Origin of the sequence: Pseudomonas sp. IT-P4 (assembly GCF_949767755.1) — a bacterium.
In the GTDB taxonomy this organism is placed as follows: domain Bacteria; phylum Pseudomonadota; class Gammaproteobacteria; order Pseudomonadales; family Pseudomonadaceae; genus Aquipseudomonas; species Aquipseudomonas monachiensis.
This window is the reverse complement of record NZ_CATKPX010000020.1, coordinates 1-114934: the sequence shown is the minus strand read 5'-3', so window position 1 is coordinate 114934 and position 114934 is coordinate 1. Positions and strand designations below refer to the sequence as shown.

Sequence of the window (114934 nt, the reverse complement as noted above, 5' to 3'; positions counted from 1 at the left end):
GCCGGTGCAGCAAATCGTCACCAAGGAATCGGCAGGTGATCGGGCAATCCAGCGCGACCTGAGCCTGACCTGGGCCGCGGACCTGCCGACGGGCAACAAACTCACGGCCGGCAATTGGTGGAACGAACAGACGCCGGACGATGTTCCTGGCGTGTCGGTAGAGGGCAAGGTCGCCGAAAGCCTGAAGATCAAGCTCGGCGACCACCTGGTTTTCAGCGTTGGCGGGGTCAATCGCGAGGCGAAGGTCACCAGCCTGCGGGAGATCAACTGGGACAACTTCCAGCCTAATTTCTTCATGATCTTCCAGCCCGGCACCCTCAAGGATCTGCCAGCAACCTACCTGACCAGTTTCTATCTGGCATCGGGTCATGACCAACAGATTGTCGACCTGTCTCGCGCTTTCCCGGCGGTGACCATCCTGCAGGTAGAAGCCTTGCTGGAGCAACTGCGCAGCATCCTCGCCCAGGTGACCCTGGCGGTGGAGTACGTGTTGCTGTTCGTGTTGGCGGCGGGGATGGCGGTGCTGTTCTCCGGCCTGCAAGCGACGCTGGATGAACGCATTCGCCAAGGCGCGTTGCTGCGTGCGCTGGGGGCGGAGCGGCTACTGCTGGTCAAGGCTCGACGTATCGAGTTCGGCTTACTGGGCGCAGTCAGTGGCTTGCTGGCTGCGCTGGGTTCGGAAGTGGTGAGTTGGGTGCTCTACCGCTACGCCTTTGACCTGCCGTGGCATCCGCACCCGTGGCTGTTGGTGCTGCCACTGCTGGGCGCCGTGCTCATTGGTGGCGCCGGGGTGTTCGGCACCCGTCGGGCATTGAACACCAGCCCGCTGACAGTCCTGCGCGAGGGTTGATAGACTCCTGCCATTCTCACCACAAGAAGCTGTCATGAGCCGTTACCGCCCTCCCCGCACCGCTGGCACCGCGCTGATCACCCCCGAGGGAGAAGCGCGGATGCGCGCCGAGTTCCATGAGCTGTGGCATGTACGTCGGCCCCAGGTCACCCAGGCTGTCAGCGAAGCCGCGGCCCAGGGGGATCGCTCGGAGAACGCCGAATACACCTATGGCAAAAAGATGCTGCGAGAGATCGACAGCCGCGTGCGTTTTCTCACCAAACGCCTGGAAGCGCTCAAGGTTGTCAGCGAAAAACCCAGCGATCCGAACAAGGTCTATTTCGGCGCCTGGGTCACGATCGAAGACAAGGATGGCAAAGAGTCGCGCTACCGCATTGTCGGGCCCGATGAACTGGACCTCAAACAGGGCCTGATCAGCATCGACTCGCCCTTGGCTCGCGCCCTGATCGGCAAGGCACTGGACGCCGAAGTCCGGGTCCAGACACCGACCGGTGAACAGTGTGTGTATATTGTGGCGATCGACTACCCGTGAGTTTCAACGCCGGGTGATCAGCCCTTGCCGGGCAACGCGGGTCAGTTGCCGGATCACTTCAGGCGCATCTTCGAGGCTGGGGGACTGAATCACTGCCAGGTCGAAACTGTCGTCGGCAAAACGAGCGAGCGACTCACCGTCATCGACAAACTGGATCAGGAAGGCAGCGGGACCTCCGGTACGACGTGGCCAGCCATCGAGATAACGCAAGAGCGTCGGCTGATGTTTGCCGCCAAGCAGGATTTTTGGATTGCGCTGGGTCAGATGTGCCGTGATCGGCGCGGGACGTACAACGGCGTTTAGTGCATTCATTGGGTCGTGTCTCTGCCTCAAAAGTCTGCATGGCAGGTGAGAGGCAACACCGAACCAGCGCTTTAGCGGTATTTCGAAGCCTGTTCCGGCTTCTATCGGCAACTGGATGAGTCACCTGGCGCCCCGCAAGTAGCTGTTTAAATCGGCGCATGAGCAACATCCTAGAGAAGCTGACTGGACAGTGTCAAGAATGACGCTCAACAAAAAAGGCCCGCAATGCGGGCCTTTTTGTTGAGCCAGAGGGGTCAGCCGGCGATGGCACGGTCCGCCGAGAGTTTGCCCGCACCTTCGATCAATACCGCGATACTGCCACCGAGCAATGCCAGGGCGAATTCATAACCGTTGTTGGCCATGAACAGACCATTGCTGATGTGCACCGAGAAAATCGCCACCAGCGACAGGAAGATCAGGCCCAGTGCGGCCGGGCGAACCAGCAAGCCGATGATCAGGGCCAGGCCGGCGAAGAACTCGGTGCCACCCGCCAGTGCCGCCATCAGGTAACCCGGCGTCAGTCCGAGGCTTTCCATGTACTGCGCGGTTCCAGCCAGACCATAGCCACCGAATGCCCCGAAGAGTTTCTGCGAGCCGTGAGCGGCGAAAACAATGCCGACCACGATGCGCAGAACGGTCAGGCCGTAGCCGGCGCGGGTAGACATTACCTTATTGATCAGAGTGCTCATGCTGTTTCATTCCTTGTAAGTGTGTGTTGGTTGGCCGCTATATTAATCAGTAATTCACATGTTAAAAGCGCAAAAAACCCGTCATAACAATCAGATTAGTTGATCATTTGCGTGAGGCAACCTTTTGCCCCTGGGGCTCCAACGACTCCCGCTCCCGATCGAATGCCAAGTAATACTTGTTCACGCTATTAACATAGCTGACGGGGCCCATACCCACTTGCTCCATGGCAATGCGTTCAACCTGGAAGAACCACTGGTTGGGATTCAAGCCTCGCCGCCGGGCTTCTGCCCGCATGCCTTGCACTCGCTCCGGCCCGATGTTGTAGGCCGCCAGCACGAAGGCCATGCGTTCGCGCTCGTTGAGTTTGGGACTGGCAAAGAACTTGCGCCGGATCATCGCCAGGTACTTGGCCCCTGCCTGCACATTGCCATCAAGGTCCTGGATATTGTTGACACCCACCCGCTGCGCCGCAGATGGCGTGATCTGCATCAGACCGGTGGGGCCACCGCCACTGCGGGCGGCGGGTTGCAGGGCTGACTCCTTGAAGGCCAGCGCCGCCAGGTTCAGCCAGTCCATGCCCTGGGCATCGGCGTGCTTCTGCAGCACCGGGCGAAGCTTTTCCAGACGCTGCCGGTCCGCCTTGGCCAGTGGATAGTGCACTTGATAGAGACGACGATAGATCCGCAGGAACGCGGCGTCCTGATCCGATGGTTTTTTGTAGCCGGTGAGGAAGCGATCAATGCTGGCCCGCAACATCGAGGCATCACGGCGCACGAACCAGAATTCTTCTCCCGGCTCGCTGATGAGTACCTGCTTGTCGAAACGCAGCTTGGGCAGGATCTTGCCCCAGCGCTCGGCGATCGGCTGCTCGACGATGGTCAGGTGGAAGATCCCCCCCTGCACCATCTCCAGTACGTCCTCGACAGCAAGACTCGGATCGACCCATTCGATGATGACCGGAGGCAGTTTGTGCAGGGCGAGCTTTTGATTGATCTGGCTGACGGCATCCCCGGCGGCGCTGCCGGCAGGTAACGCCAGGGTCTTGCCGGAAAGCTGTTCAAGTTTGGTATAGCGGCGTTCGCCTTTGATGCCTACCAGGACCAACGGGATGTTGCTGGCAATCGGCTCACTGGTACTGACGGCGAAACCCGGTTGCAGATCGAGCAACTCGCCCGGTGCCACCAAATCGCCCTCTCCGCGCTGCAATGCGCCGAGCAGTTGATCCTTGGCCTTGGGAATGATCTTGAGGGTAATTTCCTGGCCGTCACGGGCATGGCCGTTGAGGTATTGCTCGAACGCTCTCAGACGATGGTATTCGACCCCGATCGCCTGCCCCTGGACTTCGCCGGAACTGTTGCGGCTCTGGTTGACCAACACCCGCAGCACACGACTGCTGCGAATTTGGGCAAGGTCGCGCACCTTGCTGGCCGGTACGGCTTGCAGCGGCCCGGGCAGACGCGCGACCGCCGTCATCGGCAGTAGCAGCGAACAACACAGCAGTAGCAAAACCGAGGGACGAATCATCCACTCTCCGGAAAGAATATGAGGCCCGCTTCAATGACGAAAACCATCAAGCGCGGCGACAAAAACAGAGCGCCCAAGGCGCTGGCAAAGTGCGAAAGACTGGCACAATGATGGCAAAACTACCAACCCAGCCTGGTCCGAGGCTCAAGAGACAGCGTTAACCCGTTGTAGTTCTTGGCTTTTCTTATAAATCCACGGCTCTGATATGCTTTCCGGCCTTTGGGCCGAGGTAGCACCATGCAACTCATCGATATCGGCGTCAACCTGACCAACGCCAGTTTTGCCGACAAACACCAGGCTGTACTCGACCGCGCCTATGCGGCCGGCGTGTGCCAACTGGTGCTGACCGGCACCAGCGTCGAGGGCAGTGAACAGGCCCTTGAGCTGTGCCAGCAACTGGACAAAAGCGCCCGGCGCCTGTTTGCCACCGCCGGTATCCACCCTCACTGCGCCAGCGACTGGAACGCCGACAGCGCCCGACGTTTGCGCAGCTTGCTCAACGAACCGAATGTGGTGGCCGTGGGTGAATGCGGGCTGGATTTCAACCGTGATTTCTCGCCGCGCCCGCAGCAGGAGAAGGTCCTGGAAGAACATCTGGCCATGGCCGTCGAATTGCAGCTGCCGGTTTTTCTGCACGAACGCGACGCCAGCCAGCGTTTGCTGGAAATCCTGCGCGACTTCCGCGACCGACTGCCGGCCGCTGTGGTGCACTGCTTCACGGGTGAACAGAAGGCGCTGTTCAGCTACCTCGACCTCGACCTGCACATCGGCATTACCGGCTGGATCTGCGACGAGCGCCGAGGCACGCATTTGCATCCGCTGGTCAAGGAAATCAAGCGCGGGCGCCTGATGCTCGAAAGCGACGCACCGTATCTGCTACCGCGCAGCCTGCGCCCCAAGCCGAAAAACGGGCGGAACGAGCCGGCGTACCTGACCGAAGTACTGCGCGAAGTGGCGCTGCATCGCGGGGAAAGCCAGGAAGATCTGGCGGCGCATACCACCGCGTGCGCACGGGCGTTCTACGGCTTGCCATCAATCCCCCAGTAACCACAAATCCCCTCCCACGCTGGAATGCTGAGGGGCCGTTGATCTGCATCAAGAATCAGCCACCTGAGTAGCGGCACAATGCTGGCACCTTGCCAAAACTGTTTCCGCTATCAGAGAAGACCTCCATGGGTGCCTGGCTTAGCAATATCTCGCTGAAATACAAATTCTGGGCGGTCAACGCCGTCGCTTTCGTCACCACCCTGTTGCTGGTGCTATACGCGGTGCAGCTCGAACAGCAGGCCCGCAGTGACGCCGCCCAGGCCTCGGCCCGGGCCCAGGCGCGATTGCTCGAAGCCTGGCCCGCCGGGCAAACGCTACCCCACGCTGACAACCTGCTGACGTTCAATCGCGGACAAGCGCCGTCGCTGAATGAACACCCCATTCCCGAACTCATCAATGCAAACGGCTGGGTCGAGATCAACCTGATGCCGCTGTTCGGTGACAATCCGTTGATGGGTGCCGAAGTGTTTACCCGTGCCGATGGCCAGCGGGTCGCCGTGATTGCCCACGGCCCAAGCTTGAGCCAGGTGTTCAGCGAGCGCTTCGCCAACTACGCGTTGGCCGTGTTCATCCTGATGTTGGCAATGCTCGGTGCCTCGCAGTTATTGATCCGTTTCCTGCTCAGCCAGCTCAACACCTTGAAAGACGTCATGCTGCACGTGGAGAAAACCGGCGACCTGTCGGCCCGCGTGCCATTGGCTTGCAGCGACGAAGTCGGGCAAATGGCCAACGCCTTCAACGCCATGCAGGCCGGTTATCAACGGGTGGTCAACACCGTCGCCAGCACCGCCCGGCAACTGGACGTCGGCGCCGCGCGGCTGGCGGCCAGCATGAATGAAGTGCGCCACGGCATGCTGGGCCAGCAAAGCGAAACCGATCAGGCCGCCACGGCGATCAATGAAATGACCGCCACGGTCTATCACATTGCCCAACACGCGGGCGCCACCCGTGACCTTTCACAATCGGCCAATACCCTGGCCGGCAGTGGGCAGGAGGTCGTGACACGGGTGCAACGGTCGATTGCCGGACTGTCCACCGGCGTCCAGCAGACCGCCGAGATGATTCAACGGCTGGCCGAGGACAGCCAGAAGATCAACGGCGTGGTCAACGTGATTCACAGCATCGCCGAGCAGACCAACCTGCTGGCGCTGAACGCCGCCATCGAAGCGGCCCGGGCCGGCGAGATGGGGCGCGGCTTCGCGGTGGTCGCCGATGAAGTACGCAACCTCGCCAAACGTGTACAGGCTTCCACGGATGAAATCACCCTCATGGTCTCGGCGTTGCAGGCTGGCACGCGGGACGCCGTGGATTTCATGCAAGAGAGTTCGTTCAAGGCCGACGACTGCGTACAACAGGCGCAAGAGGCCGGCGCGGCACTGGCCGAGATTACCGGCGCAGTGGCGCAAATGCGTGAAAGCAATACACAGATCGCGGTGGCGGCCGAGCAGCAAAGCCAGGTGGCGGAAGAGATGAACCGGGCGGTGGTGAGCATCCGTGACGTGACCGAGAACACGGTGCAACAGACAGTGACGTCGGCGACCACCAGCAATGAGCTGGCGGCGTTGGCCGGGGAACTGAGCAAGGCGATAGGTCAGTTGAAGCTTTGAGGGACTCTTCGCCAGCAAGCCCGCTCCCACAGTTGAAATGCATTCCCCTGTGGGAGAGGGCTTGCTCGCGAAGGCGTCAGTCGAGTCCACATCAAATTTGAACATGACGCCTATCAAACCAATAGCCAGCCTTGATTCGCCGCCAGCATAGACCGGGCCTATTCTTCCTACATGTGTTCAACATGGATCGAGGATCGGCATCATGGGTAAACGTCACCCCAACCTACCCGCCTGGCAATGGCGAGCGTACCCGAACAATCATCAGCACCCGACCAATCTGGTGCTGCATCTGATCGCGGTGCCGCTGTTCATCGTGGCATTTCTACTGATTGTGACCGGGGTGTTCAGCCTGAGCCTGGCAAATATCGCCATCGGCGTGATCGGTGTGATCGCGGCGATGGCCTTGCAACGCCACGGCCACAGCCTGGAGACCCAAGCCTCCGAACCCTTCAGCGATCGCAAGGATGCAGTATCACGCCTGTTGGTCGAGCAGTTCCTGACGTTTCCGCGGTTCTTCCTCAGCGGTGGCTGGTGGCGCGCCTGGCGTGAGCGCCACCGCCGTCACTGATCAGGCGAACACGGTCACCGTCTGCCGGCTCATGGCGATCAACCGGCCATCCGCGCTCCACATTTTTGCGGCCGCATGCCCGTAGCCGTCGGCGGCGTATTCGGTCTCGACGAGGTATTTACACCAGTCCAGGGTGTTCAGGTCCAGCAGCGGTTGCACGAACTCGATGGTCCAGGTCAGTGTGCTACCCATCGCCGGCTTCTTCAAAAATGGCATCAGGGCCGGCGGCCAGGCGTCCACCAGCGCCAGGATATGCGCCTCGCCGATGGCCTCTTCCTTTACGTCGCCGCGCAAGCGTACCCAGCCACCCATTTGCCGGGATGTGCTACCGCTGAACGGCAACCCGCCGACACTCCAGCGCATCGCCAGATGCCGCATGAACTCAGGGATGACGCCTTCGACGAAAGGCAACTCCTGGCATTCGTCCCAGTGCTTCATTTCAGGTGCCGGTTCAGCGGCCACCGCCACTTCCGAGGGCCGCGAGGCACCGAAGCTGCCCTGGATCAATGTCACCACCTGCCCCTTCTGCACTACCCGGCCCAGCACTTGGCTGACGGCCTTGCCTTCGCGCAGTACGTCGACCTCAAAACTGACCGGCACCTCGGGCTCAACCGGGCCGACGAAGGTGATTGCCAACGAACGCACCGGCCGATCCGCCGGAACCCGGGCGCGCATGGCTTCGTACTGCAAAGCGGCCACCAGGCCACCGAAACTGGCCCGCCCCTGAGCCCAGGAGGCCGGGATAGACAGCTCCAGCGGCTGGCCGCGGACAGCGTCGAGCAGTTCGGAAAAACGCATGAAAACCTCTGGGATCGGAAAAGATGAAGGGATCTTAACCATCTGGCGAAGTTGATACATCGCCTATTCCGGCCAAATTGACTGACAGATGAGCCCAACAAGGCTCGCTCCTACAATGGATCCGGGGAGGTCTCAGGATTTGAAACAGGCCTTGCCGAGTTTTTCCAGCACCCGATCCGCACGGCTTTCAGCCTCGGCCATGGTGGCTTCCCAGACAGCAACACAGGGTTGTAAATCCGCTTCCCGTTCAGCCATCGCCAGCCATTGCACGCAATCGTGCCAGTCACCTAGTGCGCCCTGGGCCGATTTCAACCGGGGCATGGCCGCTTTCGGCAAACGGTCCAGTTCGGGGTAGGCGTCGATGCCATAGCGCACGCGCTTGATCAACAAGCGCAGCCGATGACGGTCATGGGTCGGATCGTGCAGTGCCTCGTCGAGTTTTTTCCACTGCTTGCCCAGGCGTTTTTCGATGCGCTTGCGCAGCCCCTTGAGCAATCCCTGGCGCTGGGCAGCACGTAGAAAACGTGGAAACGCATCGAGGACGATCAGCATTTGCGCGAGCTCGGGACTGGCTGCCACGGCCGGATAGGCCTCGGCCATTTGCGCCATGCGCCACTGTGCGGCTTGGGGTTGATGGTGCTGGAGCAGGTACGCCGCCAACACTTCGCGATCGCGTAAAGGCGTGCTCAGTTCGCCCACCCGGGAGGCGGCCGCTTCCAGTTGTTCGACACCGGGCAGCCCGCGCAAGGGCCGCAACAGGCTGCGTAACCGCCGCATGGTTGTGCGCAGGTCGTGTAACGCTTCAGGGTCTGTACGCTCTTTCAAGCGGGCCTGACAGGCAAGCAGACGAACTTCCAGGCCCAGAACCTGAGCCACCAACCGATCGATCATGGGGGTTTACTCCGTAAACAGCGCCAGGTTGCAAGCTCCAGGCTGCAAACTCGAAAGATCTTGCAGCTTGCAGCTTAGAGCTTGTAACCGCTTTTCGCTTTTAACGCCCCGCGCGCGATTCACGAATATAGAAACGAGCCTTCTCGGCTTTCCTGGTGCAGCCTTCGAACCCCTCGAATTGCTGCTGGGTCTTGGCCGCGGTCAACAGCGACAGGGCCTTGGAGTAGCTGACAGTCCCGGCGAACCCTTCGGCCTTGGCCAGGTCCAGTTCATGCCATGCCGCATCCAGATTACTACCGCAGCTGTCGCGATAAGCGGTTTTGCCGGCACAACCGGCGAGCGCCAGGGCAATCAATGGCACGCAGATCCAGGCTTTCATCATTCACTCCTCAAGAATAGGTCAACAGTCATGCAGGTAAGACGTTGTGGCACCTGAAAAGTGCCGTTGGTCCGCTGTGCAAACTATAGCGCCGACGAGAATAACCATGTGCCGCCATGGAGTGTCGAAAATACGACGCTCTTGTCCCCTCGTACGACCATGGCGATTGAAGCATGGCCCTCGATGGGTGCATTGTTGAACCATTCAAACGAGGGCGATTCATGAAAAAGCGCGTCGCACTGGTATTGGGCTCGGGTGGAGCCCGGGGTTATGCACATATCGGGGTCATTGAAGAGATCGAACGGCGCGGGTATGACATTGCCTGTATCGCCGGATGCTCCATGGGCGCGGTGGTGGGCGGAATCTACGCCGCCGGCAAACTCAATGACTACCGCGACTGGATCGAGAGCCTGGACTATCTCGACGTGTTGCGCCTGGTGGACGTCAGTTTTCGCCTGGGGGCGATTCGTGGCGAGAAAGTCTTCGGGCAGATCCGCAAGATCGTCGGCGAGATCAACATCGAGGATTTGCGCATCCCCTACACCGCCGTTGCCGCCGACCTGACCAACCAGCAGGAAATCTGGTTCCAGGAAGGATGCCTGCATCAGGCCATGCGCGCCTCGGCGGCGATTCCCAGCCTGTTCACCCCGGTGATGCAGGGCAACCGCATGCTGGTCGATGGCGGCATTCTCAACCCGCTGCCGATCGTGCCGGTGGTGTCGAGCCATTGCGACTTGATCATCGCGGTCAACCTCAACTCCACCAATCAGCGCCACTATCAATTGCCGGTCATCCAGCGTCCCGCCGCCTTCAAGACCCGCTTCGACAGCCTGATCAATTCCCTTGGCTCGAAGCTGCCGTTCCGCCGCAAACAGGCCGAGCAATTGTTGATCCTCGAGCAGGAGGCCCTGAGGGCCGAAGGGGCGGACCTCAACCCGTGGATCGAATCCGCCGAACCCGAAGCGCAGCAACCGGCGGCGGCTCCGGAAGCCAGTGGCGCCCCCCGCTCCGCCACCGGTTCGTTCATCATCGACAACGTTGGGCCGGCGTCCTTGCTGGATTTGATCAACCAGAGTTTCGAGGTGATGCAGACGTCGCTGGCGCAGTACAAGATTGCCGGGTATCCGCCGGACATCCTGATCAACGTGCCCAAGCGCGTGTGCCGTTTTTTCGAGTTCTACAAGGCGCCGGAATTGATCGCGCTGGGACGGGAGATTGCGCGGGATACGCTGGACCGGTATGAGAATGAGCAGAACTGAACGCCTGAAGGTTCTCGGGTGACTATCAGGCAACGAAGATCTAAAGGCTACCCTCACCCAACAACCGATACCCCACCCCTGCCTCAGTGACGATGAACCTGGGCTGGGTCGGGTCATCCGCCAGTTTCTGGCGCAAGTGCCCGACCACGATGCGCAGGTAGTGAGTGTCTTCGGTGTGGGTCGGCCCCCAGATGTCCTTGAGCAATTGCTGCTGGGTGATCACCCGCCCTGGATGCCGCGCCAGTTGCGCCAGCACGGCGTATTCCTTGCGGGTCAGCGCGACTTCGACATCGTCGAGCAGCACCCGGCGATACGCCAGGTCGACCGTCAACGGACCGAAGTTCAGCGCCGCTGGTTGCGCCTCGCCTGCGGGCACCTGGCGCAATAACGCACGGATCCGCGCCAGGAATTCCTGAATGCCGAATGGCTTGGTCACATAGTCATTGGCGCCGCCATCCAGGGCCTCGACTTTCTGCCCTTCACTGGCGCGCACGGAGAGCACCAGCACCGGCACCGTCGACCACTCGCGAAAGTCACGCAATACCTGTTGGCCGTCCATGTCCGGCAAGCCGAGGTCGAGCACCAGCAAGTCCGGTTTGTTCAACGCAGCTTGCACCAATCCTTCGCTGCCGGTACCCGCCTCCAGCACTTTGTAGCCCTGGGAAACGAGGCTGATGCGCAGGAATTTGCGGATCTGCGGTTCGTCGTCAATGATCAGGATGGTCGGGGTCTGGCTCATGAATTCACATCAACACAAAGAAGTGGCAAGAGAGTAGCGCAAGCACGATCAGGCTTCACTGTCGTATCCCGGCTGAGCCTGCAGCGGCAGGTGCAACGTGATGCAGGTGCCGCGCCCCTCGATGCCGTCGGCGACACTGATGCGACCGCCATGGGCACCGACCATGCCCTGACAAATCGCCAGCCCCAGCCCGGTACCCTGCCCGCCGCGATCACCCCGCGCCGCGGTGTAGAACATGTCGAAAATTTTCGCCCGTTCCTCTTCCGGAATCCCCGGCCCCTCATCGCTGACCGAGAAAAACAGCTCGCTGTCATCGGCCCCGGCGCGCAGTTGCAAGCGCCCGTGGGGTGGCGAAAACCGCGCGGCGTTTTCCATCACGTTGATCAGTGCCTGTTCGATCAGCGCGGCATGCACATACAGCAACGGTAACTCGGCCGGTACGTCGGTGCTGACCTGCAACGGCGCAAGGACTGCCCGCAGGCGATTGCGCGCACTGCCGACGATGTCTGCCGGCGACACCCAGTCCCGTGCCAGCTTCAAGGCACCGTGGCCGAGGCGGGTCATGTCGAGCAGGTTTTGAATGTAGCGGTCCAGGCGCTCGGCTTCATCGCGGGTGCCTTCGAGCAACTCACGTCTGTCCTCCAGCGGGATCGCTTCCCCCAGGGCCAGCAGGCTGTCGATACTGCCGCGCATGGACGTCAGCGGTGTACGCAGGTCATGGGACACCGACGCCAGCAAGGCGCTGCGCAGTTGCTCGGTTTCGCCGTGCAGCCGCGCCGCTTCCAGATCGTCGGCCAGTTGCGCCCGGGCCAGCGCCTGGGCCAGCGGCTGGCTCAGTGCGGTCAACAAGCGTCGGCGCTGGCCGCTCAGAGTCTGGCCTTCCCTGGCGCACACGCCAAGCAACGCCAGCGGTCCGTCCTCCACCGACAATGGCCACCACCACCAGCGGCCGAACGGCAAGGTGCCGGTGCCCGCACCCGCGGGTTGATCGTGCTGCCAGGCCCAATCGGCGGCGCCGCGCTCGGCTTCGCTGAACTCCAGGGGGCCACCGGTTTCGACTTGCCAGCCGTTTTGCCCGTCGCGATTGAGCAGGCACAGTTGCACATCACTCCAACCATTGAGGTGCTGGGCAGCCGCGCTGACCACGGCCTGGCGGTCGGTGGCGGCGGTGAGTTTGCGGGACAGGTCGAGCAGTTCAGTGGTCTCTTCCTGGGTATCGCGCAATGCCTGCAATTGCCGGCGCTGGCGCGCCGCGAGGTTGCCAGTGAGGGCCGCCATCAGCAGGAAGAACAGCAAGGTCAGCACGTCTTCCTCGCGCTGGATGCTGAAAGAGAAATTCGGTGGAATGAACAGGAAGTCGTAGGTCAGGAACGACAGCGCCGCACAAGCCAGCGCCGGCCCGAGGCTGCTGCGCACCGCCACCAGCAATACCGCTGCAAGGAACACCAGGGAAATGTTCGGCAGTGGCAAAACACTCGCCACCGCCCAGGCCAGGGCGCTGGCCAGAACCGTCGCGACCACGACCAATGCATAGTCGAACCAGACCAGTGAATGCATCGACCGCTGATGGGGTTGAAGCTGTTGGTGATCGCTGTCGAGAACGTTGATCTCCAGCCCACGTGCATTACGCAGCAGTCGCGCCGCCAGCCCGCCACCGAACAGACGTCGACGCAGTCTCGGACGGGACTGGCCGACCAGCACCAGGCTGGCGCGGCGTTCGGCGGCATGCTGGATCAGGGTTTTCGCCACTTCACCGGCGCGCAGCAGCACCACTTCGCCGCCCAGGCGCTCGGCCAGTTGCTGGGCGCTCTGCAGACGCAGGCGGGACTGCTCGTCACGCACGCTGCCGTTGTCCACGTGCACCAGGCTCCAGGGCAGGTGCCGCCGCTGGGCCACGCGACTGGCATGGCGTACCAGACGCTCGGCCTGGGCATCGCCGTCGACCCCCACCAGCAATCGCCCGCGCACGGCCGGCGCCGCTTGCCCCAACTGACGATACCCCTGGGCCAGATCGTTATCGACCTGAGCCGCCGCGGCTTGCATCGCCAGTTCGCGCAGAGCCGTGAGGTTGGTCTGGGAAAAGAACGCGTCGATGGCCGCCCGCGCCTGCTCCGGCACATAGACCTTGCCGTCGCGCAGGCGCTCCAGCAGCTCCCGTGGCGGCAAGTCGATCAGCAGCAGTTCGTAGGCTTCCTGCAACACCCAATCAGGCAGGGTCTCGCGGACCTGCACGCCAGTGATGCCGCGCACCTGGTCGTTGAGGCTTTCCAGATGCTGGACGTTGACCGTGGTGTACACGTCGATGCCGGCGGCGAGCAGTTCCTGAATGTCCTGCCAGCGCTTTTCGTGGCGGCTGCCCGGAGCGTTGGTGTGCGCCAGTTCGTCGACCAGCACCAGCTTCGGTTTGGCGAGGAGCAGACCGTCGAGGTCCATTTCTTCGAGCAACACGCCACGGTACTCGGAACGTACCAACGGCTGTTGCGACAAGCCGCCGAGCAGTGCTTCGGTTTCGGCCCGGCCGTGGGTTTCGACGACGCCGGCGATGACCTTCACCCCTTGACGCAACTGGGTGTGGGCCGCTTGCAGCATGGCGTAGGTCTTGCCGACACCCGGTGCGGCACCGAGAAATACCTTGAGCCGGCCACGGCCATCGCGGGGCAGGTCTGCTAACAGCGCGTCGGCGCGGCCGGAGTTGCTCATTTTCATTGCCTTGTTTGACTTGATAGTTGGGTGTGGCATTAAAAGATCGCAGCCTGCGGCAGCTCCTACGCCAGATGGCGTACATCCTGTAGGAGCTGGCGAAGCCTGCGATCTTTTGATCTACAGTTTTTCCAGCGCCCGATTCAACTCAAGCACATTCACCACCGGCGGGCCTATCAGTGGTTGCTCGACGTGGGCATCCAGCAGTTGTTGCAGCGTTGCGACCGGCAGGTTGCGCGCCGTCGCGACACGCGCCAGTTGATAGGCAATCGCCGCCGGTGGCAAGTGCGGATCCAGACCGCTGCCGGATGTAGTGAGCAACGCCAATGGCACCGGCCCCTGGCCTGGCACCAACAGTTTGCTGGCATCGTCGATCACCCGCGTCGCCAGCGCCGGGTTGCTCGGCGACAGGTTGCTGGCACTGCTCGACACGGTGGCAAAGGCACCGGCCGAAGGACGCGGGTGAAACCAGGCGTCGCCGACGAAATCCTGGGCGATCAGCGAGGAACCGCGGACCTTGCCTTCGGCATCCCGCACCAGGCTGCCGTTGGCCTGATCCGGGAACGCGACCTGGGCCACGCCGGTGACCACCAGTGGATAAGCGACGCCGGTGATCAGCGTCATCAGGACCAGCAGGCTCAGGGCCGGGCGTATCAATGTGGACATTTCAAAATCCTCTAATTCACAAGTCAGGTACACCGTGGCGCATCCATCGCGAGCAAGCTCGCTCCCACAGGGTATGAGGTGCTTTTGTGGGAGCGAGCTTGCTCCGGGCGGCGTTCCGACGATGGCGGCTTATCTGGCACACCACGCAGTCAAACCAGATGCAACGCCGTCAACAGCATGTCGATCGCCTTGATGCCCACGAACGGCACCAGGATCCCGCCCAGGCCGTAGATCAGCAGGTTGCGCCGCAGCAACGCCGCCGCACTCGCCGCATGAACCCGCACACCGCGCAGCGCCAGCGGAATCAGCACCACGATGATCAGGGCGTTGAACACGATCGCCGAGAGAATCGCGCTCTGCGGGCTGCTCAGGTGCATCACGTTGAGCACGCCCAGTTGCGGGTAGATCGCGGCGAACAGCGCCGGCAGGATCGCGAAGTACTTGGCCACGTCGTTGGCGATGGAAAAGGTCGTCAGCGCACCGCGGGTGACCAGCAATTCCTTGCCGATCTGCACCACGTCCAGCAGCTTGGTCGGGTCGCTGTCGAGGTCGACCATGTTGGCCGCTTCACGGGCCGCTTGAGTACCGTCGTTCATCGCCATGCCAACATCCGCCTGGGCCAGGGCCGGGGCATCATTGGCGCCGTCGCCGCACATGGCGACCAGACGACCGTCGTTTTGCTCGTGACGAATGCGCGCCAGTTTTTTCTCCGGCGTGGCTTCGGCCAGCACATCGTCCACACCCGCTTCAGCGGCGATGGCAGCGGCGGTCAACGGATTGTCGCCGGTGACCATGACGGTGCGGATCCCCAGCTTGCGCAACTCGGCGAAACGTTCGCGGATACCGGGCTTGACCACGTCCTTGAGGTGGATCGCACCCAGCAACTTGCCGTCGGCACACACCAGCAACGGGGTGCCGCCGCTTTGGGCGATCTTGTCGATCTCACGGGACAACGATGCAGCCAGATCAGCGCGCTTGAGGTCCACGAACGCCAACAACGAATCCACCGCGCCCTTGCGGTACACGCGCCCCTGATAGTCGACACCGGACAAGCGGGTTTCAGCACTGAACGGCACAGCGGTCAACAGCTCGGCGGATGGCTCCGGCTGAGGGTGAAGGCCACGCAAGTACTCAACGATGGACTTGCCTTCAGCCGTGTCATCGGCCAGCGAGGCAAACAACGCGCCTTCAGCCAGTTCCCTGGCAGTGACGCCAGGCGCGGCATACACCGCCGAGCAACGACGGTTACCAAAGGTGATGGTGCCGGTCTTGTCCAGCAGCAGGACGTGCACGTCCCCCGCCGCTTCCACCGCACGACCGGACTTGGCGATCACGTTCAGGCGCACCAGGCGATCCATCCCGGCGATACCGATGGCCGACAGCAAACCGCCGATGGTGGTCGGAATCAACGTGACCAACAGCGCCACCAGGAACACCAGTGGCAGGCTGCCATTGGCGAAGTGGGCGAACGGTTGCAGGGTGACGACCACCAGCAGGAAGATCAGGGTCAGGCCGATCAGCAGGATGTCTAGCGCCACTTCGTTCGGGGTTTTCTGGCGTTTGGCGCCTTCGACCAGGGCGATCATGCGGTCCAGGGTCGACTCGCCGGGGTTGGCGGTGATCTTCACCAGCAGCCAGTCGGACACCAGCCGTGTGTTGCCGGTAACGGCCGAGCGGTCACCACCGGACTCGCGAATTACGGGGGCCGATTCACCGGTAATCGCTGCTTCGTTGACCGCCGCGATACCTTCGATCACTTCGCCGTCACCGGGAATCATCTCTCCCGCCTCGACGCGCACCACATCGCCTTTGCGCAGGTTGGCGGCGGGCACCACCTGAAAGCTGCCGTTGCCGGTCCTGCGCCGGGCGCTGAGGCCTTCGCTGCCGGCCTTGAGGCTGTCGGCGCGGGCCTTGCCGCGACCTTCGGCCAGGGCTTCGGCGAAGTTGGCGAACAGCACGGTGAACCACAGCCATACAGCGATTTGTGCGGCGACGAAGGTCGGCACTGCCGTGTCGGGAATGAAGCACAGCACGGTGGTCAGGATCGCCGTCAGTTCGACCACCAGCATCACCGGCGCACGCTGCAATTGCCTTGGGTCGAGCTTGACGAAGGCTTGCACCAGCGCCGGACGCCACAGGGCCGAGAAAGCGGTTTTTGGCGCTTCGACCGACTTGGTCGGTGACGCAGATTTTGAAGCTGGAACGTGCATATTCATGATGGATTCCTTAGCTCCTTATTTCAGAAGAGCAGCCATACTCAAATGTTCAGCGATAGGACCCAGCGCCAATGTAGGCAGGAAGGTCAAACCGCCCACCAGCAAAATGGTCACGGTCAGCAGGGTCACGAACAGCGGGCCGTGGGTCGGGAAGCTGTTCTGCCCGATCGGTGCGGTTTTCTTCATCGCCAGGCTGCCGGCCAGGGCCAGGACCGGGAGGATGTAGCCGAAGCGACCGATCAACATGCCCAAGCCCAGCATCAGGTTGTGGAAGGGGGTGTTGGCACCGAAGCCGGCAAAGGCGGAACCGTTGTTGGCGCTGGCCGAGGTGTAGGCGTAGAGCAACTGACTGAATCCGTGAGGCCCAGGGTTGCTCACCGCGGCCACAGGACCAGGCAGGCTGGCGGCAATCGCGCCGAGCACCAACACGCCAATCGGCATGACCATCAACGTCACCACCAGCAACTGCACTTCCCTGGCCTGCAGTTTCTTGCCGAGGTATTCCGGAGTACGGCCGATCATCAGGCCAGCGAGGAACACCGCGATCAGCACGTTGAGCAACATGCCGTAGAGCCCTGCGCCGACGCCGCCGAAGATCACTTCGCCCACCATCATGTTGACCAGCGCCATCATGCCGCTCAGCGGGCTGAGGCTGTCGTGCATGCCGTTCACCGAACCGTTGGACGCGGCCGTGGTGGTCACCGACCACAACACCGTGGCAGTGGTGCCCAGGCGAGCTTCCTTGCCTTCGAGCGGCGCGGTCTGTTCGACGGCGACATTGTTCAGGGCCGGATTCGGCTGGTATTCAGCCCACAGCGAGGTTGCGCCGCCGATCAGGAACAGCGCCAGCATGCAGGCGATGATCGCGCGGCTCTGGCGCAGGTCCTTCACGTAATGGCCGAAGGTGAACACCAGCGCGACGGGGATCAGAATGATCGAGGCCATTTCGAACAGATTGCTCCACGCTGTCGGGTTCTCGAACGGATGCGCCGAGTTCACGCCGAAGAAACCGCCACCGTTGGTGCCCAATTGCTTGATCGCAATCTGACTGGCAGCCGGCCCCAGCGGGATCACCTGGTCAACACCCTGCATCGTCACCGCATTCACGTACTGCGCGAAGGTTTGCGGCACGCCCTGCCAGACCAGATACAGCGCCAGCAGCAGGCACAGCGGCAACAGGCCGTAGAGGGTGGCACGGGTCATATCGACCCAGAAGTTGCCCAGGGTCCGGGTAGATTTGCGGCCGATGCCGCGACACAGCGCGACCAGTACCGCCAGGCCAGTGGCGGCGCTGACGAAGTTCTGCACGGTGAGGCCTGCCATCTGGCTCAAGTAGCTCAGGGAGGCTTCGCCGCTGTAGCCCTGCCAGTTAGTGTTGGTCATGAAGCTGACGGCGGTGTTGAACGCCAGCGTCCACTCCTGTCCCGGCAGGCTCTGCGGGTTCAGTGGCAGGTGGTCCTGGAACAACAGGATCGCGAACAGCAGCAGGAAACCCGCAAAGTTGAAGGCGAGCAAGGCCAGCGCGTACTTCTGCCAGCTCTGTTCGGCCTGCGGATCGACGCCGGCCAGACGATAACAACCGCGCTCGACAGGACCGAGAATCGGCGTCAGCCACGTGCGCTGCCCTTCCATCACCTTGTAGTAGAAGCGCCCGAGAAACGGCGCCGGGACTAATACCAGGGCAAAAAACCCGAGGATCAGCCAATAGTCATAATTGTGCATGGCCACTCCTAGTTCCGGTCCGCGCGCAGCAGCGCAACCAACAGATAAATGAACAGCCCCACTGCCAGCAGCAGCGACACCCCATCCAGAACGCTCATGGAAGTTCTCCGTGTTACGGCGTATTGCCGCGTGTGGAGTCATTGTCGGAAAGGAGGCTGTAAAGGAACGAGACCGAGGGTGCCTGCGGGGCATAAAGAACGCGTAAAGAGTGGGTTTACGCCGGGGTTACAGGGTGCGGAGCGAACTCCAGTGCGGAAAACACCGGAAGTGCCGTACCTGGAGTTCTAATTTGTGTGCGAGAGTAGTGAGAGAAAGCGGCAAGTCGTGGATAATCCGGCCCGATGGGCGCGACGTAACCCAATGGGGTCAAGAATTCTTGCACCTACCCGCTCGTGCCTGCAAGCTACCGCTATTCGCATTACTGAAAAAGGCTGGCCCAACATGCGTATCCTTATTACCGGCGGAGCCGGTTTCATAGGCTCGGCCCTAGTTCGCGAGCTGATTCAACACACCGGGCATGAAGTGCTCAACCTGGACAAACTGACGTATGCTGGCAACCTCGAATCGCTGACCAGCATTGCCAACGACACTCGCTACGAGTTCGTTCAGGCCGATATTGTCGATCAGGCGACCGTCAGTGCGGTGCTCGCGCGTTTCCGCCCTCACGCGATCATGCACCTGGCAGCGGAGTCCCACGTCGATCGTTCCATCGACGGGCCATCGGAATTCATCCAGACCAACATTGTCGGCACCTACAGCCTGCTCGAAGCCGCCCGCGCCTATTGGCAAGCCCTCCCGGAGCCTGAGAAAAGCGCCTTCCGCTTTCATCACATTTCCACTGACGAGGTTTACGGCGACCTGCACGGTGTCGATGATCTGTTCACGGAAACGACGCCCTACGCGCCGAGCTCGCCCTACTCCGCCAGCAAAGCAGCGTCCGACCACCTGGTCCGCGCCTGGCAGCGAACCTATGGCTTGCCGGTGCTGCTGACCAATTGCTCGAACAATTACGGGCCGTTCCACTTCCCCGAGAAACTGATTCCGCTGGTCATCCTCAATGCTCTGGCCGGCAAGCCGCTGCCGGTGTATGGCAATGGCCTGCAAGTGCGCGACTGGCTGTTCGTCGAGGATCACGCCCGGGCACTGCTCAAAGTGGTGACAACCGGTGCCGTTGGCGAGACCTACAACATCGGCGGGCACAACGAACAAAAGAACATCGACGTGGTGCGTGGCATCTGCGCCCTGCTCGAAGAATTGGCACCGCTCAAGCCTGAGGGCGTTGCGCATTACGCCGACCTGATCACGTTCGTCCAGGATCGCCCTGGGCATGACCTGCGCTACGCCATCGACGCCAGCAAGATTGAACGCGAACTGGGCTGGGTGCCCGAAGAGACCTTCGAAACCGGCCTGCGCAAAACCGTTCAATGGTACCTGGACAATATACAATGGTGCCGCCGCGTTCAAGACGGCAGCTATCAGGGCGAACGCCTCGGCGCCATCAATCCCAAGGAGTTGCTCGCATGATGAAAGGTATCGTTTTGGCGGGTGGCTCGGGCACGCGCCTGCACCCGATTACGCTTGGAGTGTCGAAACAGTTGTTGCCGGTCTACGACAAGCCAATGATCTACTATCCGATCTCGGTGCTAATGCTGGCCGGCATCAAGGATATCCTGCTGATCTCCACCCCGCAGGATCTGCCCCAGTATCGCAATCTGCTGGGTGACGGCAGCCAGTTCGGGGTGAATTTCAGCTTTGCCGAGCAACCCTCGCCGGACGGTCTGGCCCAGGCGTTTCTGATTGGCGAAGAGTTCATTGGCGATGACCCTGTGTGCCTGATCCTGGGCGATAACATCTTCCATGGTCAGCACTTTGGCGAACAATTGCAGAGCGCGGCAAAACGCACCCGCGGCGCCACCGTGTTCGGCTACTGGGTCAAGGACCCCGAGCGCTTCGGCGTGATTGATTTCGACAGCGATGGCCGTGCCCTTTCGATCGAAGAAAAACCGAAAGCGCCGAAATCCAGCTATGCCGTTACCGGCCTGTATTTCTACGACAACGATGTGATCGAGATCGCCAAGGCGGTGAAACCTTCGCCTCGTGGCGAGCTGGAAATCACCGACGTCAACAATGCCTATCTGCAACGTGGCGATCTGCAGGTCGAGCGTTTTGGTCGAGGTTTCGCCTGGCTCGACACCGGCACCCACGATAGCTTGCTCGAAGCCTCCCAATACGTGCAAACCATCGAACACCGCCAAGGCCTGAAAGTGGCGTGCCTGGAAGAAATAGCCTATGAAAAGGGCTGGATCGACCGCGAGCAACTACTGGAACGTGCCCAATATTTCGGCAAGACGGGTTATGGCCAGTACCTGGCCAAGTTGGCAGGAGAAGAGTAATGAGTCTGTGTGAGTCCGATTTGCCCTGTGACGAGACTAGGCTGCTCCCATGAAAGTACTCATCACTGGTCGGCATGGTCAGATTTCACACGAGCTGCAACGGCGGCTGGGGGGGGGCGCTGAACTGATCGTATTGGGACGCGATCAGCTCGATTTCGCGCAACCCGATCAGATTCGCCATCAGGTGAAAAACGTGCAGCCCGACCTGATCATCAACGCGGCGGCCCATACAGCGGTTGACCTGGCAGAAAGCGAGCCACAAGCAGCCTTTGCCATCAACGCGATCGCTCCCGGCATCCTCGCCGAAGAGGCGCTGGCTCTCGACATCCCATTGATACATTACTCCACGGACTATGTTTTCGACGGGAGCAAAGCCGGTCCTTATAACGAGGACGACACGCCCCATCCGCTCGGGGTGTACGGCAAGAGCAAGCTGGCTGGTGAACAGGCCATCAGGGACGTGCAAGGCAGACACCTGATACTGCGTACCAGTTGGGTCTATTCAACGCATGGCCATAACTTTCTGCTGACGATGCAACGTTTGCTGCAGGAAAAACCGGAGCTACATGTAGTCGCCGATCAAATCGGAGCACCCACATGGGCTGGTACAGTCGCCAATAGCACACTTGCCCTGATTGAACGCTGGCAGGCGAACGACGTTACCAACTGGGGTACTTATCACCTGACCGCTCAAGGTGAGACCTCCTGGTTCGGCTTCGCCCAGGCGATCGGTGAAGCGCTGCGAAAACAGGGCAAGCCCTGCGCCGACCTGTTACCGATCCCGTCCAGCGACTACCCGACACCCGCAGCCCGACCGCTCAACTCGCGCCTGGATTGCAGTCGCTTGCAGCGCGATTGGGGTGTCAGTCAACCAGACTGGCAAACGGCGTTGCGCGAGTGCCTCACTCAGCAAGCCTGAGCATCAAGCGCTGCCCGTACCTGCATTGAAATACCCAACCTGCGCGTTGCAGCGGTGTTGGGGAGCGGGTATGCGGGCTTGCTCGCGAAAGCCGCATTTACAACAAACGCGCCCCTGACTGACGCACAATATTCGCGCATCCAGTGGCGAACATCCCCGATACGACAGCTTTCAGCCCATTACGACGCGTAATCGTGAAATGGCACGCCCACTGCACTGACCTCCCCTGAGCGTTCCAAACCACTCAGGGAGCAAACCCATGAACACACAACTCAAACCCACGCTGGGCACCTTGCACCTGTGGGGCATTGCGGTCGGGCTGGTGATTTCCGGTGAGTATTTCGGCTGGAGCTATGGCTGGGGCGTAGCCGGGACCCTGGGCTTTCTGGTGACCTCATTCATGGTCGCCACCATGTACACCTGCTTCATCTTCAGTTTCACCGAACTGACCACCGCCATTCCCCACGCCGGAGGTCCCTTTGCCTACAGCCGTCGTGCCTTTGGCGAGAAAGGCGGGTTGATCGCCGGACTGGCGACACTGATCGAATTCGTCTTCGCCCCGCCGGCGATCGCCTTGGCCATCGGCGCCTACCTCAATGTCCAGTTTCCAGCCCTGGCCCCGAAACACGCGGCAGTCGGTGCCTACATCGTATTCATGGGTCTCAACATCCTCGGCGTGAAACTGGCAGCAACCTTCGAACTGGTGGTCTGCGTGCTGGCGGTCGCCGAGTTGCTGGTGTTCATGGGCGTGGTCGCCCCGGCATTCAGTTTCAGCAACTTCGCCCTCAATGGCTGGGCCGGTTCCGATGTATTCGGTGCTCCGGCGATTGCCGGGATGTTCGCGGCGATCCCCTTCGCCATCTGGTTCTTCCTCGCCATCGAAGGCGCAGCCATGGCCGCCGAAGAAGCCAAGGACCCGAAACGCACGATTCCCAAGGCTTACATCAGCGGTATCCTGACCCTGGTGCTGCTGGCGATGGGCGTGATGTTCTTCGCCGGTGGCGTCGGCGACTGGCGCACCCTGTCGAACATCAATGACCCGCTGCCCCAGGCGATGAAAACCGTGGTCGGCGAAAGCTCGGGCTGGTTGCACATGCTGGTGTGGATCGGCCTGTTTGGGCTGGTGGCGAGTTTCCACGGGATCATTCTTGGCTACTCGCGGCAGTTCTTCGCCCTCGCCCGGGCCGGTTACCTGCCGTCCTCCCTGGCCAGATTGTCACGCTTTCAAACCCCGCACCGGGCGATCATCGCCGGCGGCGTGATCGGCATTGCTGCCATCTACAGCGACGGCTTGATCAACCTCGGCGGCATGACGCTGACCGCCGCGATGATCACCATGGCCGTGTTTGGCGCCATCGTGATGTACATCATGAGCATGCTCAGCCTGTTCAAGCTGCGCAAAACCGAGCCGAACCTGGAACGCACCTTCCGCGCCCCCTGCTACCCGCTGGTGCCGTTCATTGCACTGATGCTGGCGGTGGTATGCCTGGTGGCGATGGCCTGGTTCAACACGTTGATCGGCCTGATCTTCCTGGGTTTCATGGCGGCAGGTTTCGTGTACTTCATGCTCACCGCACAACTGCGCGCAGACGCCCCGGCGGATGCGATGCTGACCGGACTGTGAAAGCGTTCGAGTGAACCTTGGACAACAGGCATAGAATGGGGTGATAGCGATGGAACTGCGATGAAACCCCATCACTCAAAACGGTATGCACGATCGGTTGGCGAACCCTCGCCGACCGCCTGCTTTTCAAGGAGAGTCCTATGCCCTGGTATGCCTGGTTGATTCTGGTCGTTGCCATCGGCTCGATCGTTGGTGGCCTGATGCTGCTGCGCGACACCGCCAACAAGGTCGAACTGACCGAAGAGCAACGCAAGCGCGTCGCCGAACGCAATGCGGAAATGGACGCCAAGGAAGCGCAGGACCGCTGACTGAAAACCCCGCCTTGGAAAGCGGGGTTTGTTTTTGCGTGGAAACGCCCGAAATCACGCCGCTTTGCACCCATATCGAAGCATCTGCATGTTTATTAGAAGTAGAAGTACAGTCACCATGCAATTTTCATTGGTTAATATGGCGCATTGATGCGGAGATATCAGATGCGTTACTCGCAGGACCATAAAGCCCAGACCCACCAACGCATTATCAAGGAAGCTTCAGCGCGATTCCGACGCGACGGTATCGGCGCGACCGGGCTGCAACCCCTGATGAAAGCACTGGGCCTGACTCACGGTGGCTTTTACTCGCACTTCAAGTCCAAAGACGAACTGGTAGAGAAAGCCTTGCAGGAGGCCGGTGCACAAGTCGACGAGCTGTGTGCGCAAATCTTCGCCGAGGAACAGCCACTCAAAGCCTTCATCGACGCTTACCTGTCCGAATGGCATCAAACCTCTCCCCACGAAGGCTGCCCACTGCTGACCATTTCTTCGGAACTGGGGCTGCGTGGTCAACCGAGTCCGACCAGCGACGTCGTGCTCCAGGCGCGACTCGATCAGATCCAGCATACCCTTGAGGGTGAGCGCACCGCCGAGCGCAGCATCGTCATCATGTCTACGCTGGTCGGCGCCTTGCTGTTATCGCGCAGCGTGGCCGACGTCGGGTTTGCCCAACGGATTCTCGACATCGCACGCGAACACCTCAAGCACTCGCAGGATTAACCCTGCCAACGCTTGAACAGTACACTGGCATTGACCCCACCAAATCCGAAGCCGTTGGACAACGCATACTCGATGGCCATTGGCCGCGCTTTGCCATGAACGATATCCACTCCTTCAGTGGCAGGGTCCGGGTTCTCGAAATTGAGTGTCGCTGGTGCAACCTGGTCACGGATCGCCAGCAGCGTGAAGATCGCCTCGATTCCCCCTGCTGCACCGAGCAAATGCCCGGTCGCCGACTTGGTCGATGTCACGGCAATACCATTTTGCGCACCGAACAACGCCTTGATCGCCGCCAGTTCACCCAGATCCCCCACCGGAGTCGAGGTTGCATGAGCATTCAGATGCTGAACCTGAGCCGGAGAAACACCAGCCTGAGCCAATGCCAACGACATCGCCCGCCGCGCACCGTTGCCGTCCTCGGGACCGGCGGTCAGGTGATAGGCATCGGCGCTGGTGCCGTAGCCGACGAGCTCCGCCAAGGGCTGGGCGCCCCGGGCCAGCGCATGGTCCAGAGACTCGATGACCAGCAGCCCGGCCCCTTCTCCCATGACAAAACCATCGCGACCACTGTCGAAAGGTCGCGAAGCGCGTTCAGGCGTGTCGTTGTAAGCGCTGGACAAGGCGCGAGCAGCCGCAAACCCGGCCAGGCTGACCCGATCGATCGCTGCCTCTGCACCGCCGCACACCGCGATGTCCGCCTCACCCGTACGAATCAGCCGCGCTGCGTCGCCAATCGCCTGAACGCCGGCAGCGCATGCCGTGACCGGTGCACCCAATGGCCCCTTGAAGCCATGCTGGATCGACACATGACCTGCCGCGAGGTTGACCAGGAATGAAGGGATGGTGAATGGAGACAAACGTCTCGGCCCACGACTATCGGTGGTGCGCACCGCGTCGGCGATCGCGCCGAAACCACCCACACCTGAACCGATGATGGTGGCCGTGCGCTCCTGGGCATTGGCATCCAGCGCTTGCCAGCCGGCTTGCTCCAGTGCCTGACGCGCCGCTTCCATGGCGAACAAAATGAAGCGGTCCATCTTCTTCTGTTCCTTGGGCGGGGTTGCCCGGTCCGGATCGAACCCCGCCTCCGGATCATCCGCCAGCGCGGGCACTGCACCGCCGACCTTGGCCGGCAGATCGGCAACCACCTCTTGCGGTAAATTGCGCAGTCCGGAACGACCGGCCAACAGCCGCGCCCAGACAGCTTCGACACCGCTTCCCAGCGGCGACACCAGGCCCATGCCAGTTACAACCACTCGACGATCACTCATACCAGACACACCTCAAGCCGATTGATGACGCTTACCGATAACGGGCAGCGGCCTTGCTTTTGGAAAGATTGGGCGCCATCACATGACGCGCCGCCACGAACGCATCCCAATCCGCCGCATCGGGCAACGAAGGAATAGTGATCAACTCACCCTGATCCAGACCCGACAACGCAGCATCGACCATCTCTCCTGCTTCCATCACCATTTCCGCGGGAATTTGCGAAGCATCGATACCGGAGCGCTCCCAGATCTCGGTTCGTGTCACACCGGGCAGCACCGCCTGGATCTTCACGCCGGTACCATTCAGCTCGGCGTTCAATGATTGAGTCAAGCTCAATACATAGGCCTTGCTGGCGCTGTAAGTCGCATTGAAACGCTCGGGAAACAATGCCACTACCGATGCGATATTGATGATCATGCCGCGCCCGGCCTTGGCAAAGCTGGCCGCTGCCGCCGAGGCTAACCGCGTAACCGCCGTGATGTTGAGTTGAATCAAGCGCTCGAGTTGGTCCATATCGGCATTGGCCAACAAACCATCCGCCGCCACACCTGCGTTATTGAGTAGCAGGCTGATGCTCGAATCACTACGCAGACGCTGCTCGAGCTTGAGTATGTCCTCCTTTTGAGTCAGGTCCGCTTTAAGCACCTCTACCCGAACACCATGCTCGGCGCGCAGTGTGCTGGCTGCGGACTCCAATCGATCCTGATCGCGGGCAACCAGCAACAGATCAAAACCGCGTGCCGCCAAACGTTCGGCGTAAACCGCCCCGATACCGGACGAAGCACCGGTGATGAGGGCCATACCTGGGGACTGAACAGAATTCATGGCAGTGCTCCTGAGAAACGCAAAGAAAAAACCAGCGCCTGTGTTTCAGGACGCGGTGTCGAAAGGCCAGTTTATTATAGGCATAATCCAACAAATACATGATAGTCGTAATTTTTTACTGCTGACAAAGGGTCAGTCTCATTGATCGGGGTTAGGAACAGTGAAGGCCCGCAGTGCTCCCATTGCCAGAATGCAAAAAGGCCGGTCAATGACCGGCCCCTTGGCGTTGATTTATAAGCTTAGTTCACCTCAAGCTTCTCGCGGTTTCTATCGAGAATGGCTTTGCCGATACCCTTGACCTCAAGCAGTTCGTCAATTGAAGCAAATGGCCCATTAACCTCACGATACGCAACAATCGCTTTCGCCTTGGCCTCGCCCACACCGGACAGTTCGCGGTGCAATGTCGCTGCATCCGCCGCATTGAGGTTGATTTTGCCGGACTGCTCTTTCTCTGAAGCTTCCATCACCACAGGAGGGTTTCCGGCTTCCTGTTTAACTGCAGGTGCAGCTACGACGGCAATTGAAGTGCTGGTCAGCAGGGCAAAAACGAGAGAGTAGAAATAGCCAGTACGCATAAATGACGCTCCATGACATCGATTGAGAAAGCAGCTTTTCCGAAGCTGCCCTCAAAACTTAGGTGATGTCTGGAGCGTGTCAAAAATGTGTCCGTTACAGCATGTGAAACAATCAGGGCTCGAGGCGACGCTGCTGATAGATCCAGTCGACAATCTCGCCGTCGGGGGTATAGCCGCTGACGGTTTCGCGCAGGAGCTGGCGGACGCAGGAGTAGTCATCCTGCTCAACTGCGGCCAGCAATTCCGCCAGCTTGACTTTGAGAACCTCCCAGGAAAGGTAGTCCTCAGTAGCGGTCATGATCATTGGATGAGGAGTTGCTGCTACGTTGTCGCCGATCAACAGCTCTTCATACAGCTTTTCACCAGGGCGAAGTCCTGTGAACTCAATAGAGATATCTCCATGCGGATTTCTCTCCGAGCGCACACTGAGACCGGACAGGTGGATCATTTTTTCCGCCAACTCGACAATCTTTACCGGCTCGCCCATGTCCAGAACGAAAACGTCCCCGCCTTGCCCCATTGAGCCTGCTTGAATCACAAGCTGGGCCGCCTCGGGGATCGTCATGAAATAGCGAGTGATCTTCGGATGCGTAACCGTCAGTGGGCCACCGAGTTGAATCTGCTTGTGAAATAGCGGGATGACTGACCCCGAAGAGCCCAGGACGTTGCCGAATCGAACCATCGTAAATCGGGTTTTATTGACCCGCGAAACATTCGAAGCGTCCCCAAACAAAACAGGTGCCAACTCCTGGCTCAATGCCTGGAGCGTCATCTCAGCCAAACGCTTGGTGCTACCCATGACGTTGGTTGGCCGTACTGCCTTGTCCGTTGAGATGAGTACAAAATTGGCAACATTGGACTGCAACGCAGCCTGCGCAGTATTCAGCGTACCAATGACGTTGTTGAGTACCCCTTCGGCGATGTTGTGCTCAACCATCGGGACATGCTTGTAAGCTGCAGCGTGGTAAACCGTATCGACACGCCACGTCTTCATCACGTCCAGCAGCTTTTCCTGATTACGGACAGACCCTAGGATCGGCAGCAACTTTACAGGTAAAGACTCGCGTGCAACCCGCTGCTCCAATTCGGACATAATGCTGTAAAGATTGAACTCACTATGCTCAAACAACAAAAGCGTAGTGGGTCGCAGTACCAGTATCTGGCGGCAAAGCTCAGAACCGATCGACCCACCTGCCCCCGTCACCAGCACGACCTGGCCCCTGATGCAGTGCTCGAGCAAATCGCCTTGCGCAGGCACGGCATCGCGCCCGAGCAGGTCAGCAATATCCACTTCCTGGATGTCGTCTACTTTTACACGCCCACTCGCCAGATCCATAAAGCCGGGAACGCTTCGGACATGCAGCGGAAAGCCCTCCAGGTAGGCCAATATTTCACGACGACGCCCGCGATTCGCGGACGGGATGGCCAAAAGGATTTCCTGAGCCCCGGTAACATCGATCATCTTCTCGATATGCTTGGGTTCGTAAACATGCAATCCCGAAATGACCCGGTCAGAAATACTGGTGTCATCATCGATAAACGCGACAGGTCGCATCAATCGTCCCATGCGAAGCGCCGCTACCAGCTGATTTCCAGCGGCTCCTGCCCCGTAGATCGCGACCCTCGGCAACCCTTTGTCTCTATTCGTAAACGGGACATGCTGGGCAGCCGTAAACCAATCGCCAAGAAAATACTGGCGCATTGCTAGTCGCAACCCGCCAATCATCAATAAGCTGAGCCACCAATAGTTAAAAATGATCGAGCGGGGAATCACAACCTGATGATTGCTATACCAATAAACCACGAGCCCGAGAATCAGCGACGAGAGACTAACCGCCTTCACGATTTCAATCAGTGCGTCGTTTCCGAAGTAGCGTAAAACCGCACGATACAATCCGAAGCGAATGAACAGCGGAATCGCGACAATCGGTGCACACAGGAACAACCAGGTGTGCGCCTGTAGCGGATTTACGATCTCGTCAATACCCAAGCGAACGACGAATGCCAACCAAAGCGCAGCCCAGACCAGAAAAATATCGGTCGCAACTTGCATCAGCCTTTTTTGCCGCCGCGGAAGTTGCAGTAGCCATTGGCGAAGCATCTCAATATCCTTTTCAAATAAAGCAAACGACAAGCTTAAAGCTCAAGCGTGTTTATCTCAAACAACTTCAAGCGACACATCACACTTCGCGCTGACCAGCTTTGAATCGCAATGCCAGCACAAGCAAGGGTGCATAAGCTACCAACAATCCAACGACACCATCCAGCAGGCCTATCGCCACCAGTATGGCAATTGGCAACAGCCAAACAACATTTATGCCGGTTACCGAAAGCGTTACAGGTAAATGGCTGCCGTATTGTCGCGACGCGTACTGATAAGAGTGACTGCGATGCGCCTCGTAGACCTTGTCGCCTCTAATCAGTCGAACGAAAAGCGTGCATGTCGCGTCGACAATGAATGCTCCCAGGAGAATCAGCCATCCCCAGAACAAGGCTGGGTTTACCCACGCTGCTTGCAATGACAGAAAACCCAGCGTTATGCCCAGGAATCCGCTGCCGGCATCGCCCATGAAAATTCGAGCTGGAGGGAAATTCCAATACAAGAAACCGGCAACAGCCAGCGCGAGCGCCACCGGCCCCCACACAGAACCGGGATTTCCTGAAACGACGTACAGCAGAGCTCCACCCAGGCAAACAAAAATGGCTTCCATACTCGCCAACCCATCGATCCCGTCCATAAAGTTGTACAGGTTCAACAACCAGACCAGATAAAAGCTTCCAAACAAATACGCCGCCCACCCTAGATCAATGGCCATGCCGAACAGGTGTAACGCCGGCATTCCATTGAAAATCACCATCCCGATGATTGCCGAGGAAAAATGACCGAGTAGTCTCCAACGTGCCGGGATGTGACCATGATCGTCGAGAAAACCAATGATCGCGACAAGCCCCCCGGGCACCAGGACAGCCAAGGCAACGGACCATTGAATCAGTTCAGTCACAGCAAGAAAAATTGCACTCAAAAGGAAGGAAACCACGATCGCGACCCCTCCTCCCCTGGGAGTGGGTAACACGTGGGAGCTCCGCGCGTTTGGGACATCAATAAGGCTATTGGACAATGCATATCGACGTAGAACAGCAGTGCCTACCAGAGCGCCAAAAAACGCCAAAGGTAAAATCCAATATAAACTCGTCATCAGTGATGTTCCAAAAATTCTTTGGCTGTTTTGTCAAGAGCGTCTTCGACTGATACTGCTGGGTACCATCCAAGAAGATGCCGGGTCTTTTGTATGTCTACTTGTAGTGATCCACACAAGCGCTGGGAAAGTGATCGACGTCCCAAGGCAACAGCACAAAATGCCAACATCTTTGCAGGAACCGGAACCAGCCGACTCTTGACCCCTAACGCCTTGGCAGTACGTTGTAATAATTCAGTTGTAGACAAATCTATGCCATCACTGACCAAAAATGTTTGTCCAGCGGCATTGGGGTGCTCAATGCAAACCATAATCAAACTGACGAGATTGTCGAGTGAAACCAGACTTCGTTTGTTATGAATAGAACCAAATGGCAGCGGAATACCCTTTTTGAGCCAAGTCATCATATTTCTAAAATTAGCTTTTACACCTGGGCCATAAACCAGGGTAGGCCGAATGATGACAACCTCCATACCAGTTTCTTTCGAAATAACACGCAACGCGTCTTCGGCTTCTTTTTTGGAAACACCATAGGCATCGGATGGGGCAGGCTTATCGTCAGCGGTAAACGGCTTATCGAAATCTGTCTGCTCCCCATTTACCTTTATGGAACTGATGAAAATAAAACGCTTAACTCCCGCTGCGGCAGCCTGCCGAGCAAGATTGACTGTGCCTTCAACATTAACTTTCCTGAACTCGGCTAACGCATCCTGTTCGACTTCCTTCATCACGTGAACCCGCGCGGCAGCATGAACAACCACTGCGGTGTCCATTACTCCAGCACTCCAATCAGTTGCAGAGGATATATCCGAAACCGAGAACACTGACGAAGAAAGTTTTTGGCCATCTTTTTTTGAACGTACGACAGCCACTGGAGAATATCGCCCAACTTTATCCAGTGCGCTCACCACCGCGGATCCGACAAAGCCACTTGCCCCGGTAACTACGATACGCAGGGGAACCTGAACTGAATCAATAGTCAATTAAAAAACCTCTTATATTCGTTAATCAACAGTTCAGAGCAGGTATTCGCACTGAATTCGGTAATGGCCCGCACTCTCGCAGCCTCCCCCATCGCCTCCAACAATCGAGCATCACTCAATATCGAAACAATGGCTTGCTTGAGTGAAGCAGGATCCCTGACAGGAACCAAAATTCCTGTCTCACCATTTACTATCGCGTCAGACAAACCGTAAATATCAGTACCTACCGTTGGGGTTCCCATGGCCGCAGCCTCAATGACAACAGTACCGAAGCCTTCGCGATAACTGGGTAGACATAGCAAGTCCGCCAGAGCCATATACTTTTCAGGCTCATTTGAATAACCGACAACTTTGAGGTTACGACTCAATTCATCCGTAGAGGCGTTAGCGAAAATATTTTCGGCATCGGCTTCAAATGGCCCTACCAGAATGAGAAACACACTTTTATCGGCACGTACAATTTCACCAAATGCTGACAAAAGTTCTCTGACCCCTTTGTCTGGCGTTATTCTCCCGACAAACAAAAGTATTTTACTATCCTCTGGAATGCCAAGCCCACTCCGCAAATCGGTCAACTCATCCACGCTATAACGAGAAGAATCAAACCGTTCAAGATTTATGCCTGCCAACGATCCACTTCCAAGAACGGAAATTTTTTCAGCTTTTATTACACCGCTGGAAACAAGAAAATTCTTTTGACTTATACTATCGGCATAACAATGTGTATTCAGCAAACCTATAATCTTGTCGCAAAATTTCAGTATTAACTTTTTGGCTCCACCCATCGTTACCCAAGGCTGCCCGGTAAATGTATGCAAACGAACTTCAGTCCCCGAAAGAAAACCTGCAATTGCACAAAGCAATCCAGCCTTCGGCGTTGTAGAATGAACCACATTGAATTTTTTGTTTCTGAAAACCTTAACCAGTGATATCAAACTCAAAAAGTCCTTTACGGGATTTATCTTACGCTCAATATTGACTGGTATATAATTCGTACTTTCCGCAAGCTGACTACTCATTTCATCATAACTAGCAATAACAGTAACCGCTGCACCAGAAGCAGCCAACGCATCAATCTGCGCTTTCAATTGAGTTAGAACAAAAAAAGGAACTGTTGAAACTCGAGCAATTTTTAAACTTTTATCCTGCACTATAACCCCCCCCCCTTAACACCTTGGCTACGTCCATCACCCCGCGTCGAAACAATCAAACCGATAGCTGCACCCATAGGCTGCAAAAAAATACGAACGATATTCTGGAGTACTTGGTCGCGAAACATAAAGCTTACTCCATTTATCAGACTATCGGCCGCTTTGTAAAAAGTTCACTGATTGCCTCTGGCACATTTTTTTCCGGAACAAAACCGAGGGTGTCACGAATCTTGGTGGTTGGATAAGTTGTTTTAGACACTAGTGCGTCAATACGTGCCGGAGTGACGGGTAGACGCAAAAAACGATTGGCTACGGTAACCATCACGCGTAGCAGAGTTTCAGAAACGCTCCATTTCGGACGGGATACATATTGTGCATCAGCCATTCCGTTTATCAGATCAGACAATGGACAGTCATTAGAAAGATTAAAAACCTCGCCTCTAGCCAAGGGCTGAAATCCACAAAGCATCAGGGCAGAGGCAACATCCTCAACGTGGATGTATGTAGCGACGGCATCGCTCTTGGCAGTTCCGATGTAAACAAACAAGCCCCTCTGTACAATTTTCCCAAGCTGACGAAGCGAATTGTTCGTCATGTCTGCACCAAATACGTTAGACGGCCTCAATATAGAGTAACTAAAGAACTCACTACTTCCACTTTTCATTACCAGCGAGTCGGCTATCGTCTTGGTTTCTTCGTAGGTTCCTTGAGGGTTTTCCTTTGTTGTTTCACTTACAATGCGGAGCGCGCCCTGGGCAGGGCCGTATGCTCCGACACTACTTAACTGAACAAAGTGGATGGGGTGTTCAGGAGATGCCTGACGATTAACAGCTGCAAGCAAACGATCGGTGGCGTCGACATGAAGTGATCGCATTGCCTTTTCATCGCGGATTTCACCCGCGCAATTGAAAACGACCTGACAACCGGATACCAAAGAGTCGTAATTCGTTTCCGGGCTCGTCAAATCAGCCAGCACAACTTCCACGCCGCTAAAACTGGTTTCAAAGGAGGTACGAGTAACAATCCTGACTTTATGGCCAGATGCACACAGGCGCGCGAGCAATTGGCTTCCAATAAAACCCTTGGCACCTGTCAGTAATACGAACATCTCACCTCCCCCTCTTATAAAAATACATTTTCGTTTCCAGTTTCTTTTGATCGTTTTCCGGTCGCTGAACTGGCACATGCGAGGCGAATGACGTACCCGATCTCCAAGGGGTAAAAAATCCAGGCATAAATGCCAAATCTATCATTATAAGCCACATCAAACATCGCGATATGCAAACAAGAAAGAAACGCACAGATATAGAATATATACGTTTCATTTTTACGGCCTCCCTCTAGTAGTTTAAGCGCTATCAACAACACTATGGAAAATGACGAAAACGCCCAAAAATCCCATCTGAACCCTGTTATATAGTCAATATTATCGACATCAGTATAGTTTATTGACAAACCGTAACCCGATAACAACTCGAACAGCATGGACGCCAATAAGGAAAAAACCTTAAAGTAGGATGCCATAGACACCAGCACCCAAAAACCCACCACACCAACAACACCAATACCTATAATTTGCTTTCGAAAAAGCACAAAAGGAAAGTAAACCAATGAAGACTTATGAAACAGTGTTGCCAACAATGAAAACACTACACCTCGACGCCAATACTCCTTGACACAACAAACCAAGGAAAAATTCACAAAACAAAGAGCAAAACCTTGACGAATAATGTTTGCTGTCAATGAAAAAAAGAACGGATAAAACAACAAAACCGCAAAAACAGGGAGCGCCCAACTAGAGCCTCTGCCAAATACAACTTTCAGCAAAAAGTAATAGGACCATAAAAACACAAACGCAACAAAGAAGAAAAAACACTGATAGCTCAAACCAAGGAAACCAAAAAAATTGACCACCCCAATAAAGCCAGGTTCAAAAGTTTGAAATGGATTCTCGAGACCAGAATTAACATCGTTATAAAAATTTATGTAGACCTCGGTATCACCTTCCATATCAAATGGTCGATTAGATATATAATAGGACGCCGCAACAATCGCAAAAAAAACGACAAAAAACTCTATCGTGCGAAACAGATTGTCCGCCCTATTATCAGGCACCAACGTTTTCACTGCAGTCAATAAAAGCAGAAAAACACTTATCACATACAGTGGTGTGCCATACAACTCTAAACCTGCCATTCTCTCGCCTCAATCAGTTTCACATTGCACTGCTCTCTAGTCAACGAACCTTGCTCTCAGGGCCTACATGTTTTCTAACACTTACCGTATCCATAAATTTGCGTAGCCGGAAGTAGTAAAAATTACGCAATAGAAACATCAACCCCTTGAATGTGCACTTGCGAGTAGATTTTGCCATCGCCAGGAACGTGACAACAAAATTAGAATATAGATCTTTTCTCAGTTCTGGTAACTGATAAAAATATCGATACAAATCATCAAAATAAATCGTATACGACTTTATTTTTCCTTTTGTCGTCGACAAATAAGAACCTGCAGATGGATTGCACCGATATTTTACTAGCGGAGAATTTATGTAAGCCGCCTTGCCGCTAGGAAGTAAGGAATCGATAACGAAAAACCACTCCATAAATTCTCGAGTAATGACTGCCTTCCTGGAAGCTCGACGATAGGCGTAGGAACTGTGAACCGCGACCGCTCCCCAGCGAGCCATTTCCTGAAGCGAGATAAAAGAAACCAGGCTTGCTTCAGGACTTGGGTACTGGGTTTCGGAAGAGTAAGACCCGTCATCAGAAAAATAAATAGCCTTGTGGAATACGACATTTACATCTGTGTTATCTTTAAAAATATTATACTGCTGCTGAAGTTTCCCCGGCAGCATGACATCATCACCATCAAAATGGTAAATAACATCTCCTGACGCCATCTTGTGGACACCATGGTAATTTAAAGCGGCGCCAACATTTTTCTCTCTCAACAGCAGTTTTATTCTACCTTCGTGCTTGCTGGAGTACTCACGAAGTATTTCTTGTGTTCGATCGGTTGAACAATCATCCGAGATAATAATTTCACAATCAAAATCTATATCCTGAGAAAGGATACTATCCAGACATTCCTCTATGTAATCTTGCTGATTATAACAAGATACGACCACACTCCCGGATAACATCAGGCATTTCTCCTTTTATAAATTACAAAGCCGAAAATCGAAACTATGAAATAAATTACATTCATTATTAAGTTAGCGATAAATGCGCCTTCGACACCCTGCCCACTATTCAAAAAAAACAGACTCAGGCTGCAAAACACCACGCCTTGGGTCAGCTCACTTATCAAATATATTTTGAGTGCCGCCCGGGCCACGACGACGAAGCTTATCACATACGTAATAACACGAAAAAAATCCGCTAGCAGTTGATACTTAATAAGACCTTCAAGCTCGGAAAACTCGGATGAAAGCAGTAATGGAATTACGTATTGACGAAGAGCGAAAAACACCGTTCCGCCCAGTACGAAAATCACCATAACGAGTTTCATAAATCGAAGAACCAGAGGTGTAATCTCCGACACCTTAGTCTTTTCAGAAATCATTGGCATAAAATAAACAGCGAGAAAAATCGTAAAAAAACCCATGTATGCACTGGATATTTTTATCGATGCCTGCCAAATACCTGCGGCTACAAATCCAACATGCTCAATAATTTGTTCACGAATAATGATTTCGACCAATGGAACGCTGATTGCTCCAACTGTCGCCATCAATGTAAAGGACAACAATCGCTTAAAACCTTGCGTCTCAAATTTAAAACCGATGGGCAATTTCAAGAAAATAGATTTACAGTAAAAATACAATGCTGGTATCGAATAAAACGAGAAAAAAAGCACCATCGATATCGCCGCACCGACAAAATCAAACCTTTGAATCAAGATCCAGCTTACCGGGAGAACCAGTATATTTCCGACTATTTGAATGACCGCAAAAGTCTTGGTATCACGAAGACCATTTGCGACTCCCGTCACTAGATTGGTAAAAGCAAACCCAAACTGACAAACAGAAAGAAACACTACAATCCAATAATAATCAGGCGTCTTAAAGATATAGCTGGAGATAATCCTGGAAAAAGAACACCCCAACAAACACACACCAACACAAAACGTTAAAGAGTACGCTTTGGAAACTGCAATCGTCTTCAGCAGTTCCTTAGGTTGTTTTTTGTACTGTGCGACGTATTTAATAAGGCCGTTTACAATCCCTCCCCCTGCAAGTAGAGAAAGCATGGTGACAGCACTCATAAAATGCCCTAACTGCCCCATGCCCTCTGCACCGAGGTATACAGCAACAAGCTTAATGAAGGCGAAACCAACCCCGATTTTCGAAATTTGGGAGAGAGTAGTCAAAGCGGCGCTGATTAGCGCACGCTTACTATCAGAGAGATTTTTTGCAACTTTACTGGTTGGATGCATGAACCGCACCGATGACAACAGAAGCTACTCGATCTATGTCCTTCTTTTGCATTCCGTACCAAATTGGCAGACGAATCAGGCGCTCACTCTCAACAGTGGTGCAGACATCCTTGCCATGAAAACGACCAAGCCGTAATCCCGCAGGCGCTGAGTGGAGTGGAATGTAATGGAAAACTGCACCGATCTCTTGATCCTTGAGCAAGCCTAGTACTTTTGTTCGAACGTCGATATCCCGGACTTTTATATAAAACATATGGGCGTTGCCGACACATCCATCAGGTGTCGTCGGAAGTTCGATATGGCCAGCGTCGGAGAGTTCTTTTAATGCCAGATAATAACTTTCCCAGATATGACGTCTTGCACTATTTATCTCGTCCACCTTTTCAAGTTGACCGAATAGATAAGCAGCTTGCAGTTCTCCCGGAAGATAACTACTACCAACATCGACCCAGGTATATTTATCAATCATGCCACGGAAAAACAGACTGCGATTAGTTCCTTTTTCTCGAATGATCTCCGCTCGCACTATAAATTGTTCATCATTTATGAGCAGCAGCCCTCCCTCACCACCACTTGTATAGTTCTTTGTTTCATGAAAACTATAGGCTGCCATGTGGCCAATGGTACCTAACGCCTTGCCTTTATAGGTCGACATCATACCTTGAGCGGCATCTTCGATGACAAACAGGTTATGCTGCTTTGCGATGGACATAATTGTGTCCATTTCGCATGCAATCCCTGCGTAATGGACGGGCACAATAGCTTTTGTTTTGTCGGTAATTGCGGCCTCGATAAGCGATTCATCAATATTCATAGTATCAGGGCGAATATCGACAAACACGATTTTTGCACCGCGCAATACAAAAGCATTAGCTGTACTAACAAACGTATAACTAGGCATGATCACTTCATCGCCCGGTTGAATATCAACCAGCAGAGCAGCCATTTCAAGCGCCTGAGTACACGAAGGTGTTAACAATGCTTTTTTGCAGTGTAGTTTTTCTTCAAACCAACGCTGACAACGAAGGGTGAATTCCCCGTCACCAGACATCTTTCCGCTGCGCATTGCGGAAATGACGTATTGGTCTTCATTTCCGGTATAGGGTGGTTTATTAAATGGAATAGTCATTTTTGTTCATCCAGAAATATTTGTTCGAGTGCCAGGAGGTCTCGCTTCCGCTCCTTCACTCGCTCAGCAGGAACACCAACGTAAATCCCCCATGGATCAGTGCTTTTCGTAACCAATGCCATAGCACCTATGGAGCAGCCCTCTTTAATAGTGACTCCAGGCATCACTATTGCCCCTGCTCCAACTATTACATGACGCTCCAGCTTAACCTTCTCGAATATTTCTTTTTTATACTTCTTTGGAACCAACGAGTTGGCAAGTGTGGCACCACTGTAATCATCTGATTGCGAAAATATTTTCACACCATAAGCCAGCGTACAGAAGTCGGAAAACTCGATACCTGGCTCTCCACCAGCAACGAGGCACATTGGTGTAATATGATTGTAGTTACCAAACACCACGCGCCCCGACACCACGCAAAAATCATCTATACGCGTGTAATCCCCAAGGTCAATCAGCTCTGGATTATAGATAGCAGCCTTATCACTTATTTTTACTTCTTTCCCGAGGGTTCTGAAACCTAGTTCACTCAACTGTATTGCGCTCAAGTACGCCATAGGCCACCCATATAGGACTTAACTCAAACTCTAAACGAATTACTTCTCATCAATCTCGTCAACCAGACTCAACAGGTACTGTCCATAACTGTTTTTCTTCAGTTCATTCCCTGTCCTTTTGAGCTCTGCAACGGTCAACCATCCATTATTAAAGGCAATTTCCTCTAAACAAGCGACCTTGTAACCTTGGCGCTTTTCTATTGTTTCAACAAAATGCGAAGCCTCGAGCAAGCTTTCGTGGGTACCGGTATCCAGCCACGCAAATCCTCGGCCCAGAAGTTCGACATGCAAACTTCCTCGCTCCAGATATGCCTGGTTTATACAGGTAATTTCCAGCTCGCCGCGCGAAGAAGGCTTGACTTGTTTTGCAATTTCAATCACGTCATTGTCGTAGAAATACAATCCGGTTACTGCAAAATTCGACTTTGGCTTGAGTGGCTTTTCTTCAATAGAGATCGCTTTACGACTGTCATCAAACTGAACAACACCAAATCGCTCTGGATCCTTCACTTGATAACCGAAAACTGTGGCGCCGCCTTTACGCTTCGTCGCCTGTTGGAGCATGGGCGTAAATCCCTGGCCATAAAAAATATTATCGCCAAGCACCAAACATACCGAATCCTTACCAATAAATTTCTCACCGATAAGAAATGCTTGTGCAAGTCCATCGGGACTTGCTTGAATTGCATATGTGAGGTTGACACCGAACTGACTGCCATCAGCAAGCAAACGTTGAAATCCAGCTTGATCTTCAGGCGTCGTGATAATCAGGATATCACGTATCCCGGCGAGCATGAGCACAGAAAGCGGATAAAAAATCATCGGCTTGTCGTAAATCGGAAGCAGCTGCTTGGATACCCCTTTCGTCAGTGGGTACAAACGAGTTCCCGAACCGCCTGCCAGAATGATGCCTTTCATACTCTTCCCTCGTGCCTGACCCTAGGCTTCTCACCAACATTGATACAAACAATCTACCGGCTAAACATAATCCTACACCTGTTTAGTGCTATTTTTCCGATAGACGAACATAAAGCCGTCCCACAAGACAACCAACGCCGTTCAATAGACCTGGCAAATCAAACAACCGTCACGATAAATAGAATCTATCAAAGTGGGCGAGATCGCTGCGTGTCATAGGCTCTTTTGTACAGCCACTTTATTGGTCATAAAAAAGTCACGAACAACTGCAACAACCACCCCAAAAACAAGACCTAAAAACATACCAGCCAAAATTACAAACAAGAATTTTGGCTTGACTGGTGAGCCCGATTTCTCTACGAGTCCATCCATCCTGAAAGCTTTGGCTTCTCGATAGCTTTTTGAAAGTTGATTATAAAAATTGTACTTCGTTTCTATCTCTCGCAACCGGCTGATAAATGGATCGTCAGACTTCCTTGTTTTCAAATTTTCTATTTCAGCCGTCAGTGCTTTCGTACCGCGCATGTAGGTAAGATCACCGTCCATGTTACCTACAATACCAAGCGAGGCTTTCGAGTCGCCGCCAACGGCTGGTGGCTTTTCAAGACCAATAGCCTGGGCAACCACTAGGGCCTCACGAAGTTTAATTAAGCTATCTTCTCTTGTCTTGTCTCCAACTTCTCGCAACGAGACTATTTCCTGATGAAGATTTTGAGACTCAATATCATACTCACTGGAGATATTTTTGTTGATCTCTTGCATAGCCAATTGCTGTGCACGCGCCAACAGTTGCTCAATCCACTTGCCCCCCATTTCCGGATCATTATGCAGCATAACAACGGAGTATCGATCCAACGCTTCTTTACCAACTATGGAAATAACGAGATTCTTCGAAAGCTTCTCATATAGCTGCCTTGTAGGATCCTCACTCTTCCCTTGCGCAGCTAAATATGTATTTTTGAAAAACTCACGACGAAGTGACTCACTTTGCAAATTTTTCAAAAAAACCGAATAAACTTCTTTTTCCGTAAACTGAGGTAACTTTGACTGATCGATGCGACCGTAGTTTAAGTTCTCAATGTCATTTTGGGTAGGCGGGATCACAAAAGCCTTCGCTTCGTACAAAGGCTCTGCGAGGAATGCATAGGTAGCGGCTACGAATGTTCCCAGCAGCGCAGCGCACAAAATCACAATTTTTTGTCGCCAAAGTGTATAGGCAAGCGCGTGCAAATCGAGACCATCATTGACTACTGAATTACTTGAACCAACCTGCATATCCTAAAACCCTTGAAATAAAAAAACTATAGCTCCAACCATGTAAAACACTTCCAGTTCCTCTCTGCACACGCCCCACTTACTCAAATCAGTGCCCTTCAATGAGTTTAGTCATACATTGAGGTGAAAATATTTTATTTAAGCATGGCAAAAATTTGTAAAATCATGATAGCTAGAGTAAAAAATGCTACTCATTGAAAACTACAGTCCTGTTTTTGTATTTATCAGTCGCTTATGAGTTTCCTGAGCATTGCGGCCTTTGCCCGTTTGCCAGCCTGGTAAGTACAGTGAGGAGTTTTCACGGAGTTTTTGTCTATTCAAACGCGAGTTTAGCTGTCGTCGCGCTGGAGTCGGACAAGCGCTTGTTTCATCCGCGATCAGATCCTCACCTGTCGGAACCCCTATCTGATCAGCAATGACGCTTAAAGTTTCAGGCTCTTTGGGAAGACGTAGCAGATCAGACAAGTCTGCGCAGAGACCATCAACCTTCTGACGATCCAGCACGACCAACTCGCCCAGTGGCGCGACTGATTGCTGTAGCTCCCGGCCAACCTGGCCGTTTTTCCCGAGCAGGAGGATTTTCATACCGTACTCGAACGACCCGCATAATTCTGGTCGATCCACTGCTGGTAGCTTCCGCTCTTCACATGCTCCACCCATTCAGTGTTGTTCAGATACCACTCAACCGTCTTGCGAATACCCGTTTCGAATGTCTCTTCCGGCACCCACCCAAGCTCGCGCTGAATTTTACTGGCATCAATTGCATAACGCTGGTCATGACCTAGTCGGTCCTGAACATAAGTGATCAGGCTAGCGTGGGGACGGTGAGCAGAGTTTGGACGCAGTTCATCGAGCAACGCGCACAGTGTATGGACGACTTCGATATTCTGCTTTTCGTTATGACCACCAATGTTGTAAGTCTCACCGATGGCGCCTTCGGTCACAACTTTGTAGAGTGCACGGGCGTGATCTTCGACATAGAGCCAGTCACGAACCTGATTGCCTTTGCCATAGACAGGCAGGGGCTTGCCTTCCAGAGCATTGAGAATGATCAGCGGGATCAGTTTTTCAGGAAAATGGCACGGGCCGTAATTGTTCGAGCAGTTGGTGATCAGGGTTGGCAGACCGTAAGTGCGACTCCAGGCGCTGACCAGGTGATCGGAACTGGCCTTGCTGGCCGAGTAAGGCGAGCTTGGCTGATAGGGTGTAGTTTCAGTGAACAAGTCTTCCGGACCTTCCAGGTCGCCGTAAACTTCATCAGTCGAGATATGGTGAAACCGGAAACCGGCCTTGCGTGTATCGTCCAGTGCCATCCAATATTGACGCGCAGCCTCCAGCAAGGTGTAGGTGCCGATAATATTGGTCTGAATGAAATCAGAGGGCGCCGAGATCGAGCGGTCAACGTGCGACTCTGCGGCCAAATGCATGATCGCGTCGGGTTGAGACTCAAGCAGTACACGATCGATCTGGTCACGGTCGCAGATATCAACGTGCTCGAATACATAACGCGAGCTCTGACTGGCCTCCGCTAAAGACTCGAGATTACCGGCATAGGTAAGTTTATCGACGTTAACAACAGAATCTGCGGTATTCGCAATTATATGACGAATGACTGCCGAGCCAATAAATCCGGCTCCGCCGGTTACGAGAATTTTCACGCGAAACCATACCCTTGAGTTGCTGACGGGGCTGCACATCAGCGCTGCCACATCCATGAATACAAAGCCATCAAAAAAAGCGGCGTCTGTCAGAGCCAGTCTGAGTCGATGTGGAGATGGACCGCTCTCGAACAAGCGCAACATTCTACAGCCTAATGACCGATTTGCTAAAGGATGTAGACAAGCTGTGGCGCAAGCTCTCTAAGCACCCGTACTGGATGTTACTAGACAAGCCGCTTGCGTAAAATCCTGGACGATCGCCCTAGAATCCAACCGAGTAGCGGCCCGACGACCATCCCCGCCAGCAGAGCCAGTACTATCACCAAAGAGACTGGCAGTTGTGGGCCAGCCCAACCGAGAAAAAACAAGGTAACCGATTGCTGATTCTCCAGCACGAACGCCAGGATCATCAGCACCAGAAAAAGAATCAACACACCAAGCAGCACTCGCATAAGATTACGCATGAAGGGCTCCTTGATTGGCGGCGACTGTCAAAGCCCTTCCTCCTCATCCTCATTCACCCGATCCCTCAACTCTTTCCCGGGCTTGAAATGCGGAACGAACTTGCCGTCGAGACTTACAGACTGGCCGGTTTTCGGATTGCGCCCTACCCGCGGCGCACGGTAGTGCAGAGAAAAGCTGCCAAACCCCCGGATCTCGATCCGATCCCCGGTAGCCAGACATTGGGACATTTGCTCAAGCATGGTCTTGATGGCCAACTCCACATCCTTGGATGAGAGCAGCCCTTGATGGGTGACAATTCGTTCGATCAACTCCGACTTCGTCATATTTTTCCCTTCTTTTTCAAGCAGCTAGATCAGCGCTTCAAAGGTTTTAGCACGCCTGCGCGATTTTGAACAGCCTGAGTTTTGCCATCCATCCCAGCCCCCTGAAATGCTTGATTCCTGGATCAGGAAGACCCTGGGCGATCACCCTCTCACCGGCAAATCACCAACAGGGTGCGCGTCAGGAAACCTGCCGGGTTGAACCCAAAAAGCCCTCCCTCCTCCTCCCCTTCCTTGAGATCATCAGACCTTGCTACCACTTGGTAGCCCACCCCCTTGCATTCCTTGGCTGCACGCGTGTAACACTTCTCCCACTTCGAACCTAGCCCCGAACAATCGACCTCAATACCGCTAACCCCACGCACTACGTGAGTTTTGGCGTTGGTGGTACAACCCGCCAATGCCAGCACTGCTACTGCGACAATGAGCTTGTTCATTCACGTCCTTTTGCCAGAAAGCCTATCGGGCGATCATCAACCTCAGGCTAAAGCCTAGCTGCAAATAAGCGTTTGATCCGACTAAACATTCAGACCTTCTCTCGATATTTTTGGTTCACACCCCAAGCAACTACATCCGCAGGTAATCCACCAAACGCCAGGCACAAAAAAGGGCGACCGAAGTCGCCCTTTTTTACAGAAAGTCAGAACTTAGTTCTGCTTTTCCATTTGTGCACGCAGCAGGTCACCCAGAGTGGTGGCCACAGGAGCATCAGTAGCTACTGGCTTGTCGCGCAGGCTCTGGATTGCTTCTTTCTCGTCTTCAACGTCTTTCGACTTGATCGAGAGCTGAATTACACGGCTCTTGCGGTCAACGCTGATGATCTTGGCTTCTACTTCTTCGCCTTCTTTCAGAACGTTGCGCGCGTCTTCAACGCGGTCACGGCTGATTTCGGAGGCTTTCAGAGTCGCTTCGATATCGTCGGCCAGAGTGATGATGGCGCCTTTAGCGTCAACTTCCTTCACGATGCCTTTAACGATGGCGCCTTTGTCGTTCTCTTGAACGTACTCGGAGAACGGATCGCTTTCCAGTTGCTTGATACCCAGGGAGATGCGCTCGCGCTCTGGGTCAACCGACAGGATAACGGTGTCCAGCTCGTCGCCCTTCTTGAAGCGGCGAACGGCTTCTTCGCCCACTTCGTTCCAGGAGATGTCGGACAGGTGAACCAGGCCGTCGATGCCGCCGTCCAGACCAATGAAGATACCGAAATCGGTGATCGACTTGATGGTGCCGGAGATTTTATCGCCCTTGTTGAACTGGCCAGAGAAATCTTCCCATGGGTTAGATTTGCACTGCTTGATGCCCAGGGAGATACGACGACGCTCTTCGTCGATGTCCAGAACCATAACTTCCACTTCGTCGCCGACTTGTACGACTTTCGAAGGGTGGATGTTCTTGTTGGTCCAGTCCATTTCAGAAACGTGTACCAGACCTTCAACGCCTTCTTCCAGCTCAGCGAAGCAGCCGTAGTCGGTCAGGTTGGTTACACGCGCGGTAACGCGAGTGCTTTCTGGGTAACGGGCTTTGATAGCAACCCATGGATCTTCGCCCAGCTGCTTCAGGCCCAGGGAAACACGATTGCGCTCGCGATCGTACTTCAGAACCTTGACATCGATCTCGTCGCCAACGTTGACGATTTCGGAAGGATGCTTGATACGCTTCCAAGCCATGTCGGTAATGTGCAGCAGGCCATCGACGCCACCCAGATCGACGAATGCGCCGTAATCGGTGAGGTTCTTGACGATACCTTTGACTTGTTGGCCTTCCTGCAGGGATTCCAGCAGAGCTTCGCGCTCGGCGGAGTTCTCGGCTTCCAGGACGCTACGACGGGAAACGACAACGTTGTTGCGCTTCTGGTCCAGCTTGATGACCTTGAATTCCAGCTCTTTGCCTTCCAGGTGCGTGGTGTCGCGCACTGGACGGACGTCAACCAGAGAACCTGGCAGGAACGCACGGATGCCGTTAACGTCGACAGTGAAGCCGCCTTTAACCTTACCGTTGATAACGCCCTTGACCACTTCTTCGGCTGCGAAGGCTGCTTCCAGAACAATCCAGCATTCAGCGCGCTTGGCTTTTTCACGGGACAGCTTGGTTTCGCCAAAGCCGTCTTCAACCGAGTCCAGAGCAACGTGAACTTCGTCACCGACGTTGATGTTCAGTTCGCCAGCGTCGTTGTAGAACTGCTCAAGCGGGATGAGTGCTTCAGACTTCAGGCCAGCGTGAACGGTTACCCAGCGAGCCTGGTAATCGATATCAACGATAACACCGGTGATGATGGAGCCTGCCTGAAGGTTCAGGGTTTTTAGGCTTTCTTCAAAGAGTTCCGCAAAGCTTTCGCTCATTTTAATTCCTGTTGATGAGGGCGAAGAATACGCCCATCTCCACACCCCAGACGGTGTGGGTTAGTTTCATTTAAAAGAAGCCACCGCAGGACTATGACTGGTCCCCTGCGACCTTCTTGGTCACCCGGCGATATCGCGAATGGCGATCTCGCTCATGATGCGTTCCAGCACCTGGTCGATGGATAATTCCGTGGAATCCAGCTGTATGGCGTCAGCCGCCGGTTTGAGCGGGGCTACCGCTCGCTGGGTGTCACGCTCATCGCGCGCACGTATCTCATCTAGCAGACTCGACAGACTAACACCCTCGACTTTGCCCTTCAACTGCAAATATCGGCGGCGTGCCCGCTCCTCGGCGCTGGCCGTCAGAAAAATCTTCAGCGGCGCGTCGGGAAATACCACTGTGCCCATGTCGCGACCGTCCGCCACAAGGCCCGGCGCTTCCTGAAAAGCCCGCTGGCGTTGCAGCAGCGCCTCGCGTACAGCCGGCAGCGCAGCCACCTGGGAAGCGCCGGAACCGACGCTTTCGGTGCGAATGACATCGCTGACTTCATCACCTTCCAGAATGATGCGTTGCAACTGACCGTCCGTCGCGGCGATGAACTGCACATCCAGATGAGCGGCGAGTTTCTTCAGCAGCTCTTCATTGGTCAGGTCGACACCGTGGTTATGCGCGGCGAAGGCCAGCAATCGGTACAACGCACCGGAGTCCAGCAGGTTCCAGCCCAGGCGCTTGGCCAGAATCCCGGCTACCGTGCCCTTGCCCGAACCGCTTGGTCCATCGATGGTGATGACCGGTGCAATGTTGTTCACGACTGTGCCTCTTGTGCCACGCGAATACCGACCTGTGCGCACAGCGCCAGGAAGTTCGGGAACGACGTCGCGACGTTGGCGCAATCATGAATACGGATCGGCGCACTGGCGCGCAGCGAAGCAACGCTGAACGCCATGGCGATACGGTGATCACCATGACCGTGCACTTCACCGCCGCCGATCTGGCCGCCGTCGATGATGATGCCATCCGGGGTTGGCTCGCACTTGACGCCCAATGCCAGCAAGCCATCAGCCATGACCTGGATACGATCCGATTCCTTGACCCGCAACTCTTCGGCGCCACGTAACACGGTGCGCCCTTCGGCACAGGCGGCGGCGACGAACAGCACCGGGAACTCGTCGATCGCCAGCGGAACCAGCGCCTCGGGAATCTCGATACCCTTGAGTTTAGCTGCACGTACGCGCAAGTCAGCCACGGGCTCGCCACCCACTTCACGCTGGTTTTCCAGGGTGATGTCGGCGCCCATCAGGCGCAGGATGTCGATCACACCGGTACGGGTCGGGTTAATGCCGACGTGTTCCAGTACCAACTCCGAACCTTCGGCGATCGATGCCGCCACCAGGAAGAACGCCGAGGACGAAATATCACCCGGGACTTCAATGTGGGTCGCTGTCAGCTTGTTGCCAGACTCGACCGATGCGGTTGCGCCATTGACCGTTACCGGGTAGCCGAAGCCGCGCAGCATGCGCTCGGTATGGTCGCGGGTCGGAGCAGGCTCGGTGACCGTGGTCTTGCCTTCGGCATACAGACCGGCCAACAGCAGGCAGGACTTAACCTGGGCACTGGCCATCGGCATGGTGTAGGTCAGGCCCTTGAGTTTATGGCCACCACGAATGGTCATCGGTGGACGACCTTCGGCGGCGGTTTCGATCACTGCGCCCATTTCACGCAGCGGATTGGCCACGCGATTCATCGGGCGCTTGGACAGCGAAGCGTCGCCGGTCAGGGTGCTGTCGAAGTTCTGCGCAGCCAGCAGGCCGGACAGCAGACGCATCGAAGTACCGGAGTTGCCCAGGTAGATCGGGCCCGGTGCCGGCTTCAGGCCATGCAGGCCAACGCCGTGAATGGTCACGCGACCGTGGTGTGGACCTTCGATGACCACGCCCATGTCACGGAACGCCTGCAAGGTCGCCAGGGCATCTTCGCCCTCCAGGAAACCTTCGACTTCGGTGACGCCTTCGGCCAGGGAGCCAAGCATGATCGAACGGTGGGAAATCGATTTGTCGCCTGGTACGCGAATCCGACCGGAAAGGCGGCCACCAGGTTGAGCCAGGAAAATCAGATCGTTGGAATTCATAGCGTCCACATAGGCCCTGCGGGCCAGGATTTTACTGAAATGCTCGCGGGCAACCCGGGCGCGAGTGAAAACGCCCAACAATTGGTGCCCATCCCCTGCATCGACCGCGTCGCGCAAGGCGTCGAGATCGCTGCGAAATGTATCGAGTGTGCGCAGGACAGCTTCACGGTTGGCGAGGAAGATGTCGTGCCACATGACCGGGTCGCTTCCGGCGATTCTTGTGAAATCACGGAAACCGCCCGCAGCGTAACGGAAGATCTCAAGATTTTCATTGCGCTTGGCCAACGAGTCGACCAGGCCGAACGCCAGCAAGTGCGGCAGATGGCTGGTCGCGGCCAGCACTTCGTCGTGACGTTCGACCTGCATGTGCTCGACATCGGCACCCAACTCGCGCCACAAACGGTCGACCAGCGCCAGGGCTGCGGGATCGGTCTGATCCAGCGGCGTCAGGATCACTTTATGGCGACGGAACAGTTCGGCATTGGAGGCTTCCACCCCGCTCTGCTCGGAACCGGCAATCGGGTGCCCCGGCACGAAACATGACGGCATCTTGCCAAATGCTTCGGTGGCCGCACGCACCACATTGCCCTTGGCACTGCCGACATCGGTCAGGATCGCCTGCCCCAGATCCATGCCCGCCAGACGCACGAGCAATTTTTCCATGGCCAGGATCGGCACCGCCAGCTGGATGACGTCGGCACCCTGACAAGCAACGCCCAGGTCCTCCTCGCAGCGATCCACCACACCCAACTCGACCGCGAGCTTGCGCGATTGCGGATCGAGATCGACCCCGACCACTTCGCGGCACAGACCGCTTTCACGCAAACCCTTGGCAAACGAACCGCCGATCAATCCAAGGCCGACCACCACCAGGCGACCGATCATAGGTCCGGCAGATTGCAGCGCAGTGACATCAACCACGAGCCAGAACCTTGGTCAGCGCTTCAAGGAAGCGGCTGTTCTCTGCCGGCAGGCCAATGGTGATGCGCAGGTGGTTCGGCATGCCGTAGTTGGCCACCGGACGCACGATCACGCCTTCACGAAGCAAGCCCTGGAACACCGGGGCCGCGACCTGACCGAGATCGACGCAGATGAAATTGCCCCTGGACGGGATCCAGCTCAGCCCCAGCTCACGGAAACCGGCTTCCAGCTGCCGCATGCCGGACTCGTTCAACTGACGGCTTTGCGCCAGATACTCTTCGTCCTTCAACGCCGCACAGGCCGCGGCCAGGGCCAGGCTGTTGACGTTGAACGGCTGGCGCACACGGTTCAGCACGTCTGCAACCACCGCCGTGGACAAGCCATAACCCACGCGCAGCGCAGCCAGGCCATAGGCCTTGGAGAAGGTACGGGAAACCAGCAGGTTCGGATAAGCCGCCAGGAAGTCCAGGCCATCCGGCAGATCGCTGCCTTCGGCGTATTCGATGTAAGCCTCGTCCAGCACGACCAGCACATGCTCCGGCACATCCTGCAGGAATTCGTCCAGCGCCTCGGCGTCGAACCAGGTCCCGGTCGGGTTGTTCGGGTTGGCGATGAACACCACGCGGGTGTTGGCATCGATCGCCGCCAGCATGGCAGGCAGGTCATGCCCCCAATCCTTGGCTGGAACCACCTTGGCCTGGGCGCCGACCGCCTGAGTGGCAATCGGGTAGACCGCGAACGCATGCTCGCTGAACACGGCGTTCAGGCCCGGCGCCAGATAGGCACGCGCGACCAGCTCCAGGATGTCGTTGGAACCGTTGCCCAGCGTGACTTGGTCGAGTTCGACGCGGCACTGCTCGGCCAGCAGGCTCTTGAGGGCAAAACCGTTGCCGTCCGGATAACGGGTCAGCTCGGCCAACGCATCGCGGATCGCCGCCAGCGCCTTGGGGCCGGCACCCAGCGGGTTTTCGTTGCTCGCCAGTTTGACGATGCTGGCTGGATCGAGGTCCAGCTCACGCGCCAGTTCGTCCACGGGTTTGCCCGGAACATAAGGCGAAAGTTGTTGCACGCCCGGCTGTGCCAGAGCGAGGAAATTGCCACTCATTTGCTACCGCCCCTTAAAGAACTGCTTTCGGGTAGGAACCCAGCACCTTGAGTGCCACTGCTTCCTGACTGATCTTTTCCAGCACACCCTTGACCAGCGGGTCGCGGTGGTGGCCGACGAAGTCGATGAAGAACACGTAGGTCCATTTACCGCTGCGCGATGGACGAGTCTCGATTCGCGTCAGGTCGATGCCATTGTCGTGGAACGGCACCAGCAACTCGTGAAGCGCACCCGGCTTGTTGCTCATTGAAACGATGATCGAGGTCTTGTCGTCGCCGGTCGGCGGCACTTCCTGGTTGCCGATCATGAGGAAGCGCGTGGAGTTATCCGGACGGTCCTCGATTTTTTCAGCCAGACGGGTCAAGCCATACAGGCCGGCCGCCATGTCGCCGGCGATCGCCGCCGAGTTCCACTCACCCTTGACCCGCTTGGCCGCTTCGGCGTTGCTGGACACCGCCACGCGCTCGACATTCGGGTAATGGGCGTCCAGCCACTTGCGGCACTGGGCCAGGGACTGGGCGTGGGAGTAGATGCGGCTGATGCTGTCGGTCTTGGTGTTTTCACCGACCAACAGGTGATGGTGAATACGCAGCTCGACTTCGCCGCAGATCACCATGTCGTGTTCAAGGAAGCTGTCGAGGGTGTGGTTGACCGCGCCTTCGGTGGAGTTCTCCACCGGCACCACGCCAAAATTCACCGCCCCCGCCGCCACTTCACGGAACACTTCGTCGATCGCCGCCATCGGCTTGCTGATCACCGCGTGGCCGAAGTGCTTCATGGCCGCCGCCTGGGTGAACGTACCTTCAGGGCCGAGGTAGGCCACTTTCAGCGGCTGCTCGAGCGCCAGGCACGAAGACATGATTTCGCGGAACAACCGCGCCATCTCTTCATTGCCCAGCGGCCCCTGGTTGCGCTCCATGACTCGCTTGAGCACCTGAGCTTCACGCTCAGGACGATAGAACACCGGCACTTCGCCTTCGGCCAGCGAGGCCATCTTTACCCGCGCGACTTCCTGGGCGCAGCGCGCACGCTCACTGATCAGCTCCAGGACCTTTTCGTCCAGGGCATCAATGCGCAGGCGCAGTGCCTTGAGTTCTTGCTCAGACATTAGCCGTGTTCCTTCTCGAACTCTGCCATGTACGAAATCAACGCGTTGACGGCGTTGATGTCGACGGCGTTATAGATGGAGGCGCGCATGCCGCCCACGGAACGGTGCCCCTTGAGGTTCAACAGGCCACGCTCGTCGGCACCGGCCAGGAATGGCTTGTCCAGGCGATCATCAGCCAGGCGGAACGGTACGTTCATCCACGAGCGGTCCGACTTGTTGATCGGGTTGCTGTACAGGCCGCTGGCATCAATGAAGCCGTACAGCGTGCGCTGCTTGACTTCATTGAGCTTGCCGATGGCCTCGACGCCGCCCTGCTCCTTGAGCCACTCGAACACCAGGCCGGACAGGTACCAGGCCAGGGTAGGCGGAGTGTTGTACATCGAGCCGTTATCGGCCGCGACCTTGTAATTGAGCATGGTCGGGCACAGGGAACGGGCCTTGCCCAACAGGTCTTCGCGAACGATGTTGACGACAATGCCACTCGGGCCGATGTTTTTCTGGGCGCCGGCGTAGATCATGCCGAAGCGCGACACATCCACCGGGCGCGACAGGATGTCCGAGGACATGTCGGCGACCAGCGGAACATCGCCTGTTTCCGGGATCCACTGGAACTCCAGACCGCCGATGGTTTCGTTCGGCGCGTAGTGAACGTAGGCCGCGTCTTTCGACAGCGTCCATTCGTTCTGGCCCGGAATGGCGAAATAGTCGTAAGGCTTGGCGGTGCCGGCAACATTGACATTGCCGTAGCGCGACGCTTCTTCGATGGCTTTCTGCGACCAGATACCGGTGTCGATATAGTCGGCCGAGCCGTTTTCCGGCAACAGGTTCAGAGGAATCTGAGCGAATTGCTGGCTCGCGCCACCTTGCAGAAACAGCACTTTATAGTTCGAGGGGATATTCAGCAGATCACGCAGATCCTGCTCGGCCTTGGTGGCAATGGACACGAACTCATCGCTGCGATGGCTCATTTCCATGACCGACAGACCCTTGCCGTGCCAGTCGAGGAGTTCACCCTGGGCGCGCTGCAGGACAGCTTCGGGAAGCGCCGCAGGACCGGCACAGAAGTTATAGGCTCTCTTGCTCACATCCAATCTCGCTCTGATTTGGTGGTATCACGCAGTAAATCTGTAGGAGCTGTCGAGCAGAGCGAGGCTGCGATCTTTTAATGCCAAGTGATAGCAAGAGCCAGATCAAGAGATCGCAGCCTCGCTTCGCTCGACAGCTCCTACATTAAAATCAATTCCACAGTTCCTTGAGGACAAACAACAAGGGGGCGAATTTTCATCCGCCCCCTGCTTACCCGCTTATTCCTGTGGTTCTTCGTCAGCGGCAGCGTCGAGTTGCTGGTCTTCGGCAACGTCGTCGATCACGACTTCACCGACAAACCCTTCACCCTCTTCGCCTTCGAGTTCTTCACCCTCGACTTCCGACGGCTCCTGAACCCGCTCCAGCCCGACCAGTGTTTCGTCGTTGGCCAGTTTGATCAGGGTCACGCCCTGGGTGTTACGACCCAGGCTGGACACTTCGTCGACACGGGTGCGCACCAGGGTGCCCTGGTCGGAAATCAGCATGATTTCCTCGCCGTCGAGCACCTGGACCGCACCGACCAGACGGCCGTTACGTTCGTTGCTGACCATGGCGATAACGCCCTGACCGCCACGCTTGTACTCAGGGAACTCGGTGATCGCCGTGCGCTTGCCATAGCCACGCGCCGAAGCGGTGAGGATCTGGCTGCCTTCTTCCGGGATCAGCATGGAAATCAGCTTCTGGCCTTCCGGCAGACGCATGCCGCGCACACCGCGGGCGGTACGGCCCATGGCGCGAACGTCGGATTCCTTGAAGCGGGTGACCTTGCCGCCGTCGGAGAACAGCATCACTTCACGCTCGCCATCGGTGATGGCCGCGGAAATCAGCACGTCGCCTTCGTCCAGCTCCAGTGCGATCAGGCCGACACTGCGTTGACGACTGAAGGATTCCAGCGGGGTCTTCTTCACGGTGCCGTTGGCGGTAGCCATGAAGATGTAGTGACCTTCGGTGTATTCCTCGACCGGCAGCATGGTGGTGATGTACTCACCGTCATCCAGCGGCAACAGGTTGACCAGCGGACGACCACGGGCAGCGCGGGACGCTTCAGGGATTTCGTAGGTTTTCAGCCAGTACACCTTGCCCTTGCTGGAGAACAGCAGCAACGTGGTGTGGCTGTTGGCAACCAGCAGGTGAGCGATGTAGTCCTCATCCTTGACGCCGGTCGCCGACTTGCCTTTACCGCCACGACGCTGGGCCTGGTACGCAGCCAGCGGCTGGGTCTTGGCGTAGCCACCGTGGGAAATGGTCACGACGCGCTCTTCTTCCGGGATCATGTCACCCAGGGTCAGGTCGAGACGGGCATCGAGGATTTCGGTACGACGCACGTCGCCGTATTCGGCGCGAATCACTTCCAGCTCTTCGCGGATCACTTCCATCAGGCGCGTGGCGCTGTTGAGGATGCGGATCAGCTCGCCGATCTGGTTGAGGATCTCTTGATACTCGGCCAGCAGCTTTTCGTGCTCCAGACCGGTCAGGCGGTGCAGACGCAGTTCCAGAATGGCTTGCGCCTGCTCTGGCGACAGGAAGTACTTGCCATCGCGCAGGCCGTATTGCGGATCGAGGTTTTCCGGACGGCACGAATCGGCGCCGGCACGCTCAACCATTGCCACCACGGCCGAGGACTCCCAGGGGGTGCTGATCAGCGCTTCCTTGGCTTCCGACGGGGTTGGCGAGGCCTTGATCAGGGCGATGACCGGGTCGATGTTCGACAGGGCAACCGCTTGACCTTCAAGGATGTGACCACGTTCGCGTGCTTTACGTAGTTCGAACACGGTACGACGGGTTACCACTTCGCGACGGTGACGGACGAAGGCTTCCAGCAGGTCCTTGAGGTTCAGGATCCGCGGACGGCCGTCGATCAGCGCAACGATGTTGATACCGAACACCGCTTGCAGCTGGGTCTGGGCGTAGAGGTTGTTGAGGATGACCTCAGGCACTTCGCCGCGACGCAACTCGATCACGACGCGCATACCATCCTTGTCGGACTCGTCGCGCAGTTCGGTGATGCCCTCAAGCTTCTTCTCTTTTACCAGCTCGGCGATCTTCTCGATCAGACGCGCCTTGTTCAGCTGGTAAGGGAGTTCGGTGATGACGATTTGCTGGCGGCCACCGACCTTGTCGATATCTTCGATCATCGAGCGGGCGCGCATGTAAATGCGACCGCGACCGGTGCGATAGGCTTCAATGATGCCGGCGCGACCGTTGATGATCGCGGCGGTCGGGAAGTCCGGACCGGGGATATATTGCATCAGCTCGTCGACAGTCAGTTCCGGGTTGTCGATGAGCGCCAGGCAACCGTCGATGACTTCACCGAGGTTGTGCGGCGGAATGTTGGTCGCCATGCCCACGGCGATACCGCTGGAGCCGTTGACCAGCAGGTTGGGAATACGGGTCGGCATGACCGCCGGGATCATTTCGGTGCCGTCGTAGTTCGGCACCCAGTCCACGGTTTCTTTATGCAAGTCAGCCAGCAGCTCGTGCGCCAGCTTGGTCATGCGCACTTCGGTGTATCGCATGGCCGCGGCGTTGTCGCCGTCCACCGAACCGAAGTTGCCCTGGCCGTCTACCAGCAGGTAGCGCAGGGAGAATGGCTGCGCCATCCGAACGATGGTGTCGTACACCGCGGTATCACCGTGCGGGTGATACTTACCGATCACGTCACCGACAACACGGGCAGATTTCTTGTACGGCTTGTTGAAGTCGTTGCCCAGCTCGCTCATCGCGAACAGCACGCGCCGGTGCACGGGCTTCAAGCCATCGCGCGCATCCGGCAGTGCCCGCCCGACAATTACGCTCATCGCGTAGTCGAGGTAGGACTGCTTCAGCTCGTCTTCGATATTGACCGGGAGGATTTCTTTGGCCAGTTCGCCCATGAGAAGCCTGATTCCTTTTTCTGGTGAAACTTCGTCAGGACCAACGAAGCTCGCCGCTGCAGGCTCAGTGCCATGCATTGGCTTACAACAAATCAACGAGTTATGCCATGGATCTGCGCAGTACGGGTCGCCACTTCGGGCAACCCTGGAAACCGCCGGATGTTATCACAAGAGCCGCCACGCACCTATCCCCCAGACGCGCATGGAGAGTAGTTAGTTGACCGGTGACAGGCTTGAGGGGGACGAGAGAGGCTTAGAGCTGCGATCAACCGGCATTCAACCGTATTTTTCACTTGTAAACACCGACCTGTAGGAGCCGCCGAAGGCTGCGATCTTTTCAGGACCGCTACCGACTTATGCCGGGAAGATCAAAAGATCGCAACCTTCGGCAGCTCCTACAGGGATTTCGTGCAACCTTAATGATTTAATGCAGACGCTTACGGCACATCAATTGCGCCATTTTCGCCGTATCCGGGCGTTCGACGATGCCTTTTTCGGTGACGATCGCATCAATCAGGTCCGCCGGCGTCACGTCGAACACCGGGTTAAAGGCATGGACATCAGCGCCGACGCGCTTGCCACCGACCTCCAGCAACTCGCGACCATCACGCTCCTCAATCGGAATGTCATCGCCACTGGCCAGGTTCATGTCGATGGTCGAACTCGGCGCCACCACCATGAAGCGAACGCCGTGGTGCATGGCGTTGACCGCCAGCTGATAGGTGCCAATCTTGTTGGCCACGTCGCCATTGGCGGTGATCCGGTCAGCGCCGACGATGACCCAGGTAGGGCCTTTGGTCTTCATGATATGCGCCGCGGCGGAATCGACATTGAGGGTCACGGGAATGCCTTCATTGGCCAGTTCCCACGCGGTCAGCCGCGAGCCTTGCAGCCATGGGCGGGTTTCGTCGACATAGACCTGCTCGACCATGCCCTCGATGAAAGCGCCACGAATCACCCCCAGCGCCGTGCCAAAGCCGCCCGTGGCCAGCGCGCCGGTGTTGCAATGGGTCAGGATCGCCTGGGCGTTGCCTTGATGCTTGCGGATCAGGTCGACACCCAGTTGCGCCATGGTCAGGTTGGCTTCGCGATCACTTTCATGAATGGCGATAGCCTCGGCCTCCAGCACCGCCAGCGGATCGGCATTGTCCTTCAGGCGATCAAGCCGGTCGTGCATGCGGCCCAGCGCCCAGAACAGGTTGACGGCTGTAGGACGGGAATCGGCCAACAGCATGAAATCCTCTTCCAGCGCCGCGTACCAGTCGCCACCTTCGGCAATCCGGGCCCGGGCCGCGAGCACGATGCCATAAGCGGCGCTAATGCCGATGGCCGGCGCGCCACGCACCACCATCGAGCGGATTGCCTCGGCCACACCCGCTGCACTGGTGTAGGCAATCCAGGTTTCCTCGAACGGCAAAATACGCTGATCCAGCAGATGAAGAGCGCCATCACGCCAATCGATGGCCTTTACCTTTTCCGCAGCCAACAGTCGATCGCGCATCCCTCACCCCGCACTCATGAACAAAAGCCGCCGATTATAGCGATCCCCCCGCGAAGACGCTCGGGTATACTTCGCCATCCTATACAAAAGCACTGGAACCGACCCTCGATGCCGAACACTGCCGCTGCGCTCGACCTGTTATTGCTGCCGACCTGGCTGGTACCCGTCGAACCCGCTGGTGTTGTCCTCAAGGAACATGGCGTGGGCATCCGTGATGGACGCATCGTGTTTATCGGCCCACGTTCCGCTGCGCTGAAGCTTAACGCAATCGAAACCCGCGAATTGCCCGACATGCTCCTCAGCCCCGGCCTGATCAACGCTCACGGGCATGCAGCGATGACGCTGTTCCGTGGCCTGGCCGATGACCTGCCATTGATGACCTGGCTTGAAAACCACATCTGGCCCGCCGAAGCCAAGTGGGTCGACGAGGACTTCGTGCGCGACGGCACCGATCTGGCCATCGCCGAGCAAATCAAAGGTGGCATCACCTGTTTCTCTGACATGTACTTCTTCCCGAAGGTTGCCAGCGAGCGCGTGCACAACAGCGGCATTCGCGCGCAGATCGCGATTCCGATCCTCGACTTCCCCATTCCGGGCGCCGCTACGGCGGACGAAGCCATTCGTCAGGGCGTTGAACTGTTTGGCGACCTCAAGCACCACGAGCGCATCAAAGTCACCTTCGGCCCCCATGCACCCTACACCGTGGGCGACGAAAACCTGGAAAAAATCCGGGTGATCGCCGAAGAACTGGACGCCTCGATTCACATGCACGTACATGAAACAGCATTCGAAGTGCAGCAATCGGTCGAGCAGCGCGGTGAACGACCACTCGCCCGACTGGCGCGCCTGGGCTTGCTGGGGCCGCGCTTCCAGGCGGTTCACATGACCCAGATCAGCGAAGAAGACCTGGCGCTGCTGGTAGAAAGCAACAGCAATGTGATTCATTGCCCGGAATCGAACCTGAAGCTGGCCAGCGGGTTCTGCCCGGTCGAGCGTCTGTGGCAGGCCGGGGTCAATGTCGCGGTCGGCACCGATGGCGCGGCCAGCAACAACGACCTGGACCTGCTCGGCGAAACCCGCACCGCGGCCTTGCTGGCCAAGGCTGTCGCCGGCTCGGCCACCGCGCTGGATGCCCATCGTGCCTTGCGCATGGCCACCCTCAACGGGGCCCGGGCACTGGGTATCGAGGCCGAAACCGGCTCGCTGGAAATCGGCAAGGCGGCGGACATGGTGGCATTCGATCTCTCGGGCCTGGCCCAGCAGCCAGTCTACGACCCGGTTTCGCAACTTATATACGCCACCGGCCGGGACTGCGTGAAACACCTTTGGGTTGCCGGCAAACAGTTGCTCGACGACCGTCGCCTGACACGCCTGGATGAACAACAGCTAAGCACGATCGCGAAGGCCTGGGGCCAGCGCATCAGCGGCAGCACCGAATCGTAAGCACCCTGGAGCACAACCCGGGGCAACAGGATTTTTCAAGATTTAGAGGACTAGACCATGAGCAACGTCGACTACGCCGAAATCGCCAAATTCGAAGCCCTGGCCCATCGCTGGTGGGACCGCGAAAGCGAATTCAAACCGCTGCACGACATCAACCCGCTGCGGGTCAACTGGATTGACGAGCGGGTCAACCTGGCCGGCAAGAAGGTCCTCGACGTCGGTTGCGGCGGCGGCATCCTCAGCGAAGCCATGGCTCAGCGCGGCGCGACCGTGATGGGCATCGACATGGGCGAAGCGCCGCTGGCGGTTGCCCAACTGCATCAGCTGGAGTCGGGCGTGAGCGTCGAATACCGGCAGATCACCGCCGAAGCCCTGGCCGAGGAAATGCCCGAGCAGTTCGACGTGGTCACCTGTCTGGAAATGCTTGAGCACGTACCAGACCCATCGTCGGTCATCCGTGCCTGCTTCCGCATGGTCAAGCCCGGCGGCCAGGTGTTCTTCTCGACCATCAACCGCAACCCGAAGGCGTACCTGTTCGCCATCGTCGGCGCTGAATACATCATGAAGCTGCTGCCGCGCGGCACCCACGACTTCAAGAAATTCATCCGTCCTTCCGAACTTGGCGCCTGGAGCCGCATGGCCGGCCTGACCGTCAAGGACATCATCGGCCTGACCTACAACCCGCTGACCAAGCACTACAAACTGGCCTCCGACGTGGACGTCAACTACATGATCCAGACCCTGCGCGAGGAATAAGCCGATGCCAATCAGAGCAGTTCTTTTCGACATGGACGGCACCCTGCTCGACACCGCGCCAGACTTCATTGCGATCTGCCAGGCGATGCGTGCCGACCGTGGCTTGCCACCGATGAACGACAAGCACATTCGCGACGAGATTTCCGGCGGAGCCAAGGCGATGGTCGCGGTGACCTTCGCCATGGACCCGGAATCGCCGGGGTTCGAGGAACTGCGCCTGGAGTTCCTGGAGCGCTACCTCGTCGGTTGTGCCGTCCACAGCAAGCTGTTCGACGGCATGGGCGAGCTGCTGGCGGACATCGAGAAGGCCAACCTGATCTGGGGCGTGGTCACCAACAAGCCGCTGCGCTTCGCCGAGCCGATCATGCAACAGCTGGGGCTGGCTGAACGCTCGGCGCTGCTGATCTGCCCGGATCATGTGAAGAACAGCAAACCGGACCCGGAACCGCTGATCCTGGCCTGCAAGATGCTCGACCTGGACCCGGCCAGCGTGCTGTTCGTCGGCGATGACCTGCGCGACATCGAGTCGGGCCGTGATGCTGGCACCAAGACTGCGGCCGTGACCTTCGGCTATATCCACCCGGATGATAATCCGCGGCATTGGGGTGCTGACGTGGTGGTCGATCATCCACTGGAGTTGCGCAAGGTGCTTGATAGCGCGCTTTGCAGCTGCTGATTAAAGTCAAGAGATCGCAGCCTGCGGCAGCTCCTACAGGGGACCGCGATCGACGTAGGAGCTGCCGCAGGCTGCGATCTTTTCCAGCTTTGTAATGGATTGAGGTTTTTTTATGTTTGATTATTCCGCCCGCCCCGAACTGCTCAAGGATCGGGTCATTCTGGTCACCGGCGCAGGGCGCGGCATCGGCGCAGCAGCGGCAAAAACCTATGCGGCCCACGGCGCAACCGTGCTGCTGCTGGGCAAGACCGAAGCCAACCTGACCCAGGTCTACGACGAAATCGAAGCCGCCGGCCATCCACAACCGGCGGTGATCCCGTTCAACCTCGAAACCGCCCTGCCCCATCAATACGATGAGCTGGCAGCGATGATCGAAAGCGAATTCGGGCATCTCGACGGCCTGCTGCACAATGCTTCGATCATCGGCCCGCGCACGCCGATCGAGCAGCTTTCCGGCGAAAACTTCATGCGGGTCATGCAAGTCAACGTCAATGCCATGTTCATGCTCACCAGCACACTGCTGCCGCTGCTCAAGCTGTCGCAGGATGCCTCGGTGGTGTTCACCTCCAGCAGCGTCGGCCGCAAAGGACGTGCGTACTGGGGCGCTTACGGTGTCTCCAAGTTCGCCACTGAAGGCCTGATGCAAACACTGGCTGACGAAGTCGATACCGTGGCCCCTGTACGTTCCAACAGCATCAACCCGGGCGCCACCCGCACCAGCATGCGCGCCCAGGCCTACCCGGGTGAAAACCCACTGAACAACCCGACGCCGGAGGAGATCATGCCGGTCTACCTCTACCTGATGGGCCCGGACAGCACCGGCATCAATGGCCAGGCGTTCAACGCCCAGTAACGACCGTACGTCGCTTTCTGGTGCCGCGCCAGCTTCCTGTCGCGGCACTCGAAGGCTCTCGGATTAGAGCCAGGCACCTGTCAAACAAACGTCACACGCTGTGCCGTACAGGTAGAAGACGAACAACAACCGATTGATTCACAACAGATTTTATTCGGATGAACCGAATGGCACGACTTTCGCTCTAAGTTTGCTCAGACACGTAACGTGAAAGCAAACGGGGGTGAAGCTTGAGCGCAGAGATTACTCATCTTCTACAAAGCGGATTAAACTTGTACGAAATGTCCTACGGGACTGACGGACCAGTACGACGCGCAGCCCTAAGCCGCTCTCACCCTGCTTGTAAGACAGCCTTACTGCTTAGGGGCGCACGCCTTATGAAACCACCTTCCCAGACCAACGCAATTGACTTCGATAGCGCCAAATTGCAACGCCTGGGCTTTGGTCAGCAGCCGCCCCTTCTGGAAAGACCTGTCAGTCTTGCGCAATTGCGCCAGCAGTTGAGCCTGCAGTTGCAAACCAGTCTGGAGCCGCAACGCATTCTTGGGACTTTCTATCGCGAGATTCAGCGATTGGTACCGTTGGACGCCTTGTGCTACCTGCACAAGAGCAGTGACCTGCGCCTGGAGTTCGGCCAGCGCGGCCACCACTCCATCAGCTACAGCCTCAGCCACAAAGGCGAACACCTGGGTGAGCTGATCTTTCGTCGCAATCAGCGTTTCAGCGAACTGGAACAGGGCCATCTCGAATCACTGCTGGCCGCGCTGCTTTTCCCGATGCGCAACGCGCTGCTGTACCGCACCGCCACCCAAAGTGCACTGCGCGACCCACTGACGGGCGCCGGTAACCGCATCGCCATGGACCAGACGCTGCAAAGGGAAATCGAACTGTCCCGGCGCCATCTGCAACCATTGTCGGTGCTGATGCTGGACATTGATCATTTCAAGCTGGTCAATGACACCCACGGCCACAGCACTGGCGATGACGTGCTCAAGGCGGTCGCTGCCTCGATCAAAAACCAGCTGCGCAACGTGGACATGGTGTTCCGCTATGGCGGCGAGGAATTCCTGATCCTGCTGTCGAATACCTGTCGCGAGGCCGCGGCCATGGTCGGTGAGCGGCTGCGGTTTGCAGTGCAGTCTGAAGAGTACCTGGCCAATGGTCACAGGATCCTGCTGACGGTCAGCCTCGGCTGTTCGACCCTGTTGCCCGGCGAGTCTGCCGAAAGCCTGTTGCGACGGGCAGACAGCGCGTTGTATGTGGCCAAGCGCGAAGGTCGTAACCGGCTGGAGATGGCGGGCTGATTGTTCAGCCACGACACAAACCAATGTGGGAGCGGCGGTCGCACCGCCGCTCCCACAGTTTTATTGCGTAATAGCTGGATCAGCTTTCGGCCAGCGCCATCCGCTCACGCACGACCGGTGCCCGCTCTGCATGTTCGATTTGCATGCAACGTTCGAGGAACAGGTACATATAGTCGTAGCTCTTGCAAACAGCCTGGCGTAACTCCACTTGCAGGGATTTGCTCGGGTTGCTGCCCGCCAATGTGCAGATGATCTCCAGGGCTTCCCATGGATGGGCATCGTCGTACTGGGCATGCATCTTCAGCCACTTCATCGCCCGCTTGCGATCTTCCTCGGGGAACGAGGCGGCGTAGATACCGTTGGAACACACGACCGCCGACCATTCCCCGGTCGCCCCTTCGATGGCGTAGTTGGTGGCGGCAATCGCGACGATCAGCGAGTCGGCGGAACTGGTGTGCCAGCACCAATGGCTAAGGGCGTGAAGCTCGGGGGGAACCTGCTGGGCCTGCAACTCTTCCAGGCTGACACCGTGCGCGCGACTCCAGTGCACCCAGTAATCGGCGTGGTTCAGTTCGACGCGGATGTTGCGCATCAGCCAGCGACGGGCCATGTCTTCGCCGGGATGACGGGCAAAGCGGGTCTTGGTCAGGTTTTGTGCCATATACAACGCGAACTGTTCGACCACCGGCCAGCCTCCGATCAGGTACTGGCGCATGGTCTTCGCACTGAGTTTGTTGTCTCGCATGCGTTGGTACAGTTCGTGTTCGACAACCCGGCGCTTGCTCTCGCTGCAATCCTGGATCAGGCGCTGGGCCCAGGCAGGGTAACTTGCAGCTTCCATGAGCGGTCCGGTTCGGTTGAATGTATCGATCACTGTCGAGCTCCTTTTGATTGTGATTGTAAGACCGGCAGGAGTTTCAACGGAACGTGCCTGGCGCCTTGAACAGCAGCGGCTGAGGCCTGGCAGGGCGACTCAACAAGCTGTCGCAGGTAAACAACTGCGGGCGTTCAATCACATACCCTTGAGCGTAATCTACCCCGATCTCCAGCAATGCCTGCTCGATCTGGGGCGTTTCGACAAACTCGGCAATCGTACGCTTACCCATCACATGGCCAATGTGATTGATCACTTCGACCATGGCGCGGTTAATCGGGTCGTCCAGCATATCCTTTACGAAACTCCCGTCGATCTTCAGGAAGTCTACAGGCAAATGTTTCAGGTACGCGAACGAGGACATTCCGGCACAAAAATCGTCCAGGGAAAAATGGCAGCCTAAGCCTTTGAGTTCATTAATGAATCGAATGGCGCTGCCAAGATTTGAAATAGCACTGGTTTCAGTAATTTCAAAACAAATCATTTCAGGCGGAATCGAATACGTCACAAACTGTTCGCGCAAGAAGTCCAGGAAGGCCTCATCCCCGATCGTCGTGCCTGACAGATTTATCGCACACATGGCCAGCGGCCCGGGGCCTTGCTCGGCCCGGCATTGGGCAATGATCTTGAACACGTTCTGCACCACCCAACGATCCAGCGAGCTCATCAGGCCATAACGCTCGGCAGCCGGAATGAAGCTGTCAGGCAAGATCATCCGCCCGGCTTCATCATGCAATCGCAGTAGAATTTCAATGTGCCCGCTACCCTGCTCGACATGGCCCAAGGGGGCAATTTCCTGGGCGTACAGACAGAAGCGGTCTTCCTCCAGCGCCATGTGCAAACGCTGCACCCAGGCCATTTCACCGAAGCGCAGGGACAACTCCGAGTCATCCGGATGATAGACCTGGACCCGGTTGCGCCCCTTTTCCTTGGCCATGTAGCACGCCATATCGGCAGCACGCAGCGAGGCTTCGAGCGTCGTCGGATTCTGCGCGACATGGACCAGCCCGATACTGACCGTGGTCACGAAAGGCCGGCCCTTCCAGACAAAATGCAGGTTCTGCACAGTCTGGCGCAGGCTTTCGGCAATTTTCTCCGCCGCTTCCGGTGCGCAGTTTTCCAGCAGGATGCCAAACTCGTCGCCGCCAAGGCGCGCCAGGGTATCGCCTTCGCGCAGCCCGGATTGCAACAGCGCGCAGATGTGCCGCAACAGTTCGTCGCCCGCCGCGTGGCCGCAGGTATCGTTGACCAGCTTGAACTGGTCCAGATCGAGGAACATCAGGGCATGGCGACCCGCGTATCGGGTCAGGTTGTGCAGCGCCTGCTCCAGGCGATATTCGAACTCCCGACGGTTGGCAAGACCGGTCAAGGCATCATGGGTCGCCTGCCACGACAGATTGGCGATGTATTGCCGCTCCTGGGTCATATCATGCAGCACCAGCACCGTCCCGCTGACTTTGCCGGCATTGCGGATCGGCGCGCCCACCAGCGTGACGGACACCGTGCTGCCGTCCAGGCGTTGAATCAGTTTGGAGTGTTCACTGCCACCACTGAGTTGGCCGCTCAGAATATGCTCGATCAGGGTAAAGCCATCGGTCTGGGCATTTTCGTCCAACAGGTTGAACAGCGCCGCCAGAGGCAACCCCGTCGCCTGCTCGGCCTTCCAGTGGGTCAACGCCTCGGCCGCCGGGTTCATGTAGGCGATCGCACCGGAAACATCCGTGGTGATCACTCCGTCGCCTATCGATTGCAAGGTGATCTGCGCCCGTTCTTTCTCCACCTGCAGCGCATCGGCAAAGGCATGGCGCTGCTTGAGCAGCTTATGGGTGCGCATCAAGGCCAATGCAATCAAGCCCAGGGCTGTGGCGAGGTTGGTCACCAGCAACAGTCGCAGGATCATCCGCGAGCCTTCGCCCAAGGCATCGCTGAAGGCCTTCGCCGCCGGTGTCACACTTTCATTGATGACGAATATCTGATCCTTCCAGCGCTTGATATCGGCATCGGTGGCCTGCCTGGTGGTGATGCGCTGATGCATCTCCCGCGCAATGGCATCGAGCTGCACCAGATACCCGTCGCCCACCCTCCAAAGGTCGATGGCTTTCTCGTGGTAACTGAAGTGCCGGAAATTCAGGTACAGCCAGATCACACTGGAGATGTCATCCGGATGGTTGCCGCCCTTGAGGATCGCCACACGTGCCGCCTCGATGTTCGGCGGCCGATGATCGAGCGCCACGCGTAATTCATGCCCGCCCTGAGGCACGGAAATGGCGTTCTGGTATTTATGAAAAATCGCTTCGTCGCCGCTGTCGGCATAGAGGTTGAGATAATAAATGGCGTCTTTCTGGCCTTTGGACCAGAGGCTTTCGCCGGCAACATAGCCGCGGACCGCCGACAGCACATAAAGGCTAACGCCGCCCAGCAAGGCTTGAAACACCACAACGGCGATAAATGGCCAGACGATGCCCAACAACCGTGGCGTTCCGAGAGTCCGCGTTTGATTCATGAGGTCCCTTGCATTAGCACTGCTTGTTCGTCTTCCGGACGAAATCGCCTTAGCTAGACTAGGTTGCGATTCCGATCCCGGCAAGCGACAAGCTTTGCCCGGAGGGCGTATCGCGGCCACTGAATCCGCTCGCGATGATGTTTTTTTATAGTATTGAATTAGCGCCCTGCAACTTTGATGCCATCTCCTACAACCGCTGCAAATGCCCATACAGCTTGGCGTACAGCCCACCCTCGGCGATCAGTTGCTGGTGGTCGCCGTCTTCGGCAACTTGCCCGCCGTCGAACACCAGCACACGGTCAGCCTGTTTTACCGCCGAAAGACGATGGGCGATGATCAACGTGGTGCGGTTGCTCAGGAAACGCGCCAGTGCCTGGTGCAGATTGTATTCGGTGGCGGCGTCCAGCGCGGAGGTGGCTTCGTCGAGGATCACCACCTTGGGTTCGGCCAGTACCATCCGGGCGATGGCCAGGCGTTGACGTTGCCCGCCGGACAACCGCACCCCGGAACGCCCGACGATACTGTCCAGGCCATTGGGCAAATCCCGGACGGTGCCGTGCAATTGGGCGATTTCCAGTGCCTGCCAGCAGGCCTCGTCACTGCGTTCGCGGCCCATGGTCAGGTTGGCCCGGATGGTGTCGTTGAACAGCGCTGGATGTTGCAGGACCACGGCAACATTTTCCCGCACCGTTTCCAGGCCGATCTCCTGCTGGGTCGAACCGCCGAAGCGAATGGTTCCGGCCAACGGCGTGTACAAGCCCAGCAGCTGCTGCACCAGCGTGCTCTTGCCACCGCCACTGGCGCCGACGATCGCGACCTTTTCGCCGGGGGCGATAGACAGGTTCATCTGGTTCAGGACCAGTTCATCACCGTAACCGAAGCTCAACCCTTGTACTTCAAGCCCGACCGTCTCGCGACCGGCGAAAGGGTCGACGCCGCCCGGGTATTCGGGCTCATCGGCCCGGGACAGCAGTTCGTTGATCCGCGACAGCGCACCGCCGGCAGCGTAGTAGGCATATTGCAGGTTCAGCAGTTGCTCAACCGGACCGATCATGAACCACAGGTAGCTGAACACCGCGAGCATCTGGCCGATTGAAAGGTCGGAAAACAGCACGGTGAGCATCGCCGCAGCCCGGAAAATATCGATGCCGAACTGGAACAGCAAACCGCTGGCACGGTTCGACGCATCGGTTTTCCATTGCGAATTCACCGCATAGTCACGCACGTCCCGGGCGCGTTGCCCCAGGCGACCGAGGAAAAACCCCTGGCGGTTGCCGGCGCGAACTTCCTGGATGGCATCCAGCGTTTCGGTCAGTGCCTGGGTAAAGCGCGAAGTGCTGTCGTTCTCGAGTTTCTTCAGGTGCTTGACCCGCTTGCCCAACTGCACCGTGGCGTAGATCACCAGCGGGTTGAACAGCAGAATCAGCAATGCCAGTTTCCAGTGCATCCACATCAGAATGCCCGCCGTGCCGACCAGGGTCAGCATGGCCACGAGGAAACGGCTGAGGGTTTCGCCGACGAATTTGTCCAGCGTATCCAGGTCGGTGACCAGATGCGTGGTCACCGTGCCGCTGCCCAGGCTTTCGTACTCGCCCAGGGAGATACGCTTGAGACGCTCGATCAGGCGTATGCGAATGCGATAGACGATGTCCTTGGCCAGCCCGGCGAATAATTTCGCCTGCACCACGTTGAACAGCAACGCCGAGCAACGCAGGGTCAAAGTCACCACCAGCATCAGCCCGATGTAACCCGCGGCCTTCTGCCAGCCTTCGGGCAGCACATGGTTCATGATCTTCAGCGCGGCATCACCATGCCCCAGCAACACCTCGTCCACCAGCAACGGCAGGAGCAAGGGGATCGGCACGCTGCACAAGGTCGCCAGCACGGCCACGCCGTTGGCGATCCACAGGGATTTCTTGTGATGCAGGGCCAGGCGGCGGATTTCCGCCCAGCTCAGACGGTCGACACGTTTAGCGGGTGCGACATCATCAGGCAGGTCATGCACAGGCAGCACGCTCCAGCCAGCGGCCGAGCAGCGCGGACAACTCGCTCAACGGCTGATAGCCATTGGTCAATAACGCCAGTTGGCCGTTACGCTCGGCCAACAGAGTGGGGAAACCGGCAATGCCCAGGTCCTGGACCCAGGTGAAATCGGCTTCAGTCGCCGTGTGCATGTCGGCACGGTCGAAAGCGGCGGCGAACTCGATACGCGGCACGCCGGCCTGCTCGGCCAGTTCCACCAGCACGCTGGCGCGGGTGACGTCCCGGCCTTCGACATAAAACGCATGCTGGATCAGCCCGAGCAGCTTCCAGGCGCAATCCGGCGCCAGTGCGCGCGCCGTCACCAGTGCCCGGCAGGCAGGCTCGGTGTCGTAGACAAAGCCATCGGGTAACGCGCCCTCGAACTTGAAGGGCTGGCCGGTGGCCTCGGTGACCGCCTGCCAGTGTTCCAGGATGTAGCGGCGGGTGGTCGGCTCCAGCGCCGCACCGCTACCGGTGCGCAAACCACCCACGATCAGATGCACATCCACACCCGCGGCTTGCGCCTGCTCGACCAGTGCGTTGGCCACCGGGGCAAACCCCCAGCACCAGGAACACATCGGGTCCATCACATAGAGCAGGCGCGCAGACATGGTTCAGGCCTCGGAGGATGCTTGCTTGTAGTTGAAGCCGATCGGGTGAGGCTGGTTACGAGCCTTGGCCAGTTCGATCTGCTTCTGCCGGTCGATCGCGCTGCGACGGGTCTTCTCACTCAGCTTATCCCAGCAATGCGGGCAACTGATGCCGGCCACGTAATGCTCGGACGCGCGGTCTTCCACGCTCACCGGCGTGCGGCAGGCATGACATTGATCGTAGTCGCCTTCGCTCAGGTCGTGACGAACGGTCACGCGGTTGTCGAACACGAAGCAGTCGCCCTGCCACTTGGTTTCTTCCTGCGGCACCTCTTCGAGGTACTTCAGGATGCCACCCTTGAGGTGAAAAACCTCACCGTAGCCCTCGCTGAGCATGTAGCTCGACGCCTTCTCGCAGCGGATGCCTCCGGTACAGAACATTGCGACCTTCTTGTGTACGGCCGGGTCGAAGTTAGCTTTGATGTAGTCGGGAAATTCGCGAAAACTGGTGGTTTTCGGGTCAATGGCGCCTTCGAAGGTACCGATCGAGACTTCGTAATCGTTTCGGGTGTCGATCAACAACACTTCCGGGTCGCTGATCAGGGCGTTCCAGTCCCGCGGATCGACGTAGGTGCCGACCTTTTTGTTCGGGTCCACGCCTTCCACGCCGAGGGTGACGATTTCTTTCTTGAGTTTGACTTTGGTGCGGTAGAACGGCTGCTCATCGCAGTACGACTCTTTATGGTCGATGTCGTCCATGCGCGGGTCGTTCTTGAGCCAGGCCATCAGCCCGTCAATGCCTTCGCGGCTGCCGGACACGGTGCCGTTGATGCCTTCTTCGGCAATCAGCAGGGTGCCTTTGATGCCATTGTCGACCATCGCTTGCAGCAGGGGCTCGCGCAAGGCGACGTAATCTTCCAGGGTGACGAACTTATACAGTGCCGCCACGACAATCTGTTGTGTCATGGGTAAATCTCCAGGTGGCTACCCTCGTAAGGGGTGAACCGGATGCGAAAAAAAACGCGCCGGGTTAGCGGCGCGTTGGGCATTCTAACAAAAAAGATCGCAGCCTGCGGCAGCTCCTACATGGGAATGCGTATTCCTGTAGGAGCTGCCGCAGGCTGCGATCTTTTGAGCTTAATGCTTGCTGCCACCGGCACAGGTCGGCGAGGCCGGAGCCGCGTCGATCCGGGCCCATTCCTCTGGCGTGTAGGTATGCAGCGCCAACGCATGGAACTCTCCCATCAGCTCGCCGAGCGTGCCGTAGACCTTCTGGTGACGCTTGACCCGGTTCAGGCCTTCGAACTGCGTACTGACCACCACGGCCTTGAAATGGGTTTGCAGCCCACGGCTGTGCATGTGGCTTTCATCCAGCACTTGCAGATGCTCGGGCTGAAGCAGGCCCAGCGTCGATTCGATGCGTTGTTGCATGGTCATACCGGACTCCGCTTAAGGCTTTTTCTTGGCTGGCGCGGCTGCGTCTTTCGGCGTCAGCTCGGCGGTCATGTCAGCCAGCAGCTTGTTGACCACCGGCACCGCGCTTTCCAGCTTGGCCTGGGTCATCTGGGCCGATTGCTGGGTCAGCTGAGGCATTTTTTCCAGGACTTTCTTGCCCAGTGGCGACTGGTAGAACGCAACCAGGTCCTTGAGCTCGGATTCGGTGAAGTTGGTGGTGTAGAGCTTGACCATGTCCGGCTTCAGCTTGTTCCAGCCAATGGCCTGGTCCAGAGCGGCGTTGGCCTTGGCCTGGTAGGTTTCCAGCACGGCCTTTTTCGACTCAGGGGCTTTGGTCTGTTCGAAACGCTGGGCAAACATCTGCTGTACTTGCATGTACACCGGGGTGCCCAGTTTGTCAGCGTGCGCCATGGTCAGGAAAGCCTCGGCACTGGCGTTATGGCTGGCGGTGTCGGCAAAAACCTGGCCGCTGGCGCAGACCAAAGCAACGGCGGTACAGATGGCACGAAGACGAGTCATCGAGTTTCCTTTTCTAGCTGGCGAGGTAAGACCCCAAGGGCGTCCATTCTGCGCCTAAAAAAGTGTGTCGCTCAACCCCAAGCCTTGTCGCACCTGATTTAGAGGGGTTCAATGGTCAAATTCAGACTGATGGAACCACGGCCGTCGATCACGGCCTAAACTGCGCAATCGGACCTACAGGAGTGAGCAAGATGAGCCGTATCGAAACCGACAGCCTCGGCCAGGTTGAAGTCCCGGATGAAGCCTATTGGGGCGCTCAGACACAACGCTCGCTGATCAACTTCGCCATCGGCAACGAACGCATGCCGCTGGCCGTGTTGCATGCCTTGGCGCTGATCAAGAAAGCCGCGGCACGGGTCAATGATCGCAACGGCGACGTGCCCGCCGATATTGCCCGCCTGATCGAGCAGGCGGCCGACGAAGTGCTCGCCGGCGAACACGACGACCAGTTTCCGCTGGTGGTCTGGCAAACAGGCAGCGGTACCCAGAGCAACATGAACGTCAACGAAGTGATCGCCGGTCGCGCCAACGAGCTGGCCGGCAACCCCCGTGGCGGCAAGTCCCCGGTGCACCCCAACGATCACGTCAATCGCTCCCAGAGCTCCAACGACTGCTTCCCCACCGCCATGCACATCGCCGCCGTCCAGGCGGTGCAACAGCACTTGCTGCCGGCGATCAGCGAACTGTCCGGCGGGCTGGCCGAGCTGGCCGCCCGCCACATGAAACTGGTCAAGACCGGCCGTACGCACATGATGGATGCGACACCGATCAGCTTCGGACAGGAAATATCGGCCTTCATTGCCCAACTCCATTACGCCGAGCGGGCGATCCGCAGCGCACTGCCCGCGGTCTGCGAGCTGGCCCAGGGCGGAACGGCCGTCGGCACCGGGCTCAATTCACCCCACGGCTTCGGTGAGGCCATCGCCGCGGAATTGGCCGCCCTCTCCGGATTGCCGTTCATCACGGCACCGAACAAGTTTGCCGCGCTGGCCGGCCATGAGCCGCTGACCACGCTGTCCGGCGCGCTGAAAACCCTCGCCGTGACGCTGATGAAAATCGCCAACGATTTGCGCCTTCTGGGTTCCGGCCCGCGCGCCGGCTTCGCCGAAGTCAGGCTGCCGGCCAATGAACCGGGTAGTTCGATCATGCCGGGCAAGGTCAACCCGACCCAGTGTGAAGCGCTGTCGATGTTGGCCTGCCAGGTGTTGGGCAACGACGTCGCCATCGGCTTTGCCGCCAGTCAGGGCCACTTGCAGCTCAACGTGTTCAAACCGGTGATCATCCATAACCTGCTGCAATCGATCCGTTTGCTGGCTGATGGCTGCAGCAACTTCCAGCAGCACTGCGTGGCCGGTCTGGAGCCGGATGCGGAAAAAATGGCTGAACACCTGGAGCGTGGCCTGATGCTGGTGACGGCGCTCAACCCGCACATTGGCTATGACAAATCAGCGGAGATCGCCAAGAAGGCCTACAGCGAAGGCCTGACCTTGCGCGAGGCGGCGCTGCAGCTCGGGTATCTGACTGACGAAGAGTTCGATGCGTGGGTGAGGCCGGAGAACATGCTGGAGGCTGGGGCCAAGGGCTGAGATTTGCAGTGAAGCGAAAAGATCGCAGCCTGCGGCAGCTCCTACATGTAAATGCCTATCCCTGTAGGAGCTGCCGCAGGCTGCGATCTTTTGATCTTCAGGCCATCCGCACCTTCCGCGCCTTCAGCCCGGCAATCAACGAAGGCCCCAACGCCACCAGCGCCGACCCCAGCACCACCAGCACCGCACCGCCATATCCCAGGCCATTGATGGTCTCGGCATGCACATAGTCGGGCCACAGCCACGCCGCCATGGCAACCGCGGCAAAGGTCACCAACGGCGTTATGGCCAACGTCGCGCTGACCCGAGAGGCTTCCCAATGGGCCAGGGCCTCGGCAAACGCGCCATAGGCAATCAGGGTATTGAGACAGCAGGCCAGCAGCAACCAACCCTGCAAGGGGTTCAATTGCAACGCTTCGAGCGGATGCACCCATGGCGTCAACAGCGCCGCGCAGAACAGGTAGATCACCATCATCACCTGCAGCGAATTCCACACCGTCAGCAATTGCTTCTGCCCCAGGGCATAGAAGGTCCAGACCGTGGACGCCAGCAGCACCAGCAGCACGCCGGCGGTGTAGTCGGTCAGCGACGTGAGCAACTCACTCAAGCGCTGGTTGAAAAACAGCGCAAAGCCGATCAGCAGCACCAGCAAGCCAATCCCCTGCCCCAGGCTGAAACGCTCCTTGAACACAAACAGACTGGCGATCAGCAGCATGATCGGGCCCATCTGCACCACCAGTTGCGCCGTGCCGGGGCTGAGCAGGTTCAGGCCCATCAGATACAGCACATAGTTACCGACCAGGCCGAGCACCGCCATCAGCACCAGCCAGCCACCACGAGGACCGAGCACTTTGCGAGAGGGAAGGCGCCTGGTGGCCGCCAGGTAAATGAACAGGCAGCCGCCGGACACCAGCAGGCGAAACCAGGTCACCGTCACCGGGTCCATCACCAGCAAGACTTGCTTGAGCTTGATCGGCAGGATTCCCCACAACAACGCGGTCAACAAGGCCAGGAACAGACCGTAACCCCAGCGACCCGATGAAATGTGCATGTGAACCCCAACGCCAACTGACAAGAGTCGTCATTCTAGGCTCGCAGCGGTGGCGTACACAGGGACAGTTTCAGTCTGGCCGCGAATGAAACTGTGCGGGTCGTAATCTTTGAGGGGGCTATGGATGAGCCGGTAAACCGCGTCGTCTGCATTCGCGAGCAAGTCGAATCGTCGCACCGCCGCTCCCACATTTGACCGAGTACTCAAGGTATATACGGTTGAATGTGGGAGCGGGCTTGCTCCGGGCGGCGTTCCGACGAATGCGATCTGAGAAGTCACACAAAACAATGAAAATTAACGCACTGCTTCAAACAGCCCGGTCGCCCCCATCCCGCCACCCACGCACATGGTGACGATGCCATACCGCAAATTGCGTCGCTGCAATTCACGAACCAGATGCCCGACCTGACGCGAACCGGTCATGCCGAACGGGTGACCGATGGAAATCGAACCGCCGTTGACGTTGTACCGGGCGTTGTCGATTTCCAGGCGGTTGCGGCTGTACAGGCATTGCGAGGCGAACGCTTCGTTGAGTTCCCACAGGTCGATGTCGTCAATCCGCAAGCCTTTGGCCTTGAGCAGTTTCGGTACCGAGAACACCGGGCCGATGCCCATTTCGTCCGGCGCGCAACCGGCGACGGTAAAACCACGGAAGAACGCTTTCGGCTTGAGCCCCAGTTCCAGCGCTTTCTCCAGGCTCATCACCAGGGTCATGGACGCGCCGTCAGACAACTGCGAAGAGTTGCCCGCCGTGACCGAGCCATCTTCGGCGAACACCGGTTTCAATCCGGCCAGGCTTTCCAGGGTGGTGTCCGGGCGGTTGCAGTCATCGCGGTCGACGATGCCGTCGAGGATCTGTGCCTGACCGGTGGCCTTGTCTTCGACGCGATACTTCACCGCCATCGGCACGATTTCATCAGTGAACAGCCCGGCGGCCTGAGCCTCTGCGGTGCGCTGCTGGCTTTGCAGCGCGTATAGGTCCTGCTCTTGACGGCTGACGTTGTACCGACGCGCGACGATTTCAGCAGTCTGGCCCATCGGGAAGTAGATGCCCGGCACCTGTTCCTTGAGCAGCGGGTTGATCAGGTTGTCGGTGTTGACGCTTTTCATGGTCAGGCTGATGGACTCGACGCCACCGGCGACGATGATGTCGCTGCACCCCGAAGCGATCTGGTTGGCGGCAATGGCGATCGCCTGCAAGCCCGAGGAACAGAACCGGTTGAGGGTCATGCCGGCCGTGCCGATGCCCAGGCGCGAGAGCACCGCGACGTTGCGACCGATATTGAAACCCTGGGCGCCTTCGTTGGAGCCGGCGCCGACGATGCAGTCCTCGACGCTCGCCGGATCGATTCCGGTGCGCGCCAACAGCGCATCGACACAGTGTGCCGCCATGTCGTCCGGGCGGGTCATGTTGAATTTACCGCGAAAGGATTTGGCCAGGCCGGTCCGCACGCTGTCGACGATCACCACTTCACGCATGGCATACCTCATTGTTGTTATCGGTTTGGAGTGGATCGAGCATAAGTCCAGCCCTTCACCGACCGCGACGATCATTCACCTCGCGTATGCGTAACCATGGCCTCAATCCTTGTCCTTGCGCTTGCGTTCATGCCGGTCGGTTTTTTCGAAAGCCTGCTCCAGCGCCCGGTTGATGGTGCGCAGCACCTTGACCCGTGCCCAGCGCTTGTCGTTGGCTTCCACCAGGGTCCATGGCGCAATCTCGGTGCTGGTACGGTCGACCATGTCGCCGACCGCCCCGCGATAATCGTCCCACTTTTCACGGTTGCGCCAGTCATCTTCAGTGATCTTGAAGCGCTTGAAGGGAATCTTTTCGCGCGCCTCGAAGCGCTCCAGTTGCGTCAGTTTGTCGATGGACAGCCAGAACTTGACCACGATCACACCGGCGTCGGTGAGCTGCTCTTCGAAATCGTTGATTTCACCGTAGGCACGCAGCCAGTCCGCCGGGCTGCAAAAACCTTCGATGCGCTCCACCAACACCCGGCCATACCATGAGCGGTCGAACACGGTGAACTTGCCCCGGGCCGGCAGGTGCCGCCAGAAACGCCACAGATACGGTTGCGCCCGTTCTTCCTCGGTGGGCGCGGCAATCGGCACGATGCTGTACTGGCGCGGATCAAGCGCTGCCGCTACCCGGCGGATCGCCCCGCCCTTGCCGGCCGCGTCATTGCCCTCGAACACTGCCACCAACGCGTGGCGACGCATGCGTTTGTCACGCATCAACCCGGAAAACCGCGCCTGCTCGGTGATCAGCTGTTCTTCATAATCTTCTTTGTCCAACTGCAGGGTCAGATCCAGGCTGTCGATCAGGTTCACTTGATCGACACTGGGGAACACTGGCGCGGCGCTGACCTTTTCCGGATGGATCTTCGGTCGCTTCAATGCGCCTTGCAGGCCCGCCAGCAGAATCCGTCCCACGGCCAGGCTGCGATAGTGGGCATCCGCTCCGGCGATCACATGCCAGGGTGCATAGTCACGGCTGGTGCGGCGCAGCGCCCGTTCACCATACTTCACGAACCTGTCGTACGTTTGCGACTGCTGCCAATCCAGCGGGCTGATGCGCCAGCTGTGCAGCGGATCGTCGGCCAGCGCCTTGAGGCGTGCCTTCATTTGCTTCTTGGAGAGGTGAAACCAGAACTTGAAGATCAGCGCACCTTCGTCGCAAAGCATCTTTTCCAGGCGCTCGGCGCCGTTGATCGCCTGGTCCAGGCGCGGATCCTTGAACTCGCCATGGACCCGCCCCTGCAGCATCTGGCTGTACCAGTTGCCGAAGAAAATCCCCATGCGCCCCTTGGCCGGGAGCATCCGCCAGTACCGCCAGGCCGGGGGCCGCGCCAGTTCTTCGTCGGTTTGCTGATCGAAGGTGCGGACCTCGATCAGGCGCGGGTCCATCCACTCGTTGAGCACCTTGATCGTCTCACCCTTGCCGGCACCTTCGATGCCATTGATCAAAATGATCACCGGAAAGCGGCGTTGCTGCTGCAATTCGAATTGCGCTTCGAGCAACGCTTCGCGCAGGGCCGGGATTTCGGCGTCGTAGGTTTCTTTGTCGATGGCGTGATCGATTTCGGCGGATTCAAACATGAGCGGCTCCCTTCCAGATGTGAGCAAGACTAGCGGATTGAACTGAAGGCCAGCAGGGATTTTCCCGTCCTCGGCCAATGCATGTCTTGCCACGGATCAAGCACCACGCCTGCGATCGGCTAGAATGGCGGCCTTGCCGTTGCCGAGCCAGCCATGAAACCTGTATTGCCCCACGCCCAACTCGACTGGGACGACCAAGGTCGCCCGTATTCGCGAGTGTTCGACGATGTGTATTTCTCCGACCAGTCGGGGCTGGACGAAACCCGCTACGTCTTTATCGAACAGAACCGTTTGGCGGAGCGCTTTGCGGCCTTGCCCGAAGGCGGGCGGCTGGTCATCGGGGAAACGGGGTTCGGCACCGGGCTGAATTTCCTGTGCGCCTGGCAGGTGTTCGAGCAACACGCCGCGGCCGGTGCGCGGTTGCATTTTGTCAGCGTCGAGAAGTACCCGCTGAGCCCGGCCGACTTGCAGCGGGCCCTGGCGCTGTGGCCGGAACTCAAGGTGTTTGCCGATCAACTGCTGGAGCAATACGTGGCCATCCATCAGGGCTTTCAGCGCCTGACGCTGGACCACGGCCGCGTGACCCTGACGCTGCTGATCGGCGATGCACTGGAGCAACTGCCGCAACTCGATGCCCGAATCGACGCCTGGTTCCTCGACGGTTTCGCCCCGGCGAAAAACCCCGACATGTGGACCGCCGAACTGTTTGCCGAACTGGCTCGCCTGGCCGCTCCCGGTGCATCCATCAGCACTTTCACCAGCACCGGCTGGGTGCGGCGCCTGCTCAACGCCGCCGGCTTCAAGATGAAACGCACCCCTGGCATCGGCCACAAATGGGAGATCCTGCGCGGCGAGTTCCTCGGCTGGCCCCAGGAAACGCCGGCTCCGGCCCTGGATAAACCCTGGTTCGCCCGCCCAACTCCGCTGACCGGCGAGCGCCAGGCACTGGTGATCGGTGCCGGCCTGGCCGGTTGTGCCAGCGCCGCCAGCCTCGCCGCGCGGGGCTGGCAAGTGACAGTGCTGGAGCGCCACGACGACATCGCCCGGGAAGCCTCGGGTAACCCGCAGGGCGTGCTCTACCTGAAGTTATCCGCCCACGGCACGGCGCTGTCGCAAATGATCGTCAGCGGATTCGGCTACACCCGACGCCTGCTCGAACACTTGCAACGGGGCCGCGACTGGGACGATTGCGGCGTGTTGCAACTGGCCTTCAATGCCAAGGAGGCCGAGCGTCAGGCGCAGTTGGCCGCGGCGTTTGCGGCGGACTTGTTGCACCTGCTGGATCAAACCGAGGCACAGGCCGTGGCCGGTATCGGGCTGGCACAGGGAGGCCTGTTCTATCCCGAAGGCGGCTGGGTCCACCCACCGGCGCTGTGCCAGTGGCAGGCTGCGCATCCACAGATTCAACTGCTCACCCATCACGATGCGCTGGAACTGCGCAAGGTTGAAGGCCGTTGGCAAGCCTGGGACGGCGATCGATTGCTTGCCGACGCCCCCGTGGTGGTACTCGCCGGCGCGGCTGAAATCCAGCGTTTCCCCGAAAGCGCCGAGTTGCCGCTCAAACGCATTCGCGGGCAAATCACCCGCCTGGCGCAAACCCCGCAAAGCCAGGCACTGAGCACCGTGGTATGTGCCGAAGGCTATGTCGCCCCTGCCCGCTTGGGCGAACATACCCTGGGAGCCAGTTTCGATTTCAAGAGCGATGACCTGACGCCGACCACGGCAGAACACCTGGGCAACCTGGCCATGCTCGAAGAGATTTCCCACGACCTGGTCGAGCGTCTACAGGCCGATAAACTTGCGCCTGAAAGTCTCCAGGGTCGCGCTGCCTTTCGCTGCACCAGCCCCGACTACTTGCCAATCGTCGGCCCGCTGGCCGATACCCAGGTGTTCACTCAGGTGTATGCAGCACTAAGCAAGGACGCCCGGCAGGTACCGGACGTCGAATGCCCATGGCTTGACGGTTTGTACATCAACAGCGGTCACGGCTCGCGCGGCCTGATCACCGCGCCGCTGTCCGCAGAACTGCTGGCAGCCTGGCTGGACAACGAACCCCTGCCGTTGCCCAGAAGTGTGGCTGAAGCCTGTCACCCCAACCGGTTTGCCCTGCGGCGCCTGATCCGGGGCAAGTAGTCGATACAGCAGCCGAAGTCGCCCTCACCGGGCGATTCGGCCGTGGCCAGTCGCGCATATAACTCATCGATCTAAAACTCCCCTTACCGATGAGGGTCACTTTCTGAGCACCCGCTGTTTCGGTGCGGTATCGATCGACCCTCCCCAACGGAAAAACCGGTAAGGAATTTATGTGCGGATTAGCTGGCGAGTTACGTTTTGATCACCAACCTGCAGACCTTGCAGCCATTGAACGAATCACCCACCACCTGGCCCCTCGCGGCCCCGACGCCTGGGGATTTCATAGCCAGGGACCGGTTGCCCTGGGCCATCGGCGCCTGAAAATCATGGACCTGTCGGACGGCTCGGCGCAGCCGATGATCGACCCGCAACTGGGCTTGTCCCTGGCCTTCAACGGGGCGATCTACAACTTTCCGGAACTGCGCGCGGAACTGGAAAACCTGGGTTACGCCTTCTATTCCGGTGGCGACACCGAAGTCTTGCTCAAGGGCTATCACGCCTGGGGCGAAGCCTTGCTGCCAAAACTCAACGGCATGTTTGCCTTTGCCATCTGGGAGCGCGATGCCCAACGCCTGTTCATCGCCCGCGACCGTCTCGGCGTGAAACCGCTGTACCTGTCGCGCACCGGCCAGCGCCTGCGCTTCGCCTCGGCATTGCCGGCATTGCTCAAGGGCGGCGACATCAGCCCGATCCTCGATCCCGTGGCGCTCAATCACTACCTGAATTTCCACGCCGTGGTCCCGGCACCGCGCACCTTGCTGGCGGGCATCGAAAAACTGCCGCCGGCCACCTGGATGCGCATCGAAGCCGATGGCCGCACCGAGCAGAAAACCTGGTGGACCCTGCCCTATGGCCCTCACGCCGATGAGATGGATCTGACCCTCGAAGACTGGCGCGACCGTGTGCTCGACAGCACCCGCGAAGCGGTCGCCATCCGCCAACGCGCGGCAGTGGATGTCGGCGTGCTGTTGTCCGGCGGCGTCGACTCAAGTCTGCTGGTGGGCCTGTTGCGGGAAGTCGGCGTGGACAATCTGTCGACCTTCTCCATCGGTTTCCAGGATGCCGGTGGCGAGCGCGGGGACGAGTTCCAGTATTCGGACCTGATCGCCCGACACTACGGCACGCAACATCACCAACTGCGCATCGACGAAAAGGAAATCATCGAACAACTGCCCGCCGCGTTCCGTGCCATGAGCGAACCGATGGTCAGCCACGACTGCATCGCCTTCTACCTGTTGTCCCGGGAAGTGGCCAAACATTGCAAGGTGGTCCAGAGCGGCCAGGGCGCCGATGAACTGTTCGCCGGTTACCACTGGTATCCGCAAGTGGACGGCGCGAGCGATCCATATGCCGCGTACCGCGAAGCATTTTTCGACCGCAGTTACGACGACTACGCCGCCACCGTGCAACCGAAATGGCTGACCGCGAATGACGCCGCCGGTGACTTCGTCAAAGCCCATTTCGCCCAGCCCGGTGCCGATACGGCGGTGGACAAGGCCTTGCGTCTGGACAGTACGGTGATGCTGGTGGACGACCCGGTCAAACGGGTCGACAACATGACCATGGCCTGGGGCCTGGAAGCGCGCACGCCGTTTCTCGACTACCGCCTGGTGGAGCTCTCGGCACGGATTCCGGGGCGTTTCAAACTGCCGGACGGCGGCAAGCAAGTCTTGAAAGAAGCCGCGCGACAAGTGATTCCCAGTGAAGTGATCGACCGCAAGAAAGGTTACTTCCCGGTGCCGGGCCTCAAGCATTTGCAGGGCGATACGCTGGAATGGGTGCGCGAACTGCTGCTTGATCCCAGCCAGGATCGCGGCCTGTTCAACCCCGCGATGCTCGACCGTCTACTGACTGATCCACAGGGGCAATTGACACCGTTACGCGGCTCGAAGCTGTGGCAACTGGCGGCCCTCAACCTGTGGCTCAGCGAACAAGGAATCTGACCGATGAAACCTCACGCCACGGCTATCAGCCAACGCCTGTTGCGCGGCCAGTCACCCTCCTATGAACGCTTGCAGGCACGCCTGGCCGAGGATCGCTGTGAACTCGGCGGTGCGCCGATTGCCGTGCATTGCGGCTGGGGGCGCTTGCTGATCGGACACACCTTTGCCGATGCCGCGAGCCTGGCCGGAGAGTTGCTCAACGAGCAACCCGGCGAGCGGGACATTGCCCTGTACGTCGCCGCGCCCCAGCAAGTACTGGGACTGGAGCCGACGCAGCTGTTCCTCGACCCGTCCGATACCTTGCGCCTGTGGTTCAGCGACTACCGGCAGGCAACCCGGGTGTTTCGCGGTTTCCGCATTCGACGCGCGCAAAGCGATGCCGACTGGCAGGCCATCAACCAGCTGTATCAGGCCCGCGGCATGTTGCCCATCGATGCCACCCTGCTGACGCCGCGTCATCTGGGCGGCCCGGTGTACTGGCTGGCCGAAGACGAAGACAGCGGCGCAGTCATCGGCAGCGTCATGGGCCTCAACCACCACAAGGCCTTCAATGATCCGGAGAACGGCAGCAGCCTGTGGTGCCTGGCGGTCGACCCGCATTGTGCGCGGCCGGGTGTCGGTGAAGTGCTTGTGCGGCATTTGATCGAACACTTCATGAGTCGCGGGCTCGCCTGCCTCGACCTGTCGGTGCTGCACGACAACCGCCAGGCGAAAAGCCTTTACGCCAAGCTCGGCTTTCGCAACCTGACGACCTTCGCCATCAAGCGCAAGAACGGCATCAATCAGCCGCTGTTTCTCGGGCCCGGCCCGGAAGCCGCGTTCAACCCCTACGCGCGGATCATTGTCGAGGAAGCACACCGTCGTGGCATCGATGTGCACGTCGATGACGCCGATGCCGGGATGTTCACCCTCAGCCATGGCGGGCGCCGGGTACGCTGCCGCGAATCCCTGAGCGACCTGACCAGCGCCGTCAGCATGACCCTGTGCCAGGACAAAAGCCTGACCCACAAAGTGCTCAAGGCTGCCGGCTTGAACCTGCCGGCGCAGCAACTGGCGGGTAACGCCGATGACAACCTGGCCTTCCTCGATGAACACCAGCGCGTGGTGGTCAAGCCGCTGGATGGTGAACAGGGCCAAGGGGTGGCGGTGGATTTGCGCACCATCGAGGAAGTGCAGCAAGCCATAGAAGCCGCTCGCCACTTCGACAGCCGCGTGCTGCTGGAAAGTTTCCACGAAGGCCTGGACCTGCGCATTGTGGTGATCGGTTTTGAAATGGTCGCTGCCGCCATTCGCCGGCCAGCCGAAGTGGTGGGCGACGGCCAGCACTCCATCGGTGCATTGATCGAAGCCCAGAGCCGGCGGCGACAGGCGGCCACGGGCGGCGAAAGCAAGATCCCGCAGGACCAGGAAACCCAGCGCACCTTGCGTGCAGCCGGATACGACTACAGCAGCATTCTGCAGGCCGGTGAGCACCTGTTCGTGCGACGCACGGCGAACCTTCATACCGGCGGCGTGCTTGAAGACGTCACGGCGATCCTGCACCCGACGCTGGTGGATGCGGCGGTACGGGCCGCGCGGGCACTGGACATTCCCATGGTTGGCCTCGACCTGATGGTGACGGCCGCTGACCAGCCGGACTATGTGTTTATCGAAGCCAACGAACGAGCCGGGCTGGCCAACCATGAACCGCAGCCGACAGCGGAGCGGTTTGTGGATCTGTTGTTTCCGTACAGTCAGCCGGTGGTCTCTTAGTGATGCGTTGCCTGGGCTGGCCCCTTCGCGAGCAAGCCCGCTCCCACATGTGATCGCATTCCCCTGTGGGAGCGGGCTTGCTCGCGAAGGCGGCCGAACAGGCGATAACCAATCAGGAGTTTCCATGACCAGCAAAATCCCCGAGCCGGACCTCGGTTACCTGCAAAAAGTGCTGCTGGAAATGCTCGCCATTCCCAGCCCCACCGGGTTCACCGACACCATCGTGCGCTACGTCGCCGAACGCCTTGAAGAACTGGGCATTCCCTTCGAGCTGACCCGTCGCGGCACCATCCGCGCCACGCTCAAGGGCAAGAAAAACAGCCCCGACCGCGCCGTTTCCGCCCACCTGGACACCATCGGCGCGGCGGTACGTGCAGTGAAAGACAACGGCCGCCTGACCCTCGCGCCCGTCGGCTGCTGGTCCAGCCGTTTTGCCGAGGGCAGCCGGGTCAGCCTGTTTACCGACAGTGGTGTGATCCGTGGCAGCGTCTTGCCGCTGATGGCTTCCGGGCACGCATTCAATACCGCCGTGGATGAGATGCCAATCAGTTGGGATCACATCGAGTTGCGCCTGGACGCCTACTGCGCCACCCGTGCCGACTGCGAGTCGCTGGGCATCAGCGTCGGCGATTTCGTCGCCTTCGACCCGCTGCCGGAGTTCACCGAAAGCGGCCACATCAGTGCCCGTCACCTCGACGACAAGGCCGGGGTGGCCGCACTGCTGGCGGCGCTCAAGGCCATCGTCGACAGTGGCGAAGAACTGATGATCGACTGCCATCCGCTGTTCACCATCACCGAAGAAACCGGCAGCGGCGCGGCGGCGGCACTGCCCTGGGATGTCAGTGAGTTCGTCGGCATCGACATCGCACCGGTCGCGCCAGGTCAACACTCCAGCGAGCACGCGGTGAGCATCGCGATGCAGGATTCCGGCGGGCCCTATGACTATCACCTGTCGCGCCACCTCTTGCGCCTGGCCAGCGACAACGAGTTGCCGGCACGCCGGGACCTGTTCCGCTACTACTTCAGCGACGCACACTCTGCGGTCACCGCCGGCCACGATATTCGCACCGCCCTGCTCGCCTTCGGCTGCGATGCCACCCACGGTTACGAGCGCACTCACATCGACAGCCTCGCCGCCCTGAGCCGCCTGCTTGGTGCGTACATCCTCAGCCCGCCCGTGTTTGCCAGCGATGCACAACCGGCCAAGGGCTCACTGGATCGCTTCAGCCATCAGCTCGAACATGACACTCAGATGGAAAGCGACACGCGGGTACCGTCGGTGGACAGCCTGGTGGGGCAGCGTTCGGAGAGCTGATCCGGTTTTTTTGTTGCTGGAGAGATCGCCATCGCGAGCAAGCTCGCTCCCACAGTTGATCGGTGGTGAACACAATTACCCGGTTCGCCACTGAACCCTGTGGGAGCGAGCTTGCTCGCGATGGCGTCAGAGCAGACGACATCAAATCCCAGGCTAGCCGATACCGGCCATTCGCCGTAGCATCGCGCCATTGATCCAACCGAGGTGCCTATGCTGATCCCCCACGACCAACTCCAAGTCGACACCCTCACCCGCCTGATCGAGGATTTCGTGACCCGCGACGGCACGGACAATGGTGACGACACGCCCCTGGAAACCCGTGTACTGCGCGTGCGCCAGGCGCTGACCAAGGGCCAGGCACTGATTGTCTTCGACCCGGAAAGCGAGCAATGCCAACTGATGCTCAAGCACGACGTGCCCAAACACCTGTTTGACTGAAGTCTTCAGCGTCCCTTGGTTTTCGCCAGTTTTTTCTGGATGCGTTCGTAGATTTCGCAGCGGTGCACATTGACGTCCCGGGGCGCTTCGACGCCAAAGCGAATGTTGTTTCCATTGATCGCGAGAACGCGCACGGTAATGTTGTCACCGATGGAAATGGTTTCGCCCACAACACGAGTGAGTACGAGCATGAGGAGTGTCCTTCAGGGGTTTCTGGCCCTTGAAGATGCCCGGCCCGACGTACACCCACAATGCTCCGACAGCAAACCAGACCGGACTGACAGCCCTTGACGTACGGCACTTACGGAAAGGTCTGACAGGCCGATTGAATGTAGGGGCTGGTCTGTCAGGACACGGAGAATCGAGGCCCGAACAGAATGATGCTCGCGCCGATCACACACAGCGCCACGCCGAGCCAGTCCGAACCCAGGGGGCGAATCCGCTCGACCACGGCCAACCAGCCGATCGAGGCAATGATGTAGATGCCTCCGTAAGCGGCATAGGCGCGGCCGGCGTAGGTGGCTTCGATCCGGGTCAGCAGCAGGGCAAACAGGGTCAGGCTCAGGAGCGCCGGCACCACCCACCACATGCTTTTACCCTGGCGCAACCACATCCAGAAGGCAAAACAACCGGCAATTTCGAACAGCGCGGCGAGGAAAAACCACAGGTAATTGAGCATGCAAGCGTCTCGCGAGGATGGCCGATGGCGGCCACCCTAACCACAGCATTGCCTGCGGGCAAGATCAGCTTGCCGATTGCCTGGCCTTGGCGCGCATTTTGTCGGCCATGGCGGTCATTTCGTTGTAGAGCAATTGCGGGTTCTTCTGCTTGATCGCCCAGGCCATGCGTCCCTGCTCGTGGGGCAGGATCATGAACTCGCCGGCGGCGACCTGCCGATAGATGTAGTCGGCGATGTCGGCGGCGCTGATCGGCGAGCTTTCCAGCAACTTGCCGACCTGGGCTTTCATGGCCGGAGTCGGGCCGCGGAAGGAGTCCAGCAGGTTGGTCTGGAAGAACGACGGACACACCACATGCACGCCGACTTCCTGATGCGCCAGCTCGATCAGCAGGCTTTCGGACAACGCCACCACGCCCGCCTTGGCCACGTTGTAGTTGCTCATCGCCGGGCCTTGCATCAGCGCCGCCATGGACGCGATGTTGATGATTTTACCTTTGCTTTTTTCCAGCAGTGGCAGGAAAGCCTTACAGCCCTTGACCACGCCCATCAGGTTGATCGCGATCTGCCAGTCCCAGTCCTCCAGGGACAACTCACTGAAAAACCCTCCAGACGCTACACCCGCGTTATTGACGATGACATCGATGCCGCCGAGCTTGACCTCGCAGGCCTGGGCGAACGCAGTCAACTGGCTGTAATCGCGTACGTCGCAACGCTGGATAAAACCGTCGCCGCCCGCTTCGCGGACCAGCTTGAGGGTTTCCTGCAAGCCGGGCTCGCTAACGTCCGACAAGGCCAGTTGCCAGCCTTCACGCGCCCAGCGCAGCGCGATTTCGCGACCCAGGCCAGAGCCTGCACCAGTGATCATCATGCGATTTTGCATAGCAAACAGCCTTGTTGTTCTCGGAAGATGCACCGAGTGTAGCGAAGGAAATTGCCCGACCCACGCTCCATCAGATTGCTGAATGGCCCGAGCAAACTGCGGGAGCGCCAGACGCAACCAAGGCAACTACAAAAGAAATAAGAACCCGTCCGAAATACTTCAAAAAAACTTGGAATTTTCCTGCAACCGCAAGAGTCGGAATTTTTAAGCAGCTCGAATCTACTTCATTCCAGCTGACCTTGATTGGCATGGTCAATCCACTGCATTTTCGACAAGGAAATAGACATGGGCACAATACTGATCATCATTCTGATCCTGTTACTGATCGGTGGTTTACCGGTCTTCCCGCACTCCAGAAGTTGGGGTTACGGCCCGTCCGGAATCATCGGCGTCGTATTGGTGGTGCTGTTGATCCTGCTCTTGCTTGGCCGAATATAAATATCCGCCAGGCAAAAAAAAGAGGCCCTTGAAGGGCCTCTTTTCTATTGCGTCACAACTTAGTCCGGCTTGCCATCAACAACACCGGCGGTGTTGTCCAGCAGGCTCTTGGTCGCTGTTTGCAGGAACGCTTCGAGCTTGAGTTTCAACTCGGCGGTACGCGGCGCATCGGCAATGACTTCGGCGCGAGGCTTGTCCCCCAATTCATACTGATACAACTTCGGCGCCATGTCCTTGTCCTTCGGCAGGACAAGAATCTGGTCTGCGGTAAGGATGGCCGTGGTCTGCTCGCTGCCCGACGGCTTGATCACACCAATACCGGCGTCGCCTTCGGGCAGGTTGAGCAGGTCGCGCCCCCAGCACTGATGACGCACCTCACCACCAATGCGGCCCATGATGGTCGGCACGATGTCGATCTGAGTGCCCACGGTGTGGTCACGCTGGCCGAATTTGTCCTGGATGCCCGGCGCGATCATCAGCATCGGCACGTTGAAGCGGCCCAGGTCCATTTCGGTGATCTGCTGTTCGTTACCAAAACCGTGGTCACCGACGATGACAAACAGGGTTTCCTTGAAGTACGGCTCCTTTCGGGCCTTTTCAAAGAACTGGCCCAGCGCCCAGTCCGAGTAACGCATGGCGGTCAGGTGTTCGTTCAGGCTGCCACGATCGGTCACGCGCTCAACCGGCAATGGCGTCGGCAAGGCGTAAGGCGTGTGGTTGGACAGGGTTTGCAGCAAGGCATAGAACGGCTTGCCGTTTTCCCGTGCCTTGAGTTCGACCAGGCCACGGTCGAACATGTCCTGGTCGGACACGCCCCAGGTCGGATCAGAGAACACCGGATTCACGAAATCGTTACGGCCGATGAAGTTGGTCATGCCCTGGTTGCTGAAGAAACCCGACTGGTTATCCCAGGCGAAATCGCCGTTGTAGACATACACGTCGTCGAAGTCGCGGGCGCTGAGCAACTGCGGCAGACCGGACAGCTTGTGGCTGCCTTCCGGGGTCTGCATCAGGTATTCGAAGCCCGGCAGGTTCGGGAAGCAGGCCATGGTGGCGAACATGCCCTGGTGGGTATGGGTACCGTTGGAGAAGAAGCGGTCGAACAGCAAGCCCTCCTTCGACAGTTTGTCGAGGTACGGCGTGATGTTGCCCGGGCCACCCAGAGCACCCACCGAGTGACCGGCCATGCTTTCCATCAGGATTACGACGACGTTCTTGATCGGCAGGGTCTTGTCGGCTGGAGGGGTGTAATCGCGACGTACCGCCGCGGTGTCGGCATCCACCAATTTCTCGGCCGGCAACACCAGCATGTCACGCACCACTTGCTGGGCTTGTGGCTGCGGCAGGGTCGCCTTCCAGATATTGTCGCGATCTTCGGACATCCGGCTCTTGGCGGCGGCTACCAGCGACAACGTGCCATTGAGGCCCAACTGGTTGGCGAAATTCGAGTCGGTGGTATAGACGTCACCCCAACGCAGCGGCGGGCCCTGGCGCAGGGTGCCACGGGCAGCGACCACGCAAACCAGCAGGCACACCACGAATACCGCGATACGCGAGTACCACGGCGCAACCTGGCGTGTGCCGATGCTGCCGCCACTGAACGGGCCACGAGGGCGGGTCGCACGATCGGCGCCCTTGAACGCCAGGCTCAGGATCCAGGTGCCCACGGCCCAGGCCAGCAGGTAACGGACCACCGGGAAACCGTACCAGAGCATGCTCATCACGGTTTTCGGATCTTCCTTGACGTACTGGAAGACCAGCCCGTTGAGGCGCTGGTGGAACTCACGATAGAAGTCCATCTCCATCAGGCCCAGGAACAGCGCAATGCTGGAGACGATCGTCAACCACAGACGGAACAGCCCGCGTGCGGCCATGGCCCGGGCACTGAACAAGGCCAGCAGCAACGGGATACTGAGATAGACCACCAGGCGCAGGTCGAAGCGCAGACCGTTGGCGAATGCCTCGAGGAAGGTCGAGGCCGGTGTGTCGAGGATCATCGAGCTGTTGTAAGCCAGCAGCGCGACGCGCAGCAGGCTGAACATGACCATCATGACCAGGGCACACAACAGCGTGTAGGCCAGATGCGATTTGACGGTCGGTTGCAGCAGGCGACTAGAAGCTCGCTGCTGATTCAGGGCGTCCGGGATTGCCATGTCGTTTTAGGACCCATTGGAAGTTGAAGTTTCAAAAATACAGCTGCGCCTTGCCCTCTTTTCGGCCCGTACCAGGCCTGGGGGTTTGCGCGGTGCGCAAATGTTGCACGATCAACGGCAGCATTGCCATTGATAACTACCCTCATCCCGACTCTTTCATCCTGCATTCAGCAATACACAGGGTGTTACGGGAGAGCCGGCGAATTGTCTTGGAGAGTGGGTGAAAATTTCGTGCAACGCATATCCAGAAACAAATTAAAGCCTGCGCAGCGGTCAAAAACGCAAACGCCCCGATCGAGTCGGGGCGTTACGAAGTCACCTCAAAAGCGCGAGACATTTACTTCTCGGCGCGTTCCTTGAGGGCTTTCAAGGTATTGAACGGGGCATCCACCACGAACTTGTTGGCCACCATCGACGGCACGCTGCCGCCCGGCTCAGTGTGCACCTGATAGGTCACTTCGATCTGGTCGCCCTTGGGGACGAACTTCCAGAAACCGTCGACCTTGGCGACCCGGACGAAGCCTTTTTCTTCAGGAATGTACTTCGGTACGCCTTCAAGCTTGCGGGTCAGGCTGCCATCGGCGCCTTCGATGGTGGTGACGTGCAACACAGAATCACGGGGAGTAACCGGCCACGGGGTGTTGAACTGGGTGTAGGTCCAGCTCTGGTCACCTTCGTGCTTGAGCAGCTTCTGGGTTTTGCATTCGTGAATCCAGGCGCAGGCTCCGGGTACGTCTTCCTGCAACGCACGCAGCTTGGCCATGGTGGTCTTCATCAATGTGACGCCCTGGTAAGCCTTGTAGTCGGAGCCGGCCACTTCACTCAGGGAGATCTTGATGCCGTCTTCGTCCTTTTTGACTTTCCAGTCTTCGGCCTGGGCCGTCGAGGTAGCCAGCGCAACCGTCAAACCACACAACACAGCCATACGATGCAGCGAACCCATAGTCTTATTCCTTATTGTTGAAGTTCCGTTCGTTGGGCCTGCACCTCCGATCACCTTCAGGTTTTTCGGAGGTGCAAGCCCACACATCACGCCGCCGTCATTTGTTCCCACCAGCCAATCAACCGGATGGCCTCTTCGCTGCTGCTTCCGCACACCTCGGGGTCGGCCTCGAAGGCAGAACACACCATCGGCCGTTCCGGCTGGCCGAAAATACTGCACAGGTTATCGGAGGAAAGTTGCAGGCAACGCTGCCCCGCGGCCTTGCCGTTTGGCATACCGGGAATCGGCGAACTGATGGAAGGGGCAATGCAACAAGCGCCACAGCCCTCACGGCATTTCATGACGACAAGCTCCTCGCGACGAGCAATGTGTTAATGGACGGGGCACAGAGTACCCGCTTAAACAGTTGTTTTAAATTACCTGCGAGCGGGTTTTTCAACGCAAACGGGCATGACCGGCCAGTCTCCGACAAAGCGTCTGGCCTGCGGCTCGCGGATCCTGACGGGGTTACTGCTTGAACTCGAAATCCAGTGCCGCGCCTTCGACCTCGTGGCGTTCTTCATTTCGCAGTTGCAGCTGCATTTCGTTGCTGAGCAGGCGACCATTGAGCTGGAACTCGCTGCTGCCGCTTTTGTCACCGAACATCTGGGGTAACAACGGTTCACGCCTGACCAACGGCACCGTTCCGACCGGCTTGAGCTCTTGAACCATATCCTTGGGCAAGCTCAGGTCCAGCTTGGCAGATGGAAGCTCGGTCTTTACCACCTCGCTGGCCGGTTTCGATTTGGAGGCAATGGGCGGACGCTTTTTCACGGGCGCAGCCTGCTTACTCGCCGCCGAGGCTTTTTTTACAGGTGCGGTGTCTATCGGTGCGACGTGGAAACTGCCGGTTGCCTGATCCTGCTCGGTAGCCGCCACGACGGATGCCGGTTGAATACTCGCAATCAGGCAGAGCAAAAGCCAGGCGGCAGGAAAAGTCGGTTTCATGTATCCAACGGTGGGTGCAAACGGCAGAGATGCATATGCTGGCCTGTTGCAGCCCACAAGACAAGCGTAGTCGCAGCCTGTTACAAACCGACGGCCATCTCCTGGCAGAGTTGGGTGGCCAGCATGCCCAGGGTCATCAATGCGCGCTCGGCTTCACGGTTCCACGGGATGCCGCAGTTGAGCCGGATGCAGTGATTGAATTGCTCGGTATTACTGAAGATCAGTCCCGGCGCGATACTGATGCCCTGCTGCAATGCCCGCACGTGCAACTCTTGCGTGTTGACCCGCCCCGGCAGGCTGACCCACAGAATGAAGCCGCCGGTAGGCCGGGTCATCTGCGTACCTTCCGGGAAATACTGCTGCACGGCCAGCTGGAAGGCACTGAGGTTTTTCCGGTATTCCTGACGGATGAAACGCAAATGCCGGTCGTACCCGCCGTTTTCCAGGTACGCGGCAATGCCCATCTGGGTCACGCTGCACGCGGAATGCGTACTGAAGGTCTGCAAGCGCTGGATCTCCTGCTGGTACTTGCCGGCAATCATCCAGCCGATCCGCACGCCAGGCGACAGGGTCTTGGAGAAGCTCGAGCAATAGATCACCCGGTCCAGCCGATCGTAGGCCTTGAGGGACTTGGTGCGCCCCTGCTCGAACATCAATTCACCGTAGATATCGTCTTCGACAACCTGGATATCGAAGTCCGACGCCAGGCGCAGCAATTGTTTCTGCCGCTCCTCGGGCATGGTGCCACCCAATGGATTGCTCAGTCGGGTGGTCAGCACCAACGCCTTGATCGACCATTGGTTGGCCGCCAGTTGCAGGGCTTCCAGGCTCATGCCCGTGGCGGGATCGCTGGGGATCTCGATGACCTTGAGGCCCAGCAGGTCAGCCAGTTGCAGCAAGCCGTAATAGGTCGGCGACTCGGCCGCGATCAGATCGCCCGGACGGGTCAGCACGCGCAGGGACATCTGCAGCGCATCGACACAACCGTGAGTGATCACCACCTCCGACGGATCGACCACCACGCCGGCATCGCGCATGCGGATCGCCACCTGTCGGCGCAACGGCTCGAAACCGGGGCTGAACATGTAGCTGAAGGCCCGCGGGCTATGGAAACGGGTGACCTTGGCCAATTGCTGATGCAGTGCCCGCACCGGCAAATAGTCGACACTCGGCACCGCAGCGCCCAGCGGGAAGACACCTTCACGACGGGATTCGACCAGCACTTGCTGAATGATGCTGCTGCGGGTGACCAGCCCGGGGCGCTCGACCCGGGCGATGTCCGGCGTCGGCGCGGTGAGTGCCGGCGTCTGGTGCACGTAGTAACCCGACTGCGGCCGGGCGCGGATCAACCCTTGATCTTCGAGATTGGCATACGCCTGCAACACCGTCGCATGGCTGACATTGAGCTGCGAGCTCATCTTGCGCACCGAAGGCACGCGCTCCCCCGGCTGATAGACCCCACGGCGGATGTCTTCGGCCAGTTGTTGAGCAATACGTTGATAGAGCAAAAGGTTGGTCATGACGCAGCACTCGATTTCACGGGCATTTTATTCTTGTGTGAAACAATACCGGAACAGTTTAGAAGTGTACGGGAACAGTTGCCACAATAGTCGACCGTACAGTGCAGTGTCAGCAAAATCTGTACTGTTTTGTGCGGTAATCGGCAGGCAAAAAAAAACCGGCGCTGCATGGCAGGCCGGGTTGTAGGAGCTGTCGAGTGAAACGAGGCTGCGATCTTTCCAGCCCCACTCGAGTATCAAGAGCAAGATCAAAAGATCGCAGGCTCCGCCAGCTCCTACCGGGCGGCGCCGAGCTGGCCCTTTTCGTCGGAAAACACAATTTCCACCCGACGATTCTGCGCCCGACCCCGTTCCGACGCATTCGCGTCCACCGGATACTCGTCGCCATAACCTTCGACCTGGATGCGCTTGTCGTCGATACCCAGGTCCATCAGCACGTCAGCCACCGATTGTGCGCGGTCGCGGGACAGCTTGAGGTTTTCCTGCTTGCCCCCGGTACTGTCCGTATAACCTTCGATCCGCACCACACGCTTGGGGTTGAGTTGCAGGAACTGCACGATCTTCAACACCACACGGTTGGCCGACGGCTTCAATTCCGCTTCGCCGGTGTCGAACAGCATATCGCCCAAGGTCATCACCAGCCCGCGGTCGGTCTGGCTGGTGGTCAATGCAAGGATCTGCTCCTCGAGCCATTTGCCTTGCTGCTGCACGCTGAACAGTTTGGACTCACGCAGTGCCAGTTGCAGGCGCTGCCGTTCCAGTTCGAGTTTCGCCGCCTGCTCTTCGTTAAGCACCTGATTGGTGTGTTCCCGGGCAATGGCGCTGTAGCGCTGGCTCAGGTAGGCGTAATGCACCACGTCCGAACCGCTGCCCCAATAGCTGGACAGGCGATCGGCACGGGCCAGGGATTCACCGGCGCGAATCACGTCCTTGGGGGCGATTCGCAGTACATTGGAGTCTTCCTTGACCTTCTGAAAGTCGGCACCGGCCTGCTGCAACGCGGACTCGCTGTGCTGGCTGGCGCAGCCAAAGAGGCTCGCGCAGCCTGCCAGGATCAAACCGCCGAGGGCTTTGCTCTTGAGGCTCATTGGGCATCTCCCAGTTGCTTGCGCAGGCGGGCGATGCGGGTGTTGAGCACGTTCAACTGTTCCTCGCTCTTGGCCGTCAATACCTTGGCTTCAGCCAGGCGCGCATCGAGTTCGGCCTGTTCGGCCCGCATGCGTGCGTTTTTGAAGGATTGATCGGTCATGTTGCCCTTGGCGCGGTTGAACTTGTCTTCGGCCAGTTTCATTTCCGGCACATCGTCTGCCGTGGCGCCCACGGCCTTGGCCTGTTCGAGTGCCTGTTCGGTCAGGCGAATCTGTTCATTCGGCGCAGGATCGGTTGCACAACCCGCCAGGGCGGCAAAGGCCACGGCAGCGAAAAGAGGTCGAATACTCACTGAAAATCCTTACTGTTTTGGGGTACTGACGGGTTGTTGCTGGGGGATTGGCTGTGGTTGTGAGCGTTGTGCTTTCCATCGCTCGATATTGCGCATCAGCACGGCCTCCGTCAGTCCGGACGCGGGCAATTCTGTCATCTTTTTGGCCAACTGTCCGCGCAACCACGGATCGTTGCAGGCCGAGTCATGGGAAATCGCCAGGTACAGGCCAGGTTTGTCGACCGGTTGTGAGCGTGCGATCAGATCAGCGGCCATGCCCAGTGTCTGTGCAGTCGCCATGCCCGAGTAACGCCCTGCCAGTACAAACTCGACTTCACCCAACAGCAGTTTCTGAAAGGCCTGGGTCAGGTTGGACGTGCGCGTGAGGGTCAGTTGCTGCCCGGCAAAGGTGCTGAATTGCGCGGTCATTCGGGCCTTTTCCGACACGGCACCGGGATGGCCGTGCAGGTCCTGTGCTTCGTTGTAGACCAGGGTCGAGTCCTTGCGAGTCCAGACCAGATAGTCGTTTTCCAGCAAGGCTGGATGAATGTAATCCAGGGTTTCCAGCTCGCTGACGGTCAACGCCGCGTCCGCCAGCATGTCCATGCGCCCACTGCGCACTTCGTCCAGGGCCTGGGCGCGTTTGCCGGCATAAAGCAGTTCGACCTTGAGCCCCAACTCCCCCGCCACTTGCTGCAGCAAATCGGCGCTGGCACCGATCAGGTATTTGGGATTCTGCGGGTCTTGCCACAGGTACGGTGGCGCATCCGGGCTGCCGGTGACCACCAGGTGCTCGCATTTACCCGCGGCGACAGACAGTGCCGGCATAGCCGACAGTCCCAGCAGCAGCAACGACCAGCCGCACAGGCGACGCAGATCCATGGCATCACACTCCCATTCAAATCCGGAACAAAAAAAAGCCCGACCAAAAGGCCGGGCTCTTTATAAGTGAAGCAGCCGGATTAGACCAGCTTCTCCAGCTCAGGGATGGCTTCGAACAGGTCCGCCACCAGGCCGTAATCGGCCACCTGGAAGATCGGCGCTTCTTCGTCCTTGTTGATCGCAACGATCACTTTGGAGTCTTTCATGCCGGCCAGGTGCTGGATCGCGCCGGAGATACCGACGGCGATGTACAGCTGTGGAGCAACGATCTTGCCGGTCTGACCGACCTGCATATCGTTCGGTACAAAGCCTGCGTCGACCGCGGCGCGCGAAGCACCGACGGCAGCGCCCAGCTTGTCGGCCAGGGCGTACAGGTGTTTGAAGTTGTCGCCGTTCTGCATGCCGCGACCGCCGGAAACGACGATTTTGGCAGCGGTCAATTCCGGACGATCGGACTTGGCCAGTTCTTCGCCAACGAAGCTGGAGATGCCAGCGTCGTGGGCAGCAGCAACAGCTTCAACGGCAGCGGAGCCGCCTTCAGCTGCAACCGGGTCGAAACCGGTGGCACGCACGGTGATCACCTTGACCGCAGCGTTCGACTGAACGGTAGCGATGGCGTTACCGGCGTAGATCGGACGCTTGAAGGTGTCGGCGCTTTCTACCGAGATGATCTCGGAGATCTGGTCAACGTCCAGTGCAGCGGCAACGCGCGGCAGGATGTTTTTGCCGTTGGAAGTAGCGGCAGCCAGGATGTGGCTGTAGCCCTTACCCAACTCTGCAACCAGAGGAGCAACGTTTTCCGGCAGCTGGTGAGCGTAGGCAGCGTTATCGGCCACCAGCACTTTAGCCACGCCAGCGACTTTCGCAGCGGCTTCAGCCACGGCGCCAGCGCCCTGGCCGGCAACCAGAACGTGGATGTCGCCACCGATTTTGGCGGCAGCAGCAACGGTGTTCAGCGTGGCCGGGGCCAGCACTTTGTTGTCGTGTTCAGCAATAACCAAGATAGTCATTTAGATTACCTTCGCTTCGTTTTTCAGTTTCTCGACCAGTTCAGCCACCGACTTGACCTTGATACCCGCGCTGCGTGCAGCCGGCGCTTCGACTTTCACAGTCTTGTTGGTGGAGGCGGTGGAAACGCCCAAAGCATCCGGAGTCAGCACTTCGAGAGGCTTCTTCTTGGCTTTCATGATGTTTGGCAGAGACGCGTAGCGCGGCTCGTTCAAACGCAGGTCAGTGGTGACGATGGCCGGCAGTTTCAGGGAAACTGTCTGCGCGCCGCCGTCGATTTCGCGGGTGACAGCTACGCTGTCGCCGCTGATTTCGACTTTCGAAGCGAACGTACCCTGACCGTAGCCGCTCAATGCAGCAAGCATCTGGCCAGTCTGGTTGTTGTCGCTGTCGATGGCCTGTTTGCCAAGGATCACCAGCTGAGGCTGTTCCTTGTCGACAACAGCTTTCAACAGTTTGGCAACAGCCAGGGAAGTCAGGTCTTCGGCGGACTCGACGAGGATGGCGCGGTCGGCACCCAGAGCCAGCGCGGTGCGCAGTTGCTCTTGAGCGGTGGACGGGCCTACGGAGACGACGACGATTTCAGTCGCAACACCCTTCTCTTTCAGGCGTACGGCTTCTTCCACGGCGATTTCGCAGAACGGGTTCATCGACATCTTGACGTTGGCAAGATCGACGCCGGAATTGTCCGCCTTGACGCGAACCTTGACGTTGTAATCCACAACGCGTTTGACAGCTACAAGAACCTTCATGGATTCCTCGTTACTCTCCGGTGAAAAGAAAGTCGCCTAGGCGAACCTGGCGGTTGATGCTCATCGGGCGCAAGGGCACCTCCAAAAACGCCGGCAAAGCTGTCAAGTGACCATCGCTCATGATCTGGATGACCGTTCGTCAGTGGTGACTGACGAGTCATTCAACATCGCGGCGTGTAAACTGCACATCAAACCCGCGCAGCACATCACTCTCTACTGCCATCGCCCTGTCTTTAGAGGTGCTCTTGAAACCAACAGTCAGCCTACGGCGAGCGCAAAACCGCCCGTATCTTGACCGGAACGCCTATTCCGGTCAATACGCCAAAATGGCCGTTCATAAGGCGCGTGACTTTGATTTCTCTGGCTTTGAGCCAATTCAAACAAACGTTTGTATTGGACGCTGAGAGTGGTGTAGATATAATGCGCCACCAAAAGAGAAAGGTGGTCAATCGATTGTCCTCTTCCGGCGTTGCGCCGGGATTCATGGATGCGACACCCGACTTCCAAATTAGAAAAAAAACTGTTGAGCCTTGAGTAGGAGATAACCTGTGGAACGCGAATACATGGAATTCGACGTGGTCATCGTCGGTGCCGGCCCCGCTGGTCTTTCCGCCGCCTGCCGCTTGAAGCAGAAGGCCGCTGAAGCCGGTAAGGAAATCAGCGTCTGCGTGGTCGAAAAAGGCTCCGAAGTCGGTGCTCACATCCTGTCCGGCGCCGTGTTCGAACCACGGGCCCTGAACGAACTGTTCCCGAACTGGAAAGAACTCGGCGCGCCGCTGAACACGCCGGTAACCCGCGACGACATCTTCGTTCTCAAGAACGCTGAAAGCGCGCAGAAAATTCCAGACTTCTTTGTGCCCAAGACCATGCACAACGAAGGCAACTACATCATCTCCCTGGGCAACCTGTGCCGCTGGCTGGCCCAGCAGGCCGAGAACCTGGGCGTGGAAATCTACCCGGGCTTCGCCGCTCAGGAAGCGCTGATCGATGAGAACGGCGTGGTTCGCGGGATCATCACCGGTGACCTGGGCGTCGACCGCGAAGGCAACCCGAAGGAAGGCCTGTACACCCCCGGCATGGAACTGCGTGGCAAATACACGCTGTTCGCCGAAGGTTGCCGCGGCCACATCGGCAAGCAACTGATCAAGCGCTTCAACCTGGACACTGACGCTGATGCCCAGCACTACGGCATCGGCCTGAAAGAAATCTGGGAAGTCGATCCGGCCAAGCACCAGCCTGGCCTGGTGGTGCACACCGCCGGTTGGCCGATGGACATCATGGGCACCGAGAACACCGGTGGCTCGTTCCTCTACCACCTGGAAAACAACCAGGTCGTGGTTGGCCTGATCGTCGACCTGTCCTACAGCAACACCTACCTGTCGCCGTTCGACGAGTTCCAGCGCCTCAAGCATCACCCGGTGCTTGCCCAGTACCTGGAAGGCGGCAAGCGCATCAGCTACGGCGCACGTGCCATCAGCAAGGGCGGCCTGAACTCGCTGCCGAAAATGGTATTCAAGGGCGGCGCGCTGATCGGTTGCGACCTCGGCACCCTGAACTTCGCCAAGATCAAGGGCAGCCACACTGCGATGAAGTCCGGCATGCTCGCCGCTGAATCCGTGGCTGACGCGCTGTTCGCCGAGAAGGATGGCACCGAAGAGCTGACCACCTACGTCGACGCGTTCAAGAAGAGCTGGCTCTACGAAGAACTGTTCGCCAGCCGCAATTTCGGCCCGGCGATCCACAAGTTCGGCGCCATCGTCGGTGGCGGTTTCAACTGGCTGGACCAGAACATCTTCGGCGGCAAACTGCCGTTCACCTTGCACGACACCAAGCCGGATTACGCTTGCCTCAAGCTCGCGGCCGACTGCAAGAAGATCGACTACCCGAAACCGGACGGCAAGCTCAGCTTCGACAAATTGAGCTCGGTGTTCATCTCCGGTACCAACCACGAAGAAGAACAGCCGTGCCACCTGAAGCTGACCGACCCAAGCATCCCGATCAGCAAGAACCTGCCGCTATACGATGAACCGGCACAGCGTTACTGCCCGGCCGGCGTGTATGAAGTGATCACCAAGGAAGACGGCGAGAAGCGCTTCCAGATCAACGCCCAGAACTGCGTTCACTGCAAGACCTGCGACATCAAGGACCCTGCACAGAACATCACCTGGGTGACACCGGAAGGCGCTGGCGGCCCGACTTACCCGAACATGTAAGCCGAACCGCTGAACATCAAGGCTCCCGACATGGGGGCCTTTTTGTTGCCCGCGATTCAAGCCACACCACAAGACAAATGTGGGAGCGGGCTTGCTCGCGAATACGGTTGATCCTTCACCATTTATACTGACTGACACACCGTTTTCGCGAGCAGTCGGATCGCCGCACCGCCGCCCCCACAGGGGATTGGCGGTGAGTCAGGCTGCACGCTCGTCGCCAGGATTACGCTCGAAGTACCGTTTGTACTCGCGACTGAACTGCGAAGTGCTCTGATACCCCACCCGATGCGCCACCTGCGCCACGCCCAACCCCTCCCCCACCAACAACTGCTGCGCCCGCAGCAGACGTAATCGCTTCAGATACTGCACCGGCGACAACAAGGTGCTGCGCTTGAAATGCTCGTGAAAGGTCGATGCACTCATGTTCGCGCAACTGGCCAGGGTCTCGACGTTCAACGGTTCGGCAAAATGCGCATGCAGATGACTGAGGGAGGCCGCGATCCGGGCGAACTGCCCCTGCTGCTCCACCAGTGCTCGCAATACATCGGCTTGCGGACCGCGCAATGCGACGAACAGCAGCTCACGCAAACGCGCTTGCCCCATGATCTGGCATTCCAGCGGATCGTGCAGGCAACGCAACAATCGTTCGACACAACCACGCATCGCATCATCGAGCACTGCGCAGGTCATGGACTCAGGTGTTTGCGCCGGAATATGCCGCCCCGGCGCCAGGCCCATCGCCAATACCAACTCGCCCAGCATCACCCGGTCGATCGCGACCGACACCCCGAGCATCGGCCCGTCCGGCGCGGCAAAGGTTTCACACTCGAACGGCACCGGCAGCGCCTGAATCAGGTAGTGCCCTGCGCCATATTCCAGGGTGCGCGGCCCCAGGTACGCCAGTTTGCTGCCCTGGGCGATGATCACCAGGCTCGGCTCGTAGATCTGCGGCCCACGGGCCACATCGCAGCTGGCCCGCAGAACCTGCACGCCCGGCAAGGCAGTCGGGACGAAACCGTCGCGAGTGGACAGCGGCTCGATCAGCGAAACCAGGGTGGCATTGGCATCAAGGTGACGGGTTAACAGCATCGGGGCACTTCACAGAAAAAATCGCGGAAAAAGGGACGAAAGCATCATCGCAGATCCGCTGACCAATGCGACGGCTCACACCCGCATGCCGGAGGAATAGGCATGACACCCGGAGGAATCACCATGGCCGGTACAGGGTTCGGCGCCCAGAATGCGCCACCTCACCCGTCAGCGCTTTTGCGAGGTTCACCATGTACACCGCCATCGGATACGCCGCCCAGTCGGCCACCACTCCCCTTGCCCCCGTGAAATTCGAACGTCGCAGCCCAAGGCCTGACGACGTTGCCATCGAGATTCTCTACTGCGGCGTCTGCCATTCCGACATCCATCAGGCCCGCAACGAGTGGGGCATTGCCGTTTACCCGCTGATGCCCGGCCACGAAATCGTAGGCAAGGTAACCGCCGTCGGTGCGAAAGTCACCCAGCACAAAATCGGCGATCTGGTCGGTGTCGGCTGCATGGTCGACTCGTGCCGCAGCTGCGAAGCCTGCCAGGCCAACCTGGAGCAATACTGCCTCGAAGGCCCGACCCTGACCTACGCCACCCCGGATCGGGTCGACGGTAGCAACACCATGGGCGGCTATTCCGACAGCATCGTGGTCAGCGAGCACTTCGTGGTGCGCATTCCCAAGTCACTGGACCCGGCCAGCGCCGCGCCGATCCTGTGCGCCGGCATCACTACCTACTCGCCGCTCAAGCACTACGGCGTGAAGGCCGGTGACAAGGTCGGGATTCTCGGCATGGGTGGCCTGGGCCACATGGGTATCAAGTTCGCCAAGGCCCTGGGCGCGCAAGTGACGCTGTTCACCCGCTCGGCAAGCAAGGCCGAAGAGGCTCGCCGCCAGGGTGCGGACCATGTGATCGTGTCCACCGATGACGCGCAGATGCAGGCTGCCGCCGGTCACTTCGATTTCCTGCTCGACACCATTCCGGTGCAGCACGACCTCAACCCATACCTCGATACGCTGCGTTTCGACGGCGTGCATATCCTGGTGGGGTTGATCGAACCGGTGGAGCCACCGGTGCATGCCGCCAAACTGGTATTGGGACGTCGCGTGCTCGCCGGCTCGCTGATCGGCGGCATCGCCGAAACCCAGGAAGTGCTGGATTTCTGCGCCGAGCACAACATCACCTGCGACATCGAGATGCTCGACATCCGCCAGATCAACGAGGCTTACGCCCGCATGATCGCCGGTGACGTGAAATACCGCTTCGTCATCGACATGGCGACCCTCAAGGTTTAAACCTTAAGGCCAAGCTCCGCCGACAGCCGGGCCGTGACCCCTTTGATCAGGGGAATCAGCTCGGCCATTTTTTCCAGCGGCATATACGGTACGGTACTGGCGATGCTGATACCGGCGACAATGCGTTTGCTGGCATCGCGGATCGGCGCGGCTACGCAGCGGATCGACGGCTCGTTGTCTTCCAGGTCGAAGGCATAACCGCCGGCCACGTACTCGACCATGCGCTGCTCGAATTGCTCCCAGGATTGCTCCGGGTGCTGCGGCCAGAACTGGTTTTTCCCACCCACCGGCAGGCTGACTTCGTACAGGCGCTGCCACTCTTGCGGCGAATCATCGAGCATCAGCGCCTTGCCGATCCCGGTGCGCGCCAACGGCATGCGATGGCCGACCCGCGAACGCATTTCCGGACCATTGCGCCCCGGATTCTTGTGCAGGTACAGCACTTCGTCGCCCTCACGAATCGCCAGGTGAATGGTGTCGCCGGTCAACGCCGACAACTCATCCAGATACGGCCCGGCCAGGGTCACCAACGGCAACTCTTCACGGGCCTGAAAGCCCAATTCGATCAGTTTCGGCCCCAGCAGATAACCGACTTGCGGCACCACCCGCAGATAACGCTCGTCCACCAGGCAACTGGCCAGGCGATGGGTGGTGCTGCGCGTGGTGCCAATCAGCCGGGCGATTTCCTTGAGATCCCGGGCGCCGCTGGCCACGGCGTGAACCACACCCAAACCGCGAAGCAGGGTCTGGGTGCCGGTCGGCGCGGCGTCCTTGGCGATTTTTGGGGCGTCTTCCTGCATATCCAGCCTTTACCGTTGAGCGAGTGAACGGGCGGCATTATGGTCGCCCGAATGCCACGACTACAACTTGATACGCTCGACCTTGCCCACCAGCAAGATGTAGGACAGTGCGCCAATCAACGCCAGCACCGAAATGTAGGTGATTGCAGGGGCAAAAGAATCACCCGTCGCGAGGAAGCCGATCACGATAGGCGTGGCAATCGCCGACAGGTTGCCGATGAAGTTGAACACCCCGCCGGTCAGCCCGAGCAAGCGCGCCGGAGCCAAGGTCGACACCAGCGACCAGGTAATCGAGGCCAGGCCATTGCCAAAGAACGCCAGCGCGAGGAAGGCAATCACCAAGGGCGTCGACTCGACAAAGTTGGCGCCAATGATCGAGGTGGAAATCAGCAGGCCGCTGATGATCGGCAACTTGCGGGCGAAACCCACCGTGTAGCCGCGACGGATCAAAAAGTCCGAGAAGAACCCGGAACACAGCACACCGACAAAGGCCGCGAGAAACGGCAGCGACGCCAGCAGGCCGGATTTGATGAAGTCCATGCCGCGATACTTCACCAGGTAGGTCGGGAACCAGGTGAGGAAGAACCACAGGGTCGAGTTGAGGCAGAACTGCCCAAGGTAGATGCCCCACAGCTTGCGCTTGGTCAGGACGATCCCCAGGTCGGTCCAACTGAACCGGGCTTTGACCTTGGCCTGTTCGGCCTGGATATCCACCAGCCCGCCGCCCTCGCGGATCAGATCAATCTCTGCGTCATTGGCGCCTTTGAAATCCCGTGGTTCGCGATACACCGCGTACCAGATCACCGCCCACACAATGCCTACCGCTCCGGTGGCGACGAACACCATGTGCCAGCCGAATTCGTGCTGCAGCCAGGCCAGCACCGGCGTCAGGAAGGCCAGGCCGACGAACTGCCCGGAGGTGTAGAAACCGATGGCCGTGGCGCGCTCGCGCTCCGGGAACCAGGTGGTGACCACCCGGCTGTTGATCGGATAGGCCGGCGCTTCCAGGGCACCGACCGCCATGCGCAACACGAACAGCGCGATGAAGCTGGCGGCAAAGCCGAGCATCACCGTGGCCACCGACCACAGCAGCAAGGCGACGCTGTACAGAATCCGTGGCGGCACGCGGTCCACCAGCCAGCCGCCGGGGATTTGCATGGCGGCGTAGGTCCAGCCGAACGCGGAGAAGATCAGGCCGACGTGGATCGGGTCGATGCCCAGGTCACTGGTCAATGCCGGGGCGGCAATCGACAGGTTGCTGCGGTCCAGGTAATTGATCACCACAGTGATGAACAACAGCACCATGATGAAAAAACGCTTGCGGCTGGGCGTCACCAACGACGCCTGCCCGGTGAGGGTTTGCGGTTGCATGAGGGGTGCCTCTTCTTATGGTTATTGAGGTCAATTTTGAAGACTTGCACTCCCCCCTGTGGGAGCGAGCTTGCTCGCGATGACGGCGGCACATCCGGCATTGATGTGACTGACAGGACGCTATCGCGAGCAAGCTCGCTCCCACAGGGGTTCAGTGGTGTGTCAGGCACTCACCACTCGGCAAAACTGCCATCGGCATGGCGCCAGATCGGGTTGCGCCAGCGGTGGCCGATGGCGGCGCGTTCGATCACGTATTCCTCGTTGATCTCGATGCCCAGGCCCGGGCCGTTCGGGATCTTCACGAAGCCTTTGTCGTAGTCGAACACCCGTGGGTCTTTGACGTAGTCGAGCAGGTCGTTGCTCTCGTTGTAATGGATGCCCAGGCTCTGCTCCTGGATGAACGCGTTGTAGCAAGCCGCGTCCAGTTGCAGGCACGCCGCCAGGGCAATCGGGCCCAGCGGGCAATGCAGCGCCAGCGCCACGTCGTAGGCTTCGGCCATGTTGGCGATCTTGCGGGTTTCGGTGATGCCGCCAGCGTGGGAGGCATCCGGCTGGATGATGTCGACGTAGCCTTCGCTGAGCACACGCTTGAAATCCCAGCGCGAGAACAGGCGCTCACCCAGGGCAATCGGCGTACTGGTCAGCGGCGCCAGTTCTTTGAGCGCTTCGTAGTTTTCGCTGAGCACCGGCTCTTCGATGAACATCAGCTTGTACGGATCAAGCTCCTTCATCAGCACCTTGGCCATGGGCTTGTGCACCCGGCCATGGAAGTCCACGCCAATGCCGACGTTCGGGCCGACGGCATCGCGCACGGCAGCGACGTTGGCCAGGGCCTGGTCGACCTTGTCGAAGGTGTCGAGGAATTGCAATTCTTCGGTGCCGTTCATTTTCACCGCGGTAAAACCACGCTCGACCGCTTCTTTCGCCGCCCGCGCGGTATCCGCCGGACGGTCGCCACCGATCCACGAATACACACGGATCTTGTCCCGCACCTGGCCACCCAACAGGTCGCTGACCGACACGCCCAGCGCCTTGCCCTTGATGTCCCACAAGGCCTGGTCGATACCGGCCAGGGCGCTCATGTGGATCGCGCCGCCACGGTAGAAGCCGCCGCGATAGAGCACGGTCCAGATGTCTTCGATGTTGCGCGGGTCCTTGCCGATCAGGTAGTCGGACAATTCTTCAACGGCAGCGGCAACGGTGTGGGCGCGGCCTTCGACCACGGGCTCGCCCCAACCGGTGACGCCCTCGTCGGTTTCGACCTTGAGGAAGCACCAGCGCGGCGGAACGATGAAGGTGGTCAGTTTGGTGATTTTCATCTTTTGGCTCTCTTATTAGATGCAGCGCGCTCGGCGCTCAAAGAAGTCTTAGCGAAGGGCTTTCCAGGCAGCGACGTAGGCCTCGGCATTGGCCGCTACTTGCGCTGGCGTCATGCCCGGTTTGAACAGGCCGGAGCCGAGGCCGAAACCTTTGACGCCGGCGTCGATGAACGACTGCATGTTGTCCGGCGTGATCCCGCCGACTGGCGCCAGAAGGGTTCCGGCCGGCAACACCGCGAGCCAGGCTTTGACGACTGCCGGGCCCATCTGCTCGGCCGGAAACAGTTTCAGCACATCGGCGCCTTCAGCCAGTGCCGCGAAGGCTTCAGTCGGTGTGGCGACTCCCGGCGACAGGTACAGCCCTGCCGCTTTCGCCGCGCGTAAAACCTTCGGATCGCTATGGGGCATGACGATCACCTGGCCGCCCGCGGCTTTCACTTGTTCGACCTGCTCCGGGGTCAACACCGTACCGGCACCGATCAGGCAATCGGCGGGCAAGGTACTGCGCAGGATGCGGATACTTTCGTAGGGCTCAGGGGAATTGAGCGGCACTTCGATGACGCGAAATCCGGCGGCGTACAGCACTTCGCCGATGTCCGCCGCTTCCTGCGGACGCAGGCCACGCAGGATCGCGATCAGGCCGTTTTGCGCCAGGGCTTGTTTGAGCATGTCAGGACTCCAGTCAGGTTTAACGGGATGCGGTGCACGTGACCAGGCCGGCAGCCAGCGCCAGTTGCCACAACCCGCGTTCGGTGGCCTGTTCGGCCAGGATCACCCGGGCAAAACCGCAGGCGTCGAGCGCACGGCTGTAGCGGGCACAGAGTTGGGTGTTGCCGATGAGGATGATCGAAGGCAGATGCACGCTGTTGCGCCGGCGCCGTTGCACGTTGGCCAGCGCCACCAGCTCGTGGCCGATCAGCAGGCCGGACAGATAGTCCGCCTGGGCGGTGGCGCTCAACTCGCCGGTCAGCCCGAGACTGCGGGCGCTGAACAGGGTCGACAGCGGACCGATGTCACCGTCCGCCGACAACGCGACCCGCACGCCGCGATCAAACGCATCGCCATCGAAAGACCCGCCACTTTGCTGGGTGCGTCCGAGAATGCTGTGTTGACTGAGCACAGCGAAGACTTCGCCGGTCATGAAAGTGTCGAAGTGCATGATGCAGCCGTCGGCCACTTCCACCCATTTCGAGTGGCTGCCCGGCAGCCCGATCAGCAGATCAGCGCCCGCCTCGCTCGTCAGGTTTTGCAGCACGCCGAGCACCTGGGTTTCTTCGCCGCGCATCACATTCGGTAAAGGCGAACGCTCGATGACGCCGGGCACGATGTGCACATCGACGCCGCGCAGGCTGCGCACGGTTTGCAAGGCAGTACCGAGCGTGGCGACATTCGCCGGCGTGTCGCGGTAGGCCGTTTCGCGCCAACCCTGGGCGCTGCCGACCATGCCGCAGGCAATCACCGGCAAATCCGGCTGGGCATCGAGCCAGTCGCCGCAAGCCTCATCGAAGGCCAGTTCGAAACCATCGGCGCATTCCCGGCCGCCAATGATTCGCGGCGCTTTCGGCAGCTGCATGATCCCCGACGACAGCGAACGCTGTTCGAGCACTTGGCCGCCTTCAGCCAGTTTGTAAGCACGTAATGAGGTTGTCCCCCAGTCGAGCGCGATCAATTGCGCCTGCATCGCTTCACCTGTTTTGGTTTTTGGCAGTGAGTGAGCGGGACTATAAACCTGAGACGGGACAAATCTCAATATATAAATATCAATCCCATATTGTGAGACGCGACAAAAAAAAGATCGCAGCCTTCGACAGCTCCTACACGGGATCGTCCGCCGCGGTTTGGCGGTGTACATCGATCCGTAGGAGCTGCCGAAGGCTGCGATCTTTTAAGAAGTTTCAGTTACCCGAAGCAAAATCCCGCAACACCGCCCCATCCATCCGATAGCGCACCCACTCCTCCTGCGGCTGCGCCCCCAGGGATTTGTAGAAATCGATGGCCGGTGTATTCCACTCCAGCACGCTCCACTCGAAACGGCCACAGTCGTTGGCGCAGGCGATTTTCGCCAGTTGCCGCAGCAGGGTCTTGCCCGCACCGCCGCCGCGCTGTTCCGGGGTGATGTAGAGGTCTTCGAGGTACAGGCAGTTGCTGCCAAGCCAGGTGGAATAGCTGAAGAAGAACACCGCGAAACCGATGGGGGCACCGTCGCGCAGGCAAATCAGGCCATGGGCGGTGGCACCTTCGCTGAACAGGCTGCGCTCGATATCGGCAACGCTGGCGATGACTTCATGGCGGGCACGTTCGTAGTCGGCCAGTTCAGTGATGAACGCGAGGATTTGCGGTGCGTCACTGGGGGTCGCCGGGCGGATTTCGATCGTCATGGACGTGCCTTGTCAAAAGTGGAAAACGCCATACTAAGTCGGCGCGTGACGTGTGGCGAGAGAGCTTGCTCACTGGCCACAAATGCGCTCATTACTCCGGCCAACACTAACCCTGGAATCGATAACCTCGGACCTAACATTTGGGCACTGCGTGGTTAGATAGCCGCGCTGCTCATTCAGCCGGTCAAGGAACCGCGTCATGTCTACCGCAATACCCCCAGTTTCAAGCAAGCTGTTCGGCCTGTTCTGCCTCGCCAGTTACCTGTTGTCGTTGTCCTACGGTTCGACATTTTTGCTGTCGTTGTTGATTGGTTCGCGCGGCGGTAACGAACACGACGCCGGCAGTGTGATTTCGGCGGCGATGCTCAGCACCTTTGCGGCGGTGATTGTTTCCGGTCATTTGTCCGACTTGCTCGGCGCCGCCCGATCGGTGGCGTTGTTCGGTGTGTTGCTGGTAGCAGCCAGCCTGGGCTTCGCCCTGACCCCGGGCTTCGGTCACCTGCTGTTGTTTTTCGGGCTGCTGCTGGGCCTGGGCTGGGGCGTGTTCTACACCCTGGGGCCGATCATCGTCGCGAGTCTTGTGACTCCCGCGCAGCGCGCCAAATACTTCGCCCTGTTGTCGGGCAGCATGATGACCGGAATCGGCAGCGGCCCTTTGCTCGGCCGCGCGGCGAGTGCGCTCGGTTATCCGGTGACGGCGGCGTTTTACCTGGCGGCGCTGGCCAGCCTGATCGGCGTTTTGCTGTTCTGGCGCCTGGATCGACAACTGAAACAGACGCCCGCGCAATCTGGCAGCGTGTCGCGGATTTCCTGGCGTGCAGCGACTCAGGTGCTGTCGTCCAGGGCCGTTTTCCCGATCATCATGGTTGGCCTCGGCGGTTGTGTGTTCGGTGGTCTGTCGAGCTTTCAAACCAGTTACGCGGCGGCGCACTCACTCGACTATTCGCTGTTCTTCCTCGGCTTCATGAGCGCGGCGATCAGCGGCCGCATGCTGGTTGCCGGGTTCGTGGTCAAGCGCGATCCGTTCCGTGCGTCATGCGTACTTTCGGGGTTGATGCTGGCATCGATCGTGATGTTCGGTTTTGTCGTCGACAGCAGCTTCAGCTATGTGCTCGCGGCGGTGATGCTCGGGATCGGTTATGGCCTGACCTACTCGGTGATCAACGGCCTGGCCGCCAATGAAGCGCCGAACGGCAGCACCGCGCAATCCCTGCTGCTGTTCAGCCTGTCGTACTTCATCGGCGTGTTCGGTTTTCCATTGCTGGCCGGGAAAATCATCGTTGAACAAGGCATGCCCACGCTGTTGCTCACGGTGTTGGCGGTTGCCTCGCTCAACTGGCTGATCACGGTGGGCCGATTGATCTGGCGCAGGGCCACAGCAGTCAGGGCACTGGAACAGGCTTGAGCCGTTCGTCGCTGACAATGCACCCATCCGGATCGAGGGCGGACTAATCAGGTAAGGACTCTACTCGTTGGAGACACCGCCATGACCCTGTCCAGGTTGACCGCCCTCGTTCTCACTGCGCTTTTGTCCGCAGCCTCCTTCGCCGGGACCATCGGCTCGAGCACCGGCCCGACCAATCCGGTGGAAAAACCCAGGGCTCCCGCCATCCAGAGTGCCCCCGGCATGAACACCGATGGCACGACGATCGACCATAACCTGCCGCCCGCCACCGGCACCGACCCGCGGATTCAAGGCAATGACGCGGGACGTAAGGGCGGGCCGAACCTGCCGGACAAAAAAACACCCGGCAGTGGTGGCCTCGGTTCAAGCACCACCGAGGACGAGGAAAGCAACATGAGCCAGTAATGAAGCCAGGAGAAATCCCATGCCTCGTGGAAGCAAAACCAAATACACCGCTGAGCAAAAACGCAAGGCGCAACACATCGAAGACAGTTACGAAAACAAAGGCGTCTCAAAAGACGAAGCAGAAGCCCGCGCCTGGGCGACAGTCAACAAGCAGTCCGGCGGCGGCGAGCGGGCCGGCGGTTCGGGACGCAAGAAGCCGGCCAGTGCAAAATCGGCCGATCGCAAGGAGTCGGCGCGTCGGGCGGTGGCCACTCGTGAGGGACACTCGCGTGGCAGCAGGGCCTCCAGAGAGACCCAGACGGTCGATAGCTTGAGGAAGGAAGCCCGGGCCAAGGGTATTCCGGGAAGATCGGGGATGCGCAAGCAGGAGTTGATCGAGGCGTTGCGCAAGGCGGGTTAAGGCCAACTGTTTTGTACATGGTCCAATGTGGGAGCGGGCTTGCTCGCGAAGACGTCAGCACATCCAACATCGATGTGACCGACAGATCGCTTTCGCGAGCAAGTCGAATCGTCGCACCGCCGCTCCCACAGGAGATCATCTGTACCTTCAGACTTCGGTGGTCAGCGCTGTTTCAGTCGATCAATGACCACCGCCAACAACAAAATCGAACCCCGGATCACATACTGATAAAACGTATCGATGTTCTTCAGGTTCATCGCATTTTCGATGATCGCCAGAATCAACACCCCGGCGATCACGTGCCGGATCATGCCGATCCCGCCACTCAACGACACCCCGCCCAGCACGCAGGCCGAGATCACCGTCAGCTCGAAACCCTGGCCGATCATTGGCTGGCCGGAGGTCATGCGCGACGCCAGGATCACCCCGGCCAACGCGCCGATCACACCGTGCACGGCGAAGATGATGATCTTGGTCCGGTCGACATTCACACCGGCCAGCAGCGCCGCTTCCTGATTGCCGCCAATAGCCATGGTATTGCGCCCGTAGGTGGTGTAGTTCAGCAGCCAGCCGAAGAACAGAAAGCAGACGATAGTGATCAGGATCGGTACCGGCACGCCAAACATCTGGCCGTTACCGAACACGAAAAACGATTCCTGGGACACCCCCACCGCTTTGCCGTTGGCAAAGATGTAGGCCAGGCCACGCACGATCTGCATGGTCGCCAGCGTGGTGATCAGCGCGTTGACCCGCAGCTTGGCGATCACTATCCCGTTGATCAGCCCGACGATCAGGCCCATCACCAGCGCCGCACAGACACCGAGAAACACACTGTTGGTATCGCGCATCACCACCGCCGCAACCACCCCGGCGCAGGCAATCACCGAACCCACCGACAAGTCGAAATGCCCGGACGCCAGACAATACAACATGGTGCACGCAGCAATCCCGGTGGTGGAAATCGCCAGGCCCAGGCCACGCATGTTCAGCGGTGAAAGGAAGTTGTCGATCAGCAAGGTGCAGGCGACAAAAATGCCGACCGCAGCCAGCAGCATCACCCAGTCATCGAGGAAGCGTCGCAGGTCCAGCGGTTTGCGTGTAGTCGGCAGGGTGTTGTTTTGGGTTGTCATCATAGTCACCTCTCAGTTCGCCACGCCGTCGGCGCGTTGGCGCGGCAAAGCCAGTTGCAGCAGGTTGGATTCGTTGGCCTGTTCGCGGCTCAGCTCGCCACGCAGGGCGCCTTCGCACAGCACCAGGATGCGGTCGGAAATGCCCATGACTTCCATCAAGTCGCTGGACACCACAATCACCGCGATCCCCTCGGCGGCCAGGTTATGGATGATCTGGTAGATCTCGGCCTTGGCACCGATGTCGATGCCGCGAGTGGGTTCGTCGAGCAGCAGCACCTTCATCGGCATCGACAGCCAGCGGCCGAGAATGGCCTTCTGCTGATTGCCACCGGACAGGTACATGATTTTCTGCGCCGCGTTGGGCGTCTTCACTTTCAGCGCCCTGATCTGCTGCTCGGCGTTGTCCTTCTCCCACAGGCCGCGCAACAGGCAACCGAAGGTGGAGTGAGCGCCGCGCGCACTGATGTTGATGTTCTCGGCGACGCTGGCCAGCGGCAGGATGCCTTCCTTCTTGCGGTCCTCGGGACACAACAGGATCCCGGCGGCAATCGCGTCCCGGGGTGAACGCAGCTTCAGTTCATGGCCTCGAAGTTTCAGCTGTCCGGCGCTGTTGCGCGCCAGGCCGCTGAGCAGGCGCAACAGCTCGGTGCGTCCAGCACCGACCAGCCCGAACAGCCCGAGGATTTCACCTTTGTGCACCTCAAAACTCACCGGTTCGCGCAACCCCGGCCCGAGCAGGCCATCGACCTTGAGAGCCACCGCGCCGCGCTGGCGTGGGCGGTAATCGTAGATGTCCTGGATGTCGCGCCCGACCATGCAGGTGACCAGTTGATCGTGGGTCAGCTGGTTCATGTCGTCGAAGGTGCGCACGTAACGCCCGTCCTTGAACACCGTCACCGCGTTGCAGATGCGGAACACTTCTTCCATGCGGTGGGATACGTAGAGCACCACTTTGCCCTCGTCCCGCAGCCGGCCGATGATCGCCATCAAGCGGTCGATCTCCCGTGCCGAAAGGCTGCTGGTGGGTTCGTCGAAGGCAATCACGTGGGCGCCACGGGACAACGCCTTGGCGATTTCCACCAGTTGCCGCTGGCCGAGAGACAGGCGTCCGACTTTCTCTTGGGGGTCGATTTCATCGGCCAGGCCTTTGAGACAGGCCAGTGCCTGCTGGCGCAGGGTACTGCGATTGATCAGGCCGAAACTGGCGGGCAGATGCCCGAGAAACAGGTTCTCGGCCACGGTCATTTCCGGCACCAGATGCAGCTCCTGGTGGATCACCGCGACGCCACTGCCGATGCTGTCGGCGGTGGACTTGAAGTCCATCGTCCGCTCGCCGATCTGCAAGGCACCGCTGCAAGGCGTGTAGGCCCCGCCAAGGATTTTCAGCAGTGTCGACTTGCCGGCGCCGTTCTCGCCCATCAAGGCATGAACCTGCCCCGGATGGGCGACGAAGCTGATGTTGTCCAGCGCCTTCACCCCGGGAAAGGTCTTGCCGATCCCGTTGAAGCGCAAGCTGCCGGTAAGGCTGTGTTCCTGTTGGATTGTTTGCGCGTGCATAACCACCTCTTCACACCGATCAGGCAGCCCCGCCGCCGGGGCCACCGCTGAAATCAAACGGCTGTCAGTTCCACAGGCCGATCTTTTCCAGTTCCTGCTTGAAGTTGTCGCGGGTGATCAGCGTCACGTCATCCATGGCGGTGTACTTCGCCGGTTCTTTGCCAGTGGTGACCCATTCGTACATCATGCTGGCGGTGTTGTAGCCCTCGATGTGCGGGCTCGGCAGCATCGAACCGTAGAAGCCGCTGTCGGGTTTCTTCAGCTCGCCGATGGCATCGGTACCGTTGATGCCGATGCCGATCACGTTGGCCGCGGCAAAACCGGCGCTCTCGGTGGCGCGCACACCGCCCAGGACGGTGTTGTCATTCATGCCGCCGATGATCAGGTTCTTCGCCGCCCCCGGCAGTTTCACCAGGGCCGAGTTGGTGGCGTCCATGCTGCCCGGCACGTCGAGGGTCTTGAGGGCCGCGAACAGGATGTGGTCTTTCGGCATACCGGCATCTTCCAGCGCTTTGACCGAACCGTCGGTGCGCTTCTTGCCGGTGTCGAGTTCGTTGTAGGTGTTGATCACCGCATAGGTGTCTTTCCAGTCCCAGCCGCGCTTCTTCGCTTCGGTCGCCATGGCATGGCCTTGTTTCTGGCCGACTTCGAAAGCGGCCATGCCGAGGTACGGCACGTCTTCCATGAACTTGCCGCCGGCATCGACGAAACGGTCATCGACGGCGATCACTTTCAACCCGTTGAGCCTGGCCTTGGCCATGATCGCAGGTCCCAGGGACACGTCCGGCGGGCAGATCACGAACCCCTTGGCGCCGTTGGCCGCGAGGCTGTCGATGGCCGAAAGGGTTTTCTCGCCGTCCGGCACGGCGATCTTGATCAGGGTGAAGCCCTTCTCTTTCCCGGCCTTTTCGGCAAAGGCCCACTCGGTCTGGAACCAGGGTTCTTCCGCCTGCTTGACCAGGAAACCGATCTTCACTTCTTCGGCTGCCAGCAGCGTGCTGCTCAGGCTGAACGCCGAGACCGCCAACGCGGCACAGCAGAGGGAACGGATAGCATGACGACGATTCATAAGCTGACTCCTTGTTATTTTTCTTGAGCGTTCTTTGAAAGCGTTCTTTGTTAACCAGCGGGCAGTAAAAACATACCGCCAATAGTCATATCGTATGATGATTGGATTTCAGACGTACCAAGGCGCCTGAAAGCCCGATCACTCAGTCGTGGTACATCACCGAGCGACCACCATCGACGGTGATGCACGAGGCATTGATGAACGGTGCTTCATCACTGGCCAGGAACACGGCGGTCATTGCCACTTCGATCGGCTGCCCGATGCGGCGCGGCGGGTGCAAGTCGAACGCGCGCTGGCGTTCGGCGTGGGGGTCGGCAAAACCGTTCCAGTAATCGACGTTCAACTGGGTTTCGATGTAGCCCGGCGCGATCGCGTTGACGCGCACACCCTTGGGCGCATATTCGATGCCCAGCGCACGGGTCAGGCCGAGCAGGCCATGCTTGGCCACCGGGTACGGGAAGCACCCCGGAATGATGTGGGTGGAATGGGTGGATGCGATATTGATGATGCTGCCGATGCCCTGCTCGATCATCTGCGGCAGCACTGCCTTGCAACCGTACCAGGCGCCATCGAGGTCGATGGCGAAGCAACGACGCCAGTCTTCTTCGGTCATTTCCAGCGGATCGCGAAACACGTTGACCCCGGCGCAGTTGACCAGCACGTCGATCCGGCCGTGCAGGTCGATCGCCAGCCGGGCCATGGCGTGCAGATCCTGCTGACGCGACACGTCAGCTTTTATTGCCACCACATCGGCGCCCTGGTCCCGCCAGTGCGCCGCGACCTTCTCGACTTTCTCGGCCTGAATGTCGCTGATGATCAGCCTGGCCTGCTGGGACGCGAAGGTCGCCACAATCGCTTCGCCAATCCCCTGGGCGGCACCGGTCAGCAATACGACCTTGCCTTTCAGGCGTTCGCCCTTGGGCGGTTCGGGCACTGGTGGCAATGACAGTGGTTCAGCCATGGATCAAGACTCCTGTTCGAAGACACGACGAAAACCGGGCATCTGTCGATGTCCGGTCAAAAGGCGCTGGGTAGGAAACAGGTGAGTGCGAAAACGTTTCAGCTCGGAAACGCTCTGAGGCACTGGCTCCGCAAGGGAACACGGGGAAACTTCGCTGCATCACTTCACCTGTTTTGTTTTTTTAAGTGTGAGTGCATGTAACTGGTGGGGCCGACTATAAACCCGGCACGCAGAAAATCTCAATATATATATTTACATCCCATATTTTGGGATTTACCCAGCGAAGCGAGTACAGTGCTTCCCGGGCACATCTACCGGGATCGACAACACCGCCCCGTCCAACGGATGGCCCAGCGGACTCGCCGCGCTGGTGATGTACAGGGTTTTCAGGTCTGCACCGCCAAACACACAGCTGGTGGGGCGACTGACCGGCAGCTCGATGATTCGATCGACCTTGCCGTCCGGGCTCAACCTGAGCAGGCAGCTGCCGTCCCAACGGGCATTCCAGATAAAACCTTCGGCATCTATCGCCGAACCGTCCGGGCCGCCACGCCCGTGCGGACCAAACCAGACCTGCGGCGCATCGAGGGCACCGTCGGTACGGATGAAATGTCGATACAAGGTGCCGTCGAGGCTGTCGCCGAAATACACGCTGGTGGCGTCATCGCTCCACAGCAGCGTGTTGGGAATGCCCAGATTGCGCAGCAACGGCGCAACCCGCCCGTCGCGATCGATGCGGAACAACCCACCGGAACGACGGACGATGGGCAGGTCTTCGCCGTTTACGCCGATGTTGTTTTGCATGGTGCCGAGCCAGAGCAGGCCCTGGGCGTCGCAGCGGGCTTCGTTGGGGCGATTGCCCGGTTGCGGATCGGCCACGCAAAACAATGTCAGGCGCGGCGCCAGGCCGGGTGAATCGAGATCGAGGCGATACACGCCGCTGCTCAATGTCACCAAGGCGTCGCCGCTCTCACAGGGAATGAACGCCGACACGTGCTCCGGCATCTGCCATATCTGCACGTTGGCACCGATCAATCGCAGCGCCTGTCTGCCGGCGATATCCACCCAGTACAGGGCTTGGGTGGGGGCATCCCAGAACGGGCCTTCGCCCAGTTGTGCCCGATGTTCGGTCACCGCGGTCCACGCCATGAAACCTCCTGCATTGTTCTTGTTTTTATGTGGGGATTTTCGTTGTCAGCTGGCCTTTTTATCCGCCATGACTTGCGGGTAGTAACGCTTGATCGCCAAGTCCGCGTTGTCGATCAGGGTCATGCAGGCCCAGACACCCCGGGCGGTATCCCGGGCCGCGATAGCCTCGGCCAGGTCCCGGTGAATCGGCAGGGTGCGACGCAGTTCATCCGGGTCGGCGGCGGACACTTCAAAGGCCACCGCCAGCAACGCACCGAGGGCAGGAACCATTTGTTCGATGAATTGGTTGTGGCTGGCGGCGAGGATGCACTCGTGGAAGAACTGGTCGGCACGGTTGTAATCGATGCCGCTGTCCACCGCCCGTTCCAGCGCATTGCAGGCCAACAGGATCGCGTTCACCTGTTCGCCGGTTGCGCGCTCGCAGGCCCAGCGCACGGCCATCGGTTCGATGGTGCGGCGCAGGTCGAGCAGATCGTCGACGAAGTTTTCCGGCAAGCCGCTGCGCGACAGCCAGCCGACGACTTGTGGATCGAAGAGGTTCCAGCGCCGCACCGGCAAAACCCGCGTGCCGACTTTCGGCCCGACCTCGAGCATGCCTTTGGCAACCAGGGTCTTGATGGCTTCACGGATGACCGTGCGGCTTACACCAAGTTGTTCGCCAAGGTCGGCTTCGACCTTGAGTGACTCACCCGGCTTGACCTGCCCCGTGGCGAGCCAGCAACCCAACCAGTCAACCGTCGATGCATGAAAGCTGCTGGACATGGACACCTCAAAGCCGTACGTGATGGAAGCTCACGCTAATCATCATACGATTGGATGTCAAATAAAAAAGATCGCAGCCTGCGGCAGCTCCTACAGGAGTCCACATTCCCCTGTAGGAGCTGCCGCAGGCTGCGATCTTTTCAAGGCTCAAGCCCGATGGGGAAGAACTCGCCGCCACTCCATACACCGAGCCAGCGCTGGCCGTCGATATCGCGACTCACCGCCAGCTCCACCAATTGATAGAACACGTTGCGATGGATCAAGGCTTCAAGATTGCTGCGCACATGCACGTAAGGGGCCGGCTCTTGCGTTACCGGGTCGATGACCACACGCATCGGATGATCGGCGCCGGCCTCGGTGGTTTCATCGACGTTGGTGGTAAAGCGCAACAGCTGCGCCTCGCCCTCGCCTTCCACGTCCACTGCAATCGCCACGAACGGCGCATCGTCGACCTTGATGCCGACCTTTTCCACCGGAGTGATCAGGAAATAATCATCGCCGTCGCGGCGAATGATGGTGGAGAACAGTTTGACCATCGGCTTGCGCCCGATCGGCGTGCCCAGGTAATACCAGGTGCCGTCCCGGGCGATGCGCATGTCGATGTCGCCGCAGAAATCGGGATTCCACAGGTGCACCGGCGGCAAGCCTTTGGTCTTGGGGATTTGCCCCAGCAGGTCGTTGGCTTTTTGCGGGCCACTCATGGCGCTCTCCTCGGGATTACTGGTCACTGAGCCCCAGCAGGCTGCGCGCGTATTGCTCCAGCGGCGGGCCCATCAGGTCTTCGGGTTTTTTATCGTGGAACGTCAGTAAACCGCCACGACTCTTGATGGTTGCAGTATCAATCAAATACTGGGTGCTGGTCTCGATCAACATGATCTGAATCATACCGCTGTCGATACCGAGACGATCGAGGGCTTCCTGGTCCAGCCACTCGTCCGAGTTGCCGATACGGTCGTCAGACTTGGCAAACCGGGTGTAAAGCAGATAGTGCGCACCGGCGGCACGGGCCTCGCCCATGGCCTGGTCGAGGCCTTCCGGCGTGCGGGCACGGCGGACCATCGGGAAGTATTCGACGAAGCCATCGAACGCGACTTCGGCAATCACGTTGGGCCGCGGATAAACGGCGCCGCCTGGCGGCATGAAAGCGCCCTGGGCGATGTAGACGAACGAGTCCGGCTGAATGCGCAGGTTGTTTACACGACGGCTGTCACTGTGGTCGAGCAACCCCGCATCGCTCATGTGGTAACGAGTCCCTTCGGCCATATCGCTGACGTTCATGCAGCCACCAAGTGCCAAAACGGCCAGCAGCAAAACCAGGCTACGCATCCTATCCTCCAGAGGCCGGTGTCGGAAAACCGGCGAATGGCCGTAGGATGCAGCTTTTGCGCCAGCTCATTCACATCAGCATCTGACAGACCGA

108 protein-coding genes (1 of these 108 cut by a window edge) are annotated in these 114934 nt (G+C 58.6%); 29 read left to right on the top strand and 79 right to left on the bottom strand.

Features of this window, described 5'->3' with window-relative positions; translation table 11 throughout:
* Together ACM6IT_RS05415 and greB are read left to right on the top strand one after the other, a co-directional pair.
* Positions 1–850, top strand: the 3' end of a protein-coding gene (locus ACM6IT_RS05415; RefSeq protein WP_414917659.1) for an ABC transporter permease. The gene continues 1655 nt to the left of window position 1, outside the view; only the last 850 of its 2505 coding nucleotides appear in the window; its start codon lies off the left edge, out of view; the stop codon is at positions 848–850.
* A gap of 34 nt (positions 851–884) precedes the next feature.
* Positions 885–1382, top strand: a complete 498-nt coding sequence (gene greB / locus ACM6IT_RS05410) for a transcription elongation factor GreB (protein ID WP_414917658.1) — start codon at positions 885–887, stop codon at positions 1380–1382.
* A gap of 3 nt (positions 1383–1385) precedes the next feature.
* On the opposite strand, the gene ACM6IT_RS05405 is transcribed toward greB, so the two are convergent.
* The 3 genes from ACM6IT_RS05405 to ACM6IT_RS05395 form a co-directional block, all read right to left on the bottom strand.
* Positions 1386–1694 carry a hypothetical protein gene (locus ACM6IT_RS05405; RefSeq protein ID WP_056727122.1) on the bottom strand — a complete coding sequence of 103 codons (309 nt, stop codon included), beginning with the start codon at positions 1692–1694 and terminating at the stop codon, positions 1386–1388.
* Positions 1695–1939: 245 nt separating this feature from the next.
* Positions 1940–2374, bottom strand: a complete 435-nt coding sequence (locus tag ACM6IT_RS05400; protein ID WP_056727123.1) for a DoxX family protein — start codon at positions 2372–2374, stop codon at positions 1940–1942.
* Between the two features lie 103 nt (positions 2375–2477).
* The gene (locus tag ACM6IT_RS05395) at positions 2478–3899 is read right to left on the bottom strand and encodes a transglycosylase SLT domain-containing protein (protein WP_056727124.1); all 1422 of its coding nucleotides are present in this window, start codon (positions 3897–3899) and stop codon (positions 2478–2480) included.
* Between the two features lie 237 nt (positions 3900–4136).
* Here ACM6IT_RS05395 and ACM6IT_RS05390 point away from each other — a divergent pair, with 237 nt between their 5' ends.
* From ACM6IT_RS05390 to ACM6IT_RS05380, 3 genes are all read left to right on the top strand, one after another.
* Positions 4137–4946: a TatD family hydrolase gene (locus tag ACM6IT_RS05390; RefSeq protein WP_056727125.1), complete on the top strand. Its 810-nt coding sequence runs from the start codon at positions 4137–4139 to the stop codon at positions 4944–4946.
* 125 nt (positions 4947–5071) lie between these two features.
* A complete protein-coding gene (locus ACM6IT_RS05385) occupies positions 5072–6553 on the top strand; it encodes a methyl-accepting chemotaxis protein (RefSeq protein ID WP_056727126.1) in 1482 nt (493 codons plus the stop codon).
* Positions 6554–6755: 202 nt separating this feature from the next.
* Entirely contained in the window at positions 6756–7121 is a 366-nt protein-coding gene (locus ACM6IT_RS05380) for an Mpo1-like protein (protein WP_056727127.1), read from the top strand.
* On the opposite strand, the gene ACM6IT_RS05375 is transcribed toward ACM6IT_RS05380, so the two are convergent.
* The 3 genes from ACM6IT_RS05375 to ACM6IT_RS05365 form a co-directional block, all read right to left on the bottom strand.
* Complete coding sequence (locus ACM6IT_RS05375; protein ID WP_414914974.1) at positions 7122–7919, bottom strand: acyl-CoA thioesterase; 798 nt, start codon at positions 7917–7919, stop codon at positions 7122–7124.
* Between the two features lie 132 nt (positions 7920–8051).
* Positions 8052–8810 carry a CHAD domain-containing protein gene (locus tag ACM6IT_RS05370; RefSeq protein WP_056727129.1) on the bottom strand — a complete coding sequence of 253 codons (759 nt, stop codon included), beginning with the start codon at positions 8808–8810 and terminating at the stop codon, positions 8052–8054.
* Positions 8811–8910: 100 nt separating this feature from the next.
* Positions 8911–9189 (bottom strand): hypothetical protein, encoded by a 279-nt coding sequence (locus ACM6IT_RS05365; RefSeq protein ID WP_007973587.1) that lies wholly within the window; start codon positions 9187–9189, stop codon positions 8911–8913.
* A gap of 221 nt (positions 9190–9410) precedes the next feature.
* Between ACM6IT_RS05365 and ACM6IT_RS05360 the strand changes: the two genes are divergently transcribed.
* Complete coding sequence (locus ACM6IT_RS05360) at positions 9411–10448, top strand: patatin-like phospholipase family protein (protein ID WP_056727130.1); 1038 nt, start codon at positions 9411–9413, stop codon at positions 10446–10448.
* A gap of 40 nt (positions 10449–10488) precedes the next feature.
* On the opposite strand, the gene ACM6IT_RS05355 is transcribed toward ACM6IT_RS05360, so the two are convergent.
* The 6 genes from ACM6IT_RS05355 to kdpF form a co-directional block, all read right to left on the bottom strand.
* Positions 10489–11187 carry a response regulator gene (locus ACM6IT_RS05355; protein WP_414914973.1) on the bottom strand — a complete coding sequence of 233 codons (699 nt, stop codon included), beginning with the start codon at positions 11185–11187 and terminating at the stop codon, positions 10489–10491.
* Between the two features lie 48 nt (positions 11188–11235).
* The gene (locus tag ACM6IT_RS05350; protein ID WP_414917657.1) at positions 11236–13887 is read right to left on the bottom strand and encodes a DUF4118 domain-containing protein; all 2652 of its coding nucleotides are present in this window, start codon (positions 13885–13887) and stop codon (positions 11236–11238) included.
* Between the two features lie 120 nt (positions 13888–14007).
* Positions 14008–14553 (bottom strand): potassium-transporting ATPase subunit KdpC, encoded by a 546-nt coding sequence (gene kdpC / locus ACM6IT_RS05345; RefSeq protein ID WP_056727133.1) that lies wholly within the window; start codon positions 14551–14553, stop codon positions 14008–14010.
* A 149-nt stretch (positions 14554–14702) separates the two neighbouring features.
* The gene (gene kdpB, locus ACM6IT_RS05340) at positions 14703–16769 is read right to left on the bottom strand and encodes a potassium-transporting ATPase subunit KdpB (RefSeq protein WP_414917656.1); all 2067 of its coding nucleotides are present in this window, start codon (positions 16767–16769) and stop codon (positions 14703–14705) included.
* Between the two features lie 18 nt (positions 16770–16787).
* Positions 16788–18491: a potassium-transporting ATPase subunit KdpA gene (kdpA, locus tag ACM6IT_RS05335; protein WP_223541085.1), complete on the bottom strand. Its 1704-nt coding sequence runs from the start codon at positions 18489–18491 to the stop codon at positions 16788–16790.
* 8 nt (positions 18492–18499) lie between these two features.
* Entirely contained in the window at positions 18500–18589 is a 90-nt protein-coding gene (gene kdpF / locus ACM6IT_RS05330; RefSeq protein ID WP_007899818.1) for a K(+)-transporting ATPase subunit F, read from the bottom strand.
* Positions 18590–18932: 343 nt separating this feature from the next.
* Between kdpF and rfbB (ACM6IT_RS05325) the strand changes: the two genes are divergently transcribed.
* The 6 genes from rfbB (ACM6IT_RS05325) (at position 18933) to ACM6IT_RS05300 (ending at position 24458) form a co-directional block, all read left to right on the top strand.
* Complete coding sequence (gene rfbB / locus ACM6IT_RS05325) at positions 18933–20015, top strand: dTDP-glucose 4,6-dehydratase (RefSeq protein WP_414917655.1); 1083 nt, start codon at positions 18933–18935, stop codon at positions 20013–20015.
* Complete coding sequence (rfbA, locus tag ACM6IT_RS05320; RefSeq protein ID WP_414917654.1) at positions 20012–20884, top strand: glucose-1-phosphate thymidylyltransferase RfbA; 873 nt, start codon at positions 20012–20014, stop codon at positions 20882–20884. Before rfbB (ACM6IT_RS05325) ends, rfbA (ACM6IT_RS05320) begins: the two co-directional genes overlap by 4 nt.
* Before the next feature lie 49 nt (positions 20885–20933).
* The gene (gene rfbD / locus ACM6IT_RS05315) at positions 20934–21803 is read left to right on the top strand and encodes a dTDP-4-dehydrorhamnose reductase (RefSeq protein ID WP_414917653.1); all 870 of its coding nucleotides are present in this window, start codon (positions 20934–20936) and stop codon (positions 21801–21803) included.
* Positions 21804–22062: 259 nt separating this feature from the next.
* On the top strand, positions 22063–23427 hold the full coding sequence (gene eat / locus ACM6IT_RS05310; protein ID WP_414917652.1) for an ethanolamine permease: 1365 nt from the start codon (positions 22063–22065) through the stop codon (positions 23425–23427).
* Positions 23428–23567: 140 nt separating this feature from the next.
* On the top strand, positions 23568–23735 hold the full coding sequence (locus tag ACM6IT_RS05305) for a DUF2897 family protein (protein WP_007985427.1): 168 nt from the start codon (positions 23568–23570) through the stop codon (positions 23733–23735).
* 165 nt (positions 23736–23900) lie between these two features.
* On the top strand, positions 23901–24458 hold the full coding sequence (locus ACM6IT_RS05300; RefSeq protein WP_056727139.1) for a TetR/AcrR family transcriptional regulator: 558 nt from the start codon (positions 23901–23903) through the stop codon (positions 24456–24458).
* Here the strand turns inward: ACM6IT_RS05300 and fabF are convergent.
* The 28 genes from fabF to mtnA all read right to left on the bottom strand — a co-directional run bounded on the left by fabF (position 24455) and on the right by mtnA (position 56285).
* Positions 24455–25729 (bottom strand): beta-ketoacyl-ACP synthase II, encoded by a 1275-nt coding sequence (gene fabF / locus ACM6IT_RS05295; RefSeq protein WP_056727140.1) that lies wholly within the window; start codon positions 25727–25729, stop codon positions 24455–24457. The two genes, ACM6IT_RS05300 and fabF, sit on opposite strands and share 4 nt — an antisense overlap.
* A 31-nt stretch (positions 25730–25760) precedes the next feature.
* Positions 25761–26555 (bottom strand): SDR family NAD(P)-dependent oxidoreductase, encoded by a 795-nt coding sequence (locus ACM6IT_RS05290; protein ID WP_414917651.1) that lies wholly within the window; start codon positions 26553–26555, stop codon positions 25761–25763.
* Between the two features lie 239 nt (positions 26556–26794).
* A complete protein-coding gene (locus ACM6IT_RS05285) occupies positions 26795–27130 on the bottom strand; it encodes a ComEA family DNA-binding protein (RefSeq protein ID WP_414917650.1) in 336 nt (111 codons plus the stop codon).
* Between the two features lie 112 nt (positions 27131–27242).
* Positions 27243–29231, bottom strand: a complete 1989-nt coding sequence (locus ACM6IT_RS05280; protein ID WP_414917662.1) for a polysaccharide biosynthesis protein — start codon at positions 29229–29231, stop codon at positions 27243–27245.
* A 79-nt stretch (positions 29232–29310) separates the two neighbouring features.
* Positions 29311–30327, bottom strand: a complete 1017-nt coding sequence (locus ACM6IT_RS05275; protein ID WP_414917649.1) for an MraY family glycosyltransferase — start codon at positions 30325–30327, stop codon at positions 29311–29313.
* Entirely contained in the window at positions 30327–31310 is a 984-nt protein-coding gene (locus ACM6IT_RS05270) for a UDP-glucose 4-epimerase family protein (RefSeq protein WP_414917648.1), read from the bottom strand. The genes ACM6IT_RS05275 and ACM6IT_RS05270 overlap by 1 nt, the downstream gene beginning before the upstream one ends.
* Positions 31307–32461, bottom strand: coding sequence for a glycosyltransferase family 4 protein (locus ACM6IT_RS05265; protein ID WP_414917647.1), 1155 nt, complete (start codon positions 32459–32461; stop codon positions 31307–31309). Before ACM6IT_RS05265 ends, ACM6IT_RS05270 begins: the two co-directional genes overlap by 4 nt.
* 145 nt (positions 32462–32606) lie before the next feature.
* Positions 32607–33569, bottom strand: coding sequence for an NAD-dependent epimerase/dehydratase family protein (locus tag ACM6IT_RS05260; protein ID WP_414917646.1), 963 nt, complete (start codon positions 33567–33569; stop codon positions 32607–32609).
* Between the two features lie 14 nt (positions 33570–33583).
* Complete coding sequence (locus ACM6IT_RS05255) at positions 33584–34657, bottom strand: EpsG family protein (protein WP_414917645.1); 1074 nt, start codon at positions 34655–34657, stop codon at positions 33584–33586.
* Between the two features lie 40 nt (positions 34658–34697).
* Positions 34698–35606 carry a glycosyltransferase gene (locus ACM6IT_RS05250; RefSeq protein ID WP_414917644.1) on the bottom strand — a complete coding sequence of 303 codons (909 nt, stop codon included), beginning with the start codon at positions 35604–35606 and terminating at the stop codon, positions 34698–34700.
* Positions 35606–36901 carry an O-antigen translocase gene (locus ACM6IT_RS05245; protein WP_414917643.1) on the bottom strand — a complete coding sequence of 432 codons (1296 nt, stop codon included), beginning with the start codon at positions 36899–36901 and terminating at the stop codon, positions 35606–35608. Before ACM6IT_RS05245 ends, ACM6IT_RS05250 begins: the two co-directional genes overlap by 1 nt.
* The gene (gene rffA, locus ACM6IT_RS05240) at positions 36885–38030 is read right to left on the bottom strand and encodes a dTDP-4-amino-4,6-dideoxygalactose transaminase (RefSeq protein ID WP_414917642.1); all 1146 of its coding nucleotides are present in this window, start codon (positions 38028–38030) and stop codon (positions 36885–36887) included. The genes ACM6IT_RS05245 and rffA overlap by 17 nt, the downstream gene beginning before the upstream one ends.
* Entirely contained in the window at positions 38027–38587 is a 561-nt protein-coding gene (locus tag ACM6IT_RS05235) for an acyltransferase (protein WP_414917641.1), read from the bottom strand. The genes rffA and ACM6IT_RS05235 overlap by 4 nt, the downstream gene beginning before the upstream one ends.
* Before the next feature lie 39 nt (positions 38588–38626).
* Positions 38627–39505: a glucose-1-phosphate thymidylyltransferase RfbA gene (rfbA, locus tag ACM6IT_RS05230; RefSeq protein ID WP_414917640.1), complete on the bottom strand. Its 879-nt coding sequence runs from the start codon at positions 39503–39505 to the stop codon at positions 38627–38629.
* 213 nt (positions 39506–39718) lie between these two features.
* Positions 39719–40780 carry an LPS O-antigen chain length determinant protein WzzB gene (locus ACM6IT_RS05225; protein ID WP_414917639.1) on the bottom strand — a complete coding sequence of 354 codons (1062 nt, stop codon included), beginning with the start codon at positions 40778–40780 and terminating at the stop codon, positions 39719–39721.
* A gap of 201 nt (positions 40781–40981) precedes the next feature.
* The gene (locus ACM6IT_RS05220) at positions 40982–41365 is read right to left on the bottom strand and encodes a hypothetical protein (protein WP_414917638.1); all 384 of its coding nucleotides are present in this window, start codon (positions 41363–41365) and stop codon (positions 40982–40984) included.
* Complete coding sequence (gene rfbB, locus ACM6IT_RS05215) at positions 41362–42438, bottom strand: dTDP-glucose 4,6-dehydratase (protein WP_414917661.1); 1077 nt, start codon at positions 42436–42438, stop codon at positions 41362–41364. Before rfbB (ACM6IT_RS05215) ends, ACM6IT_RS05220 begins: the two co-directional genes overlap by 4 nt.
* A gap of 224 nt (positions 42439–42662) precedes the next feature.
* On the bottom strand, positions 42663–42902 hold the full coding sequence (locus ACM6IT_RS05210; protein WP_414917637.1) for a lipopolysaccharide assembly protein LapA domain-containing protein: 240 nt from the start codon (positions 42900–42902) through the stop codon (positions 42663–42665).
* 27 nt (positions 42903–42929) lie between these two features.
* On the bottom strand, positions 42930–43226 hold the full coding sequence (gene ihfB, locus ACM6IT_RS05205; protein WP_003369729.1) for an integration host factor subunit beta: 297 nt from the start codon (positions 43224–43226) through the stop codon (positions 42930–42932).
* Positions 43227–43375: 149 nt separating this feature from the next.
* Positions 43376–43660: a hypothetical protein gene (locus tag ACM6IT_RS05200; RefSeq protein ID WP_414917636.1), complete on the bottom strand. Its 285-nt coding sequence runs from the start codon at positions 43658–43660 to the stop codon at positions 43376–43378.
* Between the two features lie 210 nt (positions 43661–43870).
* Positions 43871–45562 carry a 30S ribosomal protein S1 gene (gene rpsA, locus ACM6IT_RS05195; RefSeq protein WP_007973639.1) on the bottom strand — a complete coding sequence of 564 codons (1692 nt, stop codon included), beginning with the start codon at positions 45560–45562 and terminating at the stop codon, positions 43871–43873.
* 120 nt (positions 45563–45682) lie between these two features.
* Entirely contained in the window at positions 45683–46372 is a 690-nt protein-coding gene (gene cmk / locus ACM6IT_RS05190) for a (d)CMP kinase (protein ID WP_007973641.1), read from the bottom strand.
* Positions 46369–48576, bottom strand: a complete 2208-nt coding sequence (locus ACM6IT_RS05185) for a bifunctional prephenate dehydrogenase/3-phosphoshikimate 1-carboxyvinyltransferase (RefSeq protein WP_056727162.1) — start codon at positions 48574–48576, stop codon at positions 46369–46371. Before ACM6IT_RS05185 ends, cmk begins: the two co-directional genes overlap by 4 nt.
* 28 nt (positions 48577–48604) lie before the next feature.
* Complete coding sequence (gene hisC, locus ACM6IT_RS05180) at positions 48605–49717, bottom strand: histidinol-phosphate transaminase (protein ID WP_223541097.1); 1113 nt, start codon at positions 49715–49717, stop codon at positions 48605–48607.
* 13 nt (positions 49718–49730) lie between these two features.
* Positions 49731–50825, bottom strand: coding sequence for a prephenate dehydratase (gene pheA, locus ACM6IT_RS05175; RefSeq protein WP_007939916.1), 1095 nt, complete (start codon positions 50823–50825; stop codon positions 49731–49733).
* Positions 50825–51910 (bottom strand): 3-phosphoserine/phosphohydroxythreonine transaminase, encoded by a 1086-nt coding sequence (gene serC / locus ACM6IT_RS05170; RefSeq protein WP_056727164.1) that lies wholly within the window; start codon positions 51908–51910, stop codon positions 50825–50827. The genes pheA and serC overlap by 1 nt, the downstream gene beginning before the upstream one ends.
* Positions 51911–52129: 219 nt before the next feature.
* Entirely contained in the window at positions 52130–54784 is a 2655-nt protein-coding gene (gyrA, locus tag ACM6IT_RS05165; protein WP_056727165.1) for a DNA gyrase subunit A, read from the bottom strand.
* Between the two features lie 424 nt (positions 54785–55208).
* The gene (gene mtnA, locus ACM6IT_RS05160; protein ID WP_150753948.1) at positions 55209–56285 is read right to left on the bottom strand and encodes an S-methyl-5-thioribose-1-phosphate isomerase; all 1077 of its coding nucleotides are present in this window, start codon (positions 56283–56285) and stop codon (positions 55209–55211) included.
* 108 nt (positions 56286–56393) lie between these two features.
* Between mtnA and ACM6IT_RS05155 the strand changes: the two genes are divergently transcribed.
* From ACM6IT_RS05155 to ACM6IT_RS05135, 5 genes are all read left to right on the top strand, one after another.
* A complete protein-coding gene (locus ACM6IT_RS05155) occupies positions 56394–57728 on the top strand; it encodes a TRZ/ATZ family hydrolase (protein WP_414914938.1) in 1335 nt (444 codons plus the stop codon).
* A 57-nt stretch (positions 57729–57785) separates the two neighbouring features.
* Entirely contained in the window at positions 57786–58484 is a 699-nt protein-coding gene (gene ubiG, locus ACM6IT_RS05150) for a bifunctional 2-polyprenyl-6-hydroxyphenol methylase/3-demethylubiquinol 3-O-methyltransferase UbiG (RefSeq protein ID WP_033055822.1), read from the top strand.
* Between the two features lie 4 nt (positions 58485–58488).
* Complete coding sequence (gene mupP / locus ACM6IT_RS05145; protein WP_056727168.1) at positions 58489–59160, top strand: N-acetylmuramic acid 6-phosphate phosphatase MupP; 672 nt, start codon at positions 58489–58491, stop codon at positions 59158–59160.
* Between the two features lie 112 nt (positions 59161–59272).
* Positions 59273–60013: a YciK family oxidoreductase gene (locus tag ACM6IT_RS05140; RefSeq protein WP_007999919.1), complete on the top strand. Its 741-nt coding sequence runs from the start codon at positions 59273–59275 to the stop codon at positions 60011–60013.
* A gap of 377 nt (positions 60014–60390) precedes the next feature.
* On the top strand, positions 60391–61317 hold the full coding sequence (locus ACM6IT_RS05135; protein ID WP_414917635.1) for a GGDEF domain-containing protein: 927 nt from the start codon (positions 60391–60393) through the stop codon (positions 61315–61317).
* Positions 61318–61396: 79 nt separating this feature from the next.
* Here ACM6IT_RS05135 and ACM6IT_RS05130 read toward each other — a convergent pair whose 3' ends face one another.
* From ACM6IT_RS05130 to ACM6IT_RS05100, 7 genes are all read right to left on the bottom strand, one after another.
* Positions 61397–62158 (bottom strand): iron-containing redox enzyme family protein, encoded by a 762-nt coding sequence (locus tag ACM6IT_RS05130; protein WP_263291613.1) that lies wholly within the window; start codon positions 62156–62158, stop codon positions 61397–61399.
* A gap of 76 nt (positions 62159–62234) precedes the next feature.
* A complete protein-coding gene (locus ACM6IT_RS05125) occupies positions 62235–64694 on the bottom strand; it encodes an EAL domain-containing protein (RefSeq protein WP_414917660.1) in 2460 nt (819 codons plus the stop codon).
* A gap of 187 nt (positions 64695–64881) precedes the next feature.
* Complete coding sequence (locus tag ACM6IT_RS05120) at positions 64882–66699, bottom strand: ABC transporter ATP-binding protein (protein ID WP_414917634.1); 1818 nt, start codon at positions 66697–66699, stop codon at positions 64882–64884.
* Entirely contained in the window at positions 66692–67327 is a 636-nt protein-coding gene (locus tag ACM6IT_RS05115) for a DsbA family protein (protein ID WP_056727173.1), read from the bottom strand. The genes ACM6IT_RS05120 and ACM6IT_RS05115 overlap by 8 nt, the downstream gene beginning before the upstream one ends.
* 3 nt (positions 67328–67330) lie before the next feature.
* Complete coding sequence (locus ACM6IT_RS05110; protein ID WP_409078915.1) at positions 67331–68272, bottom strand: rhodanese-related sulfurtransferase; 942 nt, start codon at positions 68270–68272, stop codon at positions 67331–67333.
* Positions 68273–68443: 171 nt separating this feature from the next.
* Positions 68444–68743 carry a BolA family protein gene (locus ACM6IT_RS05105; RefSeq protein WP_056727175.1) on the bottom strand — a complete coding sequence of 100 codons (300 nt, stop codon included), beginning with the start codon at positions 68741–68743 and terminating at the stop codon, positions 68444–68446.
* 12 nt (positions 68744–68755) lie between these two features.
* Complete coding sequence (locus ACM6IT_RS05100) at positions 68756–69280, bottom strand: DUF2059 domain-containing protein (protein ID WP_046042584.1); 525 nt, start codon at positions 69278–69280, stop codon at positions 68756–68758.
* A gap of 191 nt (positions 69281–69471) precedes the next feature.
* On the opposite strand from ACM6IT_RS05100, the gene ACM6IT_RS05095 reads away from it, so the two are divergent.
* Entirely contained in the window at positions 69472–70866 is a 1395-nt protein-coding gene (locus ACM6IT_RS05095) for a class II fumarate hydratase (protein WP_223541101.1), read from the top strand.
* 97 nt (positions 70867–70963) lie between these two features.
* Here ACM6IT_RS05095 and ACM6IT_RS05090 read toward each other — a convergent pair whose 3' ends face one another.
* From ACM6IT_RS05090 to pap, 3 genes are all read right to left on the bottom strand, one after another.
* On the bottom strand, positions 70964–71917 hold the full coding sequence (locus ACM6IT_RS05090) for a DMT family transporter (RefSeq protein WP_409078916.1): 954 nt from the start codon (positions 71915–71917) through the stop codon (positions 70964–70966).
* Between the two features lie 294 nt (positions 71918–72211).
* Positions 72212–73396, bottom strand: a complete 1185-nt coding sequence (locus tag ACM6IT_RS05085) for a thiolase family protein (protein ID WP_056727178.1) — start codon at positions 73394–73396, stop codon at positions 72212–72214.
* 102 nt (positions 73397–73498) lie between these two features.
* Complete coding sequence (gene pap / locus ACM6IT_RS05080; protein ID WP_056727179.1) at positions 73499–75019, bottom strand: polyphosphate:AMP phosphotransferase; 1521 nt, start codon at positions 75017–75019, stop codon at positions 73499–73501.
* A gap of 153 nt (positions 75020–75172) precedes the next feature.
* Between pap and mnmC the strand changes: the two genes are divergently transcribed.
* From mnmC to ACM6IT_RS05055, 5 genes are all read left to right on the top strand, one after another.
* Entirely contained in the window at positions 75173–77152 is a 1980-nt protein-coding gene (gene mnmC / locus ACM6IT_RS05075) for a bifunctional tRNA (5-methylaminomethyl-2-thiouridine)(34)-methyltransferase MnmD/FAD-dependent 5-carboxymethylaminomethyl-2-thiouridine(34) oxidoreductase MnmC (protein WP_414914933.1), read from the top strand.
* A 170-nt stretch (positions 77153–77322) separates the two neighbouring features.
* Complete coding sequence (locus ACM6IT_RS05070; protein ID WP_414917633.1) at positions 77323–79095, top strand: N-acetylglutaminylglutamine amidotransferase; 1773 nt, start codon at positions 77323–77325, stop codon at positions 79093–79095.
* Positions 79096–79098: 3 nt separating this feature from the next.
* Positions 79099–80847, top strand: a complete 1749-nt coding sequence (ngg, locus tag ACM6IT_RS05065) for an N-acetylglutaminylglutamine synthetase (RefSeq protein ID WP_414914931.1) — start codon at positions 79099–79101, stop codon at positions 80845–80847.
* Positions 80848–80971: 124 nt separating this feature from the next.
* Positions 80972–82162 (top strand): osmoprotectant NAGGN system M42 family peptidase, encoded by a 1191-nt coding sequence (locus ACM6IT_RS05060; RefSeq protein WP_056727183.1) that lies wholly within the window; start codon positions 80972–80974, stop codon positions 82160–82162.
* 210 nt (positions 82163–82372) lie between these two features.
* A complete protein-coding gene (locus tag ACM6IT_RS05055) occupies positions 82373–82600 on the top strand; it encodes a YheU family protein (RefSeq protein WP_056727184.1) in 228 nt (75 codons plus the stop codon).
* 5 nt (positions 82601–82605) lie between these two features.
* On the opposite strand, the gene csrA is transcribed toward ACM6IT_RS05055, so the two are convergent.
* The 4 genes from csrA to ACM6IT_RS05035 form a co-directional block, all read right to left on the bottom strand.
* Entirely contained in the window at positions 82606–82791 is a 186-nt protein-coding gene (gene csrA, locus ACM6IT_RS05050; protein ID WP_409078920.1) for a carbon storage regulator CsrA, read from the bottom strand.
* 155 nt (positions 82792–82946) lie between these two features.
* Positions 82947–83279: a YnfA family protein gene (locus ACM6IT_RS05045; protein ID WP_056727186.1), complete on the bottom strand. Its 333-nt coding sequence runs from the start codon at positions 83277–83279 to the stop codon at positions 82947–82949.
* Positions 83280–83343: 64 nt separating this feature from the next.
* Positions 83344–84159, bottom strand: a complete 816-nt coding sequence (locus tag ACM6IT_RS05040; protein ID WP_008048965.1) for an SDR family oxidoreductase — start codon at positions 84157–84159, stop codon at positions 83344–83346.
* A 70-nt stretch (positions 84160–84229) separates the two neighbouring features.
* On the bottom strand, positions 84230–84409 hold the full coding sequence (locus tag ACM6IT_RS05035) for a hypothetical protein (RefSeq protein WP_156385853.1): 180 nt from the start codon (positions 84407–84409) through the stop codon (positions 84230–84232).
* A gap of 29 nt (positions 84410–84438) precedes the next feature.
* Between ACM6IT_RS05035 and ACM6IT_RS05030 the strand changes: the two genes are divergently transcribed.
* Positions 84439–84597 (top strand): DUF3309 family protein, encoded by a 159-nt coding sequence (locus ACM6IT_RS05030; RefSeq protein ID WP_172435350.1) that lies wholly within the window; start codon positions 84439–84441, stop codon positions 84595–84597.
* Between the two features lie 59 nt (positions 84598–84656).
* Here ACM6IT_RS05030 and ACM6IT_RS05025 read toward each other — a convergent pair whose 3' ends face one another.
* The 10 genes from ACM6IT_RS05025 to ACM6IT_RS04980 form a co-directional block, all read right to left on the bottom strand.
* Entirely contained in the window at positions 84657–86750 is a 2094-nt protein-coding gene (locus ACM6IT_RS05025) for an LTA synthase family protein (RefSeq protein ID WP_056727187.1), read from the bottom strand.
* Positions 86751–87087: 337 nt separating this feature from the next.
* Positions 87088–87693, bottom strand: a complete 606-nt coding sequence (locus ACM6IT_RS05020) for an START domain-containing protein (RefSeq protein ID WP_056727188.1) — start codon at positions 87691–87693, stop codon at positions 87088–87090.
* Between the two features lie 86 nt (positions 87694–87779).
* Entirely contained in the window at positions 87780–88034 is a 255-nt protein-coding gene (locus tag ACM6IT_RS05015) for a YkgJ family cysteine cluster protein (protein WP_414914929.1), read from the bottom strand.
* Between the two features lie 166 nt (positions 88035–88200).
* The gene (locus tag ACM6IT_RS05010; protein ID WP_056727189.1) at positions 88201–88680 is read right to left on the bottom strand and encodes a hypothetical protein; all 480 of its coding nucleotides are present in this window, start codon (positions 88678–88680) and stop codon (positions 88201–88203) included.
* Positions 88681–88760: 80 nt separating this feature from the next.
* Complete coding sequence (locus ACM6IT_RS05005; RefSeq protein WP_056727190.1) at positions 88761–90200, bottom strand: PLP-dependent aminotransferase family protein; 1440 nt, start codon at positions 90198–90200, stop codon at positions 88761–88763.
* 275 nt (positions 90201–90475) lie between these two features.
* The gene (locus ACM6IT_RS05000) at positions 90476–91288 is read right to left on the bottom strand and encodes an OmpA family protein (RefSeq protein WP_057713742.1); all 813 of its coding nucleotides are present in this window, start codon (positions 91286–91288) and stop codon (positions 90476–90478) included.
* Positions 91285–91641, bottom strand: a complete 357-nt coding sequence (locus tag ACM6IT_RS04995) for a DUF4398 domain-containing protein (RefSeq protein WP_056727192.1) — start codon at positions 91639–91641, stop codon at positions 91285–91287. The genes ACM6IT_RS05000 and ACM6IT_RS04995 overlap by 4 nt, the downstream gene beginning before the upstream one ends.
* Positions 91642–91650: 9 nt before the next feature.
* Positions 91651–92502 (bottom strand): substrate-binding periplasmic protein, encoded by an 852-nt coding sequence (locus ACM6IT_RS04990; protein WP_414914928.1) that lies wholly within the window; start codon positions 92500–92502, stop codon positions 91651–91653.
* 80 nt (positions 92503–92582) lie between these two features.
* Entirely contained in the window at positions 92583–93512 is a 930-nt protein-coding gene (locus ACM6IT_RS04985; RefSeq protein ID WP_056727194.1) for an electron transfer flavoprotein subunit alpha/FixB family protein, read from the bottom strand.
* A complete protein-coding gene (locus ACM6IT_RS04980; protein WP_007987229.1) occupies positions 93513–94262 on the bottom strand; it encodes an electron transfer flavoprotein subunit beta/FixA family protein in 750 nt (249 codons plus the stop codon).
* Positions 94263–94810: 548 nt separating this feature from the next.
* Between ACM6IT_RS04980 and ACM6IT_RS04975 the strand changes: the two genes are divergently transcribed.
* Complete coding sequence (locus ACM6IT_RS04975) at positions 94811–96475, top strand: electron transfer flavoprotein-ubiquinone oxidoreductase (protein WP_056727195.1); 1665 nt, start codon at positions 94811–94813, stop codon at positions 96473–96475.
* Positions 96476–96673: 198 nt separating this feature from the next.
* Here the strand turns inward: ACM6IT_RS04975 and ACM6IT_RS04970 are convergent, their stop codons facing one another.
* A complete protein-coding gene (locus ACM6IT_RS04970; RefSeq protein WP_056727196.1) occupies positions 96674–97564 on the bottom strand; it encodes an AraC family transcriptional regulator in 891 nt (296 codons plus the stop codon).
* Between the two features lie 191 nt (positions 97565–97755).
* Here ACM6IT_RS04970 and ACM6IT_RS04965 point away from each other — a divergent pair, with 191 nt between their 5' ends.
* Positions 97756–98808: an NAD(P)-dependent alcohol dehydrogenase gene (locus tag ACM6IT_RS04965; protein ID WP_414917632.1), complete on the top strand. Its 1053-nt coding sequence runs from the start codon at positions 97756–97758 to the stop codon at positions 98806–98808.
* On the opposite strand, the gene ACM6IT_RS04960 is transcribed toward ACM6IT_RS04965, so the two are convergent.
* The 6 genes from ACM6IT_RS04960 to ACM6IT_RS04935 form a co-directional block, all read right to left on the bottom strand.
* On the bottom strand, positions 98805–99608 hold the full coding sequence (locus ACM6IT_RS04960) for an IclR family transcriptional regulator (protein WP_056727198.1): 804 nt from the start codon (positions 99606–99608) through the stop codon (positions 98805–98807). The two genes, ACM6IT_RS04965 and ACM6IT_RS04960, sit on opposite strands and share 4 nt — an antisense overlap.
* Before the next feature lie 60 nt (positions 99609–99668).
* The gene (locus ACM6IT_RS04955; protein WP_056727199.1) at positions 99669–100979 is read right to left on the bottom strand and encodes an MFS transporter; all 1311 of its coding nucleotides are present in this window, start codon (positions 100977–100979) and stop codon (positions 99669–99671) included.
* 170 nt (positions 100980–101149) lie between these two features.
* A complete protein-coding gene (dgoD, locus tag ACM6IT_RS04950) occupies positions 101150–102298 on the bottom strand; it encodes a galactonate dehydratase (RefSeq protein ID WP_008047041.1) in 1149 nt (382 codons plus the stop codon).
* Positions 102299–102346: 48 nt separating this feature from the next.
* Positions 102347–102967 (bottom strand): 2-dehydro-3-deoxy-6-phosphogalactonate aldolase, encoded by a 621-nt coding sequence (locus ACM6IT_RS04945; RefSeq protein WP_056727200.1) that lies wholly within the window; start codon positions 102965–102967, stop codon positions 102347–102349.
* 19 nt (positions 102968–102986) lie between these two features.
* The gene (locus ACM6IT_RS04940; RefSeq protein WP_414917631.1) at positions 102987–103979 is read right to left on the bottom strand and encodes a 2-dehydro-3-deoxygalactonokinase; all 993 of its coding nucleotides are present in this window, start codon (positions 103977–103979) and stop codon (positions 102987–102989) included.
* Positions 103980–104193: 214 nt separating this feature from the next.
* Positions 104194–104676, bottom strand: a complete 483-nt coding sequence (locus tag ACM6IT_RS04935; RefSeq protein ID WP_056727202.1) for a GNAT family N-acetyltransferase — start codon at positions 104674–104676, stop codon at positions 104194–104196.
* 199 nt (positions 104677–104875) lie between these two features.
* Here ACM6IT_RS04935 and ACM6IT_RS04930 point away from each other — a divergent pair, with 199 nt between their 5' ends.
* From ACM6IT_RS04930 to ACM6IT_RS04920, 3 genes are all read left to right on the top strand, one after another.
* The gene (locus ACM6IT_RS04930; protein WP_056727203.1) at positions 104876–106081 is read left to right on the top strand and encodes an MFS transporter; all 1206 of its coding nucleotides are present in this window, start codon (positions 104876–104878) and stop codon (positions 106079–106081) included.
* 81 nt (positions 106082–106162) lie between these two features.
* The gene (locus ACM6IT_RS04925) at positions 106163–106486 is read left to right on the top strand and encodes a hypothetical protein (RefSeq protein WP_414917630.1); all 324 of its coding nucleotides are present in this window, start codon (positions 106163–106165) and stop codon (positions 106484–106486) included.
* 19 nt (positions 106487–106505) lie between these two features.
* A complete protein-coding gene (locus tag ACM6IT_RS04920; RefSeq protein ID WP_056727205.1) occupies positions 106506–106886 on the top strand; it encodes a Rho termination factor N-terminal domain-containing protein in 381 nt (126 codons plus the stop codon).
* Positions 106887–107047: 161 nt separating this feature from the next.
* On the opposite strand, the gene araH is transcribed toward ACM6IT_RS04920, so the two are convergent.
* The 8 genes from araH to ACM6IT_RS04880 all read right to left on the bottom strand — a co-directional run bounded on the left by araH (position 107048) and on the right by ACM6IT_RS04880 (position 114840).
* A complete protein-coding gene (araH, locus tag ACM6IT_RS04915; protein WP_056727447.1) occupies positions 107048–108016 on the bottom strand; it encodes an L-arabinose ABC transporter permease AraH in 969 nt (322 codons plus the stop codon).
* A 12-nt stretch (positions 108017–108028) separates the two neighbouring features.
* The gene (gene araG, locus ACM6IT_RS04910) at positions 108029–109573 is read right to left on the bottom strand and encodes an L-arabinose ABC transporter ATP-binding protein AraG (RefSeq protein WP_056727206.1); all 1545 of its coding nucleotides are present in this window, start codon (positions 109571–109573) and stop codon (positions 108029–108031) included.
* Positions 109574–109637: 64 nt separating this feature from the next.
* The gene (locus ACM6IT_RS04905) at positions 109638–110642 is read right to left on the bottom strand and encodes a substrate-binding domain-containing protein (protein ID WP_056727207.1); all 1005 of its coding nucleotides are present in this window, start codon (positions 110640–110642) and stop codon (positions 109638–109640) included.
* A gap of 142 nt (positions 110643–110784) precedes the next feature.
* Positions 110785–111603, bottom strand: a complete 819-nt coding sequence (locus ACM6IT_RS04900) for an SDR family oxidoreductase (protein ID WP_056727208.1) — start codon at positions 111601–111603, stop codon at positions 110785–110787.
* Between the two features lie 273 nt (positions 111604–111876).
* Positions 111877–112752, bottom strand: coding sequence for an SMP-30/gluconolactonase/LRE family protein (locus ACM6IT_RS04895; RefSeq protein WP_414917629.1), 876 nt, complete (start codon positions 112750–112752; stop codon positions 111877–111879).
* Between the two features lie 45 nt (positions 112753–112797).
* Entirely contained in the window at positions 112798–113514 is a 717-nt protein-coding gene (locus ACM6IT_RS04890; RefSeq protein WP_056727210.1) for a FadR/GntR family transcriptional regulator, read from the bottom strand.
* Positions 113515–113654: 140 nt separating this feature from the next.
* On the bottom strand, positions 113655–114215 hold the full coding sequence (locus ACM6IT_RS04885; RefSeq protein WP_414914919.1) for a DUF1285 domain-containing protein: 561 nt from the start codon (positions 114213–114215) through the stop codon (positions 113655–113657).
* Between the two features lie 16 nt (positions 114216–114231).
* Positions 114232–114840 (bottom strand): DUF4823 domain-containing protein, encoded by a 609-nt coding sequence (locus ACM6IT_RS04880; RefSeq protein ID WP_414917628.1) that lies wholly within the window; start codon positions 114838–114840, stop codon positions 114232–114234.
* Between the last annotated feature and the right edge of the window lie 94 nt (positions 114841–114934).

Bases quoted from the DNA above. Each gene is read 5' to 3' on its own strand.
- rfbA (WP_414917640.1), bottom strand. From the start codon at position 39,505: ATGAAAGGCATCATTCTGGCAGGCGGTTCGGGAACTCGTTTGTACCCA.
- ACM6IT_RS05380 (WP_056727127.1), top strand. From the start codon at position 6,756: ATGGGTAAACGTCACCCCAACCTACCCGCCTGGCAATGGCGAGCGTAC.
- ACM6IT_RS05025 (WP_056727187.1), bottom strand. From the start codon at position 86,750: ATGGCAATCCCGGACGCCCTGAATCAGCAGCGAGCTTCTAGTCGCCTG.
- kdpB (WP_414917656.1), bottom strand. From the start codon at position 16,769: ATGAATATGCACGTTCCAGCTTCAAAATCTGCGTCACCGACCAAGTCG.
- ACM6IT_RS05155 (WP_414914938.1), top strand. From the start codon at position 56,394: ATGCCGAACACTGCCGCTGCGCTCGACCTGTTATTGCTGCCGACCTGG.
- ACM6IT_RS05045 (WP_056727186.1), bottom strand. From the start codon at position 83,279: ATGCTCAATTACCTGTGGTTTTTCCTCGCCGCGCTGTTCGAAATTGCC.
- ACM6IT_RS05110 (WP_409078915.1), bottom strand. From the start codon at position 68,272: ATGACACAACAGATTGTCGTGGCGGCACTGTATAAGTTCGTCACCCTG.
- ACM6IT_RS05070 (WP_414917633.1), top strand. From the start codon at position 77,323: ATGTGCGGATTAGCTGGCGAGTTACGTTTTGATCACCAACCTGCAGAC.
- ACM6IT_RS05010 (WP_056727189.1), bottom strand. From the start codon at position 88,680: ATGAAACCGACTTTTCCTGCCGCCTGGCTTTTGCTCTGCCTGATTGCG.
- rpsA (WP_007973639.1), bottom strand. From the start codon at position 45,562: ATGAGCGAAAGCTTTGCGGAACTCTTTGAAGAAAGCCTAAAAACCCTG.
- kdpC (WP_056727133.1), bottom strand. From the start codon at position 14,553: ATGTCCACATTGATACGCCCGGCCCTGAGCCTGCTGGTCCTGATGACG.
- ACM6IT_RS05015 (WP_414914929.1), bottom strand. From the start codon at position 88,034: ATGAAATGCCGTGAGGGCTGTGGCGCTTGTTGCATTGCCCCTTCCATC.
- ACM6IT_RS05200 (WP_414917636.1), bottom strand. From the start codon at position 43,660: ATGAACAAGCTCATTGTCGCAGTAGCAGTGCTGGCATTGGCGGGTTGT.
- ACM6IT_RS05220 (WP_414917638.1), bottom strand. From the start codon at position 41,365: ATGAAAATCCTCCTGCTCGGGAAAAACGGCCAGGTTGGCCGGGAGCTA.
- ACM6IT_RS05140 (WP_007999919.1), top strand. From the start codon at position 59,273: ATGTTTGATTATTCCGCCCGCCCCGAACTGCTCAAGGATCGGGTCATT.
- mtnA (WP_150753948.1), bottom strand. From the start codon at position 56,285: ATGCGCGATCGACTGTTGGCTGCGGAAAAGGTAAAGGCCATCGATTGG.
- ACM6IT_RS05260 (WP_414917646.1), bottom strand. From the start codon at position 33,569: ATGTTCGTATTACTGACAGGTGCCAAGGGTTTTATTGGAAGCCAATTG.
- ACM6IT_RS05300 (WP_056727139.1), top strand. From the start codon at position 23,901: ATGCGTTACTCGCAGGACCATAAAGCCCAGACCCACCAACGCATTATC.
- ACM6IT_RS05130 (WP_263291613.1), bottom strand. From the start codon at position 62,158: ATGGAAGCTGCAAGTTACCCTGCCTGGGCCCAGCGCCTGATCCAGGAT.
- ACM6IT_RS05250 (WP_414917644.1), bottom strand. From the start codon at position 35,606: ATGTTATCCGGGAGTGTGGTCGTATCTTGTTATAATCAGCAAGATTAC.
- ACM6IT_RS05085 (WP_056727178.1), bottom strand. From the start codon at position 73,396: ATGCGTGAAGTGGTGATCGTCGACAGCGTGCGGACCGGCCTGGCCAAA.
- ACM6IT_RS05405 (WP_056727122.1), bottom strand. From the start codon at position 1,694: ATGAATGCACTAAACGCCGTTGTACGTCCCGCGCCGATCACGGCACAT.
- ACM6IT_RS05365 (WP_007973587.1), bottom strand. From the start codon at position 9,189: ATGAAAGCCTGGATCTGCGTGCCATTGATTGCCCTGGCGCTCGCCGGT.
- ACM6IT_RS04905 (WP_056727207.1), bottom strand. From the start codon at position 110,642: ATGAATCGTCGTCATGCTATCCGTTCCCTCTGCTGTGCCGCGTTGGCG.
- eat (WP_414917652.1), top strand. From the start codon at position 22,063: ATGAACACACAACTCAAACCCACGCTGGGCACCTTGCACCTGTGGGGC.
- ACM6IT_RS05375 (WP_414914974.1), bottom strand. From the start codon at position 7,919: ATGCGTTTTTCCGAACTGCTCGACGCTGTCCGCGGCCAGCCGCTGGAG.
- mupP (WP_056727168.1), top strand. From the start codon at position 58,489: ATGCCAATCAGAGCAGTTCTTTTCGACATGGACGGCACCCTGCTCGAC.
- ACM6IT_RS04960 (WP_056727198.1), bottom strand. From the start codon at position 99,608: ATGCAGGAAGACGCCCCAAAAATCGCCAAGGACGCCGCGCCGACCGGC.
- pap (WP_056727179.1), bottom strand. From the start codon at position 75,019: ATGTTTGAATCCGCCGAAATCGATCACGCCATCGACAAAGAAACCTAC.
- rfbB (WP_414917655.1), top strand. From the start codon at position 18,933: ATGCGTATCCTTATTACCGGCGGAGCCGGTTTCATAGGCTCGGCCCTA.
- ACM6IT_RS04940 (WP_414917631.1), bottom strand. From the start codon at position 103,979: ATGCAGGCGCAATTGATCGCGCTCGACTGGGGGACAACCTCATTACGT.
- ACM6IT_RS05275 (WP_414917649.1), bottom strand. From the start codon at position 30,327: ATGACGAGTTTATATTGGATTTTACCTTTGGCGTTTTTTGGCGCTCTG.
- ACM6IT_RS05135 (WP_414917635.1), top strand. From the start codon at position 60,391: ATGAAACCACCTTCCCAGACCAACGCAATTGACTTCGATAGCGCCAAA.
- greB (WP_414917658.1), top strand. From the start codon at position 885: ATGAGCCGTTACCGCCCTCCCCGCACCGCTGGCACCGCGCTGATCACC.
- kdpA (WP_223541085.1), bottom strand. From the start codon at position 18,491: ATGCACAATTATGACTATTGGCTGATCCTCGGGTTTTTTGCCCTGGTA.
- ACM6IT_RS04925 (WP_414917630.1), top strand. From the start codon at position 106,163: ATGACCCTGTCCAGGTTGACCGCCCTCGTTCTCACTGCGCTTTTGTCC.
- ACM6IT_RS05350 (WP_414917657.1), bottom strand. From the start codon at position 13,887: ATGAGCAACTCCGGCCGCGCCGACGCGCTGTTAGCAGACCTGCCCCGC.
- ACM6IT_RS05005 (WP_056727190.1), bottom strand. From the start codon at position 90,200: ATGACCAACCTTTTGCTCTATCAACGTATTGCTCAACAACTGGCCGAA.
- ubiG (WP_033055822.1), top strand. From the start codon at position 57,786: ATGAGCAACGTCGACTACGCCGAAATCGCCAAATTCGAAGCCCTGGCC.
- ACM6IT_RS05285 (WP_414917650.1), bottom strand. From the start codon at position 27,130: ATGCGTACTGGCTATTTCTACTCTCTCGTTTTTGCCCTGCTGACCAGC.
- kdpF (WP_007899818.1), bottom strand. From the start codon at position 18,589: ATGAGCGTTCTGGATGGGGTGTCGCTGCTGCTGGCAGTGGGGCTGTTC.
- ACM6IT_RS05290 (WP_414917651.1), bottom strand. From the start codon at position 26,555: ATGAATTCTGTTCAGTCCCCAGGTATGGCCCTCATCACCGGTGCTTCG.
- ACM6IT_RS05000 (WP_057713742.1), bottom strand. From the start codon at position 91,288: ATGAGCCTCAAGAGCAAAGCCCTCGGCGGTTTGATCCTGGCAGGCTGC.
- ACM6IT_RS05060 (WP_056727183.1), top strand. From the start codon at position 80,972: ATGACCAGCAAAATCCCCGAGCCGGACCTCGGTTACCTGCAAAAAGTG.
- ACM6IT_RS05400 (WP_056727123.1), bottom strand. From the start codon at position 2,374: ATGAGCACTCTGATCAATAAGGTAATGTCTACCCGCGCCGGCTACGGC.
- ACM6IT_RS05360 (WP_056727130.1), top strand. From the start codon at position 9,411: ATGAAAAAGCGCGTCGCACTGGTATTGGGCTCGGGTGGAGCCCGGGGT.
- ACM6IT_RS05115 (WP_056727173.1), bottom strand. From the start codon at position 67,327: ATGTCTGCGCGCCTGCTCTATGTGATGGACCCGATGTGTTCCTGGTGC.
- ACM6IT_RS04980 (WP_007987229.1), bottom strand. From the start codon at position 94,262: ATGAAGGTTCTTGTAGCTGTCAAACGCGTTGTGGATTACAACGTCAAG.
- ACM6IT_RS05280 (WP_414917662.1), bottom strand. From the start codon at position 29,231: ATGCTTCGCCAATGGCTACTGCAACTTCCGCGGCGGCAAAAAAGGCTG.
- ACM6IT_RS05100 (WP_046042584.1), bottom strand. From the start codon at position 69,280: ATGACTCGTCTTCGTGCCATCTGTACCGCCGTTGCTTTGGTCTGCGCC.
- csrA (WP_409078920.1), bottom strand. From the start codon at position 82,791: ATGCTCGTACTCACTCGTGTTGTGGGCGAAACCATTTCCATCGGTGAC.
- ACM6IT_RS05125 (WP_414917660.1), bottom strand. From the start codon at position 64,694: ATGAATCAAACGCGGACTCTCGGAACGCCACGGTTGTTGGGCATCGTC.
- pheA (WP_007939916.1), bottom strand. From the start codon at position 50,825: ATGTCTGAGCAAGAACTCAAGGCACTGCGCCTGCGCATTGATGCCCTG.
- ACM6IT_RS05305 (WP_007985427.1), top strand. From the start codon at position 23,568: ATGCCCTGGTATGCCTGGTTGATTCTGGTCGTTGCCATCGGCTCGATC.
- rfbA (WP_414917654.1), top strand. From the start codon at position 20,012: ATGATGAAAGGTATCGTTTTGGCGGGTGGCTCGGGCACGCGCCTGCAC.
- ACM6IT_RS05055 (WP_056727184.1), top strand. From the start codon at position 82,373: ATGCTGATCCCCCACGACCAACTCCAAGTCGACACCCTCACCCGCCTG.
- ihfB (WP_003369729.1), bottom strand. From the start codon at position 43,226: ATGACGAAGTCGGAGTTGATCGAACGAATTGTCACCCATCAAGGGCTG.
- ACM6IT_RS05210 (WP_414917637.1), bottom strand. From the start codon at position 42,902: ATGCGTAATCTTATGCGAGTGCTGCTTGGTGTGTTGATTCTTTTTCTG.
- ACM6IT_RS04885 (WP_414914919.1), bottom strand. From the start codon at position 114,215: ATGAGTGGCCCGCAAAAAGCCAACGACCTGCTGGGGCAAATCCCCAAG.
- ACM6IT_RS05390 (WP_056727125.1), top strand. From the start codon at position 4,137: ATGCAACTCATCGATATCGGCGTCAACCTGACCAACGCCAGTTTTGCC.
- ACM6IT_RS05395 (WP_056727124.1), bottom strand. From the start codon at position 3,899: ATGATTCGTCCCTCGGTTTTGCTACTGCTGTGTTGTTCGCTGCTACTG.
- ACM6IT_RS04930 (WP_056727203.1), top strand. From the start codon at position 104,876: ATGTCTACCGCAATACCCCCAGTTTCAAGCAAGCTGTTCGGCCTGTTC.
- ACM6IT_RS04945 (WP_056727200.1), bottom strand. From the start codon at position 102,967: ATGCTCAAACAAGCCCTGGCGCAAAACGGCCTGATCGCGATCCTGCGT.
- ACM6IT_RS04935 (WP_056727202.1), bottom strand. From the start codon at position 104,676: ATGACGATCGAAATCCGCCCGGCGACCCCCAGTGACGCACCGCAAATC.
- ACM6IT_RS04920 (WP_056727205.1), top strand. From the start codon at position 106,506: ATGCCTCGTGGAAGCAAAACCAAATACACCGCTGAGCAAAAACGCAAG.
- rffA (WP_414917642.1), bottom strand. From the start codon at position 38,030: ATGACTATTCCATTTAATAAACCACCCTATACCGGAAATGAAGACCAA.
- ACM6IT_RS05385 (WP_056727126.1), top strand. From the start codon at position 5,072: ATGGGTGCCTGGCTTAGCAATATCTCGCTGAAATACAAATTCTGGGCG.
- ACM6IT_RS04955 (WP_056727199.1), bottom strand. From the start codon at position 100,979: ATGCAACCGCAAACCCTCACCGGGCAGGCGTCGTTGGTGACGCCCAGC.
- ACM6IT_RS04900 (WP_056727208.1), bottom strand. From the start codon at position 111,603: ATGGCTGAACCACTGTCATTGCCACCAGTGCCCGAACCGCCCAAGGGC.
- mnmC (WP_414914933.1), top strand. From the start codon at position 75,173: ATGAAACCTGTATTGCCCCACGCCCAACTCGACTGGGACGACCAAGGT.
- ACM6IT_RS05040 (WP_008048965.1), bottom strand. From the start codon at position 84,159: ATGCAAAATCGCATGATGATCACTGGTGCAGGCTCTGGCCTGGGTCGC.
- araH (WP_056727447.1), bottom strand. From the start codon at position 108,016: ATGACAACCCAAAACAACACCCTGCCGACTACACGCAAACCGCTGGAC.
- ACM6IT_RS05235 (WP_414917641.1), bottom strand. From the start codon at position 38,587: ATGGCGTACTTGAGCGCAATACAGTTGAGTGAACTAGGTTTCAGAACC.
- ACM6IT_RS04880 (WP_414917628.1), bottom strand. From the start codon at position 114,840: ATGCGTAGCCTGGTTTTGCTGCTGGCCGTTTTGGCACTTGGTGGCTGC.
- ACM6IT_RS05105 (WP_056727175.1), bottom strand. From the start codon at position 68,743: ATGACCATGCAACAACGCATCGAATCGACGCTGGGCCTGCTTCAGCCC.
- ACM6IT_RS04890 (WP_056727210.1), bottom strand. From the start codon at position 113,514: ATGTCCAGCAGCTTTCATGCATCGACGGTTGACTGGTTGGGTTGCTGG.
- ACM6IT_RS04895 (WP_414917629.1), bottom strand. From the start codon at position 112,752: ATGGCGTGGACCGCGGTGACCGAACATCGGGCACAACTGGGCGAAGGC.
- ACM6IT_RS05355 (WP_414914973.1), bottom strand. From the start codon at position 11,187: ATGAGCCAGACCCCGACCATCCTGATCATTGACGACGAACCGCAGATC.
- ACM6IT_RS05245 (WP_414917643.1), bottom strand. From the start codon at position 36,901: ATGCATCCAACCAGTAAAGTTGCAAAAAATCTCTCTGATAGTAAGCGT.
- ACM6IT_RS05095 (WP_223541101.1), top strand. From the start codon at position 69,472: ATGAGCCGTATCGAAACCGACAGCCTCGGCCAGGTTGAAGTCCCGGAT.
- ACM6IT_RS05255 (WP_414917645.1), bottom strand. From the start codon at position 34,657: ATGGCAGGTTTAGAGTTGTATGGCACACCACTGTATGTGATAAGTGTT.
- araG (WP_056727206.1), bottom strand. From the start codon at position 109,573: ATGCACGCGCAAACAATCCAACAGGAACACAGCCTTACCGGCAGCTTG.
- fabF (WP_056727140.1), bottom strand. From the start codon at position 25,729: ATGAGTGATCGTCGAGTGGTTGTAACTGGCATGGGCCTGGTGTCGCCG.
- ACM6IT_RS05185 (WP_056727162.1), bottom strand. From the start codon at position 48,576: ATGATCGGTCGCCTGGTGGTGGTCGGCCTTGGATTGATCGGCGGTTCG.
- ngg (WP_414914931.1), top strand. From the start codon at position 79,099: ATGAAACCTCACGCCACGGCTATCAGCCAACGCCTGTTGCGCGGCCAG.
- gyrA (WP_056727165.1), bottom strand. From the start codon at position 54,784: ATGGGCGAACTGGCCAAAGAAATCCTCCCGGTCAATATCGAAGACGAG.
- rfbD (WP_414917653.1), top strand. From the start codon at position 20,934: ATGAAAGTACTCATCACTGGTCGGCATGGTCAGATTTCACACGAGCTG.
- ACM6IT_RS05035 (WP_156385853.1), bottom strand. From the start codon at position 84,409: ATGCCAATCAAGGTCAGCTGGAATGAAGTAGATTCGAGCTGCTTAAAA.
- ACM6IT_RS05020 (WP_056727188.1), bottom strand. From the start codon at position 87,693: ATGGGTTCGCTGCATCGTATGGCTGTGTTGTGTGGTTTGACGGTTGCG.
- ACM6IT_RS04965 (WP_414917632.1), top strand. From the start codon at position 97,756: ATGTACACCGCCATCGGATACGCCGCCCAGTCGGCCACCACTCCCCTT.
- ACM6IT_RS04990 (WP_414914928.1), bottom strand. From the start codon at position 92,502: ATGGATCTGCGTCGCCTGTGCGGCTGGTCGTTGCTGCTGCTGGGACTG.
- dgoD (WP_008047041.1), bottom strand. From the start codon at position 102,298: ATGAAAATCACCAAACTGACCACCTTCATCGTTCCGCCGCGCTGGTGC.
- ACM6IT_RS05090 (WP_409078916.1), bottom strand. From the start codon at position 71,917: ATGCACATTTCATCGGGTCGCTGGGGTTACGGTCTGTTCCTGGCCTTG.
- ACM6IT_RS04985 (WP_056727194.1), bottom strand. From the start codon at position 93,512: ATGACTATCTTGGTTATTGCTGAACACGACAACAAAGTGCTGGCCCCG.
- hisC (WP_223541097.1), bottom strand. From the start codon at position 49,717: ATGAGTGGCAATTTCCTCGCTCTGGCACAGCCGGGCGTGCAACAACTT.
- ACM6IT_RS04970 (WP_056727196.1), bottom strand. From the start codon at position 97,564: ATGCTGTTAACCCGTCACCTTGATGCCAATGCCACCCTGGTTTCGCTG.
- ACM6IT_RS05225 (WP_414917639.1), bottom strand. From the start codon at position 40,780: ATGCAGGTTGGTTCAAGTAATTCAGTAGTCAATGATGGTCTCGATTTG.
- ACM6IT_RS05370 (WP_056727129.1), bottom strand. From the start codon at position 8,810: ATGATCGATCGGTTGGTGGCTCAGGTTCTGGGCCTGGAAGTTCGTCTG.